Annotated in this window: 89 protein-coding genes, 1 tRNA gene and 1 pseudogene (2 of these 91 only partly in view); 28 read left to right on the top strand and 63 right to left on the bottom strand. The window is 70.9% G+C overall.

All coding sequences use genetic code 11. From position 1 onward, the window contains the following. A protein-coding gene (locus AC4D2O_RS08330) for a DNA gyrase/topoisomerase IV subunit A (protein ID WP_490906342.1) crosses the window boundary here: on the top strand, positions 1–1249 show its 3' portion. The gene continues 1427 nt to the left of window position 1, outside the view; the window shows 1249 of its 2676 coding nt (coding positions 1428–2676); its start codon lies beyond the left edge, outside the window; its stop codon occupies positions 1247–1249. A 27-nt stretch (positions 1250–1276) separates the two neighbouring features. Here the strand turns inward: AC4D2O_RS08330 and AC4D2O_RS08335 are convergent, their stop codons facing one another. The 4 genes from AC4D2O_RS08335 to AC4D2O_RS08350 all read right to left on the bottom strand — a co-directional run bounded on the left by AC4D2O_RS08335 (position 1277) and on the right by AC4D2O_RS08350 (position 8806). After that, positions 1277–2350, bottom strand: coding sequence for a GNAT family N-acetyltransferase (locus AC4D2O_RS08335; protein WP_490906343.1), 1074 nt, complete (start codon positions 2348–2350; stop codon positions 1277–1279). Positions 2351–2414: 64 nt separating this feature from the next. After that, positions 2415–6140 (bottom strand): thiol reductant ABC exporter subunit CydC, encoded by a 3726-nt coding sequence (gene cydC, locus AC4D2O_RS08340; protein WP_490906344.1) that lies wholly within the window; start codon positions 6138–6140, stop codon positions 2415–2417. Beyond that, a complete protein-coding gene (gene cydB / locus AC4D2O_RS08345; protein WP_490906346.1) occupies positions 6137–7159 on the bottom strand; it encodes a cytochrome d ubiquinol oxidase subunit II in 1023 nt (340 codons plus the stop codon). The genes cydC and cydB overlap by 4 nt, the downstream gene beginning before the upstream one ends. Positions 7160–7237: 78 nt before the next feature. Next, positions 7238–8806 (bottom strand): cytochrome ubiquinol oxidase subunit I, encoded by a 1569-nt coding sequence (locus AC4D2O_RS08350; protein WP_490906348.1) that lies wholly within the window; start codon positions 8804–8806, stop codon positions 7238–7240. Positions 8807–9028: 222 nt separating this feature from the next. On the opposite strand from AC4D2O_RS08350, the gene AC4D2O_RS08355 reads away from it, so the two are divergent. Continuing rightward, complete coding sequence (locus tag AC4D2O_RS08355; protein ID WP_490906349.1) at positions 9029–9397, top strand: BlaI/MecI/CopY family transcriptional regulator; 369 nt, start codon at positions 9029–9031, stop codon at positions 9395–9397. A gap of 7 nt (positions 9398–9404) precedes the next feature. Continuing rightward, a complete protein-coding gene (locus AC4D2O_RS08360; protein ID WP_490906351.1) occupies positions 9405–10433 on the top strand; it encodes a M56 family metallopeptidase in 1029 nt (342 codons plus the stop codon). A 39-nt stretch (positions 10434–10472) separates the two neighbouring features. Here the strand turns inward: AC4D2O_RS08360 and AC4D2O_RS08365 are convergent, their stop codons facing one another. Continuing rightward, positions 10473–12581, bottom strand: a complete 2109-nt coding sequence (locus AC4D2O_RS08365; RefSeq protein WP_490906353.1) for a DNA gyrase/topoisomerase IV subunit B — start codon at positions 12579–12581, stop codon at positions 10473–10475. Positions 12582–12833: 252 nt separating this feature from the next. Between AC4D2O_RS08365 and AC4D2O_RS08370 the strand changes: the two genes are divergently transcribed. Then, on the top strand, positions 12834–13055 hold the full coding sequence (locus tag AC4D2O_RS08370) for a DUF7455 domain-containing protein (RefSeq protein WP_490906355.1): 222 nt from the start codon (positions 12834–12836) through the stop codon (positions 13053–13055). Positions 13056–13283: 228 nt separating this feature from the next. Here AC4D2O_RS08370 and AC4D2O_RS08375 read toward each other — a convergent pair whose 3' ends face one another. The 4 genes and pseudogenes from AC4D2O_RS08375 to AC4D2O_RS08390 all read right to left on the bottom strand — a co-directional run. Continuing rightward, positions 13284–14495, bottom strand: a complete 1212-nt coding sequence (locus AC4D2O_RS08375; protein WP_490906358.1) for an RNA polymerase sigma factor — start codon at positions 14493–14495, stop codon at positions 13284–13286. 306 nt (positions 14496–14801) lie between these two features. Next, entirely contained in the window at positions 14802–16208 is a 1407-nt protein-coding gene (locus AC4D2O_RS08380; protein WP_490906360.1) for a DUF4192 domain-containing protein, read from the bottom strand. Between the two features lie 107 nt (positions 16209–16315). Then, entirely contained in the window at positions 16316–17668 is a 1353-nt protein-coding gene (locus tag AC4D2O_RS08385; protein ID WP_490906362.1) for an MFS transporter, read from the bottom strand. Between the two features lie 244 nt (positions 17669–17912). After that, positions 17913–18863, bottom strand: a pseudogene (locus tag AC4D2O_RS08390) (proteasome assembly chaperone family protein); the annotation flags it as partial. Between the two features lie 124 nt (positions 18864–18987). Here AC4D2O_RS08390 and AC4D2O_RS08395 point away from each other — a divergent pair. The 4 genes from AC4D2O_RS08395 (at position 18988) to AC4D2O_RS08410 (ending at position 24849) form a co-directional block, all read left to right on the top strand. Beyond that, positions 18988–20535 (top strand): leucyl aminopeptidase, encoded by a 1548-nt coding sequence (locus tag AC4D2O_RS08395; RefSeq protein WP_490906363.1) that lies wholly within the window; start codon positions 18988–18990, stop codon positions 20533–20535. Positions 20536–20816: 281 nt separating this feature from the next. Then, positions 20817–22199 carry a dihydrolipoyl dehydrogenase gene (gene lpdA / locus AC4D2O_RS08400; protein WP_490906364.1) on the top strand — a complete coding sequence of 461 codons (1383 nt, stop codon included), beginning with the start codon at positions 20817–20819 and terminating at the stop codon, positions 22197–22199. A gap of 153 nt (positions 22200–22352) precedes the next feature. Continuing rightward, the gene (gene sucB / locus AC4D2O_RS08405) at positions 22353–24209 is read left to right on the top strand and encodes a 2-oxoglutarate dehydrogenase, E2 component, dihydrolipoamide succinyltransferase (RefSeq protein WP_490906365.1); all 1857 of its coding nucleotides are present in this window, start codon (positions 22353–22355) and stop codon (positions 24207–24209) included. A 208-nt stretch (positions 24210–24417) separates the two neighbouring features. After that, on the top strand, positions 24418–24849 hold the full coding sequence (locus AC4D2O_RS08410) for an OsmC family protein (RefSeq protein WP_490906366.1): 432 nt from the start codon (positions 24418–24420) through the stop codon (positions 24847–24849). A gap of 131 nt (positions 24850–24980) precedes the next feature. Here the strand turns inward: AC4D2O_RS08410 and AC4D2O_RS08415 are convergent, their stop codons facing one another. Continuing rightward, on the bottom strand, positions 24981–28514 hold the full coding sequence (locus AC4D2O_RS08415) for a S41 family peptidase (protein WP_490906367.1): 3534 nt from the start codon (positions 28512–28514) through the stop codon (positions 24981–24983). 232 nt (positions 28515–28746) lie between these two features. Here AC4D2O_RS08415 and AC4D2O_RS08420 point away from each other — a divergent pair, with 232 nt between their 5' ends. Beyond that, on the top strand, positions 28747–29655 hold the full coding sequence (locus tag AC4D2O_RS08420) for a TIGR01777 family oxidoreductase (protein WP_490906368.1): 909 nt from the start codon (positions 28747–28749) through the stop codon (positions 29653–29655). 74 nt (positions 29656–29729) lie between these two features. Here AC4D2O_RS08420 and AC4D2O_RS08425 read toward each other — a convergent pair whose 3' ends face one another. After that, the gene (locus AC4D2O_RS08425; protein ID WP_490906369.1) at positions 29730–31808 is read right to left on the bottom strand and encodes a serine/threonine-protein kinase; all 2079 of its coding nucleotides are present in this window, start codon (positions 31806–31808) and stop codon (positions 29730–29732) included. Positions 31809–31944: 136 nt separating this feature from the next. Here AC4D2O_RS08425 and AC4D2O_RS08430 point away from each other — a divergent pair, with 136 nt between their 5' ends. From AC4D2O_RS08430 to AC4D2O_RS08445, 4 genes are all read left to right on the top strand, one after another. Further along, entirely contained in the window at positions 31945–32376 is a 432-nt protein-coding gene (locus tag AC4D2O_RS08430; protein WP_490906370.1) for a hypothetical protein, read from the top strand. Positions 32377–32385: 9 nt separating this feature from the next. Next, entirely contained in the window at positions 32386–33123 is a 738-nt protein-coding gene (gene lipB / locus AC4D2O_RS08435; protein ID WP_490906372.1) for a lipoyl(octanoyl) transferase LipB, read from the top strand. Beyond that, positions 33120–34121: a lipoyl synthase gene (gene lipA, locus AC4D2O_RS08440; protein ID WP_490906374.1), complete on the top strand. Its 1002-nt coding sequence runs from the start codon at positions 33120–33122 to the stop codon at positions 34119–34121. Before lipB ends, lipA begins: the two co-directional genes overlap by 4 nt. A gap of 94 nt (positions 34122–34215) precedes the next feature. After that, the gene (locus AC4D2O_RS08445) at positions 34216–34965 is read left to right on the top strand and encodes a DUF4191 domain-containing protein (RefSeq protein ID WP_490906376.1); all 750 of its coding nucleotides are present in this window, start codon (positions 34216–34218) and stop codon (positions 34963–34965) included. 148 nt (positions 34966–35113) lie between these two features. On the opposite strand, the gene AC4D2O_RS08450 is transcribed toward AC4D2O_RS08445, so the two are convergent. Further along, on the bottom strand, positions 35114–35551 hold the full coding sequence (locus AC4D2O_RS08450) for an RDD family protein (RefSeq protein WP_490906377.1): 438 nt from the start codon (positions 35549–35551) through the stop codon (positions 35114–35116). A gap of 252 nt (positions 35552–35803) precedes the next feature. Here AC4D2O_RS08450 and glnA (AC4D2O_RS08455) point away from each other — a divergent pair, with 252 nt between their 5' ends. Further along, positions 35804–37228, top strand: a complete 1425-nt coding sequence (gene glnA, locus AC4D2O_RS08455; RefSeq protein ID WP_490906378.1) for a type I glutamate--ammonia ligase — start codon at positions 35804–35806, stop codon at positions 37226–37228. Between the two features lie 134 nt (positions 37229–37362). On the opposite strand, the gene AC4D2O_RS08460 is transcribed toward glnA (AC4D2O_RS08455), so the two are convergent. Then, positions 37363–40371, bottom strand: coding sequence for a bifunctional [glutamine synthetase] adenylyltransferase/[glutamine synthetase]-adenylyl-L-tyrosine phosphorylase (locus AC4D2O_RS08460; protein ID WP_490906379.1), 3009 nt, complete (start codon positions 40369–40371; stop codon positions 37363–37365). Positions 40372–40417: 46 nt separating this feature from the next. Beyond that, positions 40418–41758, bottom strand: coding sequence for a type I glutamate--ammonia ligase (glnA, locus tag AC4D2O_RS08465; protein WP_490906515.1), 1341 nt, complete (start codon positions 41756–41758; stop codon positions 40418–40420). Between the two features lie 263 nt (positions 41759–42021). Between glnA (AC4D2O_RS08465) and panB the strand changes: the two genes are divergently transcribed. Further along, positions 42022–42903 (top strand): 3-methyl-2-oxobutanoate hydroxymethyltransferase, encoded by an 882-nt coding sequence (panB, locus tag AC4D2O_RS08470; RefSeq protein ID WP_490906380.1) that lies wholly within the window; start codon positions 42022–42024, stop codon positions 42901–42903. Positions 42904–42921: 18 nt separating this feature from the next. Here panB and AC4D2O_RS08475 read toward each other — a convergent pair whose 3' ends face one another. After that, complete coding sequence (locus AC4D2O_RS08475) at positions 42922–43083, bottom strand: SPOR domain-containing protein (protein ID WP_334209484.1); 162 nt, start codon at positions 43081–43083, stop codon at positions 42922–42924. Positions 43084–43179: 96 nt separating this feature from the next. Between AC4D2O_RS08475 and map the strand changes: the two genes are divergently transcribed. Both map and ppgK read left to right on the top strand, forming a co-directional pair. After that, on the top strand, positions 43180–44058 hold the full coding sequence (gene map, locus AC4D2O_RS08480; protein WP_490906381.1) for a type I methionyl aminopeptidase: 879 nt from the start codon (positions 43180–43182) through the stop codon (positions 44056–44058). 127 nt (positions 44059–44185) lie between these two features. Then, the gene (gene ppgK, locus AC4D2O_RS08485; RefSeq protein ID WP_490906382.1) at positions 44186–44998 is read left to right on the top strand and encodes a polyphosphate--glucose phosphotransferase; all 813 of its coding nucleotides are present in this window, start codon (positions 44186–44188) and stop codon (positions 44996–44998) included. Between the two features lie 196 nt (positions 44999–45194). On the opposite strand, the gene nrdR is transcribed toward ppgK, so the two are convergent. The 3 genes from nrdR to AC4D2O_RS08500 form a co-directional block, all read right to left on the bottom strand. Next, on the bottom strand, positions 45195–45692 hold the full coding sequence (gene nrdR / locus AC4D2O_RS08490; RefSeq protein WP_490906383.1) for a transcriptional regulator NrdR: 498 nt from the start codon (positions 45690–45692) through the stop codon (positions 45195–45197). A 109-nt stretch (positions 45693–45801) separates the two neighbouring features. Then, the gene (gene hisD, locus AC4D2O_RS08495) at positions 45802–47166 is read right to left on the bottom strand and encodes a histidinol dehydrogenase (protein ID WP_490906384.1); all 1365 of its coding nucleotides are present in this window, start codon (positions 47164–47166) and stop codon (positions 45802–45804) included. A gap of 67 nt (positions 47167–47233) precedes the next feature. Beyond that, complete coding sequence (locus tag AC4D2O_RS08500; protein WP_490906385.1) at positions 47234–47761, bottom strand: hypothetical protein; 528 nt, start codon at positions 47759–47761, stop codon at positions 47234–47236. 177 nt (positions 47762–47938) lie between these two features. Here AC4D2O_RS08500 and AC4D2O_RS08505 point away from each other — a divergent pair, with 177 nt between their 5' ends. Then, positions 47939–48469 (top strand): flavin reductase family protein, encoded by a 531-nt coding sequence (locus tag AC4D2O_RS08505; protein WP_490906388.1) that lies wholly within the window; start codon positions 47939–47941, stop codon positions 48467–48469. A 32-nt stretch (positions 48470–48501) separates the two neighbouring features. On the opposite strand, the gene dnaE is transcribed toward AC4D2O_RS08505, so the two are convergent. The 23 genes from dnaE to dinB all read right to left on the bottom strand — a co-directional run bounded on the left by dnaE (position 48502) and on the right by dinB (position 76052). Then, positions 48502–52041: a DNA polymerase III subunit alpha gene (dnaE, locus tag AC4D2O_RS08510; protein ID WP_490906390.1), complete on the bottom strand. Its 3540-nt coding sequence runs from the start codon at positions 52039–52041 to the stop codon at positions 48502–48504. Positions 52042–52189: 148 nt separating this feature from the next. Next, positions 52190–53125, bottom strand: coding sequence for an RluA family pseudouridine synthase (locus AC4D2O_RS08515; RefSeq protein WP_490906391.1), 936 nt, complete (start codon positions 53123–53125; stop codon positions 52190–52192). Continuing rightward, positions 53115–53663: a signal peptidase II gene (lspA, locus tag AC4D2O_RS08520; protein ID WP_490906517.1), complete on the bottom strand. Its 549-nt coding sequence runs from the start codon at positions 53661–53663 to the stop codon at positions 53115–53117. Before lspA ends, AC4D2O_RS08515 begins: the two co-directional genes overlap by 11 nt. Positions 53664–53868: 205 nt before the next feature. Beyond that, positions 53869–54555: a DivIVA domain-containing protein gene (locus AC4D2O_RS08525; RefSeq protein ID WP_490906392.1), complete on the bottom strand. Its 687-nt coding sequence runs from the start codon at positions 54553–54555 to the stop codon at positions 53869–53871. Between the two features lie 143 nt (positions 54556–54698). Beyond that, on the bottom strand, positions 54699–54989 hold the full coding sequence (locus AC4D2O_RS08530; protein WP_334209475.1) for a YggT family protein: 291 nt from the start codon (positions 54987–54989) through the stop codon (positions 54699–54701). Positions 54990–55050: 61 nt separating this feature from the next. Further along, complete coding sequence (locus AC4D2O_RS08535) at positions 55051–55572, bottom strand: cell division protein SepF (RefSeq protein WP_490906394.1); 522 nt, start codon at positions 55570–55572, stop codon at positions 55051–55053. A gap of 99 nt (positions 55573–55671) precedes the next feature. Next, complete coding sequence (locus AC4D2O_RS08540; RefSeq protein ID WP_490906396.1) at positions 55672–56472, bottom strand: YggS family pyridoxal phosphate enzyme; 801 nt, start codon at positions 56470–56472, stop codon at positions 55672–55674. Next, a complete protein-coding gene (locus AC4D2O_RS08545) occupies positions 56469–57272 on the bottom strand; it encodes a purine nucleoside phosphorylase YfiH/LACC1 family protein (RefSeq protein WP_490906397.1) in 804 nt (267 codons plus the stop codon). Before AC4D2O_RS08545 ends, AC4D2O_RS08540 begins: the two co-directional genes overlap by 4 nt. A gap of 3 nt (positions 57273–57275) precedes the next feature. After that, positions 57276–58469 carry a cell division protein FtsZ gene (gene ftsZ / locus AC4D2O_RS08550; RefSeq protein WP_490906398.1) on the bottom strand — a complete coding sequence of 398 codons (1194 nt, stop codon included), beginning with the start codon at positions 58467–58469 and terminating at the stop codon, positions 57276–57278. 276 nt (positions 58470–58745) lie between these two features. After that, positions 58746–59645, bottom strand: a complete 900-nt coding sequence (locus tag AC4D2O_RS08555) for a cell division protein FtsQ/DivIB (protein ID WP_490906399.1) — start codon at positions 59643–59645, stop codon at positions 58746–58748. Beyond that, positions 59642–61075 carry a UDP-N-acetylmuramate--L-alanine ligase gene (gene murC, locus AC4D2O_RS08560; protein WP_490906400.1) on the bottom strand — a complete coding sequence of 478 codons (1434 nt, stop codon included), beginning with the start codon at positions 61073–61075 and terminating at the stop codon, positions 59642–59644. Before murC ends, AC4D2O_RS08555 begins: the two co-directional genes overlap by 4 nt. Then, positions 61072–62193, bottom strand: a complete 1122-nt coding sequence (gene murG / locus AC4D2O_RS08565) for an undecaprenyldiphospho-muramoylpentapeptide beta-N-acetylglucosaminyltransferase (RefSeq protein WP_490906401.1) — start codon at positions 62191–62193, stop codon at positions 61072–61074. The genes murC and murG overlap by 4 nt, the downstream gene beginning before the upstream one ends. Continuing rightward, positions 62190–63599: a putative lipid II flippase FtsW gene (gene ftsW, locus AC4D2O_RS08570; protein ID WP_490906402.1), complete on the bottom strand. Its 1410-nt coding sequence runs from the start codon at positions 63597–63599 to the stop codon at positions 62190–62192. The genes murG and ftsW overlap by 4 nt, the downstream gene beginning before the upstream one ends. Next, positions 63599–65170 (bottom strand): UDP-N-acetylmuramoyl-L-alanine--D-glutamate ligase, encoded by a 1572-nt coding sequence (gene murD / locus AC4D2O_RS08575; protein WP_490906403.1) that lies wholly within the window; start codon positions 65168–65170, stop codon positions 63599–63601. Before murD ends, ftsW begins: the two co-directional genes overlap by 1 nt. Beyond that, complete coding sequence (gene mraY / locus AC4D2O_RS08580) at positions 65167–66267, bottom strand: phospho-N-acetylmuramoyl-pentapeptide-transferase (protein ID WP_490906405.1); 1101 nt, start codon at positions 66265–66267, stop codon at positions 65167–65169. Before mraY ends, murD begins: the two co-directional genes overlap by 4 nt. Beyond that, a complete protein-coding gene (locus AC4D2O_RS08585) occupies positions 66264–67760 on the bottom strand; it encodes a UDP-N-acetylmuramoyl-tripeptide--D-alanyl-D-alanine ligase (RefSeq protein WP_490906406.1) in 1497 nt (498 codons plus the stop codon). The genes mraY and AC4D2O_RS08585 overlap by 4 nt, the downstream gene beginning before the upstream one ends. Positions 67761–67766: 6 nt before the next feature. After that, positions 67767–69377: a UDP-N-acetylmuramoyl-L-alanyl-D-glutamate--2,6-diaminopimelate ligase gene (locus tag AC4D2O_RS08590; RefSeq protein ID WP_490906408.1), complete on the bottom strand. Its 1611-nt coding sequence runs from the start codon at positions 69375–69377 to the stop codon at positions 67767–67769. Positions 69378–69434: 57 nt separating this feature from the next. After that, complete coding sequence (locus tag AC4D2O_RS08595; RefSeq protein WP_490906409.1) at positions 69435–71222, bottom strand: peptidoglycan D,D-transpeptidase FtsI family protein; 1788 nt, start codon at positions 71220–71222, stop codon at positions 69435–69437. Positions 71223–71287: 65 nt separating this feature from the next. After that, a complete protein-coding gene (gene ftsL, locus AC4D2O_RS08600) occupies positions 71288–72016 on the bottom strand; it encodes a cell division protein FtsL (protein ID WP_490906410.1) in 729 nt (242 codons plus the stop codon). Beyond that, positions 72013–73014, bottom strand: coding sequence for a 16S rRNA (cytosine(1402)-N(4))-methyltransferase RsmH (gene rsmH, locus AC4D2O_RS08605; protein ID WP_490906412.1), 1002 nt, complete (start codon positions 73012–73014; stop codon positions 72013–72015). Before rsmH ends, ftsL begins: the two co-directional genes overlap by 4 nt. Positions 73015–73265: 251 nt before the next feature. Next, positions 73266–73697: a division/cell wall cluster transcriptional repressor MraZ gene (gene mraZ / locus AC4D2O_RS08610; RefSeq protein WP_334209461.1), complete on the bottom strand. Its 432-nt coding sequence runs from the start codon at positions 73695–73697 to the stop codon at positions 73266–73268. 411 nt (positions 73698–74108) lie between these two features. Further along, complete coding sequence (locus AC4D2O_RS08615) at positions 74109–74486, bottom strand: SCO2097 family morphological protein (RefSeq protein WP_490906416.1); 378 nt, start codon at positions 74484–74486, stop codon at positions 74109–74111. A 234-nt stretch (positions 74487–74720) separates the two neighbouring features. Continuing rightward, a complete protein-coding gene (gene dinB, locus AC4D2O_RS08620) occupies positions 74721–76052 on the bottom strand; it encodes a DNA polymerase IV (protein WP_490906419.1) in 1332 nt (443 codons plus the stop codon). 166 nt (positions 76053–76218) lie between these two features. On the opposite strand from dinB, the gene AC4D2O_RS08625 reads away from it, so the two are divergent. Continuing rightward, a complete protein-coding gene (locus AC4D2O_RS08625) occupies positions 76219–77343 on the top strand; it encodes a polyprenyl synthetase family protein (RefSeq protein ID WP_490906421.1) in 1125 nt (374 codons plus the stop codon). A gap of 75 nt (positions 77344–77418) precedes the next feature. Here the strand turns inward: AC4D2O_RS08625 and AC4D2O_RS08630 are convergent, their stop codons facing one another. Further along, entirely contained in the window at positions 77419–77772 is a 354-nt protein-coding gene (locus AC4D2O_RS08630) for an Rv2175c family DNA-binding protein (RefSeq protein ID WP_104049763.1), read from the bottom strand. A 420-nt stretch (positions 77773–78192) separates the two neighbouring features. Between AC4D2O_RS08630 and AC4D2O_RS08635 the strand changes: the two genes are divergently transcribed. Further along, positions 78193–79767 (top strand): LysM peptidoglycan-binding domain-containing protein, encoded by a 1575-nt coding sequence (locus AC4D2O_RS08635; protein WP_490906424.1) that lies wholly within the window; start codon positions 78193–78195, stop codon positions 79765–79767. A 90-nt stretch (positions 79768–79857) separates the two neighbouring features. Continuing rightward, positions 79858–82197 (top strand): protein kinase domain-containing protein, encoded by a 2340-nt coding sequence (locus tag AC4D2O_RS08640; RefSeq protein ID WP_490906426.1) that lies wholly within the window; start codon positions 79858–79860, stop codon positions 82195–82197. 135 nt (positions 82198–82332) lie between these two features. Here AC4D2O_RS08640 and AC4D2O_RS08645 read toward each other — a convergent pair whose 3' ends face one another. Further along, positions 82333–83712: a class II 3-deoxy-7-phosphoheptulonate synthase gene (locus AC4D2O_RS08645; protein ID WP_490906427.1), complete on the bottom strand. Its 1380-nt coding sequence runs from the start codon at positions 83710–83712 to the stop codon at positions 82333–82335. A 100-nt stretch (positions 83713–83812) separates the two neighbouring features. Beyond that, on the bottom strand, positions 83813–84691 hold the full coding sequence (locus AC4D2O_RS08650; RefSeq protein ID WP_490906428.1) for a lysophospholipid acyltransferase family protein: 879 nt from the start codon (positions 84689–84691) through the stop codon (positions 83813–83815). 268 nt (positions 84692–84959) lie between these two features. Between AC4D2O_RS08650 and AC4D2O_RS08655 the strand changes: the two genes are divergently transcribed. Then, a complete protein-coding gene (locus AC4D2O_RS08655) occupies positions 84960–85496 on the top strand; it encodes a hypothetical protein (protein ID WP_490906429.1) in 537 nt (178 codons plus the stop codon). A 24-nt stretch (positions 85497–85520) separates the two neighbouring features. Here AC4D2O_RS08655 and AC4D2O_RS08660 read toward each other — a convergent pair whose 3' ends face one another. Further along, a complete protein-coding gene (locus tag AC4D2O_RS08660; RefSeq protein ID WP_490906430.1) occupies positions 85521–86606 on the bottom strand; it encodes an ROK family glucokinase in 1086 nt (361 codons plus the stop codon). Positions 86607–86743: 137 nt separating this feature from the next. Here AC4D2O_RS08660 and AC4D2O_RS08665 point away from each other — a divergent pair, with 137 nt between their 5' ends. Then, complete coding sequence (locus AC4D2O_RS08665; RefSeq protein WP_490906431.1) at positions 86744–88552, top strand: AMP-dependent synthetase/ligase; 1809 nt, start codon at positions 86744–86746, stop codon at positions 88550–88552. Positions 88553–88595: 43 nt separating this feature from the next. Here the strand turns inward: AC4D2O_RS08665 and AC4D2O_RS08670 are convergent, their stop codons facing one another. The 3 genes from AC4D2O_RS08670 to AC4D2O_RS08680 all read right to left on the bottom strand — a co-directional run bounded on the left by AC4D2O_RS08670 (position 88596) and on the right by AC4D2O_RS08680 (position 94935). Next, a complete protein-coding gene (locus AC4D2O_RS08670; RefSeq protein ID WP_490906432.1) occupies positions 88596–89999 on the bottom strand; it encodes a mycothione reductase in 1404 nt (467 codons plus the stop codon). Between the two features lie 20 nt (positions 90000–90019). Then, positions 90020–91372 (bottom strand): MinD/ParA family ATP-binding protein, encoded by a 1353-nt coding sequence (locus AC4D2O_RS08675; protein ID WP_490906433.1) that lies wholly within the window; start codon positions 91370–91372, stop codon positions 90020–90022. Positions 91373–91500: 128 nt separating this feature from the next. Continuing rightward, entirely contained in the window at positions 91501–94935 is a 3435-nt protein-coding gene (locus AC4D2O_RS08680) for a pyruvate carboxylase (RefSeq protein ID WP_490906435.1), read from the bottom strand. 220 nt (positions 94936–95155) lie between these two features. On the opposite strand from AC4D2O_RS08680, the gene AC4D2O_RS08685 reads away from it, so the two are divergent. Then, positions 95156–95977 (top strand): ParA family protein, encoded by an 822-nt coding sequence (locus AC4D2O_RS08685; RefSeq protein WP_490906437.1) that lies wholly within the window; start codon positions 95156–95158, stop codon positions 95975–95977. Positions 95978–96057: 80 nt separating this feature from the next. On the opposite strand, the gene AC4D2O_RS08690 is transcribed toward AC4D2O_RS08685, so the two are convergent. The 14 genes from AC4D2O_RS08690 to AC4D2O_RS08755 form a co-directional block, all read right to left on the bottom strand. Next, a complete protein-coding gene (locus AC4D2O_RS08690) occupies positions 96058–96645 on the bottom strand; it encodes a MerR family transcriptional regulator (protein WP_490906440.1) in 588 nt (195 codons plus the stop codon). A gap of 224 nt (positions 96646–96869) precedes the next feature. After that, the gene (locus AC4D2O_RS08695; protein ID WP_490906441.1) at positions 96870–97373 is read right to left on the bottom strand and encodes a bifunctional nuclease family protein; all 504 of its coding nucleotides are present in this window, start codon (positions 97371–97373) and stop codon (positions 96870–96872) included. A 10-nt stretch (positions 97374–97383) separates the two neighbouring features. Beyond that, positions 97384–98133, bottom strand: a complete 750-nt coding sequence (ftsR, locus tag AC4D2O_RS08700; RefSeq protein WP_490906443.1) for a transcriptional regulator FtsR — start codon at positions 98131–98133, stop codon at positions 97384–97386. Positions 98134–98141: 8 nt separating this feature from the next. Beyond that, entirely contained in the window at positions 98142–98633 is a 492-nt protein-coding gene (locus tag AC4D2O_RS08705; RefSeq protein WP_490906445.1) for an FHA domain-containing protein, read from the bottom strand. A gap of 68 nt (positions 98634–98701) precedes the next feature. After that, complete coding sequence (gcvH, locus tag AC4D2O_RS08710; RefSeq protein WP_490906447.1) at positions 98702–99088, bottom strand: glycine cleavage system protein GcvH; 387 nt, start codon at positions 99086–99088, stop codon at positions 98702–98704. A 194-nt stretch (positions 99089–99282) separates the two neighbouring features. Then, positions 99283–99356: transfer RNA gene (locus AC4D2O_RS08715), tRNA-Pro, on the bottom strand. A gap of 78 nt (positions 99357–99434) precedes the next feature. Next, positions 99435–100985 (bottom strand): ribosome biogenesis GTPase Der, encoded by a 1551-nt coding sequence (der, locus tag AC4D2O_RS08720; RefSeq protein ID WP_490906448.1) that lies wholly within the window; start codon positions 100983–100985, stop codon positions 99435–99437. Between the two features lie 100 nt (positions 100986–101085). Continuing rightward, entirely contained in the window at positions 101086–101805 is a 720-nt protein-coding gene (gene cmk / locus AC4D2O_RS08725) for a (d)CMP kinase (protein ID WP_490906519.1), read from the bottom strand. A 26-nt stretch (positions 101806–101831) separates the two neighbouring features. Next, positions 101832–102959 carry a prephenate dehydrogenase gene (locus AC4D2O_RS08730; RefSeq protein ID WP_490906449.1) on the bottom strand — a complete coding sequence of 376 codons (1128 nt, stop codon included), beginning with the start codon at positions 102957–102959 and terminating at the stop codon, positions 101832–101834. Between the two features lie 3 nt (positions 102960–102962). Beyond that, positions 102963–104306, bottom strand: a complete 1344-nt coding sequence (locus AC4D2O_RS08735) for a pseudouridine synthase (RefSeq protein WP_490906450.1) — start codon at positions 104304–104306, stop codon at positions 102963–102965. Between the two features lie 28 nt (positions 104307–104334). Further along, positions 104335–104985 (bottom strand): SMC-Scp complex subunit ScpB, encoded by a 651-nt coding sequence (gene scpB, locus AC4D2O_RS08740; RefSeq protein WP_490906452.1) that lies wholly within the window; start codon positions 104983–104985, stop codon positions 104335–104337. Further along, positions 104978–105817, bottom strand: coding sequence for a segregation and condensation protein A (locus AC4D2O_RS08745; RefSeq protein WP_490906453.1), 840 nt, complete (start codon positions 105815–105817; stop codon positions 104978–104980). The genes scpB and AC4D2O_RS08745 overlap by 8 nt, the downstream gene beginning before the upstream one ends. A 35-nt stretch (positions 105818–105852) precedes the next feature. After that, entirely contained in the window at positions 105853–106740 is an 888-nt protein-coding gene (locus AC4D2O_RS08750) for a ParA family protein (protein WP_490906454.1), read from the bottom strand. A gap of 307 nt (positions 106741–107047) precedes the next feature. After that, positions 107048–108451: a cation:dicarboxylate symporter family transporter gene (locus AC4D2O_RS08755; RefSeq protein ID WP_490906455.1), complete on the bottom strand. Its 1404-nt coding sequence runs from the start codon at positions 108449–108451 to the stop codon at positions 107048–107050. A 222-nt stretch (positions 108452–108673) separates the two neighbouring features. On the opposite strand from AC4D2O_RS08755, the gene AC4D2O_RS08760 reads away from it, so the two are divergent. Next, positions 108674–110395, top strand: coding sequence for a sensor histidine kinase (locus AC4D2O_RS08760; protein ID WP_490906456.1), 1722 nt, complete (start codon positions 108674–108676; stop codon positions 110393–110395). Continuing rightward, positions 110392–111111 (top strand): response regulator, encoded by a 720-nt coding sequence (locus AC4D2O_RS08765; RefSeq protein WP_490906457.1) that lies wholly within the window; start codon positions 110392–110394, stop codon positions 111109–111111. Before AC4D2O_RS08760 ends, AC4D2O_RS08765 begins: the two co-directional genes overlap by 4 nt. Here the strand turns inward: AC4D2O_RS08765 and AC4D2O_RS08770 are convergent. Further along, positions 111108–113063 (bottom strand): AMP-binding protein, encoded by a 1956-nt coding sequence (locus tag AC4D2O_RS08770; RefSeq protein ID WP_490906458.1) that lies wholly within the window; start codon positions 113061–113063, stop codon positions 111108–111110. The two genes, AC4D2O_RS08765 and AC4D2O_RS08770, sit on opposite strands and share 4 nt — an antisense overlap. 180 nt (positions 113064–113243) lie before the next feature. Between AC4D2O_RS08770 and AC4D2O_RS08775 the strand changes: the two genes are divergently transcribed. Both AC4D2O_RS08775 and AC4D2O_RS08780 read left to right on the top strand, forming a co-directional pair. Continuing rightward, positions 113244–113933, top strand: coding sequence for a GntR family transcriptional regulator (locus AC4D2O_RS08775; RefSeq protein ID WP_490906459.1), 690 nt, complete (start codon positions 113244–113246; stop codon positions 113931–113933). Beyond that, positions 113926–115343, top strand: partial view of an MmgE/PrpD family protein gene (locus tag AC4D2O_RS08780; RefSeq protein WP_490906461.1) — the 5' portion only. 103 nt of this gene lie beyond the right edge of the window; only the first 1418 of its 1521 coding nucleotides appear in the window; it begins with the start codon at positions 113926–113928; the stop codon falls past the right edge of the window. The genes AC4D2O_RS08775 and AC4D2O_RS08780 overlap by 8 nt, the downstream gene beginning before the upstream one ends.

Here is a 115343-nt window from a genome sequence, read left to right on the forward strand (position 1 = left end):
GTCCGACGAGCTCGCCGAACTGTCCGACCAGTTCGCCACACCGCGCCGGACCGTCCTGCTCGAGTCCGAGGCCGCCGCCCCGCTGAAGGGATCGGCCCTTCCCGCTCCGGCCGCGGGCAAGGGCGTCAAGGCCGTCCTGCCGCTCGAGATCGCGGACGACCCCTGCTGGGTGCTGCTCTCGGCGTCGGGGCAGCTCGCCCGCACCTCGGACCGTCAGCCCCTCGGCGACGGCCAGCGCATCAAGCACGACGCCTTCCGGTCCGTCCTGCCCTCCACCGCCCGGGGCGAGGTGGGGGCCGTGACCTCGGCCGGGCGCATGATCCGCCTCCAGGTCATGGACATGCCCGCCCTGCCGCCCACCGCCGGTGTGCCCAACCTGGCGGGCGGGGTGCCGTCGTCGGAGTTCATCACGCTCGAGCGCGGCGAGAGCCTCGTGGGGCTGGCACCGCTGAACGGCGTCGTGGCCCTCGGGACGGCGCAGGGCGTGGTGAAGCGCGTGCAGCCGGAATACCCGCTGAACCGCGACGACTGGGAGGTCATCACGCTCAAGCCCAAGGACCGGGTGGTGGGCGTGGCGTCCGCCGCCGACGCCGACGACCTCGTGTTCGTCACGCGCCTGGCGCAGCTGCTCCGCTTCCCGGCCTCCGCGGTGCGGCCGCAGGGCCGGACGGCCGGCGGCATGGCGGGCATCAAGCTCACGGCGGGCGACGCCGTCCTGCACTTCGGTGCGGTGGCGCACGGCGACGAACAGGGCGTGGTGGTGACGGTCGCCGCGCCGGGGGACGCGCTGCCGGGCACGGCCGCGGGGTCGGCGAAGATCACCGAGTTCTCGGAGTATCCCGTCAAGGGCCGGGCCACGGCGGGCGTGCGCGCGCACCGGTTCCTGCGCGGGGAGGAGACCCTGTCGCTCGCCTGGGCAGGTCACGGACCCGCTCGAGCGGCCTCGGCCAACGGCGTGGCCCGGGCGCTGCCCACGGAGCACGGGCGGCGTGACGGCTCGGGTGTGCCGCTGACGCAGCAGATCGACGCCGTCGGGCCCGCGCTGGCAGGGCTCATCGAGTCCTCCGGTCCTGTCGCCCCGCCCGTGTCGGGGTCCGGAACCGATGAATCGGGCCCCTCTGACCCGGCAGGGTCCGGTGCCGCAGGGCCGGGTGCGTCGACGGCGGGTGTTCGGCTCGTGGAGGGTTCAGCACCTGCGGCGTCGAGGCGCGCGAAGGATGCCGGCGACGGTCAGGGCACGCTGCTCTAGCTGCTCCGCAGCAGCCCGCCGCAGAGCTCAGTCCGACGGGACGACGAGCGGCAGGTCGAAGACGATCGCCCGCTGCGTCGGCATGTACCCCATGCGTTCGTACAGCCCGAGCGCACCCGACGGGTTCTCGGTGTCGACCCCCAGCCCTGCGTTCTCCATCCCGGCTGCCCGGTACCGCTTCATCGCCTCGGCGAGGAGCGCCGGCGCCAGGCCGCGGCCACGCCATGACCTCCGGACACCCAGCAGGTCCGTGTAGCCCTCGGAGTGCCCGAGCAGCTCGCGGGAATCGGGGTCGTAGCTCGCGAGCTGGTAGGCGGCCACCTCCCCCTTGGCCGCGTCGACGAGCGCGAGGCTCCAGTCGGGGCGGAACTCGGGGTGCGTGACGGTGAACTGCCACGACTCCTGGTCGCGCGGCTCGCTCCCCCAGTGGTCCTGGAAGGCGTCGTTGTGCGCGAGGCGGACCAGCTCGACGATGTTGCGGTCGGCGCCGTCGGCGAAGCTCACCAGCTCCAGCTCGGGCGGAAAGGGCAGCTCCGGGATCGGCTGGTCCAGAGGCCGCGTCATCTCCGTGAAGTACCGGACGATCGTGCTCCCGCTCGCCGTGAGCAGGGCCAGGTGCGAGAGATTGCGTTCCTCGACGTAGTTCCGGAACGTACCCTCGGCCTGGCCGGTCTCGCGCAGCCGTCCGACGGCGCGCCATGCCTGCCAGGCGAGCACCGCGCGGCCGATCCCGCGACCGCGCCACTCCGGATCGACGCCGCCCGCGCCGTGGATGAGTGAGGAACCGGAGTTCATGGACAGGCGCCCGAAGGCACGGGGTACGCCCGCGTCGTCGAACCCGACGATCGTGTCACGGCGCGGGTCGTTCTTCGAGGCGCGGAGCGCCTGCTCGAGGTCGGCGCGCTGCTCCACCCAGTCGGGTTCGTCGACGGCCGCGATGCGTCGGGTCAGGGCGAGCCAGGCGTCGATGTCCGCGTAGTTGAGCGGACGCCACCGCAGCGCGGCGGGCAGTGGCGGTGCCTCGGTCTCGGCCGGTCTGCCGGCAGGCCGCTGTCCGGGCTGCTGTCCGGGCTGCTGTCCGGGCTGGTCGCGGGTGCTCATGATGCCAGCGTATTGCAGGGCGGACCGGCTCGTCCGGATGCGACGCACGGCCTCGCGACGGGCGTCACGCGCACCGGTCGCCTTCGGACCGGGCTGCGGGCTCAGGGCCCGGGAGGGTCAGTGCCCCGTCGCACAGCGCGGCCTCGTCGGGGTCGTGCGTCACCAGGAGCACTGCAGTGTCGGGCAGCCCGCGGCGCAGGTCCTCCAGCAGCGAGCGGGCGCCGTCGGCGTCGAGGTGGGCGGTGGGTTCGTCGAGGAGGACGACGCCGGACCGCGTCAGCAGGGCACGGGCAACGGCGAGCCGCTGCCGCTGCCCGCCGGACAGGCGGGAGCCGCCCGGTCCGGCCTGCGCGTCCAGCCCGTGCTCGAGGCCGGCCACGAACTCCGTGAGGCCCACGGCCCGGAGGACGCCCTCGAGCTCGTCGTCCGTGGCCGGATCGCCCGGTGGTCGGGCGAGCTGCAGGTTGGATCGAAGGCTCGAGGCGAACAGGTGGCTCTCCTGCGGACACCACGCGACGCGCGGCGCAGGACCGCCGTCGTGCGGCACGCCGTCGACGAGCAGCCTGCCCTCCTCGAGCGGCAGGAACCCCAGCAGGGCGCCGATCAGGGTGGACTTCCCGCTGCCGGACGGTCCGGTGAGACCCGTCCAGCGGCCCGCCTCGAGGTGCAGCTGCACGCCTGTCACCACCGGCCGGCCGCGCTCGTACCCTACGGCGGCGTCCTCCAGCTCGAGCCGTCGGACAGCGGCGGGGCCGCTTCCGGCGCCGGCTCCGGGACGGTCCCCGTCCTGTGGCGGTCCGAGCCGCGGCCGGAGGCGGCGCACGACGGCGGAGAGCGCACCCCAGGTCTGCACCGCGGAAGCACCCGCGACGAAGGGCTCGATCAGCGCGAGCTGCATCAGCACCAGCACCGCCGTGATCTCTGCCGGCCGCCCCGCAGAGGCGAGGATGCCGAGCGACGCCGCGCAACAGGCGGCGACGATCACCGCCGTCGCCGCTCCGGCCGCGGCGGCGGACCGGCGTGAGGCTGCCACGGCCCTGCTGTCCAGGCGTCGCGTCAGCCCGAGCGCCACGCGGTGGGCGCCGTTCACGCGGAGATCGGGGGCCGCCCGCACGAGGCCCGTCACGCGCTCGAGCGCGTCCGCGCGCAACTGCACGGCGGCGGCTCCGGCGGCCCGCTCACGCGCGACCGCCACGATCGGGGCGACGACGACGGCCGCGCCCACCGCGAGGGCCTGCCAGCCGAGGGCCGCGGGATGCAGCACTGCCGTGGTGATCAGGGCTGCGACAGCCGTGAGGACCGAGGTGAGGAAGGGCAGCAGCGCCCGCGCCGAGAGGTCCCGCAGCTCGTCGATGTCCCCCACGAGTCGTTCGATGCCGCCCGACCCCCGGGCGATCGTCCGCCACGAGCGCCCCGCCTGCAGCAGGCCCGCCCAGAGGCGGAGGCGCGTGTCGTCGGCCCGGTGGAACACCGCGCGGTGCAGCCACAGCCGCTCCTCGTAACGCAGGAGGGACCGGCCGATACCGAAGAACCGGACACCGACGATGGCGGTGAGGAGGTAGAGGATCGGTGGCTGCTCGGCGGCGCGGACGATCAGCCAGCCGCTGAGGGCGGTGAGGGCGACGGCGAAGACCGAGGCACCGAGTCCCAGCGCTGCAGCGGCGAGGAAGCGGCGGTCCCAGGGGCGCACGAGCGCGAGCACGTCGAGCGCGGACCGGGACCACGATGCCCTGCCCCGGCTCGGCGGAGCCGCCGCGTGCGGGTCGGTCCCGATGCCGTCGTCCTCGCGCGCGCTGCCGGCGGGTGCGACGGATCCGGGCGCCACGGATCCGGTCGACGGAGGCCGTGGCACGGCCGACACGGTGGACGTGCCGGACCGGGCGGCACCGGCGGAGCCGACCGACCGGACACCGGCCTCGGGACCGCGGCCGACGGCGGACCGGGCGGGTGATGCCGCACCGCTCGGTGCGAGGACGCGCTGGGCTTCGAGGCGGACCTCGTCCGTCGCCAGGGAGGCCGTCTCGTCGTCGTGCGCGATCAGGACGACCGCCAGTCCCGGCCGGCGGACCGCGATGGCCCTGCGGATGGCACGGGAGGCGTCCTCGTCCACGTGGGCGGTCGGCTCGTCGAGGAGCAGGAGCCGGACCGCGGGGTCCTGCGCCCGGAGGAGGGCGCGGGCGACGGCGACGCGGCGCAGTTCGCCGGGGCTGAGCTCACCCGTTCGCCGGTCCGCCAGGTCCGCGGCCCCCACCGCGGCGAGCTGCTCCTCGATGACGGGGGCATCGTCCAACAGCCGTGCGTAAAGGGCCAGTTCGCCGCGCACAGTGTCCATCAGGAGCTCCGGGTGCTGGGGGACCCATGCGATGCCGTCCTCGGGCAGACCGCCGATGCGCCCCTCCGACCGGAGGCCCACGGGGAGCGCCGCTCCCCCGGCCAGTACCCGCATGAGCGTCGACTTCCCCGATCCGCTCGGACCCCGCAGTGCCAGGACGGAACCGGGCGCGACGACGAACGAGACGCCCTCGAACACCGGTTCGAGGACGCCGTCGTACCGGGCGCCGAGCTCCTCGACACGGATGACGCCGGGCGCCTCGAACGGGTCCACGCGCCCGGTGGACGACGCGGACGACGCGGACGACGCGGACGACGCGGACGACGCGGACGACGCGGACGACGCGGACGACGCGGACGACGCGGACGACGTGGAAGGCGCAGATGAGGCGCGCGCCGCGACACCCTCGGCCGCGGGGGCATCGATGACCGCGCGGACCCGGGCGCCGGCCTCCTGGCCGTCCTCGCTGGCGTGGTGCGCGGTGCCGACGTCGCGGAGCGGCCCGTAGCACTCGGGCGCGAGGATCAGGGCGATCAGGGCCGTCTCGAGCCCGAGGTCGCCGTGGATGAGGCGGACCCCCGCGAACACGGCGACGACGGCGACGGAGATAGTACTGATGAGTTCGAGGGCGAGGGAGGAGAGGAAGACCGTCCGCAGCGTCGTCATGGTGCGCGAGGTGTACGTGCCGGCGATATCGCGGAGCGCGCGTGTCTGCTCCGCGGCGCGACCGAGGCCCACGAGGACCGGGAGCCCCCGCGCGAGCTCGAGCAGGTGGTCGGACAGGCGGCCCAGCGCGACAGCGGCCTGCCGGGTGCGCTCCTGCGTGTGGAGGCCGATGAGCGCCATGAAGACGGGCACCAGCGGCACCGTGAGCACGATGATGAGGGCGCTCACCCAGTCCGCGAGGAGTATCCGTGCGCCGATGAGCAGGGGCACCACGGCGCAGGTGATGAGGGCGGGCAGGTACTGCGTGTAGTACTTGTCGAGTCCGTCGAGACCGCGGGTCAGCAGCACCGCGAGGGAGCCCTGCCCGCCGCCGGGAGTGGCGGCGCGTGTGGTGCCGCCGTCGTCGAGCACGCGCAGCAGGGCGGCCTCGCGCATCCCCTCCTTGGCGCCGAGGGCCAGGCGCGCGGCGGTGGCGTCCTGGCCCCAGGCCGCGAGGGTGCGCAGTGCTGCCCCGAGCATCCCCTGCACGAGGACCGCACGGACATCCGGCGTGCCGGCGGCGAGGGACGCGATGCCGAGTGCGAGCGCCTGGGCCATGAGGACCAGTCCCGCGGCGCGGGCGGCGGCGAGCACGCCGAGGAGGTACACGGCCGGCGTCGGGCCCGTGCCGGCCGGTCCGGCGGTCGTCAGGACGGCCAGGGGTCCGCGTCGGGCTGCGGGGGCGGCTGCGGGGGCGGCTGCAGGGGCGGCTGCAGGGGCGGCTGCAGGGGTGGCTGTAGGGGTGGCGCTCACAGCGCCGCCACGGCATGCGCCGCGGGGATGCTGGCCTCCGACACGCGCCGGCGGAAGACCCAGTACGTCCATGCCTGGTAGGCGAGGACGAGCGGAAGTCCGAAGCAGGCCACGATGCTCATCAGCCCGAGCGTGTAGGGCGATGACGAGGCGTTCTGCACCGTCAGGTCGAACGCCGTATCCAGGGTCGAGGGCAGGACGACCGGGAACACGGCACCGAAGATCGATCCGACGAGTGCGAGCATCCCGACTCCGAGCGCCGCGAAGGCCCGCCCGTCGCGGCCGGCGATCGAGCTGCGGTAGGCGGCGAGGGCGGACGCGACGGCGAGGACCACGGCCAGCCAGGTGATCACCGAGCCCGTGTCCAGCTGGACGAGCAGGGCCCAGCCCAGGAACGGGAGCAGCGCGACGGGCAGGAGCCGACGGAACAGGCGTTCGGCCTGGCCCCGCACGCCGCCCTCCGTCTTGAGCGCGATGAACGCTGCCGCATGGACGAGGCAGAACAGGACGACGGCGGCGGCCCCGAGCAGAGCCGGTGCGGTGGCCCAGGCGAACGCGCCGCCCACGCGGTTGCCGCCGGCGTCGAGCGGCAGGCCCGTCGTCGTCAGCGCCAGGGCGGCACCGATCCCGGCCGAGGCGGTGAAGGAGCCGACGGCGATGGCCCAGTCCCAGCGGCCACGCCACGTGTCGCTGTCCCGCTTGCCGCGCCACTCGAATGCCACGGCCCGGAAGATCAGACCGAGCAGCACACAGAGGAAGGGCAGGTAGAGCGCCGACAGCAGCGAGGCGTACCAGGACGGGAAGGCGGCGAACGTCGCCCCGACGGCGGTGATCAGCCACACCTCGTTGCCGTCCCAGACCGGGCCGACGGTGTTGAGCAGCACGCGTCGCTGCCTGTCGTTACGCGCCATGAGCTTCATGAGCATGCCGACCCCGAGGTCGAATCCCTCGAGGAACAGGTAGCCGGACCAGAGCACGGCGATCAGGACGAACCAGAGGGTGGGCAGTGCCTCGGTCATCGGGGGGACCTTCCGGTCGGGCGTGGACGGGAGCGGGGGAAACAGCGCATCGGGGGCCGGAGGAGTACTCCGGCCGGGTCAGTAGGCGAACGCGAGGACATCGCCGTCGTCCTTCCCCCCGGTGGCGCCGGGTGTGTCGTCGTGGTGCGCCAGCTCGGGCATGGCCGCGGCGGTGCCGCCACGCACGTAGGTGAACAGCAGTCTCACCTCGACCACGAGCAGGACGGCGTACACGGTGGTCAGGGCGACGAGCGAGACGACCAGCTCGGCGACGGTGACGCCCGGGGAGACGGCCGCGGCGGTGAACATGAAGACGCTGTCGATGCCCGAGGGATCGGGGTTGGGCGCGACGACGAACGGCTGCCGTCCCATCTCCGTGAAGATCCAGCCGGCGGCGTTGGCCCCGAACGGGGCGAGGATGCCGAACACCGCGAGGCGCATGAGCCAGCGGGACTGCGGCACGGTGCCCCGACGGAGGACCCACAGGGCGGCCGCCGCGGCGGCCGCCGCGATCGCGCCGAAGCCGATCATGATGCGGAAGCCCCAGTAGGTGACCTCCATGACGGGCAGGTAGTCGATCTCGGTGCCCGCGCGCTCGCCGTACCTGGGGTCGTCCGGCAGCGTGGTGCCGTACTTGTCCTGGTACTCGGGCAGGAGGGTGTTGACGCCCTTGACCTCGGTGGTGAAGTCGCCGTTGGCGAGGAACGAGAGCACGCCGGGCACCTCGATGACGGCGGTGATGTCGTCGCAGCTCTGGGCCCCGAGGTTGCCGACGGAGAGGATCGAGAAGCCGGTGCCGTCGTGGCAGGCGGCTTCCGCGGCGGCCATCTTCATGGGCTGCTGGTCGAACATGAGCTTGCCCTGCAGGTCGCCGGTGATGCCGGTGCCGGCGAACGCGATCATGGCGACGACGGCGCCGGCCCGCGCGGAGCGCAGCCACACCCGGTGGTCCACGGCGTCGCGGGCACCCTCGCCGCCGACGGTGAGGGTGCCGTCCGCGGCGAGGGTGTCGAGCCCGTCGTGGCGCCGCTTCCACAGGTGGTACCAGCTGATACCGAGCAGGAAGGCCCCGGCCACCGCGAGGGCCCCGAAGAGCGTGTGCGGGAAGGCGACGAGGGCGGTGTTGTTGGTGAAGACGGCCCACGCGTCGACCATCACGGGCCTGCCGTCGACCATCTCGACGCCCACGGGATGCTGCATCCAGGAGTTGGCGACGAGGATGAAGTAGGCGGAGAAGACGGAGGCCAGGACGGCAGCCCAGAGGCTCAGCAGGTGGACCAGCCGGGGCAGGCGGTCCCAGCCGAAGATCCAGAGGCCGAGGAAGGTCGACTCGACGAAGAACGCGAGAAGCGCCTCCATGGCCAGCGGTGCCCCGAAGACGTCTCCGACGAACCGGCTGTACTCGCTCCACGCCATCCCGAACTGGAACTCCTGCACGAGGCCGGTGGCCACGCCCATGATGAAGTTGATGAGGAAGAGCTTCCCCCAGAACTTCGTCATCCTGAGGTAGTGCTCCTTGCCCGTGCGGTGCCACATGGTCTGCATCATCGCGACCAGGAGACCGAGCCCGATGGTCAGCGGGACCATGAGGAAGTGGTAGACGGTCGTGATCCCGAATTGCCAGCGGGCAATCTCCAAGGCTTCCATCGGACCCTTTCGGAAGTGCCGTACGCCGGCGACGCGGAACTTCTACAAGCTGTAGAAGAAGCTCTTCTACACATCGTAGAACAAATGTCCACGTATTTCTACGTGGAGTAGAAATGTCCGGGCTTACGCGGTAGGTTAGATGCATCACGCTTCATCGCTCCCTCCCGGGAGCGGACCGGCACCCCAGGCGGGATCCGGTCCTGCACTGATCGAAGGAAGAACATGGCAACGCTCGGAGACCTCGAACGCACGGTGATGGACCTGCTGTGGGCGACACCGGAGGCGATGAACGCGAACGCGCTCCGGGACGCGATCGCCGAGGCGCCGACGGGGCAGGTGGGGCGCGAACTGGCCGTCACGACGGTCCTGACGGTGCTGTCCCGGCTCGAGAAGAAGGGCCTCGTGGAGCGGGAGCGCGACAGCCGCCCGCATCGGTACCGGTCCGTGACGAGCCGTGAGGACCACACCGCGGAACTCATGCACGAGGTGCTCGTGACGGCGCCGGACCGCGAAGCCGTCCTCGCACGCTTCATCGGCAGCGTCTCCGAGGCCGAGGCCGAGACCCTCCGCAAGCTGCTCGGCGGCAGCTGACCCTTCGGTGTTCTGGGCCTCCTACCTGCTCGCGGCACTCGCGATCATCCTCGCGTGGCCCGCTCCGATCGCGCTCTCCCGGGCCCCCTGGCCTGCCCGCGCACCCTTCACCGCGATGGTGCTCTGGCAGTCGATCGCCCTCGCCGGAGGGCTGTCCATGATCGGCGCGATGCTCGTCTGGGGCCTCGAACCGCTCGGCGACAACCTCGTCTCGGCGTCGGTGGGCTTCTTCCGCATCCTGGTCGATGACGACTCCGCGGCGACCCTCGGCGTGATCCACGTCTTCGCGATCAGTGCCGCGACCCTGCTGTTCGCACACCTCCTCTTCACCCTGGCGCTGACCTTCGTCCGCATCCGCCGACAGCGCCGGCGCCACCGGGACATGCTCGACCTGCTGAGCTCCCCCGCCGCCGACCAGCCCGCCACGCTCGTGATCAGCCATCCCGCGCCCGTGGCCTACTGCCTCCCGGGCGGCGCCCGCTCCGTGACGGTGATGTCCGACGGCCTCATGGACCTCCTCAGCCGCGCCGAACTCGATGCGGTCCTCACGCACGAGAACGCGCACCTGCACCAGCGCCATCACCTGCTGCTGTGGGCCTTCGCCGCATGGCGTGCGGCCCTGCCGTGGCTGCCCACCTCGCAGCTCGCGCAGCGCGCCGTGAGCGAGCTGATCGAGATGCTGGCCGACGACGAGGCACTGCGCCACGTGGACGAGCCAACGCTCGTGCGCGCCATCGCCATCGTCGGCTCCGGCGCCTTGCCGCCCTCACGTGACGAGCTCGACGATCCGCTCGCGGACCCGCTCACCGGGCCCCGCGCCGAGCCTGGAACCCGTCAGGGCCTGCCCGGGACGCCCGGCGCGGCCGACGTGACCGGCGGGACCGGGGACGCGCGGTCCACGGCCCACCGGCTACGCCGCCTGCTCACTCCCCTGCCGCCGCTGAGCCGCTTCCAGCAGGGCCTGGCCCTGTCCACGGCGGGCATGCTCCTGGTGGTGCCGCCGGCGCTGCTGGTGGCGCCCGAACTGCTCGGCTGACGAGGTCAGGACCTCCCGCGGACCGGGCGCAGCCGGCCGTCAGGCGTCGATGCGGTCCCGGTCCAGGGACGCCGCTCCGGCGATGATGAAATCCTTGCGCGGTGCCACATCGCTGCCCATCAGGAGGCTGAAGACGCGCTCGGCGGACTCGGCCTCCTGGATGCGCACGCGTCGCAGGGTCCTGTGCCGAGGGTCCATGGTGGTCTCGGCCAGCTGGTCCGCGTCCATCTCGCCGAGACCCTTGTAGCGCTGGATCGGGGACTTGTACCGCTTGCCCTGCTTCTCGAGCGCGGCCAGCAGGCGCGCCAGTTCCGCCTCCGAGTACGTGTACATCATCTCGTTGGCCTTCGCGCCGCCGTTGATGACCTCGACGCGGTGCAGGGGCGGCACGGCGGCGTAGACCCGGCCGGCCTCGACGAGCGGGCGCATGTACCGGAAGAAGAGGGTGAGGAGCAGCGTGCGGATGTGGGCGCCGTCCACGTCGGCGTCGGTCATCAGGATGACCTTGCCGTACCGCCGAGCGTCGAGCTGGAAGCTCCGCCCGGAGCCTGCCCCGATGACCTGGATGAGGGCCGCGCATTCGGCGTTGGACAGCATGTCACCGACGGAGGCCTTCTGCACGTTGAGGATCTTCCCGCGGATCGGCAGGAGCGCCTGGTAGTCGGAGGACCGCGCGTTCTTCGCGGTACCGAGCGCACTGTCACCCTCGACGATGAACAGTTCGGAGCGCTCGGGATCGTCGATGCGGCAGTCCGCGAGCTTGGCCGGCATGGTGGACGTCTCGAGGGCGTTCTTGCGCCGCTGCGTCTCCTTGTGCACCCGTGCGGAGATACGCGACTTCATCTCGGCGACGACCTTCTCGAGCAGCAGGGCCGACTGGGCCTTGTCGTTCCGCGCCGAGGAGGACAGACGGGCTTGCAGCTCCTTCTCCACGACCTTCGCCACGATGGCCTTGACGGCGGACGTCCCGAGGATCTCCTTGGTCTGCCCCTCGAACTGCGGCTCGGCCAGGCGCACCGTGAGGACGGCGGTCAGTCCGGCGAAGACGTCGTCCTTCTCGATCTTGTCGCTGCCCGCCTTCAGCTTGCGGGCGTTCGCTTCGACGACTTTGCGGAAGGTCTTCAGCAGGGCCTGCTCGAAGCCGGTCTGGTGCGTTCCGCCCTTCGGGGTGGCGATGATGTTCACGTAGCTGCGGACCGTCGTCTCGTAACCGATGCCCCAGCGCAGGGCGATGTCGACGTCGCAGTCGCGCTCCACCTCGGCCATCCGGCTGTGGCCGCGCTCGTCGAGGACGGGCACCGACTCCTTGAAGCGGCCCGACCCCTGGAAACGCCAGACATCGGTGACGGCGGTGTCGAGCGCCAGGAACTCGGCGTACTCGGAGATGCCCCCGTCGTGCTGGAAGACCTCCTCCACGGCCCCGGACTCCCCCGGGGTGCCCGGGAGCCTCCGCTCGTCACGCAGCGTGATGCGCAGGCCCGGGACGAGGAACGACGTCTGCCGTGCGCGGGTCTGCAGTTCCTCGTACGAGAAGCTCGCGTCGGGCGTGAAGATCTGGCGGTCGGCCCAGTACCTGATGCGCGTCCCCGTGACGCCCCGCTTGGCCCTGCCCACGATCTCGAGGCGGGAGCCGTCGAGGAAGGGCTCGAACGACGAGGTGGGCGACGGCGTCGTGCCGTCCTTGAAGACGCCCGGCTCGCCCCGGCGGAACGACATGGCGTAGGTCTTGCTGCCGCGGTCGACGAACACGTCCAGCCGGGAGGACAGCGCGTTGACGACGCTCGCCCCGACGCCGTGCAGGCCGCCGGAGGCGGTGTAGGAGCCGCCGCCGAACTTGCCGCCGGCATGCAGTTTCGTGAACACCACCTCCACCCCCGTGAGGCCCGTCTTCGGCTCGATGTCCACCGGGACCCCCCGGCCGTCGTCGTGGATCTCCACGGAGCCGTCCGCGTGCAGGATCACGGTGATGCTCTGCCCGTAGCCGGCCAGCGCCTCGTCCACGGAGTTGTCGATGATCTCCCAGAGGCAGTGCATGAGGCCGCGCGAGTCCGTGGACCCGATGTACATGCCGGGACGCTTGCGCACCGCTTCGAGGCCTTCGAGGACCGAGAGGTGCCGGGCGGTGTAGTCCGAGGTGGGGGGTGTCACGGTGATGCGATCTCCTTGGCGGAACAGGCACGTACCAGGACAGGCGCCGGGTGGTGTGTTCGAAAGGGAAGGGGACCTCCAGTCTATTGCCGGGTACCGACAGCATCGGTCAGGCGCGGGACCGATGTCCCGACCGATGTTCCGGCAAGGCCCATACCCCCTGGTACGCCCGGAGCGAAAGGAGACCCAGCCTGGGAAGCGCCGCCGACGAATAGTGGTTATATGAGTACACGATCCACAGGAGGAGACCCCATGACCACTGCAGTAGCAACTCGCGAAATGACTGCCCTGGACCGTTGCGACCGATGCGGCGCCCAGGCCTACGTGCGGGCCGTCCTTCAGTCATCCGGTGGAGAGCTTCTGTTCTGCGGCCACCATGCACGCGCCGTCGAAGCAAACCTGAAGCCTCTCACCTCGGAGTGGCAGGACGAGACGCAGCGGCTTCACGAGAAGCCCACCGTCGTCGTCGACTGACCCAGAGGCACGCAACCCCCCTACCAGGCGCCCCGTGTACAGGCGCTGAAGCTCAGCGAAAGGCCCCCTCCGCCGGAGGGGGCCTTTCCGCGTTCAGAACCGCCTGCCGGGCCTCCTGTCGGTCCGACACGGAATGGCAGAAGGCAAGCGCTTCAGACGCAGCAGGGCCCCTCCCGAAGGAAGGGCCCTGCCGGACGCGCCAGCTGGCGGACTGGTCCAGGTCGCGGATCAGTCCAGGTAGTCCCGCAGGACCTGTGACCGCGAGGGGTGGCGCAGCTTGGACATGGTCTTCGACTCGATCTGGCGGATGCGTTCGCGGGTCACGCCGTAGACCTTGCCGATCTCGTCCAGCGTCTTCGGCTGGCCGTCGGTGAGACCGAAGCGCATCGCGACGACGCCTGCTTCGCGCTCGGAGAGGGTGTCCAGCACCGAGTGGAGCTGCTCCTGCAGGAGGGTGAAGCTCACGGCGTCGGCCGGGACGACCGCCTCGGAGTCCTCGATCAGGTCACCGAACTCGGAGTCGCCGTCCTCACCGAGAGGGGTGTGCAGCGAGATGGGCTCACGGCCGTACTTCTGCACCTCGACGACCTTCTCGGGCGTCATGTCGAGCTCGAGCGCGAGTTCCTCGGGCGTGGGCTCCCGGCCCAGGTCCTGCAGCATCTGCCGCTGGACGCGGGCGAGCTTGTTGATGACCTCGACCATGTGCACGGGGATGCGGATGGTGCGGGCCTGGTCCGCCATGGCGCGGGTGATGGCCTGGCGGATCCACCAGGTGGCGTAGGTGGAGAACTTGAAGCCCTTGGTGTAGTCGAACTTCTCGACCGCACGGATGAGGCCGAGGTTGCCCTCCTGGATCAGGTCGAGGAAGAGCATGCCGCGCCCGGTGTAGCGCTTGGCGAGGGAGACCACGAGGCGGAGGTTCGCTTCGAGGAGGTGGTTCTTGGCCCGCTTGCCGTCGTGGATGACGAACTCGAGCTCGCGCTTGAGCTTCGGGTCCATGTCCGGGTCCGCGGCGATCTTCTCCTCCGCGAACAGGCCCGCCTCGATGCGGAGGGCCAGGTCGACTTCCTGCTCGGCATTGAGCAGGGCGACCTTGCCGATCTGCTTCAGGTAGTCCTTGACCGGATCGGCGGTGGCACCGGCGGATACGACCTGCTGGGCGGGGGCGTCGTCGTCGTCGGCGTCCGAGTAGACGAAGCCCGTGGTCGTCCCGACCTCGGCGGCCTCGGGCTTGAGGTCCTCGGGGTCGACGTCGACGGCGGCGTCGACGACGGGCTCGGCCGCGTCGAGCGTGTCCACCGAACCCTGGGCGTCGGAGGTCGAGGCCTTCGTGGCCGGGGAAGCAGCCTTGGCGGCAGGCTTCTTGGCCGCCACCCGTCGCTTCGTGGTGGTGGTACCGGCGTCTGGCGACACCGGTGCTGCTGTCTTCTTGACCGGCACAGAAAACCTTTCATACGGCGGCGTGTGGTGCAATCAGAGGGACAACACCACTATGACCCTGTCAAGTCCGCGCTGGTTATCAGAAATATCCGGCGGGGCCAGGTCCCTTATGGAACGATCCCGCCGCCTTCGCTATTCCCCTCCGATCCGCCGGAAGGCGGGACCGCTCGGGGGAATGCTGGGCGTTGTCTGATGCACGGACCCAACCGGGTCTCAACTGCCATTGTCTCACGGCTGCCCGCCGCGCCGGAAATCATGACGGCGCCGTTCCGCACCGCATGCGGCCCCGTCATGCGTGCGCGACGATCACGCCGCGCCCGTGCAGGTCCGCCCGGCGTCGGCGGTCCAGGCCGTCGAGCGCCTCCGGGCCCACGCCGGCAGCCCGCCGCGGCGCAGGAGTTCCGAGAGCAGCCGGGCGAGCCGGTACCCCGGCACCGTCAGCTCGGCTGCCTCCAGGAACACCGCCGCACGGGACCCCCGTCCGCGCGCGTACTCGAACCAGGCGCACATCGTCAGGGCCGCTGCCCGTGATTCGCCGTCGGACACCGCAGCGAGCCGCGCGAGGACCTGCGCCAGCGCGTCCACGCGCTGCCAGGCGATCATGCCCGTGAACCGCCCGGCGAGGACATCTGCGTACAGCAGCGCGGTCTCGTCCGCCTCCCGTCCCGGGGACGGGTGGCCCCGCGGGCCGGCCGGCATGGTGTTCGCGGAGAGGGCGGCGGGGATTCCCTCCACGGCCTCCTTCAGGCCCGCATTCCGACCCCCGGCATCGCATGCCTCGGGCAGCACCGGAGGTGGAGTGCCCGCAGGCTCCTCCGCTCCCCTAGGGATCCCGCCGGTGTCCCTTCCCGACACGCCGCTGCCGAACACGCCGCAGGCCGCCGCGCCGTCGAGCGCCCGGGCGGAACCGAGGCAGGCGCTGGCGAGCAGGAAGTCGCGGATCGTCCGCGACTCGATGCTCGCCAGCAGGAATCCGGTCACCTCCGGGTGGGCGGCGGTCTCGAACCCGTGCGGCAGCAGCAGGACGGCGTCCCAGACGGCGGAGGTCGCGAGGAACTGGGCGGCGCACGTCCAGCGACCGGAGCAGGACGCCGCGAAGTGGGCCTGCGCGTCCTCGACGGCCCGCAGCTCCCCCTCGCTCGTCGTGCCTCCCGCGGCGACCGCCGGGGCAGCGCGGAGGACGGCCTCGGGCGCCGACGCGTCGAAGGCGCTCCCGCCGAACACCAGCTCCGCGCCGAGGGCGCTGGACGCCACGGCGTCGAGCGGCTCGCCCGGCCAGGGGCAGCAGTCGTCGTCCCTGCAGAAGTAGTTGCGCCACCCGGCCGCGGAGACGAACCAGCCATCACGGATCGGAAGGCCGGCGACCTCGAGAGCGGCGTCGAGGGCGGACACCAGCGCCTCGTGCGGTGCCGGCCCGAGCCGCGGCCACTCCTCACCGCCGTACACGATCACGAGAGTCCCGTCCGCGTCGGCGTCGCCGCGCAGGAACGAGAGCACTCCCTCGGCGAATCCGAGCGGGTCCGTGCCGCCCGGTGGCAGATCAACCCGGAGCGTGGCTCCCAGGCGCCGGCCCGTGGTGGTCAGCACGACGAGGCTCCGGGCAGGCAAGAAGCCGAGCGCGTGGGGTACGTAGGACAGGATGTCCGCCGGCGAGGAGACGGCGAAGGACGGGGACTGCCGGCTGCCCGGCGTGGGGCTCGAGGAGGATGACATGCAGGCCAGCCTGCTCGCCGTGCTGCCGCCCCGCCCGCTGCACCGGCCGTATGTGGACAACCGCGGCGCCGGGCCGCAGGGAGGCGGCCGCCACCTTTCCTGCGTCCCTAGCCGCCCTGGCCGCCCCGGCTCCTCCGGCCGGCCCTCGACTCGTGCCGGCGGCGCCGCTCGCGGGCCAGGGCCTCGCGCAGCGGCGGCACCACGACGCCCTGCTCCGCCATGCGCCGTCGGACCCTCCGCCGCGCGATCAGGACGGCGACGACCCCCGCCGCGAGGACCACGAGCTGCGCCGCCATCGCGACGCGGAACGACTCGAGCGCGTAGAGGTCGCCCCGCGAGAACCCGCTGCCCAAAAGGAGGTCGAGAACCACGCCGATGACGAACATCGACACCAGGGAGGCCACGAAGCCGCCGATGTTCACGATGCCGGTGGCGGTGCCCATGCGCGCGGCGGGGTTGAAGGTGCGGGCGAAGTCGAACGCGATCATCGACCCGGGCCCGCCGACGGCCAGGGCGATCACCAGCAGGACCAGCAGCGGCAGCGGCGCGGGCCCCGGGTAGAGCAGGACGGCCAGCCAGGCGGTCGCGATCAGCCCGGCGATCGCGAGGACCATGGTGGACCGGCGCAGCGGGTGCCGCCCTACGTACCGGCCGAGGAAGGGCCCGCATATGATGCCCACGGCCACGAAGAGGGTCATCAGGGCCGACGCGGCGCCCTCCCCGATCTTCTCGGCCCGCACCAGGTAGGGGTAGCCCCACATGAGCACGAAGACCGTCCCCGGGAACTGGATGGTGAAGTGCGACCAGAGGCCGAGACGCGTGCCCGGCTGCTTCCACGCCTGCGCGAGGGACGTGCCGGTCTGCCTCAGCGTCTGCGCCCTGCGCCCGCTGCCCGCCACGGGCGAGTCCCGGATGACGGTCGCGGCGAGGACGACGGCGACCACCGACAGCGCCGCGGCCGCGAGGAACGCGGACTGCCACCCATAGGCCGCGAGCAGGGCCACGAACGGGATGACGGAGACCACCTGCCCGAGCTGCCCGATGATCCCGGTCCACTGCGTGAGGATCGGGATGCGCCGGGGCTCGAACCAGGCCGGCAGCAACCGCAGGACGCTGATGAAGGTCGCCGCATCGCCCGCGCCCACGAGCAGGCGACCCACGATGCCGGCTCCCACCGAATCGGCGAAGGCCAGCTGCGCCTGCCCGAACGCCATCAGGACGCCGCCCGCCACGATCAGGGTCCGCGGCCCCCACCGGTCCACGAGCACGCCCACCGGGACCTGCAGGCCCGCATACACGAGCAGTTGCACCACGGTGAAGACCGACAGCTGCGAGGCCGAGGCGCCGAAGCGGTCGGTGGCCTCGAGCCCGGCCACCCCGAAGGTGGTGCGCTGCGTCACCGCGACGAGGTAGGCCACCACCCCTGCGACCCACACCAGGAGTGCCCTCGAAGAATTCACGTCCCCATTATCGCGTGGCCGGCGTGGCGCCCGGCGTCGAGGTCGGACGGGCGCCGGGTTAGCGTCGGGACGTGCCGTCGTCCCGGGTGTCCGGGGCGTCCGGGGCGTTCTGCCCGGCCGGCTCGTCATGGTCTCCGCCGTGCGCCTCGCCGTGCCCCTCGCCGTGCCCCGAGTAGTCGATGGGAGAGGTGCCGGGGAACTCCGTGTCCCACAGGAGAGTCGACTCCTCCTCGGCCTGCGGGCTCGCGAGGTACGCCTCGACGGCGGCACCGAGCTCCTCCGCGCTCGCCAGTTCACTGTTGTCCTTCACGAGCAGCGACCTGCGCTCGGCACCGTCCGCGTACTCGTCGTACCGCTTCTCGAGGGACGCGACCACCGACTGCACCTCCGCGGAGTTGTCGACCTGCCGTGCGATCTGGCGCTCGACGTCGCGTCCCGTCTCGCGCAGCCGGTCCGTCGGCAGCACCACGCGCGCGGTCGCGCCGAGGTATTCGAGCCCGGCCACCGCGGCAGGCGGGTACTCGGCGTCGGCCAGGTAGTGCGGCACGTGGATGACGTGCCCGACGACGTCGTGCCCGGCTTCGATCAGGCGCAGCTCCAGGACGTGGCCGATCGACGCCTGCAGCTCGGCGGTGGGGCGCCACGCGTTCATGCCGTCGATGATGTCCGACCGGTTGCCGTGCAGTGTCACGCCGATGGGGCGCGTGTGCGGCACGGGCATCGGGATGGCGTGCACCCACGAGGTCATCGTCACGTCCAGCTCCTCCACGAGCCCGACGACGGCGCTCGCGAACCGCTCCCACTGGAGGTCCGGCTCCACGCCCGTGAGGAACAGGAACGGCTCCCCCAGCCCGTCGTAGAGGCGGTGCAGCTCCAGGCGGTGCGGCTGGTAGTCCGTCAGGTGGTCCTCGGCGAAGGTGATCTTCGGGCGCCGGCCGCGGTAGTCCATGAGCTGGTCGGCGTCGAACTCGGCCACGAGGTCGTGGTCGAGGATCTCGAGCAGTTCCTCGCTGACCTGCGAGACGACATGGCCCGCGTCCATGAAGCCCGTGACGCTCACGAGCAGGGGAAGGCCACGGCTCGCAGGGTCCTCGAAGACCTCGGCGTCGATGTTGTACAGGGTGCGTGGATCCAGCATGGCTCTCTCCTGACGGTTGGGTCCTGCTGTACTCAACACCGCCGATGCCGGCTTCATTCCGGAACAAGAATGCACCGGGCGCACGGACTACGATCGTCAGGACGGTTCCCGGACCACCAGATACCGGGGACCAAAAGCAATGCATCTGGACCACCCAGCCGGACACGAGGAGACAGATTCCGTGATCAAGACGACCGAACTACACCTGACCGCTTCCGCCGCGGAGCTCAGGAAGATCCCCAGCGACGCCCTCGTGATCGCGGTGGCGAAGGGGACGGACGGGCCGGTCCTGCTCGAGAGCCCTCTGCCCCCGAAGGCGGCGCGCGCGCTGGGCGACAGCCTCCAGGTCCTCGGGATCACCGGTGCCGCCGACGAGGTGCGTCGACTGCCCGGCCTCCCCGAGACCGGCGCCGATTCGCTCGTGCTGACCGGCGTCGGCCCCGCCACGCCGGGCGACGCGCTCGCCCCGGAGACGCTGCGCCGCGCCGCGGGTGCCGCCGTCCGCCAGTTGACCGGCCTCGACACGGTCGTCCTGGCCCTGCCCGCCGAGACCGTGGACGCCGCGACCGCCGTCGCCGAGGGGGCCGCGTTCGGCGCCTACAGCTACGAGGGCCACAAGTCCGGCCTGAAGCCGGACGGCACCGTCGCCCCCGCCAAGGACAAGGACGCGGTCCGGAACGTCGTCGTGCACACGAGCGTGGCCGACGACGCCGACCTCGCCCCGGCGCTGCGGCGCTCCGTCATCCTCGGCAAGAACGTCAACGCCACGCGCTCGCTCGTGAACCAGCCGCCGAGCCACCTCTACCCCGAGACGTTCGCGCAGGCCGCCAAGGACCTCTCGCGCGGCCTCCCGGTGAAGATCACGGTGATGGACGAGAAGCGCCTCGAGCGCGACGGCTACGGGGGCATCCTCGGCGTCGGCAAGGGATCGTCCCGCCCGCCGCGCATGGTGAAGGTCGAGTACTCCCCCGCGAAGTCCGCCGTGCACCTCGCCCTCGTGGGCAAGGGCATCACGTTCGACTCGGGCGGGCTCTCGCTCAAGCCCGCCGCCGGCATGCAGACCATGAAACTGGACATGGCGGGTGCCGCCGCCGTCCTGACCACACTCCTCGCCGTCGCCGAACTCGGCCTCCCCGCGAAGGTCACGGCATGGCTCTGCCTCGCCGAGAACATGCCGTCGGGCTCCGCGCAGCGCCCCGAGGACGTGCTGTCGATCTACGGCGGTCGCACCGTCGAGGTGCTCAACACGGACGCCGAGGGCCGCCTCGTCATGGCCGACGGTCTCGCCGCCGCGAGCGAGGAGTCACCCGATGCGATCATCGACATCGCGACACTCACGGGCGCGCAGATGATCGCCCTCGGCACCCGGGTCTCGGGCGTCATGGGCGACGACGGCGTGCGCGACGCCGTGAAGGCTGCCGCCGACCGCGCCGGTGAGCAGTTCTGGCCCATGCCGCTGCCCGAGGAGCTGCGCCCGAGCCTCGAGTCGCAGGTCGCGGACATCGCCAACATCGGCGAGCGGAACGGCGGCATGATGACCGCCGCGGTGTTCCTCCGCGAATTCGTGGGCCAGGTCGACGGCGAGAAGATCCCGTGGGCGCACCTCGACATCGCCGGACCCGCGTTCAACGAGGGCGCGCCCTACGGCTACACGCCGAAGGCCGGGACGGGCGTCGGCGTGCGCACGCTGCTCGCCTACGTCGAGGACGTCCTCGCCCGTGCCCTCTAGCGCGATCGGGGGCACCGTGCCGGGCACGGTGCCCCCGATCGCCCCGATCGCGTCCCCGCCCGCAGCCGACAGCAGACGGCCGACAGCAGGCACGTGACTCTGCGCACATCCGGACACTATGGCGTACACGACATGGTGTTCGGGTGGATGACGGCCCCCTGTGGGGATAGGGTGAAAAACGAGAGCATCAGCACCTGAGGGCCGCACCGCGACCGCATCAGCAACCGATCCATCCATCGACGCGCCGTGCGCGTCGACAGACCACGCGAGGGAGCGTTCAAATGGCCGAAGCGGCAACTGCGCAAGAATTCGACATCCTGGTACTCGGTGGAGGCAGCGGCGGGTACGCTGCGGCCCTCCGCGCGGTACAGCTGGGCTTCACGGTGGGACTCATCGAGAAGGGCAAGCTCGGCGGCACCTGCCTCCACAACGGCTGCATCCCCACCAAGGCCCTCCTGCACTCGGCGGAGATCGCAGACGGCGCCCGGGACTCCGAGAAGTACGGCGTGAAGGCCAGCTTCGAGTCGATCGACATGGCAGCGGTCAACGCCTACAAGGACGGCATCATCGCCGGCAAGTACCGCGGACTGCAGGGCCTCATCAAGTCCAAGGGCATCACCGTCATCGAGGGCGCCGGCCGGCTCGCCTCGCAGAACACCATCGACGTCGACGGCACCGTCTACACCGGCAAGCACATCGTCCTCGCCACGGGGTCCTTCTCCCGCAGCCTCCCCGGCCTGGAGATCGGAGGCAAGGTCATCACCTCCGACCAGGCCCTGACGATGGACTTCGTCCCCAAGACCGCAATCATCCTCGGCGGCGGCGTCATCGGCTGCGAGTTCGCGTCCGTGTGGAAGTCCTTCGGCGTGGACGTCACCATCATCGAGGCCCTCCCCTCGCTCGTGCCGAACGAGGACGCCTCGATCGTGAAGAACTTCGAGCGGGCGTTCAAGAAGCGCGGCATCAAGTTCAACACCGGCACGCGTTTCAAGGCCGTCCAGCAGAACGACGACGGCGTCGTGGTCACCCTCGAGGACGGCAAGACCTTCGAGGCGGACCTCATGCTCGTCGCCGTCGGCCGTGGACCCGTGACGCAGAACCTCGGTTACGAGGAGGCCGGCCTCACCATGGACCGCGGCTTCGTGATCACGAACGAGCGCCTCCACACCGGCGTCGGCACCATCTACGCGATCGGCGACATCGTCCCCGGCCTGCAGCTCGCCCACCGCGGCTTCCAGCAGGGCATCTTCGTGGCGGAGGAGATCGCCGGCCTCAAGCCCGTCGTCGTCGCCGACATCAACATCCCCAAGGTCACCTACAGCGATCCCGAGATCGCCTCCGTCGGGTACACCGAGAAGGCCGCCCGCGAGAAGTTCGGCGACGACCGCGTCGAGACCCACGAGTACAACCTGGCCGGGAACGGCAAGAGCTCCATCATCGGCACGGGCGGCATCGTCAAGCTCGTCCGCGAGAAGGACGGCCCCATCGTCGGCGTCCACATGCTCGGCAGCCGGATGGGAGAGCAGATCGGCGAGGCGCAGCTCATCGTCAACTGGGAGGCGTACCCCGAGGACGTCGCCCCGCTCATCCACGCACACCCGACCCAGAACGAGGCCCTCGGCGAGGCCCACCTCGCCCTCGCCGGCAAGCCGCTGCACGGCTGAGGCGGGAGCCCGGGTGTCACCGAAGGGCCCGGTCCACGCCATGAGGGCGTGGACTAAGCTCGGGAGCAGGAATTCAAAGCACGTCCAGCTGAGCGGGCCACGCTCGTCGACCAGCTGCCAAGGAATGATCTACGAAGGAGAAACGGGCGCATTATGTCTGAATCCGTGAACTTGCCCGCTCTCGGTGAAAGCGTCACCGAAGGCACTGTCACCCGCTGGCTGAAGGCCGTCGGGGACCGCGTCGAGGTCGACGAGCCCCTGCTCGAGGTCTCCACCGACAAGGTCGACACCGAGATCCCCTCGCCCATCGCGGGGGTCATCGAGGAGATCCTGGTGGCCGAGGACGAGACCGCCGAGGTCGGCGCCCCGCTCGTGCGGATCGGCGACGGTTCCGGCGGCGGCTCGGACGACAGCGACTCCGGCACCGCGGCTCCCGCCGCGGAGGAGACGGCTCCCGAGCCGGACGTCGCGGACGAGGCTCCCGCCGCCCCCGCCGCAAGCGGGTCCGAGCAGTCCAGCGACGCGTCCGGTGAGTCCGATGACTCCGGGGACTCCTCCGAGGGCACCGAGGTCACCCTCCCCGCCCTGGGCGAGAGCGTGACCGAGGGCACCGTCACGCGCTGGCTCAAGGCCGTGGGCGACGACGTCGAGGTCGACGAGCCCCTGCTCGAGGTCTCCACCGACAAGGTCGACACCGAGATCCCCTCCCCCGTGGCGGGCAAGCTGCAGGAGATCCGGGTGAACGAGGACGAGACCGCCGAGGTCGGCGCCGTCCTCGCCGTGATCGGCTCCGGGGCGGCCGCCCCCAAGAAGGTCGAAGCCGCCTCCGGGGAGCCGCTCGTGGCCGCGCCCGCCGAGGAACGCAACGACGCCCCGACCGAGAAGCCCGGTGCCGACAAGGAAGCAGGCCGCGCCTCGGGCACATCCGAGACCGACGACGACGCCAGTGGCGCCCCGGCACCCGCTCCCGCCGAGCAGAAGCCCGCAGCCCAGGAATCCGCACCGCAGGAATCCGCACAGTCGGACGGCTCCGCAGGCTCGGACACCTCGTACGTGACGCCGCTCGTCCGCCGCCTGGCGAACCAGAACGACGTCGACCTCGCGACGGTCAAGGGCACCGGCGTCGGAGGACGCATCCGCAAGCAGGACGTCCTCGAGGCCGCCGAGGCGCGCAAGGCAGAGCAGGCCGCTCCGGCAGCCGCACCGCAGGCAGCCCCCTCGGCCCCTGCACCGGCAGCGCCGGCAGCGTCATCGAGGCCCGCCGCTCCCGCGGTCGAGCCCTCGAAGCTGCGCGGCACGGTCGAGAAGGCCCCGCGCATCCGCCAGACCATCGCCAAGCGCATGCGCGAGTCCCTCGAGGTCTCCGCGCAGCTCACGCAGGTCATCGAGGTGGACATGACCCGCATCGCGAAGCTGCGGGCCGCCTCGAAGGACTCCTTCCAGGCGCAGAACGGCGCGAAGCTCACCTTCCTCCCCTTCATCTCGAAGGCCGTCACCGAGGCGCTGAAGCAGCACCCGAAGCTGAACGCGTCCTTCGACGAGGAGAAGAAGGAGGTCACGTACCACGACGCCGAGCACCTCGCCATCGCGGTCGACACCGAGAAGGGGCTCCTGGTCCCCGTGATCAAGGACGCCGGCACCCTGAACCTCGGCGGCCTCGCGAAGAAGATCGCCGACGTGGGTGCGCGCACCCGCAACGGCCAGATCGGCCCCGACGAGCTCTCGGGCGGTACCTTCACGATCACGAACATCGGATCCGCCGGAGCACTCTTCGACACCCCGATCATCAACCAGCCCCAGGTCGGCATCCTGGGCACGGGCATCATCGTCAAGCGCCCCGTGGTGATCACGGGTGTCGACGGCGACGACACCATCGCCATCCGGTCGATGATGTACCTCAGCCTGACCTACGACCACCGCCTCGTGGACGGCGCCGACGCGGGCCGCTTCCTGCAGACGCTCAAGGCGCGACTCGAGGGCGGCGCGTTCGAGGCGGACCTCGGCCTGTAGCACCCGTACCGCAAGCGGTACCGCACCGCACCACCAGGAGCCGCGCCCCGCGAGGGGAGCGGCTCCTGTGCGTCCGGGCACACCGGATTCCCGCCCACGTCGACGCGGGTGCGCAACCCCTCCGGGGCCCGATGGAACTCGGCGGTGGCCCTCCCTAGGATGGGGACACGGGTGCGATCGCCGCGTCCGTCCGACAGCAAGGAGAACCATGGCTACCGTTCGTACAGCCCACACCGTCTGGAGTGGGGACCTCCCCTCCGGCTCGGGCCAGGTGACGCTCGATTCGTCCGGTCTCGGCACCTACGACGTCACGTGGAAGGCGCGCGCCGAGCAGTCGGGCGGCAAGACGAGCCCCGAGGAGCTGATCGCTGCCGCCCACTCGGCGTGCTTCTCCATGGCGTTCAGCGCCGCCCTCGGTGAGGAGGGCAGGACTCCCGAGCGCGTGGAGACCAAGGCCGAGGTCGACTTCCAGCCGGGCACGGGCATCACCGCCATCCGGCTCACGCTCGATGCGACGGTCCCGGACCTGTCCGAGGAGGACTTCCAGCGCGTGGCTCAGGCCGCCAAGGAGGGCTGCCCCGTCTCGCAGGCCCTTGCGGCCGTGAAGGACATCTCACTGACGGCGACGCTGCACGGCTGAGCCGACCCGGCCGGGACATGCCGGAGAGGACGGAAGGCCCCGGACATCGTCCGGGGCCTTCCGTCGCGTCAGGTTCACCCGACCGGACGCGCCCGCAGATCCGGGATCCGCCCCGGAGGGCCGGGGCCGGATCAGTCCCGCAGCTCCTGCGGTCGCTGCGGCAGCGGCGCGGGCCGGCGGGACGGGTAGCCCTCCTTCGCGGGGGGCACGTCCGTGGGGATCTCGGCGAGCATCTCCCGCAGCACCGCCACTCCCCGCTCGAGCTGCGGGTCCTCGCCGGCGCGGTAGGCGTGCGGGGGGAACGGCACCTCGATGTCCGGGTCCACCCCGTGGTTCTCGATGCCCCAGCCGACGCCGCCCGTCACGTGGAAGCCGTACCTCGGCTGGTTGACCCCGGTGCCGTCCGCGAGCGTGAACCGCCCGTCGATCCCCACGACCCCGCCCCACGTTCTCGTACCGATGACCGGTCCGATCCCCCGCAGCTTCGCGACCTGCGTGATGATGTCGCCGTCGGACCCTGCGAACTCGTCGGTGAGGACGACCACGGGCCCTCGGGGGGCGTGCGCCGGGTAGGTGCCGGGTGCCTCGCCGCGCGGCATGGACCACGCCGTGACGCGCCGTCCGATGAGTTCGGCCACGAGCTGCGAGGTGTGGCCGCCCCGATTACGGCGGACGTCGACCACGAGGGCGTCCCGCGCGGTCTCGCGGTCGAGGTCGCGGTGCAGCTGGCCCCAGCCGTGGGCGACCATGTCGGGGATGTGGAGGTAACCGAACCGGCCGTCGGAGGCCTGCTGGACGGCCGCCCTGTTCGCCGCGACCCAGTTCTGGTAGCGCAGGCGCTCCTCGCTGCGGAGCGGGACCACGGCGACGCGGCGGCGGGACCCCTCGGGTCCGTCGGCGGTGTCGCTCCCGGAGCGGACCGTGAGCTCGACAGCGATCCCTGCCGCCCCCGTCAGGAGGACGGACGGGCCGAAGGCAGCCGGCACCGGGACCCCGTCGACCGCCTCGATGACGTCACCTGCCCGGACCCCGACGCCCGGGGCGCTGAGGGGCGAGACCGCCTGCGGGTCGGAGGACTCCGTGTCGAAGACCCGTGTGACGCGCCACCCGTCGTCCGCAGGCGCCAGGTCGGCACCGAGGAAGCCCTGGCGGCCACCCTGCTCGGTGGTGAGCGCGGGTGCCACGTAGGCGTGGGACGTGCCGAGTTCACCGTGCAGCTCCCACAGCAGGTCGGCGAGGTCGTCATGCGAGCCGAGCCGGTCGACGATCGGCAGGTACCGCTCCCTCACGCCGTCCCAGTCGACGCCCGCCATGTCCTCGGTCCAGAAGAAGTCGCGCTGCAGCCGCCAGGCCTCCTCGAACGCCTGCCGCCACACGCTGACCGGGTCGAGGGTCACACGGATGCGCTCGAGGGCCACCTCCGTGCGCTTCGGGGAGTCGGCGTCGGTCCTGCCGTCGGTGGGGATCGCCGTGACCTTCCCGCCTGCCCTCACCACCGCCGTCGTCCCGTCCCCGCTGACCTCGTAGGCATCGAGTTCCGTCGTCAGGACCTCCACGGTCCTGCGGGCGACATCGAAGCGCTCGAGCCGTCGGGGCGGCGCCTCGGCGGAGGACGACGCGCGTCCGTCCCCCGTGACACCCCCGATCTCGCCGGCGCTCCAGAGCAGGCCACCGTCCACCGTGCGCAGGTGGTCGTAGGTGCCCTGGGCGACCGGCAACGCGATGGTGCGCGCCATCAGGAGGGCAGGATCGACGACGACGGGCGCGGGCGCTCCGGCAGCCGAGGCGCCGTCCGCCGTCCCGCGTGCGTCGCGCGGCGCCTCCGCGGTTCGCGTGCCCGCGACGCTGGGCCCGAAGGGTGAGGGCGTGGCTGCGGCGAGCGCTACGAGGTAGGGCTTGGTCGAGGCCGGGAAACTGAGGTCGAAGCGATGGGTGTCGTAGACGGGGTCGAAGCTGCGGTCCGAGAGGAACGCGAGGTATCGGCCGTCGCGGGTGAATGCCGGCGACCAGTCGCGGAACCGCCCGTCGGTGACGGCGTGGACCTCGGCGGACCCTCCCGCCGTGACGTCGACGAGGCGGATGCGGCTGCGTGTCCCCTCCTGCGCCACGGGCTCGGCCCAGGCCAGCCACGCGGAGTCGTGCGAGAAGGTGACGGAGTCGATCGGCCCGTGCTCCGTGGACGCGATCCGCCGGCGCTCGCCGCCGGCGAGGGTCACGAGCTCCAGGGCACCAGTCTCCGATGCCACCGCGGCACGGGTGCCGTCCGGGCTGACGGCGAGCGCGGAGGCGCGGAAGCGGCCCTCGAATCCGATGCGCTGAAGGTCCGCGACGGTCCCGGATGCCTGGGCCTGGAGCACCGCGGCCTCCCCGTCCGCCTCCGGGCCACCGTGCAGCCCGTGCTGCCCGGTCTGCCCGGTCGGCACTGCGTGCCCGGTCTGCCCGGTCGGCACTGCGTGCCCGGTCTGCCCGGTCGGCACTGCGTGCCCGGTCTGCCCGGTCGGTACTGCGTGCCCGGTCTGTACTGCGTGCCGGGCCTCGCCGTCCCGGTCCGCTGCGTCCGCCTGTCCTCCGCCGGGGACGTGGGCGAAGACGTCCCGGACGTAGAGGGCTTCCTCGCCGTCCAGGTCCGCGACGTACGCGACGCGGGAGCTGTCCACGGGGCGGCCGAGGCGTGCCCGCACGCCGGGCACGGCCTCGACGATGCGCGACGGTCCGTCACGGTGGGTCAGCCAGTGGAGAGTCCCGTGCGTCTCGACGATGGACGCGGAACCGTCGGCGGTCGGCACGGCGGCGGCGAGGTGCCGGCTCACCGGGAGGGGCAACGGCCGGCGGGCGGTGGACGCGGAGCCGAGCGTGATGTCCAGCCGTACGGCCTCCGCGTCGAGCGACGGCAGGTGCCAGAGGCGGCCCGCCGACTCGAAGACGATCCCGGTGCCGTCGGTGCTCGCATGGCGGACGTAGAAGTCGTCATGGTCCGTGTGCCTGCGCAGGTCGCCGCCGAGGCGGTCGACGGAGTAGAGGTTGCCGTGGCCCTCGTGGTCGGAGAGGAAGGCCACACGACCAGCGACCCACATCGGGTCGCTCAGGTTGCCGTCGAGCTCGGGCAGGAACCTCCGGAAGTCCCCGCTCCCGTCGGCGTCCAGCCAGAACTTGCCGGCCGTCCCGCCGCGATAGCGCTTCCACCACGCCGGCTCCCGGATGAGGACGCTGCCGATGAGCAGCGGCCTGCTGCCACCGACGGCAGGGCCCTCGGCGATCACATCCACGGGACCGTAAGGAAGAACGGTCTGCGACGATCCGTCGAGCGGTACGCGGTAGGCCCATCCCAGCCGCGCGTCCTCGTGCCGGAAGGCGCTCGTGGCCAGCACCTCGCCGGCCGCGGTGAATCCCTTCACGCGCGTGCTCTGGTGGCCCCAGTACGTGAGCCGGCGGAAGTTCCCGCCCTCGACGTCGGCGGCCACCACCTCGGGCGCCCCTCCCTGGACCACGGTCCACGCGAGGGTCGACCCGTCGGGCGAGAAACGGGGGCTCCTCGCGGCGAGCTGCAGCGCAGAGATACGCCATGCGCGTCCTCCGCCGAGGGGGGCCACCCAGACGTCGTTCTCGGCGACGAAGGCGATGCGATCGCCGTGGAGGTGCGGGAAGCGGAGATAATCGGAGCGCATCCGTCGATCTTAGCCACGGCACCATTGCTGCCGGGGAGCGCGCCGCGCGCCCCTACCCGGCGGGGCCGCGTCGTCTCCCGCCGTCTCCCGCCGTCTCCCGCCGTCTCCCGCCGTCACCCGCCGTCTCCCGGGATGGGGAACGGCGTGCTCCTTGCGCGTGGCGGGTCCGCCGTCCGGCCGGTCACGCACCCCTCCGGTACCCTTCGCGGGTCGCAGGTGGTTCGATGGTTCCATGCGCATCCTCCTCGCCGGCGCGTCCGGGACCATCGGAACAGCCCTCACCCGCCATCTCGAGCAGGACCACGAGGTCAGGCGGCTCGTCCGCAGGGCGCCCAAGGGCCCCGGGCAGGTCCGCTGGAATCCCTCGGCCGGCGAGCTCGACGTCTCCGCCGTGGAATGGGCGGACGCCGTCATCAACCTCTCCGGGGCGGGCATCGCCGGCGGTCTCTGGACCAGGAGCTACAAGGAGACGCTCTACGCGTCCCGCATCATGCCGACCAGGACGCTCGTCGAGGCGATGCGCCGGGCATCGGACCCGCCCACCGTCTTCATCAGCCAATCAGCGTCCGGCTACTACGGGGACCGCGGGGACGAGCTGCTGACCGAGGGGTCGTCGTCCGGTGACACCCTCATGGCGGACATCTGCCGGCGCTGGGAAGCGGAAGCACTCCGCGCGCCCGAGGGCGTCCGAGTGGTGCTGACGCGGACCGGCATCGTGATGGCGAAGGAAGGCGGGGCCCTGCCCAACCTGCTGATCCCGATTCGTCTCTTCGCCGGGACGGCCCTCGGCTCCGGGCGCCAGTGGTGGCCGTGGATCAGCCTGAACGACGAGGTCCGCGCCCTCGAGTTCCTCCTCACCGCGCCCCTGTCCGGTCCGGTCAACGTCAGCGCCCCGGCACCGGCGACCCTGGACACGATCACGCTGCAACTCGGCAGGGTCTTCCACCGGCCGGTCTGGTTCCGCGTCCCCGGCCCCGTCCTCACCGCCGTGATCGGGCAGCTCGGCCAGGAGCTCCTCCTCACGAGCGCCCGCATGGAACCGCGCGCGCTGACGGGCGCCGGCTTCGCCTTCGACGAGCCGACTCCCGAGGCGCTCGCCGACTGGGTGCACCGTACCGTGACGCAGCGCGTCACCGCCTGACCTCGCGTCACCGCCGTCCGGAGCGTGCAGGTACCTCCGTCGTCCTCCTGCCCCCCGTAGTCACGCCCGCGCGGTCACCCTGGTGGCGACACGACGGAGTGGATCCGCCAGCCGGGCTCCGTCCGCCAGAGGACGAAGAGGAGATCCTGCTGCCCGGCGGCCGTGAGCGGGTCCGGTCCGGTATCCGACGGCAGTGATCCCACCGCCGTCTCCGTGTAGGCGGAGAGGGCCGCCGTCGCCCGGACGACGGCCACCTCGGTGCCCTCGGGCGGCGCAGCCACTGCCGGGAGGGATCCGACCTCCGGCAGTCCCGCGATATCCGCGCCGGTCAGCACCGCGGCATCCCGGATGTCGATCGAGAGGTCCCGGAGCACCCTGCCCGTGTCGGCGAGCGCTGCCACGGCGTCGAGATCAGCGCTCATCGCCGGTGACCCCGCGGCGTCCACGTCCGCGAGAACCACGGGGTCGGCCGTCCCGAACGCCGTCGCACGACGAGCCGCGAGCCGGCCCAGCGCAGTCACAGGGTCGGTCACCCGATCCTCGGTCGGCGGAGCATCGACGGGCGGCGAGCCTCCGCCGGCTGCCCCGTCCGGTACCGGCTCCCGCACCCCGCCCGGCACCCCGCCGGGCATCGGGTCCGGCATCGGGTCCGGCACCCCGCCCGGCACCCCGCCGGGCATCAGGCCTTCCGGTCCCCTCCCGTCGCCCTGCCGCGTGGGCACCGAGCCGCCGGACAGCACCTGCGATACACCCGTCCCGTCGAGGGTGAGCACGATCCCTGCGACGAGGAGCACGACGGCCACCAGCCCGGCGATCACCGCGACCGCGCCACGCGCCCGCCGTCCGTCCGGAACGGCCTTCCGTGCCCTTCCGTCGCGACGATCAGAACGGGGACCGGGCCGGGGGCCCCCGGGCCGGACCTCGCGGCCCGGGGACCTGCCGGGCCGCGCAGCGGACAGGACACCGGCGGGTCGCGTCCTCGGGAACGCCACCCGGCGGGTCACCCGTTGCCACCGCGACGTGTCGGCATCCGGGAGGTCGGCACGGCGTGTGAGCAACTCGGGCAGGACACTGGCGTGGACCGAGGACACCAGGTCCACCGGTGCCGGCACGGCGCTCGCCAGCAGCGTGCGGGCGAACTGGTCAGCGGTCGGGCGGCGGTCCCGGTCGGCGTCGAGCCCGTCCTCGATGAGCTGCACGAGCTGTGGTGGCACCTCCGGCACGATGAGGGCGAGCGGCGGTCTCTGCTCCGTGGGACCGGGGACGCGCCCGGTCAGCGCGAACCATGCCACGGCGGCCAGGGCGAACACGTCCGCTCCCGCGTCGAAGGAGCGCCGCCGAGCCGGGTCGAGGAATCCCGGCGTACCCGCGACGGCGCCCGGTGCCGATCCGAGCACCCTCCCTGTCCCGAAGTCACCGAGCAGCGGCTTCCCCTCCTCGGTGAAGAGGATGTTGGCGGGCGTCACGTCGCCGTGCAGCGCACCGGCGCCGTGCAGGGAGTCGAGCGCCTGGGCGACGGGGACCAGTGCCGTCACGACTTCCGGGATGGGAAGTGGACCGCGGCTCGTCACGAGGCCCAGCAGGGATCCTCCCTTGGCCAGGTCCATCAGGAGGCCGGGCCCGCGGTCCGTGTCGACGACCCGGTGCACCCGGAGCAGGTGCTCGTGCGCGAACCGCCGCAGGAGGCGGAGTTCCTGCTCCATGCCCCCCGCACTGCCGCCCGACGCCTCCTGTCGCGGCAGTGCCTCCGCCGCCACGGACCGGTCCTCACCGCGACCAGCGGGACCGGGAGGGGATTCGGGCGCTCCGGACGGCGATGCAGGGCCCCCGGGAGTGGCGGCCCGCCGGCCACGTCGCCGCCCGTCCGGCACCGGCCCGGAGGGAAACGCATCGTCCCCCGGGCGCCGTGCCCGCGCCACCTTCAGCGCCAAAGGTCGCTCGGCGTCGTCGGTCACGAGCCATACGTTGGAGGAGCCGCCGCGCCCCAGGAGCCTTCCGACGCGCAGGCCCGCGACGGAAGGCCTGTCCGCGGCCTCCGGAGGATCCTCGGGCATCGGCGCGGAGCCGGGCGCGGACCTGGGCGCGGACCCTGCTCCGACCGAGGGCGTCGTCCGGTCCTCCCCGGGATGCGGTGATCGCGTGACCTCTCTCATGCATCAGTTCTAGGCCACGCGAGCGGCCGCCCTCCCGTTATCCACACCCCGATCGGTCGCCGGCGGAGAACTGCTTGCTTTGCTAGAACACGTGTTCTAATTTTAAGGTCCCAGATCCCCGCGGAACAGGTGTGCCATGACCATCGATCCATCGAGTGCGGCCGGCGGCTGGCGGCCGTTGGACGAGCCGGTCGCCGTGACCTTCGGCGCCGCCACCAGCGGACCGCAGCCCCTCGCCCTCCGCTGGCGGGGATCGCTCTGGCGGGTCGTTGGGGAGAGCCTCCACTGGTCCACCTGGCGGGCCCTTCCCGTCGAACCCCGCCACCCCGAGGATCACCCGCCCAGCCGCGGGCTCAGGGCGGACTTCTGGAGATTCCAGGCCCAGTCCAACCCCGTCTCGCCCATCCTGCATTTCGAGGTCCGAAGGGCCGGCAGCGGCTGGCGACTGGTGAGACTCGGCGCGACCTTCGATCTGCCGGCCCCCGAGGCCGCTGACACAGCCTCCGGCGGCATCGCAGCAGGATGTGCAAGCGCCGTCCCGGCAGGAGGTGTCGGCGGGCAGGACTAGGCTTGCCCCATGACTCTTGTGCTGTCGCGCGTCGGCCTCGCTCCGGACTTCGTCGAGTACACGCAGGGCTGGGAGATGCAGAAGTCCCTGCACGAGCAGGTGGTCCTCGGCTCCGCGCCCAGTACCGTGCTCCTCCTCGAACACACCGCCGTCTACACAGCGGGTAAACGCACAGAGGACCACGAACGGCCCTTCGACGGGACCCCCGTCGTGCCCGTGGACCGCGGAGGGAAGCTGACCTGGCACGGGCCGGGGCAGCTGGTCGGGTATCCGATCCTCGCACTCCGCGATCCTGCGCGCGTCGCCGAGTACGTCCACACCCTCGAGGAGATCATCATCGTCGCGCTGCGCCGCTTCGAGATCGACGGCATCCGGATCGACGGCCGGTCCGGCGTGTGGCTCGCCGCGGCCGGCGGACGGCCCGCCCGGAAGATCGCGGCGATCGGCATCCGGGTGAAGGACCGCGTCACGATGCACGGTTTCGCGGTCAACTGCAGCAACGACCTGGCCCCGTTCCAGCAGATCGTGCCGTGCGGAATCAGCGACGCCGGGGTGACCTCCATCTCGGCCGAGTGCGGACGGACGGTGACGCCGGATGAGCTCGTGTCGCTGATCGAGGCGGGATTGCGCGAGAATGAGGCAGTGCTCGTGGGCGGCGTCGGGACCGACTCGCCCCCGGCAGGCATCGCCGCTGCCGGACCGACCGGCCCGGCCCAGCACACCCCGTCAGAAGGAGCCTTACTGTGAGCCTTGCACCCGAGGGTCGCCGCCTGCTGCGCATCGAGGCGCGCAACGCCGAGACACCAGTGGAGCGCAAGCCGGACTGGATCAAGGCGAAGGTCAACATCGGCCCCGAGTTCGTGGCGATGAAGAACCTCGTCAAGAAGGAAGGGCTGCACACCGTCTGCGAGGAAGCGGGCTGCCCCAACATCTTCGAGTGCTGGGAGGACCGCGAAGCGACCTTCCTCATCGGCGGCTCCGAATGCACGAGGCGCTGCGACTTCTGCCAGATCGACACCGGCAAGCCCCAGCCGCTGGACAGGAGCGAGCCGTTCAAGGTGGCGCAGTCCGTGCAATCGATGAACCTGCGCTACGCGACCGTGACCGGGGTCGCCCGCGACGACCTCCCCGACGAGGGTGTCTGGCTGTATGCGGAGACCATCCGCCAGATCCACAGCATGAACCCGGGCACCGGCGTGGAGATCCTCATCCCCGACTTCTCCGGGCGCCCGGAGCACATCGCGGCGATCTGCGACGCCGCCCCGGAGGTCTTCGCGCACAACGTCGAGACGGTGCCGCGCATCTTCAAGCGCATCCGCCCCGCGTTCCGCTACGACCGCTCCCTCGACGTGATCACGCAGGGCCGTGACCTCGGGATGGTCACGAAGTCCAACCTCATCCTCGGCATGGGCGAGACGCGCGAGGAGATCTCGGAGGCCCTGCGGGACCTGCACGCGGCAGGGTGCGACCTTATCACGATCACGCAGTACCTCCGGCCGAGCGAGCGCCACCTCCCCGTGGACCGCTGGGTCAAGCCCGGCGAGTTCGTCGAGCTCAGCGAGGAGGCGGAGGAGATCGGCTTCCTCGGCGTCATGAGCGGCCCTCTCGTGCGCTCCTCCTACCGTGCCGGCCGCCTCTGGGCCCGCGCCATGCGGAAGAAGGGCCTCGAGCTCCCGCCGGAGCTCGCGCACCTCGACGACTCCGGATCGGCGTCCCAGGAGGCATCCTCCCTCCTCGCGGGCTGAGGCAGGGCAGGCGACAGGCGGACGACGGCGGGGCGCGCCGTCGTCCGTCCGGACCGGAGGGCGTGCTTCAGCTATCCCGTAGAATCGAAGCACTATGTCGCACACGATCGATCCTTCAGGTCCCCCGCCCAGACGCCGGCTTTTCTCGCGCAAGCCGAAAGCCGGGAAGGGACCGAAGAAGACCGGCCGGATGAAGCAGATCGCCCAGGTCTTCCAGATGACCCGGCGCAACGATCCGAGCGCCGTCTGGTTCATGCTGCTGGCCTTCATCGGCATCATCGCCCTGGGCCTGCTGATCGGTCTGCTGATCGGCAACGTCATCACTCTGATGATCATCGCGATCCCGCTCGCGTTCCTCGCCGCGATCTTCATCCTGTCGCGGAGGGCGGAGCGCGCTGCGTTCTCCCAGATCGAGGGCAAGCCCGGCGCCGCCGGTGCGGCCCTCAGCGTGCTGCGCCGCGGCTGGATCCTGCAGGAGCAGCCGGTGGCCGTGAACCCGCGCACGCAGGACGCGGTGTTCCGGGTCATCGGCAGGCCGGGCGTCATCCTCGTCTCAGAGGGGCCGTCGTCGCGCGTGAAGCAGCTGATCGACGGGGAGAGGCGCAAGATGGCACGCATCATCCCGAACGTCCCCGTCCACGTCATCGAGACGGGCCGTGACGACCGCCAGGTCCCGCTCGCCAAGGTGCCGAAGGCCGTGCAGAAGCTCAAGAAGACGCTGACGAAGCAGGAGGTCCACGCCGTCGACAAGCGACTGAGCGCGCTCGGCACCAAGCTCCCGATCCCGAAGGGCGTGGATCCCTTCAAGGCCCGCCCGGACCGCAAGGCCATGCGGGGACGCTGAGCCCGCGGACGCCGACCGCGCACCATCACGGTGTCCGGTCCCCGCCCCCGGACACGTCTCCGTCCGGACACACGACGAGCCCCTCCCGCACCGGGAGGGGCTCGTTCTGTGTTCAGGGCGTACGCCCGGATGTTCAGGTGCGTACCGCCTAGATGCGGAAGAGGCCCGTGCCGCGCGCCCGGTCGTGGAGGCCGCGCTGATCGGCGTCGATCACGAGCGGGGGGATGACCAGGCACAGGAGGACGCTGCGGATGAGGGCCGTCAGGAAGCCGGCCGGCCGCCCGTCGAGCGTCTGCACCTGCATCCGCAGGAACCTGTGACCGATGCTGTAACCGAAGAACCCCACGAACAGCACCTGCTCCACGAGGAAGATGTACAGGGTCGCGAAGCCGTCGTAGCCGAAGAAGGCGGCCGAGATCAGGGAGCAGATGATCCAGTCGATGAGGAGCGCTCCCGCCCGGGGCCCGAAGCGCGCCAGGGATCCCGGGCCCGCGGCGGGCCGGCCGAGCCGCTGGCCGGGCCAGTCCTGACCGCCCGACGGCGGCGGGCCTTCCATCCACGAGCCCACATCATTCCTGTTCACCACCCCTCCAGCGTACCGGCAGGGACCGGCCCGCATTATGCCTCCGCCCGTCGGGACGCGCTAGGGTGGAGAGCGCAGTCCTTCTCACGTAACGTCCCCGAAACAAAGGCGACACCAGCGAGAAACTGCCCGCTCCTACAGTGGGGACGAGTCGGCGGCAGCGTTCCACCTGTCAGAGCTCGGGATCACCGTGCGGAGCAGGGACACGCGCTGGCGCCGGGTCTTTCACCAGCCATGCGATAGGAGCATGATTCGATGTTCAAGAATGCGGACGAGGTCCTCACATTCATTGCCGACGAAGACATCCGGTTTGTCGACGTCCGGTTCACCGATCTTCCTGGGGTGCAGCAGCACTTCAACGTACCTGCGAAGTCGGTCGACGCGGACTTCTTCGTGCACGGCCAGCTCTTCGACGGGTCCTCGATCCGAGGCTTCCAGGGCATCGCGGAATCCGACATGCAGCTCATCCCGGACGTCACGACGGCGTTCATCGACCCGTTCCGTACCGAGAAGACCCTCGCGCTGAACTTCTCGATCGTCAACCCGCGCACGGGCGACCCCTACCACCGTGACCCCCGCAGCGTCGCCGAGCGGGCCGAGGCCTACCTGTCCTCGACCGGCATCGCCGACACCGCGTTCTTCGCACCCGAGGCCGAGTTCTTCATCTTCGACAACGTGCAGTACGAGTCCTCCCCGCAGGGCAGCTTCTACAAGGTCGACTCCATCGAGGCCCCCTGGAACAGCGGGCGCGAGGAAGTGGGCGGCAACCTGGGCAACAAGACGCCCTTCAAGGGCGGCTACTTCCCGGTCTCCCCCGTGGACAAGCAGGCCGACCTCCGCGACGCCATCTGCGTGGAGCTGGACAAGGCGGGCCTCGAGGTCGAGCGGTCGCACCACGAGGTCGGCGGCGCCGGCCAGGCCGAGATCAACTACAAGTTCACGACGATGACGCACGCCGCGGACGACCTGCAGAAGTTCAAGTACATCGTGAAGAACGTCTCCGACGCCTGGGGCAAGACGGCCACGTTCATGCCGAAGCCCGTCTTCGGTGAGAACGGGTCCGGCATGCACTGCCACCAGTCGCTGTGGACCGGCGGTCAGCCGCTGTTCTACGACGAGCGCGGCTACGCAGGACTGTCGGACACCGCCCGCTGGTACATCGGCGGCCTGCTCAAGCACGCCTCCGCGGTCCTCGCCTTCACCAACCCGACCGTGAACTCCTACCGCCGCCTGGTCAAGGGCTTCGAGGCGCCGGTCAACATGGTGTACTCGCAGGGCAACCGCTCCGCCGGTATCCGCATCCCCATCACGGGCTCGAACCCGAAGGCCAAGCGCATCGAGTTCCGCGCACCGGACCCGTCGTCGAACCCGTACCTCGCGTTCGCCGCGCAGCTCATGGCGGGCCTCGACGGCATCAGGAACCGCATCGAACCCGCCGAGCCCATCGACAAGGACCTCTACGAGCTGCCCGCCGAGGAGGCCAAGGACATCCAGAAGGCTCCCGGCTCCCTCGAGGAGGCCCTCCTGGCCCTCGAGGCGGACAACGAGTTCCTGCAGGCCGGCGACGTGTTTACGCAGGACCTGATCGACACGTGGATCGAGTACAAGCGCGAGATGGAGATCAAGCCGCTCTCACTGCGCCCGAACCCGTACGAGTTCGAGCTCTACTACGGCGTCTAGCCGCATCCGGCACCGCACCACCGGCGACGGCGGCCCTCCCAACCGGGACGGCCGCCGTCGTCGTGTCCGGCCATGTTCTGCTCCTATGCGGCAACCAGGCCGGCCCGGGACCGGTCAGTTCGCGTCGGGGCCGATCAGTACCCGTAGAAGTGCCGCTCGAAGACGCCCCTGCTGCGCCGTGTCATGCGGAGGTAGTCCTCCTCGAGGGCCGAGCCGCTGTCCGGCCCGTACCCGCACCACCGTGCCACCGCCTCGAGGTCCCGCCGCGACGACGGCAGGAGGTCGGAGCCGCGGCCGCTCCAGATGACGTTCGCCGCCCGGATGCGCGTCGCCAGGTTCCAGCTCTCGCGGAGCAGGGCGACGTCGTCCACCGGGAGCAGGCCCTCCGCGGCGATGACGTCCAGGGCGGTGAGGGTGGACTGCACGCGCAGGGCCGGGATCGCCCGGGCGTGCTGCAGCTGGAGCAGCTGCACGAGCCACTCGACGTCGCTCAGGGCGCCGCGGCCGAGCTTCAGGTGGCGGGACGGATCCGCGCCGCGCGGGAGCCGCTCGGACTCCACGCGGGCCTTGATGCGGCGGATCTCCCGGATATCCGTCTCGCCGAGCTCCTCCGGGTACCGCACCGGGTCGATCACCTCGAGGAACTCGGCGGCCAGCCCGTCGTCGCCCGCGAGCGGACGTGCCCGCAGGAGCGCCTGCGCCTCCCACACGAGCGACCAGCGCCGGTAGTACTCCCGGTAGGAGTCGATGGACCGCACCATCGCCCCCTGCTTGCCCTCGGGCCGCAGCGCCGCGTCGATCTCGAGGACGCGCTCCGCGAGCACGGGCGGTTTGCACGGCTGCGTGAGCAGCGCGGCCAGGCGCGCCACGATCGCCTCCGCCTGCTTCTGCGCGGCCGCCTCGTCGGCGCCCGGGAACGGGCGGTGGACGTAGATGACGTCGGCATCCGAGCCATAGGTGATCTCGCGCCCGCCCTGGCGTCCCATCGCCATGACGACGACGTGCGTCAGCTGCTCCTCCTGCCCGAACACCTGGCTCTCGACGACGTGCAGGGCCCCGAGGATCGCGGCGCGGTCGGCATCGGCGAGGGCCCTGCCCACCTGGGCCTGGGACAGCAGGCGGGAGCTGTCGGCGATGGCGATGCGCAGCAGCTCCCGACGGCGGATGAGCCGGATCAGCCGGATGGCCTCCCCCGGTTCGGGGTGCCGGGACATCTTCGACTGGATCTCCTGCCACTGCGCGTCGAACGTGTCGGGTACCAGCGCCGCGTCGGAGCCGAGCCACTGCGTCGATTCGGGCGAAACCTCCAGCAGGTCGGCGATGAACCGGCTGCTCGACAGGACGGCGCAGAGTCGCTCGGCGGCCGCGTTCGAATCGCGGAGCATCCCCAGGTACCAGTGGCTCTCCCCCAGTGACTCGCTGAGCCGGCGGAAGCCGAGGAGGCCGGCATCGGGATCGACGCCGTCGGCGAACCATGCCAGGAGGATGGGCAGGAGCTGCCGCTGCAGCATCGCGCGCCGCCGCAGGCCCCCGGTGAGCGCCTCGATGTGGCGCATGGCGCCGCGCGGGTCGAGGTAGCCGAGGGCGGCGAGGCGGGCCTGCGCCGCCTCGGCCGTGAGCTGGACGTCCTCGGGCCGCAGCGTCGCCGCGTTATTGAGCAGGGGCCGGTAGAAGATGGACTCGTGGAGCCGCCGGACGAGCTTCCGGGTGCGCTGCCACGCGTCGTTGAGGCTCTGCGGGCTCGGCCGCACCGTGACCAGGCAGCCCTGGGACGATCGGGCGAGGGCCCGCAGGGCGCTCTCGTCCTCCGGCATCAGGTGCGTGCGACGCATCTGCACGAGCTGGATGCGGTGCTCAAGGACCCGCAGGTAGCGGTACGCGTCGTCGAGGTCGAGGGCGTCGGACCGGCCGATGTACCCCGCGGAGCTGAGCGCGCCGATCGCGGTGACGGTGTCCCGGATCCGCAGCGACTCGTCCAGCCGGCCGTGCACGAGCTGCAGCAGCTGGACGGTGAACTCGACGTCGCGCAGCCCGCCCGGTCCGAGCTTGAGCTGCCGGGCCTCCTCCTCGCGCGGGATGTTGTCGGTGACGCGGCGCCGCATCGCCCGGACGGCCTCCACGAAGCCCTCGCGCTGCGACGACGCCCACACGAACGGGGCGATGGCCTCCTCGTACCGGCGGCCGAGCCCGGGGTCGCCGGCGGCGGCGCGGGCCTTCAGGAGCGCCTGGAACTCCCAGGTCTTCGCCCAGCGCTCGTAGTAGGAGATGTGGGACTGCAGCGTGCGGACGAGCTGGCCGTCCTTGCCCTCGGGGCGGAGGTTGGCGTCGACCTCCCAGAGAGCCGGCTCCGCTCCCGTGGAGTAGACGCCGCGGGCCATGCCGGAGGCCAGGCCCGTCCCGATCCTCGTGACGGTCGTCTCGTCGAGGTCCTCGCCTTCCACCACGTAGATCACGTCGACATCGGAGATGTAGTTGAGCTCGCGTGCGCCGCACTTGCCCATGGCGATGACGGCCAGCCGGACGCGCGCGACGACGTCGGGCCCGTGCACCTGCCCCAGCTCGGCCCGGGCGACGGCGAGGGAGGCCTCGAGCGCGGCGGTGGCGAGGTCCGCCAGTTCGCGGGCGACGACGGGCAGGTAGTCCACCGGCACGCAATGGCCGAGGTCGCGGACCGCCAGGTCCGTCAGGTGGCGCCGGTACGCCACACGGAGCCTGCGGTACGCGTCGGGGCCGGTGACACCGGCCACGGGGTTGTCCTCCGACGGATCGGCGTCGACGGAGAGCAACAGCTCGGACCTCAGGTACTCCGGTAGGACGACGGCAGGCGTCGCGGGGCCCGGCCGGACCACGTCGAGGTGCTCGGGGCGGCGCATGAGGAACTCGCCGAGCGCCTCGGACGCCCCCAGGAGCCGGAACAGGGGTGCCCGTCGGCCCTCGTCCGAGAACACGGTCAGCACGGCCTTCCGGCTGCCGGCCAGGAGGCGCACGAAGGACTGCAGCGCCAGACCGGGGTCGGCAGCCACGGCGAGGCCGGCGAAGAGGTCGTCGTCGTTCAGCCCGACCAGTTCGGGCGCGTCCAGGAACCGCCGGCTCTTCTCGAGGTCCGTGAAGCCGTAACTGATCAGCTTGCGGTTGAGGCTCATCCTCCAACCCTAGCCATGTCGGCTCCGGCTCCGGTTCCGGCAGGCACTACAGGATGTTGAGGTTCCTGCGCAGCTCGTACGGTGTCACCTGGATCCGGTAGTCGTGCCACTCGGCGCGCTTGTTGCGCAGGAAGTTCTCGAAGACCTGCTCCCCGAGGATGTCCGCCACGAGCTCCGACTCCTCCATCACGCGGATGGCGTCGTGCAGGCTCGCGGGCAGCGGGTCATGGCCCATCGCGCGGCGTTCGGCGGCCGTCAGGCTCCACACGTCGTCCTCGGCGGCCGGCGGGAGCTCGTAGCCCTCCTCGATACCTTTGAGGCCGGCGCCGAGGAGCACCGAGTAGGCGAGATAGGGGTTGCTCGCGGAGTCGATGCCGCGGTACTCGATGCGTGCGGACTGTCCCTTGTTGGGCTTGTAGAGCGGCACACGGACCAGGGCGGAGCGGTTGTTGTGGCCCCAGGAGAGGTAGCTGGGCGCCTCGCCGCCGCCCCAGAGGCGCTTGAACGAGTTGACGAACTGGTTGGTGACGGCCGTGAACTCGGGCGCGTGACGCAGGATGCCGGCGATGAACTGGCGTGCGGTCCTGGACAGCTGGAACTCGGCCCCTGCCTCGAAGAACGCGTTCGTGTCCCCTTCGAAGAGGGAGAAGTGGGTGTGCATGCCGGAGCCGGGGTGCTCGGAGAACGGCTTCGGCATGAAGGTCGCGTAGCTGCCGGAGGTCAGGGCGACCTCCTTGATGATGGTGCGGAACGTCATGATGTTGTCCGCCGTCTGCAGCGCGTCCGCGTACCGCAGGTCGATCTCGTTCTGCCCCGGCCCGGCCTCGTGGTGGCTGAACTCCACGGAGATGCCCACGGACTCCAGCATCGCGACGGCGGTCCTGCGGAAGTCCTGGGCCACGCCACCGGGGACGTGGTCGAAGTAGCCGGCGTGGTCGACGGGCACGGGCTGGCCGTCCGCGCCCAGGTCGGCGGACTTGAGGAGGTAGAACTCGATCTCGGGGTGCGTGTAGCAGGTGAAGCCCATGTCGGCGGCCTTCGCCAGGGTCTTCTTGAGGACGCCGCGCGGATCGGCGGTGGAGGGCCGGCCGTCGGGCGTCAGGATGTCGCAGAACATGCGCGAGGTCTGTTCCTTCTCCCCGCGCCACGGGAGGATCTGGAACGTCGACGGATCCGGCTGCGCCAGCATGTCCGACTCGTACACCCGGGCGAGTCCCTCGATGGAGGACCCGTCGAAGCCGAGCCCTTCGGCGAACGCGCCTTCCACCTCGGCCGGAGCGAGTGCCACGGATTTCAGGGAGCCGACGACGTCGGTGAACCACAGCCGCACGTAGCGGACGTCCCGCTCCTCGATGGTGCGCAGTACGAACTCCTGCTGCCGGTCCATGACCACCTCTTCCCGTTCCTCGTCGCCCGGCCGCCCGGTCAGGCGGCGGGCCGCGCCCGACGTCGTGCGCGTCCGGTGCCGCCGCTTCCGCGGCATGGGGCGCCCGGATGCGGACGCCTGCCGTGATCACTCTACTGACCCGCGGGAGAAGATCGGTGCGCCGGCGGCCCTGGTCCGGCGTGCCGTGCTGTGCGCCGTCAGCAGAGGTGCCGTGCGAGGTGCCGACGCGGGAGGTCGCTGACGCCGTCCGATAGTCTCGTTGCATGACTTCCGCCGAACAGCCAGCACCCTACGGAGAGGGAGCGGGCACCGCACCGGCTCCGACGGACACGCCGGCCGTCGCGAGACCGATCACGCGCATCCGCATCCATCACCTGCAGCAGGCCAAGGACCAGGGGACGCGCTTCGCGATGCTGACGGCGTACGACCAGTACGCGGCGCAGGTGTTCGACGAGGCCGGCATCGAGGTGCTCCTCGTCGGCGATTCGGCGGCGAACAACGTCCTCGGGCACGCCACCACCCTGCCCATCACGCTCGACGAGATGATCCTCCTCAGCCGTGCGGTGAGCCGGGCCGCGAAGCGGGCGCTCGTCGTCGCCGACCTGCCCTTCGGCAGCTACGAGGTGTCGCCGCAGCAGGCCGTGGAATCGTCGGTGCGGCTCCTCAAGGAGGGCCTCGTGCACGCGGTGAAGATGGAGGGCGGGGCCGACTACGCGGACACCGTGCGCGCCCTCGTCCGCGCCGGGATCCCCGTCATGGCGCACGTCGGATTCACCCCGCAGAGCGAGCACGCGCTCGGCGGCTACCGGGTGCAGGGCCGCGGGGACGCGTCGCAGCGGATCATCGACGACGCCGTGGCCCTCGCGGACGCCGGTGCGTTCTGCGTGCTGATGGAGATGGTCCCCGCCGCGACGGCGGGCGCGGTCGACGCCGCCGTCCGGGTGCCGACGATCGGGATCGGTGCCGGTCCGGCGACCACGGGGCAGGTCCTCGTCTGGCAGGACATGGCGGGCCTGCGCGGCGGACGGCAGGCGCGGTTCGTGAAGCAGTACGCCGACGTGCGGTCCGTCCTCGCCGACGCGGCCCGTGCCTACGCCGACGACGTCCGCGCCGGCACCTTCCCCGGGCCCGAGCACACCTTCTAGGGGGTCCGGCCGCAGGGGCTAGTCGTCCTCCTTGTCCCAGGCGTCGTTGCGCTGCTGGACCTTCTCGAGGGCCTTCTCCGCCTCCTCGCGGGTCGCGTAGGGCCCGATCAGTTGCGACCAGTCCGACTGGCGGTCCTCCTCGACCTCGTGCGTCCGCACGTTGTACCAGTACTCCGTCATGTCGACCTCCCGGATCAGGGTTGCGCGGACTGTCAGCCGGGTTTTCAGGACGACGCCTCGTCTCCGTCTCCCCGGGCCCGCTATAGGATCAAGGGTATGCCCCAGTCCTCCGCCACGGCCCCCCTCGGGACGCTGACACCCGGCACTGTCTCACCCCGCCGCCCTGTTCCCCCGGGCATCGCCCGGCCCGAGTACGTGGGCCGCAAGGCACCGGCGCCGTTCACCGGATCGGAGGTGAAGACGCCCGAGACCATCGAGAAGATCCGGGTGGCCAGCCGGATCGCCGCGCAGGCCATCGTGGAGGTGGGCCGCCATGCGACGCCCGGAGTCACCACCGACGAGCTCGACCGGATCGGCCACGAGTTCCTGCTCGACCACGGCGCCTACCCGTCGACCCTGGGCTACCGCGGCTTCCCCAAGTCGCTGTGCTCGTCGCTCAACGAGGTCATCTGCCACGGCATCCCCGACACCACGGTGATCCAGGACGGGGACATCCTGAACATCGACATCACCGCCTACAAGGACGGCGTGCACGGCGACACCAACTACACGTTCTGCACCGGCGACGTCGACGAGGAGTCCCGCCTCCTCGTCGAGCGCACCCAGGAGTCGCTGAACCGGGCCATCCGCGCGGTGGCGCCCGGCCGGGAGATCAACGTCATCGGGCGCACCATCCAGTCCTACGCGAAGCGCTTCGGTTATGGTGTTGTCCGTGACTTCACCGGGCACGGCGTCGGAGAAGCGTTCCACACGGGCCTGATCATCCCGCACTACGACGCCGCCCCCGCCTACAACCGCGTCATCGAACCGGGCATGGTCTTCACCATCGAACCGATGCTGACGCTCGGCACCATCGACTGGACCATGTGGGCGGACGACTGGACCGTCGTCACGAAGGACCGGAAGAGGACAGCGCAGTTCGAGCACACACTCGTTGTCACCGACCGCGGTGCGGAGATCCTGACCCTGCCCTAGTGCAGCCCGCCCCCGCGGACCCTGCCCGATCACTGCCCGATGACTGCACGCATTGCCCGTACCACCCGCACGCCACCCGAACCCTGCCCCCTTCCGGCTCGCGCCGGCCCCACTTCGACGGAGAATCATGGCCAAGGACACCGACAAGAAGAAATCGAAGAAGCTCCCCGCAACAGTCATCGGTGTCGACATCGGTGGTACCGGCATCAAGGGCGGCATCGTCGACCTCGAGAAGGGTGTCATCGTCGGTGAGCGGTACCGCATCCCCACACCCAAGCCGGCCACACCGGAGGCGGTCGCCGACGTCGTCGCGCAGATCGTCGCCGAGCTGTCGTCACGACCCGGAGGGCCGGCTGCCGACGTCCCCGTCGGTGTCACGTTCCCTGCCATCATCCAGCACGGTGTCGCGCGGTCGGCGGCGAACGTGGACAAGAGCTGGGTGAACACCGACGTCGACGCCCTGTTCACGAAGGTCCTCGGCCGCGACGTGCACGTGATCAACGACGCCGACGCCGCCGGGCTCGCCGAGGTCCGCTACGGCGCCGGCAAGGGCAAGATGGGCACGGTCCTTGTCATCACCCTCGGCACGGGCATCGGCTCCGCGTTCATCTTCGACGGCAGGCTGGTCCCCAACGCCGAGCTCGGCCACCTCGAGATCGACGGGCACGACGCCGAGACGAAGGCGTCGGCCGTGGCACGCGAGCGCGACGGCATCGACTGGGACGAGTACGCAGTACGCCTGCAGCGCTACTTCTCGCACGTGGAGTTCCTCTTCTCCCCCGAACTGTTCATCGTGGGCGGCGGCATCTCCAAGCGCAGCAGCGAGTACCTGCCCTCGCTCGAGCTGCGCACCCCGATCATCCCGGCGGAGCTCCGGAACCATGCGGGAATCGTCGGCGGGGCGCTGCAGGCGGCGCTGCTCTTCGCGTCCAAGGCCTGAGCACGAAGACCTGAGCACGAGGACCTGAGCAGGAGCGCCCGAGCCCACGGCGCATCCCGCACAGCAGGAAGCCCGGTACGGATGGTCTCCGTACCGGGCTTCCTGCGTCTGCAGCCGTCCTGCCGTCAGGGGCGGACGTGGAACCGGTGGTGGCGTCGGCTTCCCCTCCGCAGCCACCACCGGGGTCTCATGGGCGCTACCGCGCCGTCAGGGGGCGTTGCGCGCCGCTCGGCACGCGCTCGTTCTCGTGCGCCTGCTCCCGCAGGGTGTCGATGGCAGCCTCGAAGTCCTCGAGCGACTCGAAGCCCTGGTACACGCTGGCGAAGCGCAGGTACGCGATCTGGTCGAGCTTCCGAAGCGGCCCGAGGATGGCGAGCCCCACCTCGTGTGCATCGATCTCGGCGACGCCGCTCGCACGGACGTTCTCCTCGACCTCCTGCGCGAGCAGCGCGAGATCGTCCTCGGTGACCGGCCGACCCTGGCAGGCCTTCCGGACGCCGTTGATGATCTTCGACCGGCTGAACGGCTCCCCCGCACCCGAGCGCTTGATCACGCTCAGGCTCGTGGTCTCCACCGTGCTGAACCTGCGTCCGCACTCGGGACACTGGCGGCGTCGGCGGATCGCCGACCCGTCGTCTCCGAGGCGACTGTCCACCACGCGGGAGTCGGGGTTGCGGCAGTACGGGCAGTACATGCGCCCCCCTCCCTGCTCGGCAACCGTTACGCCCAGTCTAGAACTAGATGTGGTGAAAGAACAACACTGTAATTACCAGATGTTGTGTTCCGGCGGCCGAAGGAGGTGATCAGGAGGTCGGCCCCGCGAAGCGGGCCGAGACGGCCTCGCCGTGTGCGGGGAGGTTCTCGGCGGCGGACAGGGCGAGGATCGAGGAGGACACGTCGGCCAGCGCCGCGCGGTCGTAGTCCACGAGCTGCACGGCGCGCAGGAACGTGGTGACGTTGAGGCCGGAGGCGAAGGACGCGGTGCCGCCGGTCGGCAGCACGTGGTTGGACCCGGCGCAGTAGTCGCCGAGACTGACGGGGCTGTACGCGCCGACGAAGATGGCGCCCGCGTTGCGGATCCGCGCCGCCACGGCGCCGGCGTCGGCCGTTTGGATCTCCAGGTGCTCCGCCGCGTAGGCGTTACACACGGCGATGCCGTGGTCGACGTCCTCGACGAGGATCACCCCGGACTGCGGGCCGGAGAGCGCCGTCCGCACGCGGTCGGCGTGGCGGGTGGCGGCCGCGCGCACCTGCAGCGCTGCGACCACGGCGCGGGCGAGGTCCTCGGAATCGGTCACCAGCACCGACGCCGCCTGGGGGTCGTGCTCGGCCTGGCTGACGAGGTCGGCCGCCACGAGGTCGGCGTCGGCAGTCGCGTCGGCCAGGACGGCGATCTCGGTGGTGCCGGCTTCGGAGTCGATACCCACCTGCCCGCGGACCAGGCGTTTGGCCGTCGCCACGAAGACGTTGCCCGGCCCGGTGATCACGGTCACCGGATCGATCCCCGTGCCGGGCCCCGCACTGTCGGGGACGCCGTGCGCGAGAGCCGCGACGGCCTGCGCCCCGCCCATGGCGTACACCTCGGTGATGCCGAGCATGGAGGCCGCCGCGAGGATCGCGGGGTGCGGCCAGCCGCCGAACTCCTTCTGCGGCGGAGACGCGAGGGCGATGGACCCGACACCGGCGGCCTGCGCCGGGACCACGTTCATCACCACGGACGACGGATACACGGCGAGCCCGCCGGGCACGTAGAGCCCGACGCGGTCCACGGCGACCCACTTGTGGGTGAGGCGGGCGCCGTCGGCGATGTCCACCTGCACGTCGGCGGGCACCTGCGCCCGGGCGAAGACCCGGGCCCGCCGGATGGCCTCCTCGAGTGCGGCGCGCACGTCGCCGTCGAGTCCCGCCACGGCCGCAGCGATGACCTCGGCGGGCACGCGCGGGTGGTCCTGCTCCACGCCGTCGAACCGCCGGGCGAGATCGCTCAGCGCGTCGAAGCCGCGGGTACGGACGTCGTCGATGATGGCCTGCACGGCGGCCTCCGAGGACGACGCGCTGCCCGCGGCCCGCGGCATGGCCTCGCGCAGCTCACGGGGGGACAGCGCGCGGCCGCGCAGGTCGATGGTCCGGAAGCTGACGAAGGAGGAGGTCTCGGGCGCTGAAGTCACCCGCGAAGTCTACCGGGAGCCGCACCGGCGCAGGGCGGGCACGGACACCGGATACCCGGATGGGAGGTCAGGTCCGGCGGCGGGCGAGCCCGACGAGGGCCGTGACGAAGATGATGATCGCCGCAACCCCGGGCCAGATCGCCAGGGCGCCGTAGGACTGCAGCATGAAGAAGGAGCCGGGCACCCCGTCCCGTCCGTGGGGCCCGAGGAGGAAGGCGAGGCCCTCGCCGACACCGAGGGCCAGCAGGGAGCCGAGGATCGACCCGCCCACCGCCGCCGCGATGCGGGGAACGACGCCCGGCAGGGTCAGCCGGAGCGCGACCACGGTGCCGACGGCGATGCCCGCGGCGAGTTCCAGCCCGGCGAGGGTGAGGTCCCGCAGCACCCAGTCCGCGGTGATCTCCGGGTCGCCGAAGAGGCGGCCCGTCGGAGCGAGGAGCCACCACGCGGCGCCGAGGACGGCGCCGAGCAGGATCGTGGAGCCGAGCCACCAGAGGACGCCGGCCGGGGGCACGGCCCGCCTGTCCTCGGCGACGGCATAGACCGGCGGCGGATACTTGCTCGATCCGGTGTCCGGCTGCTGGCTGGCGCGCATGACTTCTACATTAACAAACCCTCCGGCACCCGGGGACCGCGCCTAGGGTGGAAGGGTCCGCGGCTGCGGTACGCGCCGCCGATCCTGCTGCTCATCCTTCTGCCACCCTGCCGCCAATGCCGCCCATGCCGCCCATGATGCTGATCATGCTGCTGCCGAGACCTCCCGGAGGAACCCGTGACCCACCCCAGCACCGCACCGGAAGACCCGCTCCCGCCTCCCCCGCTGCACGGTGAGTCCTTCCGGGAGGTCTTCCGGCGCCACGCTGCGGGCGTGTCCATCCTCACGGTGACGTACCAGGGCGTCCCCTACGGCTTCACCGCCACCTCGGTGGCCTCGCTGTCCGCGGAACCTCCGCGCTTCACCTTCAACATGGCGAGGACGTCCTCCTCGTGGCCCGCGGTCGCGAACACGAACTTCGTGGGCGTCCACATGCTCAGCACGGAGAACGAGGCGCTCGCCGACCGGTTCGCCCGGACGAAGGACCGGTTCACCGGCGACCATTGGGAGCCGGGCCCGGAGGGCGTGCCGATCCTGAGGGACGTGGCCGGCTGGCTCGTGGGCCGGATCAGCATGCGCCTGTCCTTCGAGAACAACGCGGTCGTCGTCGCCGAGGTGGTGACGGGCAGCATCGGTCCCGACGGCGCGCCGCTGCTCTACCACGGCGGGAGCTACGGGACGCCGGCGGCCACCGACTACGTCATCTGAGCCGGCGGGTCGGAGGACCGCGCCGGGTCCCGTCAGGCGTCGAGGCAGGCGGGCCCGAGGAGCACCTTCAGGTCACCGAAGAGCCCCGGCGTCGGGTTGACCCGCAGGTCGACGCCGAGCTTCATCACCTCGACCTTGCGTGAGCCGTTGAGCCGGATGAGTACCTCGCTGGTCCCGGGGTGGGTCCGCAGGACGTCGCCGAGGGCCGTGACCGCCGTCTCCGTAGCCTTGTGCTGCAGCATCGAGATGACCACGGGGCCTGAGTGCCCCTCGCTGAGGTCGGGGACCGTCAGTTCCTGGGCGTTGAGCATCACGGCGCCGTCGTCGCGCCGCTGCAGGCGCCCGCGGACCACCACGATCAGGTCCTCCGCGAGCACCGCGGAGATGGGCCCGTAGACCTGGCCGAAGAACATGACCTCCATGGAACCGGAGAGGTCCTCGACCTCCGCCCGCGCGTAGGCGTTGCCGCTGTTCTTCGCGATCCGACGCTGCAGGGACGTGATCATACCGGCGATCGTGACGATCGCGCCGTCAGCAGGACCCTCCTCGCTGATGATCGACGGGATGGACGAGTCGGCGTGCTGGCCGAGGATGCCCTCGAGCCCCTGCAGCGGGTGGTCCGAGACGTAGAGGCCGAGCATGTCGCGTTCGAAGGACAGCTTGTCCTTCTTGTCCCACTCGGGCAGGTCCGGCACCTCGACGGACAGGCCGCCCACGGAGCCTCCCGCGTCGTCGAACGCGCTGAAGAGGTCGAACTGGTTCGCCGCCTCGTTGCGCTTCAACACGATCACGGAGTCCACGGCCTCCTCGTGGATCATCACCAGCGCCCGTCGCGGATGCCGGAGCGAGTCGAACGCACCGGCCTTGATGAGCGATTCGATGGTGCGCTTGTTGCAGACGACGGCGGGGACCTTCTGCAGGAAGTCGCTGAACGAGGTGAACGCGCCCTTCTCCTCGCGCGCACCCACCATGGCCCCGACGACGTTCGCGCCCACGTTGCGGATGGCGCCCATGCCGAAGCGGATGTCCTTGCCGACCGGGGTGAAGTTCACGCTGGACTCGTTGACGTCCGGCGGGAGCACCGTGATGCCCATGCGGCGGCACTCGTTGAGATAGATGGCGAGCTTGTCCTTGTCGTCGCCGACGCTGGTGAGGAGGGCTGCCATGTACTCGGCGGGGTAGTGCGCCTTCAGGTACGCGGTCCAGTAGGACACGAGGCCGTAGGCGGCGGTGTGGGCCTTGTTGAACGCGTAGTCCGAGAAGGACTCCAGCACGATCCACAGCTTGTCCATCGCGGCCTGGGAGTACCCGTTGGCCTTCATGCCCGCGAAGAAGTCCGCCTGCTGCTTGTCCAGCTCCGACTTCTTCTTCTTGCCCATGGCGCGGCGCAGCATGTCCGCCTGGCCGAGCGTGAAGTTCGCCAGCTTCTGCGCGGCGCTCATCACCTGCTCCTGGTAGACGATCAGGCCGTACGTCCCGCCGAGGATCTCCTCGAGCGGACCCTCGAGCTCGGGGTGGATCGGCTCGATGTCCTGCAGGCCGTTCTTGCGCAGGGCGTAGTTGGTGTGCGAGTTCACGCCCATGGGACCCGGCCGGTACAGCGCGAGGACGGCGGAGATGTCCTCGAAGTTGTCGGGGCGCATGAGCTTCAGCAGGGATCGCATGGGCCCGCCGTCGAGCTGGAAGACGCCGAGGGTGTCGCCGCGCGCCAGCAGCTCGTAGGACTCCTTGTCGTCGAGTTCGAGGTCTTCGAGGACGAGGTCGGTGTCCTTGTTGGCCTTGATGTTCTCGACGGCGTCCGTGATGATCGTCAGGTTCCGCAGGCCGAGGAAGTCCATCTTGATCAGGCCGAGGCCCTCACAGGTGGGGTAGTCGAACTGCGTGATGATCTGGCCGTCCTGCTCGCGGCGCATGATCGGGATGATGTCGATCAGCGGGTCCGAGGACATGATGACACCGGCCGCGTGCACGCCCCACTGGCGCTTCAGTCCCTCGAGTCCGAGGGCCGTCTCGAAGACCTTCTCGGAGTCCGCGTCGGTCTTCAGGAGCTCGCGCAGCTCCTCCGCCTCCGAGTACCGCTTGGCGTCCTTGTTGTGCACGTCCGCCAGGGCCAGGCCCTTGCCCATGACGTCCGGCGGCATGGCCTTCGTGAGGCGCTCCCCGGTGGAGAACGGGTAGCCCATGACGCGCGAGGAGTCCTTGAGGGCCTGCTTGGCCTTGATGGTGCCGTAGGTGACGATCATGGCCACGCGCTCGTCGCCGTACTTCTCCGTCACGTAGCGGATGACCTCGGAGCGGCGGCGGTCATCGAAGTCGACGTCGAAGTCGGGCATGGACACGCGCTCGGGGTTGAGGAAGCGCTCGAAGATCAGCCCGTGCTTGAGCGGGTCGAGGTCGGTGATGCGCATGGCGTACGCCACCATCGACCCGGCGCCGGAACCGCGGCCGGGTCCGACGCGGATCCCGTTGTTCTTGGCCCAGTTGATGAAGTCGGCGACGACGAGGAAGTAGCCGGGGAAGCCCATCTGCGTGATGACGCCGACCTCGAACTCCGCCTGCTTCCGGACGTCGTCGGGCACACCGCCCGGGTACCGGTACTGCAGGCCCGTCTCGACCTCCTTCACGAACCAGGACTGCTCGTTCTCACCCTCGGGGACCGGGAACCGCGGCATGTAGTTGGCCTTGGTGTTGAACTCGACGTCGCACCGCTCGGCGATGAGCAGCGTGTTGTCGCAGGCCTCCGGGTAGTCGCGGAAGATGGCGCGCATCTCGGCGGGCGACTTGAGGTAGAACTCGTCGGCGTCGAACTTGAACCGCTTCGGATCGGCCAGGGTGGAGCCGGACTGCACGCAGAGCAGCGCGGCGTGGGCCTTGGAGTCCTCGGCGTGCGTGTAGTGCAGGTCATTGGTGGCCACGAGCGGCAGGCCGAGCTCCTTGGCGAGCCGGATGAGGTCGGCCTTGACGTTGCGCTCGATGTCGAGGCCGTGATCCATGAGCTCGCAGAAGTAGTTCTCCGCGCCGAAGATGTCCCGGAAGTCCGACGCCGCCTGCCGCGCCTCGTCGTAGAGGCCGAGCCGGAGCTTCGTCTGCACCTCGCCGGACGGGCAGCCGGTCGTCGCGATCAGGCCCTTGCCGTAGGTCTGCAGGAGGTCACGGTCCATGCGGGGCTTGTACAGGTAGCCCTCGAGGGAGGCCAGCGAGGACATGCGGAAGAGGTTGTGCATGCCCTCGGTGGTCTCGGACCACAGTGTCATGTGGGTGTAGGCGCCGGCACCGGAGACGTCGTCGCGCCCGCCGCCGCCCCACTGCACGCGCGTGCGGTCGCTGCGCGCGGTTCCCGGGGTGAGGTACGCCTCCACGCCGATGATCGGCTTGATCCCGGCGCTCCTGGCCTTGCTCCAGAAGTCGAACGCACCGAACACGAAGCCGTGGTCCGTCGTCGCCAGGGCCTTCATGCCGAGTTCCTCGGTGTGGCTGAACAGGTCCGTCAGTCGGGCCGCGCCATCGAGCATCGAGTACTCGGTGTGGTTGTGGAGATGGACGAACGAGTCTGTCGATGCAGGAGTAGCCACCCGCCAAGTCTAGTGCTGCCCTACCCCTCCGGCGGCCGCCCGGGCCCCCGTCCGAGGTCGGACCGGCGTGTCGGACGAACCTCGTCGGGCGGGTCGCACCAGAGCCGTCCGGTGTGTCCGGCGTGTCGGGCGAGGGCGGTCGGACGGCTCAGACGAGGCCGCGGGAGAGCGCCGTGACCGCGTACGCAAGGTCCACCGGGTAGGGACTGGTGACGCTGACGGGCTCGTTCGTGCGCGGGTGCGCGAAGCCCAGGCGGTGGGCATGGAGCCACTGCCGCGTGAGGCCGAGTTCGGCGGCGAGCCGGGGATCGGCCCCATAGGTGAGGTCGCCGGCGCAGGGGTGGCGCAGCGCGGAGAAGTGCACGCGGATCTGGTGGGTCCTGCCGGTCTCGAGGTGCACCTCCACGAGGCTCGCCCGCCCGAAGGCCTCGAGCACCTCGTAGTGCGTCACGGAGTCCCGGCCGCCCTCCATGACCGCGAAGCGCCACTCGTGGTGGGGATGGCGGCCGATGGGTGCGTCGATGGTGCCTTTGAGCGGCTCGGGCAGCCCCTGCACGACCGCGTGGTAGACCTTGTCGACCGTGCGCTCCTTGAAGGCGCGCTTGAGGGCCGTGTAGGCGGGCTCGGTCTTGGCGACCACCATCGCCCCCGAGGTACCGACGTCGAGCCGGTGGACGATCCCCACGCGCTCGGGCGCGCCCGACGTCGAGATGCGGTAGCCGGCGGCCGCGAGGGCGCCGACGACGGTCGGGCCGACCCAGCCCGGCGACGGGTGGGCGGCGACGCCCACGGGCTTGTCGACGACGACGAAGTCCTCGTCGTCGAGCAGGATCCCCATGCCGTCGACGGCCTCGGGGATGATGCGGTGCTTGTCCCCGGGGTCCGGGACGTCGACGTAGAGGACGTCACCGGCGTGGACGCGGTCCGACTTGGCGAGGGGTGCACCGCCGCGCAGCACCCGGCCGTCGGCGCACCACTGGGCCACCGCCGAGCGGGAGACGTCGAGCAGCCGGGCGAGGGCGGCGTCGACGCGGCTCCCGGACTCCGGGTCGGGAACCGCGAGCCGCTGGTGCTCAGCGGTCATCGTCGCCCCGCTCCCCACCTGTCGGACGCGCGTCGTCGCCCGGCGCAGCGGACTGCTCGTCGGTGCTGCGTGTGCCGTCCATGCCGATGCCGCGCAGGGTCAGGATGCAGATGAGCACCACCCCGCTCACGACGGCGGAGTCGGCGATGTTGAAGATGGCGAAGTTGGGCAGGGCGATGAAGTCCACCACGTGGCCCTGGCCGAAGGACGGTTCCCGGAAGAGCCGGTCGGTGAGGTTGCCGAGGGCGCCGCCGAGGACGAGCCCGAGGGCCACGGCCCAGCCCCACGATGCGACCTTCCGCACCTGCAGCACGATGGCGACGGCGACGACGACCATCACGATCGTGAACACCCACGTGTAGTCGGTGCCGATGGAGAAGGCGGCGCCGGGGTTGCGGATGAAGCGCCAGTGGAGCAGGGGCGGCAGGACCGGGGTGACCTGCCCCTCGCTCATCGTCGCGACGACCCACCACTTGGTGAGCTGGTCGAGGGTGTAGGCCACGAGGGTGCACAGCAGCATGACCGCGCCGTACTGCACGGGGGACCTCCGGGCGTGGGCGGGGTCCCCGGCGGGGGCGGGATCGGGTGGCTGGTGCTCGTTCACGGTGCGTCCAAGGTCTACTCGCTGATGTGTCCACCACGGTACGCGGTGGCTGGAACGGCGGAAGGGCCGGCCGCCGGGGACCACGCCCCGGCAACCGGCCCTTCTGCCTGCCCGACCCGCGGCCGGGCCGGGCGTCCTGCTAGGAGGCCGAGGCGTCGGACGCGAGCGAGCCGCGGGCGTCCAGGTCGCGGAGCTGACCCTCGATGTAGGCCTTCAGGCGGGCGCGGTAGTCGCGCTCGAAGCCGCGCAGCTGCTCGACCTTGCGCTCGAGCACGGTCTTCTGCTCCTCGAGGTCCCCGAGGGTCTTGCGGCTCTTCTCCTGGGCGTCGTTGACGAGGCCGCTGGCCTCGATCTGCGCCTCGGCGATGATCTTGTCGCGCTGTTCCACACCGGCGTTGACGTACTCGTCGTGCAGGCGCTGCGCCATGGCGAGCACGCCGGCCGCGGACTCGGCAGAGGAACCGGCGGCCGCGGGGGCAGCCGGGGCCGGGGTGGGCTCCTCGACGTCCGCGACAGCCTCCGCTGCCTTCACCGAGGACTTGTCACCGGCCTTCTCGGTCTGGGTGCTGGCGGCGACCGGGGCGGGGACGGCCGTCTGCGAGGTGTCCGATGAAGTGTTCGATGAAGCGTTCAATGAGGTGTCGGACGACGTGTCGGTCGAGCCTCCGGCGAACCGGCGGCGCAGTTCCTCGTTCTCCGAGTTCAGGCGGCGGAGCTCGACGACGATCTCGTCGAGGAAGTCGTCCACCTCGTCCTGGTCGTAGCCCTCCCGGAACTTCGTCGGCTGGAACCTCTTGTTGACAACGTCTTCTGGCGTCAAAGCCATCTGGTCACCTCATACTGATAGAGCCTCCCACCGGGAGGTGGGCATGGCTGTGGTACCGAATTGTGGACATGAACACGGGACTCACGTCGAACTGTGAATCAGCGTATATCTTCTGGAACTGCATCACGAAACGGACTCGGACGCTAGGTTGCGAGTCCCGCCGACACGGACATCAGGATCAGCACGACGATGAAGAGCACCAGGAACGCGAGGTCGAGCTGCACGCCGCCCAGGCGCAGCGGGGGGATCAGCCGGCGGAGCGCCTTGATGGGCGGGTCCGTCGCGGAGTACACGCCCGAGGCGACCACGAGGGCGAGTTTCTGGGGACGCCAGTCACGTGCGAAGCCCTGCACGGCGTCGTAGATGATCCGCAGGATCAGGGCGAGCTGGAACAGCATCAGTACCAGGTAGATCAGGGCGAATACCAAACTCACGGAGAAGTTCCAGTCCTTCGGGCCATCGGAGGGTCCGCTGCGGCCGTGGCGGCCGCGCCGGTCAGCTCTGGTTGAAGAAGCTGGTCTGTGCTTCGCTTGCCTTCAGGTCCTCGCCGAGGACTTCAATATACGACGGCGACAGCAGGAACACCTTATTGGTGACCCGTTCGATGCTGCCGTGCAGGCCGAAGACGAGGCCGGCCGAGAAGTCGACGAGCCGCTTGGCGTCGGACTCGCCCATGTCCGTGACGTTCATGATCACCGGGATGCCGTCGCGGAAGCTCTCGCCGATGAGCTTGGCATCGTTGTACGAGCGCGGGTGGATGGTGGTGATCTGGCGCAGCGCCGCGGAGTCCTCACGCGACGACGGTGCCCGCTTGATCGGTGTCACGGGTGCGCGGTACTCCTCGGCGGGAGCGACCCGGGTGGCTGCTGGAGCGGGCTCGAGGTGGCGTTCGTCGCGGTCGTAATCCACTGAGTAGTCCTCGTTCCTGCTGCGCGCGCTTTTCGTTTCGGGCTCGTAGTGCTCATCACCATCGGCGAGCCCAAGGTAGATCATCGTCTTGCGCAGTGCGCCAGCCATGGTGACTCCTGTTCTGAATGAGTGGATTGATGGGGTCGGACGGCGTGCCGCGTGCGCCACGCCCGGCAGCACACCCTGCCGCCGTTCTAGCTTCAGACGCTACCCCACGGCCGGACGGGGACCGAGCACATCAGAGCCGATCCTCAGGTGTGTCGCGCCGGCCGCGACGGCCGCCTCGAGGTCCCCGCTCATGCCGGCGGAGACGGCCGATGCGGACGGCTCCACGGAACGTATCGTCCCGCTGATCCGCAGGAGCCGGGCGAACGCTTCCGCGGGGTCCGCTCCGATCGGAGCCACGCCCATGACGCCGGCGAGGCGCAGGCCCGATGCGGCGATGACGGCGCGTGCCAGGTCGCCCGCCTCGGCCGGGAGCGCCCCGCCGCGGCCACCCGTCCGGTGTCCGGGCTCGCCTCCGGGCTGGTCCGCGCCGTCGAGGGTGAACTGGAGGAAGCAGTCGAGGTCGGGGCGGCCGGGCAGGCCGGCTGCATCCCGCCGCGCCTGCTCGGCGGCCATCGCCTTCCCGAGTGCGCCGACCAGCGCGGTGCGGTCCACCGAGTGGATGCTGTGCACATATCGGACCACCGATTTCGCCTTATTGGTCTGCGCCTGTCCGATGAAGTGCCAGCGCAGGGCGAGGTCCCCGAGCTCCGCCGCCTTCGCCGCGGCCTCCTGGTCGCGGTTCTCACCGACGTCGGTCACCCCGAGGTCCGCGAGGATCCGCACGTCGGACGCAGGGAAGTACTTGGTGACCACGATCAGGTCCGGTTGCGTCCGGCCCGCGGAGGCAGCGGCGATGCGCGCGCGGACGGCATCGAGGCGCGCTTCGAGCTCACGGGCACGGGCCGTACGCCCGGGTCCCCCGGCTCCTCCGACCGGTCCGGTTCCTTCGTCGGGGGTCACGTGCGCCACACCAGGCCGGCGATGCGGCCCGCGCCCGGCTCGCGGCGATGGGAGAACAGCCCGGTGTTCTCGAGCGTGCAGGCCGAGCCGCTCCCGGCGACCCGTCCGACGACCACGCCTGCGTCCTCGAGCTGGCGGCGGACCGCGGCGGGCAGGTCGAGGGCGGGGGTCCCCGTGCGGGTCCGCGCCGCGGCCTCGGGAATGGTGTCGACCATGGCGCGCATCATGTCCTCCGGGACCTCGTAGCAGGAACCGCACACCGAGGGACCGATCCATGCGGCGAGGTCCCGTGCGCCGGCACGGACCATCGTGCGCACGGCATTCGTGACGATCCCGTTGCCGACGCCGGCACGGCCGGCATGCACGACGGCCGTCGCGCCCGTGCCGCCCTCGGCGATGGAGGCGTCCGCGAGGACGACGGGCACGCAGTCGGCCACGAGGACCGCGAGCGGATGGAGACCGGTCCGGGAGACCATGCCGTCGGCGTCGGGAACCCAGGGGGCGACGTCCGGATCGGAGCCTCGGTGCGCGCCGCCGGGCACGGTACCGGGCGCGGGGCCGTCATCGAGCACGGCGACGCGGTCCGAGTGGGTCTGGCTCATGAAACGGAGGGATCCCTCGGCCACGCCCATCGAGGCCTCGAGCCGGCGGCGGTTCGCCCGCACGCCATCCGCGTCGTCCCCGACGTGGAGCGCGAGGTTGCCCGCCGCAGCGCTCGTGAAGGCGACGCGGAGTCCCGGACGGGCCTCGGCGCTCCAATGGAACGGGGAGGCCAGTCCGGGATGCGCGGGTGCGTGCACCGACTACTTCAGGAAGTCGGGCACGTCGAGGTCGTCGGAGCGGCCTGCGGACAGGTCGGGCTCCACGATCGCGGGGAGGTCCACGTCGAAGCCCGAGTCGGCGGGCACGGCCTGGACGTTCTGCGCGCGCTGCTGCGACCAGGCGCCGAGGCCTGCTGTGGCGGGGACGCGCTGGTGGTCGCCGCCGACGCTCGGTGCGACGGTAGGCCGCGACGCGGGTGCCGCTGCGGCCGCGGGCTGCGAGGTGGCATCGACCTGGTCGAACCCGGCCGCGATGACCGTCACGCGTGCCTCGTCGCCGAGCGCGTCGTCGATCACGGCACCGAAGATGATGTTCGCCTCGGGGTGCGCTACCTCCTGGACCAGGCGGGCGGCTTCGTTGATCTCGAACAGGCCGAGATCGGAGCCGCCCTGGATGGACAGCAGGACGCCGTGCGCGCCGTCGATCGAGGCCTCGAGGAGCGGCGACGCGATGGCCAGTTCCGCTGCCTTGACGGCCCGGTCCTCGCCGCGTGCGGAACCGATGCCCATGAGCGCCGAACCGGCGCCCTGCATCACGGACTTGACGTCGGCGAAGTCGAGGTTGATCAGGCCCGGCGTGGTGATGAGGTCGGTGATGCCCTGGACACCGGAGAGCAGCACCTGGTCCGCCGAGCGGAACGCGTCCAGCATCGAGACGTTGCGGTCGCTGATGGACAGCAGGCGGTCGTTCGGGATGACGATGAGCGTGTCGACCTCCTCGCGGAGGGTGTCGATGCCGCTCTCGGCCTGATTGGACCGGCGGCGCCCCTCGAACGTGAAGGGGCGGGTCACGACGCCGATCGTCAGCGCGCCCAGCGAACGCGCGATGCGCGCGACCACGGGCGCGCCGCCGGTCCCGGTGCCGCCGCCTTCTCCGGCGGTCACGAAAACCATGTCCGCTCCCCGCAGGACTTCCTCGATCTCCTCGGAGTGGTCCTCGGCGGCACGCCGGCCCACCTCGGGGTCCGCTCCTGCGCCGAGGCCGCGGGTGAGCTCGCGCCCGACGTCGAGCTTGACGTCCGCGTCACTCATCAGCAGCGCCTGGGCGTCCGTGTTGATGGCGATGAACTCCACGCCGCGGAGCCCGACCTCGATCATCCGGTTGACGGCGTTGACGCCGCCGCCGCCGATGCCGACGACCTTGATGACGGCCAAGTAATTCTGAGGTGCTGCCACGTCCTGTGTCCCTTGTTCGAATCTGTGTGCTGTACGGGGGCTGCCGAGGGTTCGGCCGAACCTTCACGTGAAAAAACGTTAACGTTCAGGTTGAGAGTTAACGTTATGTCAGGTAACTTCTATCCTTGACGCTAGGTGCATACGCTGCGCGTTGCAAAGACCGGACCCAGTGTGTCGGGCGTGTCGCCGCGTGTTGCCTCCCGGCCCGGTGTCTGATCGGCTCCATGATCACCCGGGATCCGCGTGTGTCCGGCACCCCTTCCCTGCCGGCGCGCGTCATCGCGTCACCGGACGGTCGGGCGTGCTGACATCGAACTCACGGACCGGCGGATCGCTCGCCGGCATGGCCAGCATTGCCTCGAGCACCCGCGCCTTCTCGGCACTGCGCTCGGAACTGCCCCAGAAGATGCGCTGGTCGCCGGAGAGGGACAGCTGGATGGAGTCCACGCTCGCCGCCGAGGCGTTGTTGAGCCGGGACAGCACACCCACGGGCAGCTCGGCCAGCACCGTGGTGATGGAGGAGAAGACCTCGGAGTTCACCGCGTTGGTCCCGCCGTCGATCAGGGGCAGCTTGACCTGGTCCCGCTGGGCGACGCTCGCGAGCTGGCGGCCCTCGGCATCGATCAGCACGAATTCCCGCCCGCTCTGCAGCACCGCGACCGGCACGCGTTCCCGCACCGTGACGACGAGCGTGGAGGGCGGCTCCGCGGCGATCTCGACGTCCTCGATGGGCGCCTTGTCGGCGAGGAGTCCCCGGACCCGGTCGGGCGAGATGCGCGTGAGCGAGGTACCCGTCAGCGGGGCCAGTGCCGCGTCCACCTCCTGCGTGGGGACGAGGACATTGCCCTCGACCACCACGGTCCGCAGCGCCAGGGCGGGTGAGAAGACCGCATAGGCCACCACCCCGCCGAGCACCAGCACCAGCGCGGTGATGGTGAGCAGCAGGGTCCGGAGCCTGTGCGACTTCCGCGGGGTCGGGAAGTCGATGACCTTACCGGGCGCGACAGTCCCGCCGCCGCTGCGGTCGAGCTGCGAGACGGTCGCGCCCGGCCCGGTCACGTTCTTCGACGTCGCCCCGTTCTTCGACGTCGTCGCGCCCTGCCGCATCTTCCCGGCCTCCGCGGACGCGGCACGCGAAACCGCCGCGCGGGTGACGGGCGGCTTCCGCGGCGTCATGCCCCGTCCCCCGCCCGGTCCCGGCCTGCCCGCTCGCGGAGCAGTGTGACGAGCTGCAGTCCGTACTGCGTGACGTCGCCGGCACCGATGGTGAGGATGAGATCCCCGGCACGCGCGTTCGCGGCGACAGCGCGCACGGCCTCCTGCGGGTCCTCGACGTAGGCGGCGCCGGACAGCAGATCGGTGATGGTCCACCCCCCGACGTCGGCCACGGGATCCTCGCGCGCCGCGTAGACCGGCAGGACGGTCACGGAATCCGCGAGCGAGAGCGCCGACGCGAAACCCGCGGCGAACTCCCGGGTGCGGGAGAACAGGTGCGGCTGGAAGAGCGCATGCACCCGGTACTCCCCCGCCACGGTCCGGGCGGCGGTGAGCGCGGCCTGCACCTCGGTGGGGTGATGGGCGTAGTCGTCGAACACGCGGACGCCGTCGCCCTCGCCGCGGGCCTCGAAGCGGCGGGCCGCGCCCGAGAACAGCGACAGCGCGGAGGCCGCGACGGCGGGGTCCACACCGAGTTCGAGGGCCACGGCGAAGGCCGCGGCGGCGTTGAGGATGTTGTGGCGGCCGGGCACGCCGAGCTGCAGCTCCTGCTGGGCGTCCAGCCCGTCGACCGCGAAGGAGAGGAGGCTGTTGGTGGTGCTCCCGACGGCCCGCGTGTCCGAGATGCGCAGGTCCGCGGTCGCGGCGTAGCCGTAGGTGCGGATCCGGCGCGGCTCGTGCACTCCGGCGGCGAGGGCCGCGGCACCGGCATCGTCGGCGCAGGCCACGAGGAGACCGTCCTCGGGCAGCCGCTGTGCGAACTGCCGGAACGAGGCGTGGACGGCCTCGGCGGTGCCGTAGTGGTCGAGGTGGTCCGCCTCCACGTTGGTGACCACCGCGATCCGGGGTGCGTAGTTGAGGAAGGAGCCGTCGGACTCGTCAGCCTCGGCCACGAAGATGTCGCTGCCGGTCCATGCGGCGTTGACGCCGAGCGCGGCCACGTCGCCGCCGATCGCGAAGGACGGCGCGAGTCCGGCCTCGCGCAGCAGGACGGTGATCATCGCCGTCGTCGTGGTCTTGCCGTGCGTACCGGCCACGGCGACGCCCTGCAGCCCGTGCATGGCGGCGGCGAGGGCCTGGGAGCGGTGCAGCACGGGCAGGCCCCGCCGGCGCGCCTCCGCCAGTTCGGGATTCGTCCCGCGGATCGCGGAGGAGATCACCACCGTCCCGTCGTCGGGCACGGCGCCGGCGGCGTGGCCCACGTGGACCTCCGCGCCGAGGGCCGCGAGGGCGCGGAGCCCTCGGGAGTCCGCGGCGTCGGAACCGGAGACGCGCACGCCCTGGCCGAGGAGCACGCGCGCGACGGCGGACATGCCGGCGCCGCCGAGGCCGATGAAGTGGACGGGTTCGCGCAGGCGCGCGCCCTCCGTGTCCTGGGGCCCGGCGTTCATCGCGCGTCCCCTGCGGCGTCGAGGACCAGGTCCGCCATCCGCCGGTCCGCGTCCCGGACGCCCTGCGCGTAGGACGCCGCGGACATCACGGCGAGCCGCGCGGGGTCCGTGACGAGCGCCGGCAGTGTCGCGCGGACCCACTCGGGGGTGAAGCCGGCGTCGTCCACGAGGAGGGCACCGCCGGACTCGACGAGTCCTGCGGCGTTGAGCCGCTGTTCGCCGTTGCCGTGGGGCAGCGGCACGAGCACGGCGGGAAGACCCACGGCGCTGAGCTCGCTCACGGTCGCCGCCCCGGCACGCGCGACCAGGAGGTCGGCGGCCGCGTAGACACGCTCCATGCCGTCGACGAACTCGACCTGGTGGTAGCCGGCAGCGGCGAGCGGCGCACCGTCCTGCCCCGTCACCTGCTTGCCCCGCCCGGTGATGTGCAGGGTCTGGACGCCGGCCGCGACGAGGTCGGGGACGGCGGCAGCGACGGCGCGGTTCAGGCTCGCCGCTCCCGAGGACCCACCGGTGACGATCAGGGTGGGACGGTCCGGGTCCAGCCCGAGGGACACCCGCGCGTCGGCACGGCCGGCCGCGCGGTCCAGCTCGGCGATGCTCCGGCGCATGGGCATGCCCACCAGCACGGCGCCTGCCAGCCCGGTGCCGTCGAAGGCCACCGCGACGCGTGCGGCGATGCGGACACCCAGCCGGTTGGCCATCCCGGGCCGCGCGTTCGCCTCGTGGATCACCACGGGGATGCGCCGCGTCCACGCGGCGAGGTACACGGGGGTGGAGACGTATCCGCCCACGCCGACGACGACATCGGCCGCCGCGTCCGCCACGATGGCGCGCGCCTGCCGGACCGCGCGGACGAGGCGCACCGGCAGCTTGAGGAGATCGATGGAGGGCCGACGCGGCATGGGCACGCGGTCGATGGTCCGCAGGTCGAACCCGGCGGCCGGGACGAGGCGCGTCTCCATGCCCGCCTCCGTGCCGACGGCGGTGATGCGGGTACCGGGCCGCTGGTCGACGATCGCCCCGGCGATCGCGAGCAGGGGGCTGATGTGGCCGGCCGTACCGCCGCCCGCGAGGACCACCGACACGGTGCGTTCAGGAGTGGAGGGGTGCGTCATGGAAGTGCGGGATCTCTTCTCGGGGTGGAGGACGGCGCCGGGGGTCCGGCGACCGGCGCGTGCGGCGTCTTGCGCGCGAAGGACAGCAGGACGCCGACGGCGGCGAGGGTGAAGGTGAGGGCGGACCCTCCGTAGGAGATGAAGGGCAGCGGCACACCGATGACGGGGAGCAGTCCCGTGACCATGCCGATGTTGACGAAGGCCTGCCCGATGAGCCAGACGAGGATCGATCCCATGAGGATCCGGACGAAGGGGTCGGTGTAGCGCAGCGCCACCCGGATGGTGGCCACCGCGAGGATGCCGAAGAGGAGGATCACCATGAGGGTGCCGAGGAGCCCGAACTCCTCGCCGATGATGGCGAAGATGAAGTCGTTGTGGGCCTCGGGGATCCAATTCCACTTCTGTCGGCTCTGGCCGATGCCCACACCGAACCATCCGCCGGAGGCCATGGCGAACAGCCCGTTGTCGGACTGCAGGCAGAGGTCCGCGCCGTCGTCGCAGTTCAGTCCCAGCCAGGCGCTGATGCGCCCACCGCGGTTGGAGCTCGTCGCGACCATCAGCAGGGACCCGGCCACTGCGGCGAGTCCGGCGAGGCTGAACAGCTTCATCGGTGCTCCCGCGAAGAACAGGGCCGCCCCGGCGATCATCATGAGCACGAGCCCGGTGCCGAGGTCCCCGCCGATCAGGACGAGGCCGATGGGCAGGCCGCCGAACGGCAGGGCCGGGATCATGGCGTGTTTCCAGTCCCGGATGAGCGCCTTCTTGCGCTCCAGGACGGCCGCGAACCAGAGGGCCAGCGCGAGTTTGGTGGGCTCGGACGGCTGGAAGGTCTGGCTGCCGATCTGGATCCAGTTCTTGTTGCCGTTGATCTCGACGCCGATCACGAGCACGAGGATCAGCAGCACCACGGCGATCGCAAGACTGGGCCATGCGAGTGCCTTGTACGCGCGGGGGCCGAGCCGGGAGAGCACCACCATGAGCACGAGTCCGGCACTGGCCCACACGGCCTGCTTGAGGAAGAGGTCGAACGTGTCCTTGCCCTCCGAGATGGCCTCCACGGAGGACGCGGAGAGCACCATCATGAGGCCGATGGCCGTGAGCGCCAGCGCCGAGCCGAGGATCAGGTAGTAGCTGGAGCCCGAGGGCGTCCGGTCCGTGCCCTCCAGGAGCATCCAGCCGCGCCGCAGCCGCGCGCGGAGGCCGTTCGCGGGCCGACCCTCCGGCCCGGCGGTAGGGGGCGCCGCCGTCGTGCCGACCGCCTTGACGGTGTGGGCCTTGGCCGCGGCACTCGTCGCGGCGGGGCCGCGCCCGGTCGCCGCAGGAGGGCCGGCGGACCGGCCGGGGTCCGTGGTGCGCGCCGGCCGTACGGAGGGCTTGCGTCCGCCCGGACGGGTAGGCGTGCTCATCACGACTCCTTCGCGTTCGGCCCCTGGCCCCCGCGTGCACCGACGGCCGCCATGAAGGCGGACCCCCGGTGCGCGTAGGAGGAGAACTGGTCCATCGATGCTGCGGCCGGCGCCATCAGGACGGTGTCGCCGTCCCGCGCGAGCCGGGCTGCTTCGGCGACCGCCCACTGCATCAGGGCCTCGCCGGTCGCCGGGCCGGTCGGCCCGCCGTCGTGCCCGTCCCCGGTCCGGGCGCCGGGGTTCAGGGAGACCGGGACGTCGGGGGCATGCCGGGCGAGGGCGCCCTGGAGCGGCGTCGGGTCCTCGCCGAGCAGGACGACGGCGCGCAGCCGCCGGGCGTGGTCCCTGACGAGGTCGTCGTAGGACACGCCCTTGGACAGTCCGCCGGCGATCCACACCACGGACGAGAAGGAGGCGAGGGACGCCGAGGCGGCGTGCGGGTTGGTGGCCTTCGAGTCGTTGATCCAAAGTACCCCGTCCTCGTTCGCGACCACCTGGATGCGGTGGTCGCCGGGCCGGAACGCCCGGATGCCGTCGCGCACGGCGGTCGCCGGGAGACCGGCAGCGCGCACGAGGGCGGCCGCGGCCAGGGCGTTGGCGACCAGGTGGCGGGGGACGACTTCGCCGAGCTCGCTGATGGACGCGAGCTCGGCCGCGGAGTCCTTGCGCTGCTCGATGAACGCGCGGTCCACGAGGAGGTCCTCGACGACGCCCATCATGCTGACGGACGGCATGCCGGTGGTGAAGCCGACGGCCCGGCAGCCCTCGACGACGTCGGCCTCCTCGACCATGGCCTCGGTCTCGCGCTGCTCGACGTTGTAGATGCAGGCGATCCTCGTCCGCTCGTACACGGAGGCCTTCGCCGCGAGGTAGGCCTCGTAGCTGCCGTGCCAGTCCACGTGGTCCTCGGCGACGTTGAGGCAGACACTCGCGAGCGGTGAGACGGAATGCGCCCAGTGCAGCTGGAAGCTGGAGAGTTCCACCGCCAGGAAGTCGTAGCCCTGCGGGTCGCGGATGACGTCGAGGATGGGGGTGCCGACGTTGCCCGCCGCCACCGCACGCTTGCCTCCGGCGAGGAGCATGGACTCGGTGAGGCCGACCGTGGTGGTCTTGCCGTTGGTGCCGGTGATGGTCAGCCACTCGGCGGTGGGGCGTCCTTCCCGGATGCGGACGCGCCAGGCCAGTTCGACGTCGCCCCAGATCGGGACGCCGGCGCGGGCGGCGTCGGCGAGCAGCGGCTGCGTGGGGCGCCAGCCGGGGGAGGTCACCACGAGGTCGGGCAGGTCGCCGTCGACGAGCGGGAGAGCGGCGGCGTGATCGGCCCCGAGCAGCACGTCCCGGGCCCCGACGATGCGCAGCGTGTCCGCCTTCGCCTCGTTCTCCTCGGTGGCGCCCGCGTCCACGACGACGACGACCGCGCCGAGTTCGATGAGCGTGTCCGCGGCGGAGAAGCCCGACGCACCGATCCCGGCCACGACGACCCTCAGGCCCGCCCAGTCGGCATCCCAGGTGGTCAGGCCCTTCAGGCGCGCCGTCTCCCGAAGGGGAGTGTGTCCGTCAGTGCCGCTCATCCGACGACCCATTCCGCGTAGAAGATCCCGAGTGCCGCGGCGACGAAGAGCCCGGCGAGGATCCAGAACCGGACCACCACCGTGACCTCCTGCCAGCCCTTGAGCTCGAAGTGGTGCTGTAGGGGCGCCATCTTGAAGACGCGCTTGCCGCCGGACAGCTTGAAGTAGCCCACCTGGATGATGACGGAGAGCGTGATCACCACGAACAGGCCGGCCAGGATCACGAGGAGCAGTTCGGTGCGGGAGAGGATCGCGAACCCGGCGATGGCCCCGCCGATCGCCAGCGATCCGGTGTCGCCCATGAAGATCTTCGCGGGTGACGTGTTCCACCACAGGAAGCCCACGAGGGCGCCGCTCATGGCACCGGCGATCAGGGCGAGGTCCAGGGGGTCGCGGACCTCGTAGCAGACGCCGCCGGCCCCGGGTGAGCCGCAACTCTGGTTGCTCTGCCAGATGCCGATCAGCATGTACGCGCCGAACACGAGGATGGACGCACCGGCGGCGAGACCGTCGAGGCCGTCGGTCAGGTTCACGCCGTTGCTGGCGCCGGTGATGATGAGGTTGGACCAGATGACGAACAGGATGGCCCCGAGGACCGTCCCCGCGAACGCGAAGTCGATCGGCGTGTCACGGATGAAGGAGATGGCTGTCGACGCCGGCGTCCTCCCCTCCGCGTTCGGGAACTGGAGGGCCAGGACACCGAAGGTCACGCCGACCGCGGTCTGGCCGGCGATCTTCGCCGGCGCGCTCAGACCGAGGCTGCGCTGCTTCGAGATCTTGATGTAGTCGTCCGCGAAGCCCACGAGCCCCATGCCGGCGGCCAGGAACAGGAGCAGCAGTCCCGAGGCACTGGGTCCGCCCACCGGGGATCCCACCATGATCATCACCAGGTGCGTCATGAAGTAGGCCAGCAGCACCGATCCCACGATCACGGCCCCGCCCATGGTGGGTGTCCCGCGCTTGGTGTGGTGGGCGGTCGGGCCGTCGTCGCGGATGAACTGGCCGTAGCCCTTGTTCACCAGGAGCCGGATGAACAGGGGTGTACCGGCGAAGGCGAAGATGAGCGCCGACGCGGAGCCTATGAGGAGTGCTATCACGGCTGCGGGGCCTTTCCGGAGGCGTCAGGTTCACTGACCGCCTCAGATTCTGCAGAGGGGTGGCGTGCCACACGGTCGCCGAGGAAACGCAGACCGGCGCCGTTGGAGGACTTGAAGAGCACGATGTCGCCGGGCGCGAGCTCGGCGGCGAGCATCCGCTCGGCAGCCTCGACGTCGTCCACGTGCACGGCTTCGCTCCCCCACGAACCCTCCAGCACGGCGCCGTTGAACAGCGCCCGGGTGTTGGGTCCCACGCAGATGAGCTTGGAGATGTTGAGCCGGACGACCACGCGGCCGAGGAGGTCGTGCTCCTCGATCGAGCGGTCGCCGAGCTCGAGCATCTCGCCGAGGACGGCCCAGGTACGCCGGTGGCCCGCGCGTCCGAGTTCGGCGAGGGTCCGCAGAGCGGCCCGCATGGACTCGGGGTTGGCGTTGTAGGCGTCGTTGATCACGGTCACGCCGTCGGCGCGTTCGGTCCGCTCCATCCGCCAGCGGCTCGCGGCCGCCTGGGTGCGGAGGCCGGCGACGATGCCCGACGGGGCGCAGCCCACAGCGTAGGCCGCGGTCGCCGCTGCCAGCAGGTTGGTGGTGTGGTGGAGGCCGAGCAGCGGGGAGACGACGTCGTGCTCGCTGCCGTCGGGGAAGACGAGGGTGAAGGACGGGCTGCCGTCCGCCGTCGTCGTGCTGTTGCGGGCGCGTACCACGTCCGAGCCGTCTGCGGTGAAGTCGTCGGAGGACGTGAAGAACACGGTGCGCGCCGAGGTGCGGGCCTGCATCGCGAGGACGCGTTCGTCGTCGGCGTTGATGATCGCGGTGCCGGCGGCGGGCAAGGCCTCGAACAGCTCGCCCTTCGCCCGGGCGATGTTCTCGACACCGCCGAACTCGCCGGCGTGCGCCGATCCGACCCCGAGGACCACTCCGATGTCCGGCTGGACGAGCGAGGCGAGGTACGCGATATGGCCGGGCTTGGTGGCGCCCATCTCGATGACGAGGTAGCGCGTGTCCCAGTCCGCCTCGAAGACGGTCAGGGGTACGCCGACCTCACCATTGTAGGAGCCGCGCGGCGCCACGGTGGGTGCCTCGGCGGCGAGGATGCCGGCCAGGAGGTCCTTGGTGGTGGTCTTGCCGGCGGAGCCGGTGATGCCGATGACGGTCACGTCACCGTGGGCGCGGAGCCGCCGGACGGTCTCGGCGGCCAGGGCTCCCATGGCGAGGACGGCGTCGGGCACGACGACGGACGGGAACGGCGTGCCGTCCGGCCGGGCGACCTCGTGTTCCGCCAGCGCGAGGACCGCCCCGCGTGCGAAGGCGCCCTCGACGAACAGGTGCCCGTCCGACTCCTCGCCGGGCTTCGCGACGAAGAGGGACCCGGGGACGCATTCGCGGGAGTCGGTGGCTGCGGAGGTGACGGTGACGGCGGGGAGGCCGGCATCGGTGCCGACGAGGGTACCGCCTGTGAGTGCCGCGATCTCGGCTGCGCTGAATTCAATCATGTCGGTTCAGGACTCTATCCCGGCCGGTGAAAGCCCAGAGAATCCGTGCCTTGTCAACGCGGAGCGCAGCTCCACGCGGTCGTCGAGGGACAGGTTGATGCCCTTCACTTCCTGCCAGACCTCGTGCCCGCGGCCGGCGATGACGATGGTGTCGGAGGGGCGGGCGAGGGCCACGGCGCGGTCGATCGCGTCCGCCCGCGGGAAGACCTCCAGCACCTCGCAGGTGAGGCCCTCGTCCCGGACCGCGGCGTCGGCACCCGCGCGGACGGCGCGGCGGATGACGGCGTCGTCCTCGTCGTGGGGGTCGTCGTCCGTCACGATGAGGACGTCGGACAGGCGCGCGCCCACCGCGCCCATCACGGGGCGCTTGGACTCGTCGCGCTGGCCGGTCGCGCCGAACACGGCGATGACCCGACCGCCGGGGCGGCGCACGGAGGCCAGCGTGCGTTCGAGGGCGTCGGGGTTGTGGGCGAAGTCGACGATCGCCGCCGGCTCCTCACCGATGAGCTGCATGCGGCCGGGGACCTCGGTGGTGAACGGGTCGGAGGCGTCGAGTGCACGCTGGAGGTCGGCCACGGAGACGCCTGAGGCGAGGACCATGATGGCCGCGAGGGCGGCATTGGAGATGTTGAACGTTCCCGGCAGTCCGCTACGGACGGTAAGCCGGTCCCCGGCGCGCCCGCGGAGCACGAACGTGTGCCCGAGTCCGCTGGGCTCGACGTCGGTGACGGTCCAGTCGGCGTCGGACCCCGCACCGTTGCCGGGGCCCGCCCCGGGAACAGTGCGCAGCGTGAGGACGGGGACATCCGCGGCATCGGCGAGCCTGCGCCCCCAGGTGTCGTCGACGAGGACGACGGCGCGGCGGCACCGCGCGGAGGTGAAGAGCGTCGCCTTGACCGCGAAGTAGTCCTCCATGGTGCCGTGGAGGTCGAGGTGGTCCTGGGTCAGGTTGGTGAACCCGGCGACGTCGAAGAGGACGCCGTCGACGCGTCCGAACTCGAGCGCGTGCGAGGAGACCTCCATGGAGGCCGCGCCGAGGCCGCGCTCGCGCATGAGCGCGAGGAGGGAGTGCACCTGGGGCGATTCCGGCGTGGTGAGCGCGCTGGGGATGGCCTCGTGGCCGGCCCTGATCTCGATCGTGCCGATGAGTCCCGTGGATCGACCGAGCGCCTCGAGGAGGGCGTTGAGGAAGTAGGTGGACGTCGTCTTGCCGTTCGTCCCCGTGATCCCGAACAGGGTCGGAGCCGTGCCGCCGTCCGGCCGGCTGTCGAACACCACCCGCGCGAGCGGACCCACCACGCGGCGGGGGTCGGGCACGACGACGACGGGCGGCAGGGCGTCGCCCGCTGCTGCCGCGCGGTCGGCCAGGATCCGTGCGCCCGTGCTGTCGGTGAGGACGGCGACGGCTCCGGCACGGACGGCCTGCGCGGTGAACTCCGCGCCGTGCCGCGCCGCTCCGGGAAGGGCGGCGTAGACGTCACCGGGCAGTACCGCGCGTGAGTCGAGGGTGATCCCCGTGACCGTCGGGAGGTCCGGGGGGATGGACGGACCGGCCGGCACGCCGACGGCGGCGAGGGCCGCGGACAGGCTGACGGGTCGGGGGGCATGCGGCCGCATCAGGGAAGCGGGACTCCCCTGCGGCGTATTCGGGTGCACGGTGCTCTGGCCTCCGGGTCAGTATTCGACCGGGTAGATATCCGGCTTGCTCGTCGAGGCGGGGACGTTGTTCGAGTTGAGGACCTGCTTCATGACCTTCTGGAAGGACTCGCCGGGGATCAGGTAGTACAGGTCGCCCTTGGGCCGCTGGAGCGTGATCACGACGACGTACTCCGGGTCCTCGATCGGGGCGATCCCGGCGTAGGAGAGAGTGTAGCCGTCGTACCCGCCGCTGGCGCTGGGCGCCTCCGCGGTACCGGTCTTCGAACCGACGCGGTACTGTTCGAGCTCGCCCGACTTGCCCGATCCCTCCTGGGTGACGGTCTCGAGCATCTTGCGCATCTCGGCGGCGGTCTCGTCGGAGACGACCTCCGTGCCCTCGTCCTGGGGCACCTTGTGCTCGGTGCCGTCGGGATCGATGTAGGCGTCGATGAGGCGGGGCTTGAGGCGGACGCCGTCGTTCGCAATGGTCTGGTACACCATCGCGGTGTGCAGTGCGGTCTGCGTGAGCCCCTGCCCGAAGAGGACGGTGTACTGCTGGCGGTCGTCCCACTTGTCGGGGGTGGTCAGCAGGCCCTGGTTCTCCTCGCCGAGACCCGTGCCGAGCGGCTCGCCGATCCCGAACTTCTTGAACCAGTCGTAGCGTTCCTGCTTCGTGAGCTTCTCGCCGATCTGGACCGTACCCGTGTTCATGGACTTCGCGAGGATGCCTGCGGCCGTCCGGTGCTCGGTCTCGTGCTCCGAGGAGTCCTTGAACGTCTGGTCGTCGACCGTGTAGCGGTTGTCCAGGACGAACTTCGAGGTGGGCTCGATGAGCTTCTGCTCCAGTGCGGCCGCGAGGGTGATGACCTTGGTCGTGGATCCCGGCTCGAAGGAGGCGCTGACGGAGTTCGGGCTGCGCTTGTCCGCGGGGGTCGCCTCGGGATCGTTCGGGTCGAGGGTCGTCGATTCCGCCATGGCCCGGATGGCACCGGTCTTCGCCTCGACCACCACGATGTTGCCCCACTCGGCCTTGTAGTCCTTCACCTGGGAGGCGATGGTCTGCTGCGCGAACCACTGCAGGTCCTGGTCGATGGTCAGTTTGACGCTCTGCCCGTCGACGGCTGGCACATCCTCGTTCGTGGCGTAGGGGATCCTGATGCCGTCGCCGCCGATCTCGAAGGTGCGGCTGCCCGCCTCGCCCGTGAGCTGGTCGTCGAGCGACACCTCGAGCCCTGATCGCGCCTTGCCGTCGGTTCCCACGTAGCCGACGATCGAGCCGGCCACGGGTCCCGCCGGATAGGTGCGCACGCTCGTCTGGTCCGCGTACACGCCGGGGACCTTGACGGCCAGTGCCCGGTTCTTCACGTCGGGCGTCACGGATTTCAGGACGTAGTTGAAGGTCTTCTCACCGAGGACCGCTGCGCGGAGCGTCTCCTCGTCGATGCCGAGGACGGCGGCGAGTTCGGAGAGCCCCTGGTCCATGGGGATGATCTCCCAGTCCTCGAGTTCCTCGTTGTAGCGCCGGAAGTCGTCGACGGCGCTCAGCCGCTGGTCCACCACGATGTCGTAGCGCTCCACGCTCCGCGCGAAGTACTTGCCGTTCGTGTCGACGATCGAGCCGCGAACCGGCTGCACCGCGGTGTTGGTGAGCCGCTTGGACAGCCCCGCCTGCGCCATGCCGTCGAGGTCGAGTGCCTGGAGCTGGAACAGGCGCACGCCGAGGACCATCAGCAGCACCAGGACGAACGCCAGCCCCACGCGCAGACGCGTGGAGCCCAGGGCCAGACGGAGGCTGTCGGGGCTGCCGGTGCGTGCAGGGGTCACGGAGGAATCCTTGTCGATCAGGTGCGTGCGGTGCGGGAAGCGGCGGGCGCGGGCGTGTCGCTCGGCTAGCGGGCGGAGCCGAGCTGCTCGGGAGCGGGGATGGTGCCCGAGGCCGAGCTTCCCTGCCCGTCCACCGCCGCGGCGCCGGAAGGCGCTGCGTCCGCCGCGACCTGCTCGTCCGCGGACTCCTCGGCCGGCGCCTCGACGGCTTCTACTGCGGGCGCCTCGACCGCGTCTACTGCAGGCGCCTCGACCGCCACGGGTCCTGCCTGCCCGGTGACGAGGCTGGGGGCGGCGATGAGGACCTCGGGCTTGGCCCCCTCCTTCGCGGGCTCCGGGGTGCCCGTGACCTTCATCGAATCCAGGTCTATGGTCCCGAACGTCGGGGAGGAGACCATGTCGAGTTTCGTGGCGGCGGCCGCGAGGTTCTGCGGGGCCTCCTTGCCCTCGATCTCGAGAACCAGGGCGTCGTTCTGCTGGCTCAGCGCGACCTGCTGGTTGCGGAGCTGCACGAGTTCGTACTGCGTCCCGGAGACCGAGATGTTCAGCATGAGCACGGCGGCCAGGGCGGCGCCGAGCACGAGTAGGCTGAAGACGGCGAAGGGCACGCGCCGGCGCGTGGGCCGCGCGGGGACCACCGAGAGCGGCGTGCGCGGCTTCTGCCGGGTACCAGTGACCCCCGGAGTACCTCCGGTGAGCCTTTCCGGCAGGCGGTCCGAGGCGAGGGCGAGGGCCCCGTGCCCGGCGTAGGCAGTGGCGCGGTGTCGCTTCTCAGCAGTCAATACCTGGCTCATCTGGTCTTCCTGTCGACGGGTGCGGCCTTGATGCGTTCGACCGCGCGCAGCTTGGCGGATGCCGCACGGGGGTTCTCTTCGATCTCCGCTGCCGTCGGCGCTTCCGTGCCGCGCGTCAGCGAGCGGAGGTACGCCTTGTGCTCCTCGAGTTCGACCGGGAAGCCGACGGGAGCGGAGGACTTCGTGCCCGCGGTGAAGGCGCTCTTCACGATGCGGTCCTCGAGGGAGTGGTAGGACATCGCGACGACGCGGCCGCCCACGACGACGGAGTCGACGGCAGCGGGCACCGCGCGCTCCAGGACCGAGAGTTCCTCGTTGACCTCGATGCGGAGGGCCTGGAAGGTCCGCTTGGCAGGGTGCCCCCCGGTGCGGGCTGCCCCGGCCGGGACCACGCTCCGGATGACCTCGACGAGCTGGGAGGTGGTCCGGAAGGGCTCGGCAGCCCGTGCCCGCACGATGGCTGATGCGATCCGTCCGGCGAACTTCTCCTCGCCCCAGGTGCGGATGATGCGCAGGAGGTCCTCCGACGCATAGGTGTTGACCACGTCGGCAGCGGTGACGCCCCTGCTGGTGTCCATCCGCATGTCGAGGGGCGCGTCGTAGGAGTAGGCGAAGCCGCGGTCGCGCTCGTCGAGCTGGAGGGAGGAGACACCGAGGTCGAAGAGCACGCCGTCGACGCCGTCGATGCCGAGGTCCTCGAGCACCTCCGGCAGCTCGTCGTACACGGCGTGAACCAGGTCGGTGCGGTCCGCGAACGGGGCGAGCCGCTCCCCCGCCAGGTCGAGCGCCTCGGTGTCGCGGTCGATCCCGACGAGGTGGGCGGTCGGGAAGCGCTGGAGCATGGTCTCGGAGTGCCCGCCCATGCCGAGCGTCGCGTCCACGACGACGGGCCGGCGGCCGGCGCTCTCGGCGGAGGCCACGGAGGGGGCGATCAGGGAGACGCAGCGGTCGCGGAGGACGGGGACATGTCGCTCATCGGTGGGCCGGTCTCCGCCCATACGCCCTCTCCCTCCTGCAGTTCGCCATTCATCGTCTCGGTGTTTCTGCAGGCTGGCGGGCGGAGGTGTCATGCTCTTGAGTCAGACCCCCATCCGGCCGGACGGTCCTCGCCTGGCTCCGGGGAAGTGGAGCCAGGTGGCGGACCGTGTCCGGCGGCTGGAGATCTCATCCAAGAGATGCCGCCACCCGCGTCGTGCGTGCTGCTGTGTCGTCGTGCTTCTGGCGCTAGTCGTGCTGGTGCTTGCCCGTCTCAGATGATGCCCGGGAACGCGTCCTCGTCCGTCTCGGAGAAGGCGGTCTCCTTCTCCGTCAGGTAGGACTCCCAGGCGTCGGCCGCCCAGATCTCGGCGCGGCTTCCCGCTCCGATCACTGCGAGCTCCCGGTCCAGGCCGGCGTAGGTCCTCAGGGCGGGCGGGATGGTGATCCTGCCCTGCTTGTCGGGGACCTCGTCCGAGGCCCCTGACAGGAAGATACGGTTGTAGTCCCTCGCCTGGCGTGACGAGATCGGAGCCGCCCGCATCTGCTCGTGCACCCTCTCGAACTCACTCATGCTGAAGACGTAGATGCAGCGTTCCTGGCCCCTGGTCAGGACCAGCCCCTCGCTCAGTTCCTCACGGAATTTCGCAGGGAGGATGAGCCTGCCTTTTTCGTCGAGGCGGGGGGTGTGCGTTCCGAGGAACATCCCTGACCGCCTGTTCTGAGTCCGCCAAGCCCAGCGTTTCGCTGCCTTGCTCTTATATTCCCCACTTTACTCCACAACTCTCCCCGGTCAATGCAACCGGCGCGCGGCGCGCCCACCGGCGCGGCGCTCCCCCGGGCCGCCGCCCGCGTCACCTCGCGAGTATGGCGGGATCGGGCAGTGGTCGGGCAGTGGGGAGCGAAGTGGAGGGCCGGAAGGGCGGCGGGTGCCGGTGGCGCGACCAGGGGAAGGGATCGGCGGACGGGATCGGCTGACGGGAACGAGGACGACGACACGGGTCGGAGCCCGGCTTGTCGGGGAGGGTATGCGCTCGGGTGCTGATAAATCGGGTGCTGTTAAAGAGGAAGAACCCGCCGTGGCGGGTTCTTCCTGGAGCTGTCCTGGTACTGCAGTCTAGGTCTGGTCTCGCTTACGCTCGTCCCACTTGTCCTCGAGGTTCGACATGAAGCCGCTCTTCCCCGGGGACGGAGCCTTGGAGGGCCTGCCCTGGGGCTGACCGGTATCCGCCTGCCGCGACTTGGTGGTAGCGAAATACACCCCTGCCCCCATGATGAGGAAACCGGCGACACCGACGATGGTGAGCTGGTAGACGATGCCCGCGAGGAGGACGAGGATGCCTGCGATCGTGATGAGGGAACCGATGACCAGTCGACGTGTGGACATCGATTTGCTCGTGTCCGACGCCATCGAGTGGGCGAACTTGGGATCGTCGGCGTGTAACTGCTGCTCGAGCTGATCAAGCAACCTCTGCTCGTGTTCCGAGAGTGCCATGACCGCCTCCTTGATGTGGATACCAACATTCCCGTACCCGACCAACGACCCGCACGCGAACCGGGTTCCCGGCGGAAGGGTCGTGAACCTCGGGCTCCGGAGGACGGAATAACGTGCAGTGCGACAGGCGGGCTGCCTGTTTAAAGACTAGTTTGCTACGCAGTACGTGGAAAGTCACAATGCGGTCTTGATCGGGCCGTCCGCGGGATGCTAACCGTCCCGATCGCCCGCCGCTCAGGGCCGGTCCGGCGGGCGGACGGCGCCCCGGTCACGCCGAGTCCCGGACGGTCCGGTCAGGCGCCCTCGGGTCCCGCCGTCGGGGCCCTGCGCCGGCGGATCCTCCGGCCCCACTGCACCCCTGTCCCGTACCTTCGGACGGAGCAGGCCCGCGGGGACCACGCCGGCGTCGCCGAACTTCCGGTTCACGTCATCGAGCGCCCGCTCGGCGATCCGCCAGTTGTCATCCCTCCGGTCGATGGTCAGCTGCGTGGACCCGTCTCCCGTCGTCTCGAGGGACTCGGCACGCAGGCCGATCAGCCGGACCGCCATCGGCCGCTCACCCAGGGCTGCCAGGAGTGCCGTCGCCGCACCGTACAGCGCGTTCGCACTGTCCACCGGCTCGTCGAGCTTCTTCGAGCGGGTCAGTGTGGAGAAGTCGGCGTAGCGGAGCTTGAGGGCCACTCCCCCGGCGCGGTAGCCCGAGGCGCGCAGCCGGGTCGCTGTGCGGTGGGCCAGCCTCAGCAGTTCCCTCCGCAGGGTCTCGGAATCGTCGATGTCCCGAGAGAACGTCTCCTCGGCGCCGATGCTCTTCTCGGCCCGCGACACGACGACCCGCCGGGGGTCGCGTCCCCATGCCAGCTGGTGCACGTGCTCACCGGATGCTCCGAGCAGCCGCCTGAGAGTGGTCACCGGTGTCTGCGCGACGTCCTGGACGGTGTGGATGCCGATCCGGGCGAGAACCTCCTGTGTCTTGGCGCCCACCCCCCACAGCGCGGACACCGGCAGGGTGTGGAGGTAGGCGATCGTCTGATCGCCGGGGATGAGGAGGAGACCGTCGGGCTTGGCCCGCGTGGAGGCGATCTTCGCGACGAACTTGGTGGTCGCGGCGCCCACGCTCGCGGTGATGCCGAGGGTGTCCTGGATCTCCGCGCGGACCTGCTCCCCGATCTCGCGGGGGCCTCCGAGGCGGCGCATGGATCCGGCGACGTCGAGGAAGGCCTCGTCCACACTCAGCTGCTCCACCTCGGGCGTGACCGCTCGGAAGATCCTCATGACCTCGCGCGAGACCTCCGAGTACCGTCGCTGGTGAGGAGGCAGGATCACGGCGGTGGGACACTGCCGCATGGCGACGGACATCGGCATCGCCGACCGCACTCCGTAGCGGCGTGCCTCGTAGGATGCGGACAGGACCACGGACCGCCCCGACGGCGATCCGACGACGACGGGAACGCCGCGCAGATGGGGGTGATCGAGCAGTTCGACGGAGACGAAGAACGCGTCCATGTCGATGTGCAGGATGTGGCACTCCGCATGCTCGACCGGCTTCGAATCTTCAACCCTTGACACGCACACATCGTACTCAGTGCCACCGACGTCCCTCGCCCGGACGACGCGGGGAATCATGGCCGCGGGCTGGCCGGGGCCGTCCGCCGGGCCGGAGCCGTCGGTCGGAGGGCGCGCGCCGACGGATAGAGTGGGAGCACACCGTCCAGCCGACCCGCCCGGGAGATCCATGCTGCCCGCACCCGCCACCCCCGATCAGGACGGCCCCGTTCCCGATACCATCCAGGAGGAGCAGGATCGGTTCCGGTCCTCGCTCACCCTCGGCATCGAGGCGTTCCTCGATGAGCAGCGCGTCGTCCTCGCGGACATCTCCGCCGAGTCGCTGCCGCTCATCTCGAGCATCGCCGCCCTGACGCGCGGGGGGAAGAGGATGCGCGCCCTCCTGTGCTACTGGGGTTGGCGCGCGGCCGGCGGCTCTCCGACGGGGTCGGCGCCGGTCGTCGCGGGGACCGCGCTGGAGTTCTTCCAGGCGGCCGCGCTCATCCATGACGACATCATCGACCGGTCGGACACCCGGCGCGGCCGACCCAGCGTGCACCGGCAGTTCACGGTGCGCCACGCGGACGCAGGCTGGCACCTCGACCCCGAGCGCTTCGGGGTCTCGGCCGCCATCCTGGCCGGAGACCTCTGTCTCGCCTTCAGCGAGGAGTTGTTCACGACGTCCTGCTCCGGCACGTCCGGCGACGCGGCACGCACCATCTTCAACCGCATGCGCACCGAGGTCATGGCCGGCCAGTACCTCGACCTGCTCGAGGAGGCCGTGGGCCCGGACCAGACGCCCGAGGTCGCCGAGGAACGCGCGCTCAACATCCTCCGCTTCAAGTCGGCGAAGTACTCGATGGAGCGGCCGCTCATGCTCGGCGGCGCGCTGGCGGGCGCCGGCGACGCACTGCTGTCGGCCTACTCGGCGTTCGCCCTGCCGCTGGGCGAGGCGTTCCAGCTCCGCGACGACGTCCTGGGTGTCTTCGGCGATCCGGAGGTGACCGGCAAGCCGGCGGGCGACGATCTCCGCGAGGGCAAGCGCACGTTCCTCATCGCCCGGGCGCTCGGGTCCGCATCGGACGCGGTCCGCGCGCGGATCAACGCGATGCTCGGCGATACGGCACTGGACGAGGACGCCGTCGGCCTGCTGCGGGGGATGATCGTCGACACCGGAGCCCTGGCCCACACCGAGCAGCTCATTGCCGGGAAGTCCGAGGCCGCCTTCGCGGCGCTCGAGCGGCTCGAGATCGACGGGACGTCCCGGCACGCGCTCCGCCTGCTCGCCGAAGCGGCGGTCACGCGGTCGGCCTGACACTCCCCGCCCGCCGTGACCCTGGGGGCACTGCGGCCTGACGGCCGCGCTGCCCGACGCCTGTCGGTCCTCCTCCTACCAGGCGGCTGCCTGGGCGCGACGGCGGATCTCCGTCTTGCGACCCTCGCGCAGCGCGTCGATCGGGCGGCCCGGCAGCGATTCGTCCTCCGTGTAGAGCCAGCGGATGATGTCCTCGTCGCCGTACCCGGAGTCCGCGAGCACCACCACGGTCCCCCTGAGGCTGTCGAGGACGGCGCCGTCCACGAGGAAGTCGGCGGGGACGCTGCGGATATTGCGCTCACCGATGCGCACGCTGACCAGCGACCTGTCGCTGATGAGCGAATGGACGCGGGTGATGGGCAGATCGAGGGCTGCGGCGACGTCCGGCAGGTTCAGCCAGGCCGGGACGAGGTGTTCGAGTTCAGTCACGGTCCAAGCGTGCCATGGTCCCGCACCCAACTCCACTCGGGAGGCCGGACCCCGTCCCCCGGCGGCCCTGGGGGAACGGCGGGGTCCCCGCAGGCACAGGAGGTCTGCAGGACGGGGCGGCTGCATGCGCAGAACCGGCTCAGAACCGGCTCAGAACCGACGCAGTGTCGGCGCAGGACGGACGAAGGAAGAACGCAAGGATCGGGCTCCGGGCGCGACACGCCGAAGCTGCGCTTCACGTCGCCCGGAGGGCTCTTGTGCTAGCGGCGATTTCGTGTAAGTTCACAGAAGTCACACAAGTCACAATAACAACACGTGACCCAACAGCATCATCAGCACCTGTACGTACCCAGCCGGGAAGCATCATCTCGGGTACGTATGTCCGCGCGGACTCAGCCGCCAACAGACGAGGAACGAAACATGACTGCCCAGCGATCGAACGCACCGCTGAACGGCACCCGCAGGAAGGCTGCCGGCGCTAGCCGTCGCGGCCTGAACGTCGCCGTGACCACCGCCGCACTGCCCGCGGTGATTCTCTCTTCCGTCGCCCTCGCCCACCCGGCGTCGGCAGCACCCGCCCCGCAGGCGCCCGCCGTCCGGCACCTCACCGGACCGGCCATGCAGGCCCCCGCCCGGGCAGTCGTCCCCGCCGCCCTCGTGGCGACCCAGATCCCGGCGCAGAAGATCGCGGTCCACTCCGCGATCACGCCGAGCGAGTACACCATCAAGCCGGGCGACACCATCGGTGCCGTCGCCAAGCGCTTCGGTCTCGCGACGGACGCCGTCCTGAAGCTGAACAAGCTGGACGCGCGCACTGTCATCTACCCCGGGCAGAAGATCAAGCTGACAGGCAGCGCGGCCCCGGCCGCAGCCCCGGCACCTGCCGCTCCGGCGCCCGCCGCGAAGCCGTCCGCGGCCACGTACGTGGTCAAGCCGGGTGACACCCTCGGAGCCATCGCCTCCCGCAACGGTCTGAGCCTGCCGAACCTGCTGACGGCCAACAAACTCTCGATGACCTCGATCATCTACCCCGGGCAGAAGCTCGCCCTCGGCGGCGCTCCCGCCCCGGCGCCGGGCAAGCCCGCAGCCGCTCCTGCCCCCGCTCCCGCTCCCGCTCCCGGCGGCGGCACCTACACGGTGAAGTCGGGTGACACCCTCGGCGCTATCGCCTCCCGGAACGGCATTGGGCTGGACGCCCTGCTGAAGGCGAACAACCTCGGCATGACGTCGATCATCTACCCCGGGCAGAAGCTGAAGCTCGCGGGGAGCGTGACTCCGCAGGCCCCCGCCCCTGCGCCGGCCCCCGCCCCTGCCCCGGCGGCCGGCTCGTACACGGTCAAGGCCGGTGACACCCTCGGCGCCATCGCCTCCCGCAACGGCATCGGGCTGAACAACCTGCTCGCCGCCAACAAGATGACGATGACCTCCGTCATCCACCCCGGGCAGAAGCTCACTCTCCCCGGCGCCGGTACCGCTCCGGCCCCCGCCCCGGCTCCTGCCCCCGGTAACCTCGTGCCCTCGACCTTCCTGGGCTACAAGTACCCCGACAAGGTGGTGGCCGACGCCAACTCCAACAAGGCGCTGCTCAACTCGATGCCGGCTCCCTCGCAGGCCGAGATGAAGCAGATCGTCGCGGACACGGCCCGCTCCATGGGTGTCGATCCGAGCCTCGCGCTCGCCTTCGCGTACCAGGAGTCCGGCTTCAACCAGCGCGCGGTGTCCCCGGCGAACGCGATCGGCACCATGCAGGTCATCCCCTCCTCCGGCCAGTGGGCCGGCGACCTCGTGGGCCGCAAGCTCAACCTGCTGGATCCGTACGACAACGCCACCGCCGGTGTCGCGATCATCCGCTCGCTCGTACGCACCAGTCCCTCGCTCGACATCGCCATCGCCTCCTACTACCAGGGCCAGTACTCGGTCCAGAGCCGTGGCATGTTCGAGGACACCAAGCGGTACGTGGCATCGATCAAGGCACACCAGAAGAACTTCCGGTAGGCGCCGCTCCGGCCGGTGCCGGATCGGTCGAGGGGGCGGGACCGAGTGGTGGTCCTGCCCCCTTTCGGCGTACCCCACTATCATCGAAGGGTGCACCAGCTACGGAAGGATCCCCTCGAGGGCGCCATCGTCGACGGTCGGTACGTCGTGCATTCACGGGTGGCGCGCGGTGGCATGTCCACCGTCTACCTGGCCACCGACCGGCGCCTGGACCGCCGCGTGGCTCTCAAGGTGCTGTACCCGCACCTGGCCGACGAGCCCGGCTTCATCGACCGCTTCGAGCAGGAGGCCAAGTCGGCCGCCCGCCTGTCCCACCCGCACGTGGTCGGCGTGCTCGACCAGGGCGTCGACGAGATCGACGGGCAGCCGGTCGCCTACCTCGTCATGGAGTTCGTCCGCGGCAGGACGCTGCGTGACCTGCTGCGTGAGCACGGGCGGCTCACTCCACGCCACGCGCTGACCCTCCTGGACGCCGTGGTGGAAGGGCTCGCCGCGGCACACGAGGCGGGCCTGATCCACCGCGACGTGAAACCCGAGAACGTGCTGCTGTCGGACGCCGGCACCGTGAAGATCGCCGATTTCGGCCTCGCTCGCGCCGTGTCGGCGAGCACCGGCACCGCGACGCTCGTCGGGACCGTCGCCTACCTCTCCCCCGAACTGGTCCTCGGGCGGCCCGCCGAGGCCCAGAGCGACATCTACTCGACCGGCGTCATGCTCTTCGAACTCCTGACGGGCCGGCAGCCCTTCACCGGGGAGTCCCCCATCCAGGTAGCCGTGCAGCACGCGCAGTCCGAGGTACCGCCCCCCTCTGTCTTCCTGCCCGGACTGGCCGTCGACATCGACGAACTGGTGCAGTGGTGCACCTCGAGGGACCCCGAGGACCGGCCCGTGGACGGCTCCGCGCTCCTCGGTGAACTCCGGCACATCCTCGCCACGCTCGGCGACGACGAGCTCGACTTCGCTCCGGCCGAGCCACCCGCCCCGGCGTCGGATCAGGACACGCTGACCGCGGTCGTCGTCCCTCGCCTCGTGCACGGCGACACGCCGGCAACCGCACCAGCAGCCGCACCGACCGATGCACTCACCGAAGCACTCACCGGGGCCCGGACCGGCGCCGCAGACCGCCTGTACGACGACCGCCTCCACGACCACTTCCAGGATGATGACGCGGCGACGGTTCCGGGAGGGACCGAGGTGCTCTCCGCCCCTGCACTGCAGGCCACCACGCGCGTCTTCGACCGCGACCGGAACGCCACACGCGTCCTCGGGGCCATGCCGCAGCAGCCGCCGTCGTGGAGTGCTCCCCTCACGGGCGCCACAGCGCCGGCCGGGGACACGCACGACGGGGAGCGACGCGGCGATACCGAGATCCACGACGGCGTCACCCACGGCGCTACGGGTCAGGACGGCCGGCGGCTCCACGAGGTCTACGGCACGCTCCCGGCCGGCCGGCCGGGAGGCAGCAGCGTCCGCCTGCCGTCCAGGAGACAGCAGGCGCGGCAGGCCCAGCGACCGCAGAAGGCGCTCCACGGCACGACGGCGCGCCGGTCCGTGCGGGTGCTCGCCGTCCTCCTCGTGCTCCTGGCCGGCCTGGTGGCCGGCGTGGGCTGGCTCTTCGGAGCAGGCCCGGCCGGCATGGTGTCCCTCCCCGATGTGGCGAACGCCCCGCTCGCTGAGGCCCGCGCCGTCCTCGAACAGGAAGGACTCGAGTCCCTGTCCACCGAGGAGGTCTTCGACGAGCAGGTCCTCGAAGGGCTGGTGATCGCCACCGAGCCCGCCGCCGCGTCCCCGGTCCGCCGCTTCGAGCGCGTCGAGCTGATCGTGTCGAAGGGACCGGAGCTGTTCGCCGTCCCCGACGTCGTCGGGAGCACACAGGCGGAGGCGACGGAGGACCTGCGCGCCGCAGGGCTCGCCGTCGGCGGCCTCGGGGAGGAGTACAGCGAATCGGTCCCAGCCGGCGAGGTGATCCGCCAGGTCCCCGGCCAGGGCGCGGAACGCCGCCGCGACTCGGCCGTGGACCTCGTCGTGTCGCTCGGTCCGGCGCCGATCACCGTCCCCGACGTGTCCGGGCTACCCGCGAAGGAGGCCGTCGCAGCACTGGAACGTGCAGGTCTCGAGGTGGAGGTCGAGGAGGCACGGGAATTCAGCGCGACCGTACCCGCGGGCTCCGTTGCGAGCCAGAACCCTTCCGGCGTCGCCGTGCAGCGGGGCACCACGGTGACGCTGACGTTGTCGCAGGGGCCGCGCATGGTGAAGGTCCCCAGCGTGTTCTCGCTGCCGGAGGAACGCGCGGTCGCCGTTCTGGAGGAGGCGGGCTTCGCCGTGCAGGTGGACTACACCTTCGGCAGCGCCGTCCTCGGGCTCGTGGCCGGGCAGAGCCCCACGGGCGAGCAGCCCGAGGGGACCACCATCCGGATCACGGTCACCTGACCGGCCCTGGTCGGACGCGCGACGCTGTGAAAACAATGTGAAGACGCGGTGAGACAGTAGCGCGGAGGATACCGAAGATGCAGGGAGGGGAGGGTGGCCGGCGGCGGCCACCCTCCCCTCCCTGCATCGGGGCGGTCAGCTCTTCGAGAGGGCCCCGGCGACGAGGAAGGCCATCTCGAGCGACTGCATGTGGTTCAGGCGCGGGTCGCAGACCGACTCGTAGCGTTCCAGGAAGGCCTCCTGATCGATCGGGTCGGCACCCCCGAGGCACTCGGCCACGTCGTCGCCCGTCATCTCCACGTGCAGCCCACCCGGGAACGTCCCGAGCGAGTTGTGCACCTCGAAGAACCCCCGCACCTCGTCGATGACGTCGTCGAAGTTACGGGTCTTGTAGCCGTTGGGCGACGTGACGGTATTACCGTGCATCGGATCGGTGACCCAGAGCACCTGCGCACCGGACGCCGTGACGCGCTCCACGAGGGTGGGCAGCTTCTCGCGGATGTTCGAGGCCCCCATCCGCGTGATGAACGTCAAGCGCCCTGGCTCACGGTTCGGGTCGAGCTTGTCGATCAGCGCCAGGGCGTCGTCCGCCGAGGTGGACGGGCCGAGCTTCACGCCGATGGGATTCCGCACGCGGGAGAGGAAATCGACGTGCGCACCGTCGATGTCGCGGGTACGCTCCCCGATCCACAGGAAATGCGCCGAGGTGTCGTAGGGCAGGGAGGTGCGCGAGTCGATCCGCGTCAGCGCCCGCTCGTAATCGAGGAGCAGCGCTTCATGGCTGGCGAAGAACTCGACACGCTTCAGAGCTTCGAAGTCCGCGCCACAGGCATCCATGAACCGCACCGCACGGTCGATCTCGCGGGCGAGCGACTCGTAGCGGGAGTGCGCAGGATTGGCCATGAAACCCTTGTTCCAGTGGTGCACCAGGCGGAGGTCCGCGAAGCCGCCCTGGGTGAAGGCGCGGATGAGGTTCAGGGTCGACGCCGACGTGTGGTAGGCCTTCACCATGCGGGAGGCGTCGTGGCCGCGGCTCTCCGGGGTGAAGTCGTAGCCGTTGACCATGTCGCCTCGGTAGGCGGGAAGGGTCACGCCGTCGCGCGTCTCGTCGTTCGAGGAGCGTGGCTTGGCGAACTGCCCCGCCATCCGACCCATCTTGATCACGGGGAGGGACGCCCCGTACGTGAGGACGACGGCCATCTGGAGGATCGTGCGGACCCGGGCGCTGATCTTGTCGGCGGTCGCACCGTCGAAGGTCTCGGCGCAGTCGCCACCCTGCAGGAGGAAGGCCTTGCCCTGCGCGGCGGCGGCGAGCCGCTCGCGCAGCACGTCCACCTCACCAGCGAAGACCAGCGGGGGAAGAGTCGAGAGTTCCTTGACCGACGCCGAATACACTCCGGGATCCTGCCACGAGGGCTGCTGGACCGCCGTCATGGAGCGCCAGGCATCGAGGCCGGCGGTGGAGGGGGCAGGAACCGCGGTGCGCGGGAGGGCGGGAGCTAGCGAATCAGTCACAGGAGAATTCTACGGGCTCAGCGTGGGGTGGCTCGATTCGGCCCGTCATCGCGACCGCCCCGCATGTCACACAGCCCGGCGGCCCGGGCGGCGGAGATGATCAGCCCGCGTCGGGCTGCGCGGTGCTGCCGTTCGCGCCACTCCTCGTGTCTCCGGCGGCGGGACCCTTGTCGGCGGAGGGCGCCCGGCCGATCTCCGTGACGGAGCCCGGCGCCGGGCTGCCCGCCTCGGTGGAGATGCGCACGGCGGCGCGGCGGGTGTCGGCTCCCGGCTTCGGCGTCTTGCGTCCGGCGGCCTTCTCCGCGGCGAGCCGCTCCTTGACCGTGCTCGCGTAGGCGTCCACGTACTCCTGCCCCGACAGGCGCATGAGCTCGTACATGATCTCGTCCGTCACGGAGCGCTGGACGAAGCGGTCGTCCTCGAGCCCCTCGTAGCGGCTGAAGTCGAGCGGCTCGCCGATGATGATCCCCACGCGGCGGATGTTGGGGATGCGCCGCCCGATGGGCTGGACCTTGTCCGTCCCGATCATCGCGACGGGGATCACGGGGACGCCTGTGGCGAGCACCAGCTTCGCGACACCCGTCTTCCCGCGGTACAGGCGGCCGTCAGGGCTGCGCGTCCCCTCGGGATAGATCCCGAGGACACCGCCCTCGTTCAGGATGTCCATGCCCGCCGTCAGGGAGGACGACGATGCCGCGCCGCCCGAGCGGTCCATGGGCAGCTGGTTCGAGAGTCGGAAGAACAGGGCCGTCAGCCTGCCCTTGACCCCCTTGCCCGTGAAGTACTCCGACTTGGCGAGGAACACGACGGTCCGGGGCACCACGATGGGGAGGAAGATCGAGTCGGAGAAGGACAGGTGGTTGCTGACGAGCACCGCGGGCCCCGTCGCCGGGATGTTGTCGAGTCCCTTGACCCAGGGCCGGAACAGGAGGTTGAGGATCGGACCGACGATGATCCGCTTCATCACCCAATAGAACACGCTGCTCGTCCTCCCTGCATGGACGGAACGGCACTCTGCATGCCGCCCGCTTTTTCTTGTGGAAGCCTACTCTAAGGGCGTCGGCGGCACGGACGGCGCCTGGACCGGGCCCGCGCAGGCCGACGCGAGGGGGCACCGACACGCTGCGGACCGGTTGACGTGGCGGCCCGCGGTGTCCACGATTGAACGAGCACGCCCTCTGATGACCAGGACGCCGGGCGGGGTCCTTCGGACCCGGACCGCAGCACGCGACAGCAGGTAGCAAAGTATGGGCCCCCGAGGTCAGGAACCGAACGAATCCACCGACGACGCCGTATGGCAGGACCTCGTCGCGCGCCTGGAGGGGACCTCCACCGCTTCCCCCGTGACTCCCGGAAGCGAAACCGGGATCCCGCCGGCGCCCGTGGCACTCCCGACGGACGGCCGGGAACCCCGCCCGGACGTGTCCGGAGCACACGACGCCGAGGACCTGACGGACCGGGAGCGCGCTGATGCGATCTTCCGCGACCAGCCGTTCCGCGCCACCGGACCCCGTGACTACGCCGCCCCGGAGGAGCCGGAGGAGGACGAGGGCTTCGTCCCGGACGAACCGCCGCCGCTCGGCGCCGGCGACCCGCTGACGGTGCTGGCGTGGGTCGGCGCCGCGGGCGGGCCGATCACACTGCTGCTGTTCGCCATGTTCTGGCGCGACGCCCCCCTGGCCGCCACGCTCGGGGTCCTCGCCCTGTTCCTCGCCGGCGCCGGCTACCTCGTCACCAAGCTGCCCAAGCACCGGGACATCGGGGACGACGGCGCCGAGGTCTAGCGCGCGCTCCCGGCGGCCCCGCGCCTAGGTGGCGCTGCGTGAGAGCAGCCGCGACAGGTCGGCGGCCCCGATGAGTCCCGCCTCCGGGCCCAGAGCCGCCCTCTCGATGCGCGCGGCCGGCCGGAATCCCCGCCCCGTCAGGTTGCGCCCGAACGCGCGCCGCGCCGGTTCGAGCAGGAGTTCGTCCGCCGCACTCAGTCCTCCGCCTATGACGAATGTCCCGGGATCGAGCGCCGCAGCCAGGTTGGCCAGTCCCAGTCCCAGCCACTGCCCGACGTCGTCGACCAGTTCCCGGGACGCCGGGTCGCCCTCCATCGCGAGGCGTGTCACGAGCGCGCCGGTGATCAGGGCCCCGTCGCCGGGGGCCGCGTCGATGATGGCCCTGGCCACGGGGGAATTGGCGGCGGCGAGCTCGCGGGCCTCGCGGCCGAGCGCGTTGCCGGAGGCGTACTGCTCCCAGCAGCCGCGGTTCCCGCACTCGCACCGGTGCCCCTGCGGCACGATGATCTGGTGCCCGAACTCACCCGCGACGCCGTGCCGCCCGCGCTCCACGCGTCCACCCATGATCATCGCGCCGCCGATGCCCGTGCCCAGGGTGACGCACACCAGGCGGGACTCACCCCGCCCCGCGCCGAACTTCCACTCCGCCCAGGCGGCGGCGTCGGCGTCGTTCACCACCGTTACGCGCCGGTGGAGCAGCTTCTCCAAGTTCCTCCGCAGCGGCTCGTTGCGCCAGGCGAGATGCGGGCTGAAGAGCACCGTGCTGTTGGCGAGGTCCATCCACCCCGCCGCCCCGATCCCCACCGACCGGATCCGGAATTCCTGCGACAGCTCGCGGACGAGCTCGGTGATGACCCCCTCCACGGCGCGGGGGTCCTGGCCGGGGGTCGCCCTGCGTGCCTCGGCGAGGATCCTCCCATGGACGTCCACGACACCCGCCGCGACCTTCGTACCGCCGATGTCCACGCCCACGGAGAGACCGCGGCGTGCCGGGTTGGCGAAGGTGGTGCGGGCCGTGCGCCCGGTCGGTGGGGCACCGCGACCCGCATGCCAGGTGTCGGTGCGCGGGCGTCGGGTGCGCCGGCCGGCCGGGTCGGGAATGATCGGCATGCGGTCCCTCCTCCGTCCTGTCGGGGCGCGCCCGCACGCCACCGTTACCGATTCGTACATTACTGGACAGTAATTCGGTGGACCGAACCTATAGGCTGAAACGACCTCACGGCCGAGGTGATATCGAAGGAGCTATCGTGCGCGACATCAGCGTTCCCGTCCTCGTGGACGTCCCCCGCCAGACCAATACGACGGACCTCGTGGTGCGGCAGGCGGCGAAGCCGTCCAATCCCGCCCTGTTCGCGGTGAAGGGAGCCTCGGGTGAGTGGGAGGACATCTCCGCCACCGAGTTCCGGCGCCAGGTCGAGGACATCGCGAAGGGCCTGATCTCCTCGGGCGTCCAGCCCGGAGACCGCGTGGCCATCATGGCCCGTACCCGCTACGAGTGGTCGCTGGCGGACTTCGCGATCTGGTTCGCGGGCGCCGTCTCCGTCCCCGTGTACGAGACCTCCTCCCCCGCCCAGGTGGCCTGGATCCTCAGCGATTCGGGCGCCGTCGGCGCGTTCGTCGAATCCGCCCGCCACGAGAACGTGGTGCGTGAGGCCGTGGCGCTCGAGGGCATCGAGTCCCTGCGCCACGTCTGGCAGTTCGACGGCGACGGACTCGACACGCTGCGCACGGCCGGCGCGGGCACCGACGAGCAGACCCTCTCCGACCGTCGCGCCTACGCGGGCCTCGACGACGTCGCGACGATCATCTACACCTCGGGCACCACGGGCAAGCCCAAGGGCTGCGAACTGACGCACGGCAACTTCGTCGAGCTGTCCGAGAACGCAGCCGCGGCCCTGCCGGAGGTCGCCCGCGAGGGCGGCCAGACCATCATGTTCCTGCCCCTGGCCCACGTCTTCGCCCGCTTCATCTCCGTGCTGTGCGTCGCCGCGGGTGCCACGGTGGCCCATACGCCGGACGTGAAGAACCTCCTCCCCGACCTGCAGAGCTACCAGCCGACCTTCATCCTCGCGGTGCCGCGCGTGTTCGAGAAGGTGTACAACAACTCGATGCTGAAGGCCGAGGACGGCGGCAAGGGCAAGATCTTCCACGCAGGCGCGGATGTCGCCATCGCCTGGTCGAAGGCGGAGCAGGCCGGGAAGATCCCGTTGGGCCTCAAGGTCAAGCACGCCGTGTTCGACCGGCTGCTCTACGGGAAGATCCGCACCGCGATGGGCGGACGCGTGCAGCACGCCGTCTCCGGCGGCGCGCCCCTCGGCGACCGGCTCGGCCACTTCTTCCACGGCATCGGGCTCATGGTGCTCGAGGGCTACGGCCTGACCGAGACGACGGCGCCCATCACGGTCAACACACCCAAGCGGATCAAGATCGGCACCGTGGGCGCTCCGCTGCCCGGCAATGCGGTGAAGATCGCAGACGACGGCGAGATCCTCACCCAGGGCGTGTGCGTCATGAAGGGCTACTTCAACCGCCCCGACCTCACCGAGGACGCCTTCGTGGATGGCTGGTTCCGCACGGGTGACATCGGCGAGCTCGACGACGACGGCTTCCTGCGCATCACGGGCCGGAAGAAGGAGATCATCGTGACGGCGAGCGGGAAGAACGTCATCCCCGCGCTGCTCGAGGACGCCATCCGCGCCAATGCGCTGGTCTCGCAGTGCGTCGTCGTCGGCGACCAGCGGCCCTTCATCTCGGCGCTGATCACCCTCGACGAGGAGGCCCTGCCGGGCTGGCTCGAACGGCACCACCTGCCGGCGGGTACCACCACGGGGGAGGCAGCGGACCACCCGCTCGTGCTCGCCGAGATCCAGGAGCTCGTGGACAGCGCCAACACCACGGTCTCCCGCGCGGAGGCCATCAAGATGTTCCGGGTCGTGCCCACCGACTTCACCGAGTCCACCGGCCACCTCACCCCGTCGCTCAAGATCAAACGCGCCCAGGTCCTCAAGGACTACGCGGAGATCGTGGAGTCCATCTACACGACGGCCAAGGTCTAGGCTCCCCGGCGACCCGGGGGACCCGGGGCGACCCGGGTCGCCCCTAGCCCGTTTTGAGGCTGAGCAGCGCGTTCTCCAGCACCTCGGTGAGCGCCGGATGGATCCAGTACTGCCCGCGGGCCATGGTCTGCGCGTCGAGGCCGAAGGACATGGCCTGGATGACCGGCTGGATGATCATCGAGGCCTCGTGGCCGAGGATGTGCGCGCCGAGGATGCGCCCGGTCTGCTGCTCGGCGATGAGCTTCACGAATCCCTGCGTGTCCTCCATGGCCCACCCGTACGCCGTCGACCCGTAGTGCTGCACCGCGGTCACGATCGGGGTGCCGGTGACGTCCGCATGGCTGAGTGCCTGCTCCTCGGTCATGCCGACCGAGGCCGCCTGCGGCGAGGAGAACACGGCGGCGGGCACGAACCGGTGGTCGGCAGCGCGGAGCGCCTCGGGGTGCAGCAGATTGTGGGCCACGACCTTCGCCTCGTGGTTCGCCACGTGCTTCAGCTGGTAGTCGCTGCTCACGTCGCCGAGCGACCAGAGGCCGGTCACGGGCCGGCCGCCGCGCAGCACCCGCTGGTACTCGTCGACCACGAGACGGCCGTCGTGGTGCAGGTCGAGGCCCGCCTCGGCGGCACCGAGGGCATCGGTGGTGGGTGTGCGCCCGATCGCGACGAGCACGGCGTCGACCTCGAGGTCCTCCGGCCCCGCCGGTCCGCCCAGGCGTGCGGTGACGCTGCCGTCGTCGTTCGCGGTGATCCGCGCGACCTCGGTGTGCTGCCGGAGGTCCCACTGGCGTGCGGCCTGCTCGGTGAACGCGTCGGAAACGGTCTCGTCGAGCTCGCGCAGCATCCCGCTGGAGCGGACCGCGATGGTGACCCGGGTACCGAAGGCTGCGAACACGTGCGCGAACTCGGCGGCGATGTAGCCGCCGCCGATGACCAGGAGCCGCGCGGGGAGCTCGTCGAGCCGCATGACGGTGTCGGAGGTGTGCACCTGCGGCAGGTCGATGCCGGGGATCGGCGGACGGACGGCCCTCGAGCCGGTGGCGATCACCAGCTGGTCGGCGGTGACCTCGTCCCCCGAGGCGGTGCGGAAGGACTTCTCCCCCGTGAGGCGGACATGCTCCTCGATGAGGGTCACGTTGGCGAGCTCCTTGGCGCGGTAGTCCCTCCCGCCGGCGGAGATGGCGTCGATCCGGGTAAAGATGCGGTCTCGGATGTCCTTCCAGCGCACGCCCTCCAGCGACAGGTCCACGCCGAGCCGGGCCGACTCCCCCGGCGCGGACGCCAGTCCGGCCGGGTACACGTACATCTTCGTCGGGATGCAGCCGACGTTGAGGCAGGTCCCGCCGAACGTGCCGCCCTCGACGAGCACCACCTGCCGGTCGTCCCACTCCGGCGAGACGAGGGTGTTGCCTGAGCCGGAGCCGATGATCGCGAGGTCGTAGTGGGTCACATCCCGCAGTGTAGCCGCGCTCAGTCGGCGAGCTGGTCCACCACGAGGGCCGCCAGTTCGGTCACGGCGCGGCGCGTGGCCGGCTTCAGCCGGGCGAGCTCGATGCGGGAGCCCTCCGCCAGGTGGCGGTCGTACGGGATCCTGACCACGGTGCCCACGCGCGAGCGGAAATGCTGCTCGATCTGCGCGATGTCCACCTGGGTGCCGTTGCCGGAGGACAGGTTCACCACCACGATCGCCCTGGCCACGAGGTCGTGCCGTCCGTGTGCCTCGAGCCAGCTCAGCGTCTCGGACGCGAGCCGCGCCTCGTCGACGCTGCCACCCGAGACGAGGACCACCGAGTCCGCCTTGTCGAGCGTCCCCCTCATGACCGAGTGGACCATACCGGTGCCGGAATCCGTCAGGACGATCGAGTAGTAGCGGCCGAGGAGGTCCGTCACCGCGCGGTAGTCGGAGTCGTCGAACGCCTGGGCCACGGCCGGATCGGTGTCGGAGGCGAGCACGTGGAGGCGGGAGCCGTCCCTCGTGACGTATTCGGCGAGCTGCGCGAAGGAGTTGATGCTGTAGCGGTTCTGCACGAGCTGCCGCGCGGTGCGGTCCGCGCGGCCGGGCGACCGGTCGGAGAGCGTGCCGCGGTCCGGGTTCGCGTCCATCGCGATGATGCGGTCCTCGCGGGTATCGGCGAGCGCCATGCCGAGCAGGGTGGTCACGGTGGTCTTGCCGACCCCGCCCTTGCGGGAGAGCACGGGGAGGTACCGCGTGCGGCCTCCCAGCCGGGCGGAGATGCGGTGTTCGAGGGCGCGCTGCACGCGGACGGCGTCGGAGTCGCCCAGGTTCACGCGCCCGAACGTGACGGTGTAGAACCACCGTCGCCAGCCGGCGACGGGCGGACGGGCGGTGCCGATCAGGAGGCGGTCGGCCGTGAGCGACGACGCCGGTTCCGGCCCGAGGTCCTTCCCGCGCCGGGAGGCATGCTCGCCGGCCGGTCCGGCGGGGTCCTTGCCGCCCGCGGCCGCCTGGCCCGCGGTTCCGGTCGTGCCTGTCGTTCCGGCTCCGGACGGCGCGCTGCCGGACGTGGAGGCGGAGAGCGCGGAGGTGGGCGACCGGGACGGCTCCCACTCCGCGCCGATCGCGTCGCCGGCGGACGCGCCGGCCGGGACAGCGGTGGCAGACGTCACGGCGGCCGGACCGGAGCCGGCGAGGAACGGCACGCCGGGCAGGATGGCGACGCCCTGTGTCGGGTCCGGGGCGGAGTCCGAGGCGGGGTCCGGGGTGGGGTCCGGGGTGGGATCGGAGGGATCCGGGCTGGCGTCAGGGGTGGGATTCGGTGCAGGGTCCGTGATCCCCGAGGGGTTGGTCGGGTCGCTTGCCATGGTTCCTTCCACATCGTTCTGCGGCCGCTCTCCCGCGGGGTCGGGAGCTGTCCGACTGCTTCTCAGCGCATTACTCTAGCCTGCCGGCCTGCCTCGGGGCCGGGCACCCGCAGCTCGGTGCGGGTGCTTCAGGACGCCTTGATCACGAGGAGGAGGTCACCGCCCTGGGCGGGTGCTGCGCCCGTGAAGGCGACGCGCTGGACGGTACCGGCGACCGGCGTGGTGATGTTGGCCTCCATCTTCATGGCCTCGATCGTGGCGACGGTGTCGCCGGCGGCCACGGTATCCCCTTCCGCGCGGGTGACGGTGACGGATCCGGCGAAGGGCGCGGCGATGTGCCCGGGGGTGCCGGGGTCGGCCTTCTCGGCGGCTGCCACGTCGGCCTTGATGCTCCTGTCGCGTACGCTCACGGGGCGCATCTGCCCGTTGAGGGTGCACATCACGGTGCGCATCCCCTTCTCGTCCGGCTCGGACACCGCTTCGAGCGTGGCGATCAGCCGGACGCCCTTCTCGAGTTCGATCACGTGCTCCGTGCCGGGCTGCAGCCCGTAGAGGTAGTCGGCCGTGCCGAGGAGGGACACGTCGCCGTAGGTGTCACGCGTGGACTGGAAGTCCTTCGTCGGTCCGGCGAACAGGAGCGTGTTGAGCGCGTTCCGGCGCTCCGTCGAGGACCCGGCGAGCTTCGCCTCGTCCTCCGAGCTGAGCTCCGCGTCGCGCGGCTTGAGTTCCCGGCCCTGGAGGGCCTTGGTACGGAACGGTTCGGGCCACCCTCCGGGCGGGTTGCCGAGCTCCCCGTTGAGGAACCCGATGACGGAGTCCGGGATGTCGAAGTCCTGCGGATTCTCCTCGAACTCGACCGGATCCGCGTTCCTCCCGACGAGGGCCAGGGCGAGGTCGCCGACGACCTTGGAGGACGGGGTGACCTTCACGAGCCGGCCCAGGATCCGGTCCGCCGCGGTGTACATGTCCTCGATGGCCTCGAACCTCTCGCCGAGGCCGAGCGCGATGGCCTGCTGCTTCAGGTTCGAGAGCTGCCCGCCGGGGATCTCGTGCCGGTACACGCGCCCCGTGGGTCCGGGCAGACCGGATTCGAATGGGGCATACATGCGCCGGACGGCCTCCCAGTAGGGCTCGAGCGCGCACACGTTCCCCAGGTCGAGACCCGTGTCCCGGGGCGTGTGGGCGAGGGCCGCGACGAGAGCTGACGCCGACGGCTGGCTGGTCGTCCCGGCCAGCGCCGCACTGGCGACGTCCACGGCGTCGACCCCTGCCTCCACGGCGGCGAGGAGGGTCGCGAGCTGCCCGCCCGCGGTGTCGTGGGTGTGCAGGTGCACGGGCACCTCGAAGCGTTCCCGCAGGGCGGTCACGAGCTTCGCCGCCGCAGCGGGGCGGAGCAGGCCCGCCATGTCCTTGATCGCGAGGATGTGGGCGCCTGCGTCCACGATGCGCTGGGCGAGGTCGAGATAGTAGTCCAGGGTGTACAGCGTCTCGGCCGGGTCCAGCATGTCCGCGGTGTAGCACAGGGCCACCTCGGCGACCGCGGTACCCGTCGCCCGGACCGCCCGGATGGCCGGCTCCATCTGCGTGACGTCGTTGAGGGCGTCGAAGATCCGGAAGATGTCGATCCCCGAGGCCGCGGCCTCCTGCACGAACGCCGCCGTCACCGCTTCCGGGTACGGGGTGTAGCCGACCGTGTTCCGTCCGCGCAGCAGCATCTGCAGGCAGATGTTCGGCACCTCACGGCGCAGCGCGTCCAGCCGCGCCCACGGGTCCTCACCGAGGAAGCGCAGTGCGACGTCGTACGTGGCACCTCCCCAGGCCTCGACCGAGAGGAGCTCCGGCATCAGCCGTGACACGGACGCGCCGGCGGCCACGAGGTCGCGGGTCCGTACCCGCGTGGCGAGCAGCGACTGGTGCGCGTCCCGGAACGTGGTGTCCGTGACGGCGACGGCGGTCTGCTCCCGCAGCCGACGCGCGAAACCCTCCGGTCCGAGCTCCAGCAACCGCTGGCGACTCCCCGGCTTCGCCGGGGCCGGTGCACTGTCCGTCTCCGTCTCCCGCTCCGGTTCCTCGATCACCGGCAGTTTCTCCCGGGGGTCCAGGTGCGCCGGGCGGGCGCCGTTGGGCTGGTTGACGGTCACGTCGGCGAGCCAGGTCAGCAGCTTCGTGCCGCGGTCGGCCGGGATGCGCGCGGTGAGCAGTTCGGGGCGTTCGTCGATGAACGAGGTGGCGACGTTCCCCGCGATGAAGTCCGGGTCGTCGAGCACCGCCTGCAGGAAGGAGATGTTCGTGGAGACGCCGCGGACCCGGAACTCGGCCAACGCCCGGCGTGCCCGCGCGACCGCGGTCGGGTAGTCGCGGCCCCTGCAGGTGAGCTTGACCAGCATGGAGTCGAAGTGCGGACTGATCTCCGCCCCTGCGTAGACCGTGCCGCCGTCGAGCCGCACACCCGCGCCGCCCGCGGACCGATAGGCCGAGATCCGTCCGACGTCCGGCCGGAACCCGTTGGCCGGGTCCTCCGTGGTGATCCGCGACTGCAGGGCCGCGCCGCGCAGGTACACCGTGTCCTGGGACAGGCCGAGGTCCGCCAGGGTCTCCCCGGCGGCGATGCGCAGCTGCGCCTGGACGAGGTCGACGTCGGTGACCTCCTCGGTGACCGTGTGCTCGACCTGGATGCGCGGGTTCATCTCGATGAAGACGTGCTGGCCCGCCCGCTCCCCGACCGTGTCCACGAGGAACTCGACCGTGCCGGCGTTGACGTATCCGAGGGCGGTCGCGAATTTGACCGCGTCCCGGTGCAGGGCCTGCCGGATGCCCTCGTCGAGGTTCGGGGCGGGGGCGATCTCGATGACCTTCTGGTGGCGGCGCTGCAGCGAGCAGTCCCGCTCGAACAGGTGCATGACATTGCCGTCGGCGTCCGCGAGGATCTGCACCTCGATGTGCCGGGGCCGCAGCACGGCCTGCTCCAGGAACATGGTCGGATCTCCGAACGCGGACTCGGCCTCGCGCATCGCCGCTTCGAGCGCCTCCGGCAGCGCCTCCCGCGTGTCGACGCGGCGCATGCCGCGCCCGCCGCCGCCGGCCACGGCCTTCGCGAAGACGGGGAAGCCGATCTCGTCCGCCGCGGCGATGAGCTCCGCCACGTCCGCGCTCGGACGTGAGGAGGCGAGCACCGGGATCCCTGCCTCGCGGGCGGCGTCGAGGGCCTTGACCTTGTTGCCGGCGAGCTCGAGGACGTCGGCCGGCGGTCCCACGAACGTGATGCCCGCCTCGGCGGCGGCGCGGGCGAGGCCGGGGTTCTCGGACAGGAACCCGTATCCGGGGTAGATGGCATCGCAGCCGGCCTCGCGGGCCACCCGGATGATCTCCTCGATATCGAGGTACGCCCGGACGGGGTGGCCCTCCTCCCCGATCAGGTACGCCTCGTCCGCCTTCTGCCGGTGGATGGAGTTGCGGTCCTCCTGCGGGAACACGGCGACCGTCTTCGCGCCCACCTCGTACCCGGCCCGAAAGGCCCGGATCGCGATCTCACCACGGTTGGCTACCAGAATCTTCGAGAACATCGCACTCCTGCATCCTTGCGGGTCGGGTCCTGCACGCTGGACTGATCCTACCCGGCTGCTCTTTCCCGTCCACGGGTTCCCCCCGGACCGGCCCCGGCGCCATCCCTGCCACCGGGAGGACCGGTGACGCCGTCCGGGCCGATGGCCGCGTCACTCTATGATTGGTCGGGGAATTCAGTCGCGCCCCGGCGGCAGCCAGAGTTAGGTACAGGTCCAACACGTGCAGGTAGTGAGCATCAGCAGTCTCAAAGGCGGCGTGGGCAAGACGTCGGTCACCCTGGGGCTGGCTTCGGCCGCACTGGCAGCGGGCATCCCCACGCTCGTGGTGGACCTCGACCCCCACGCCGACGCGACTACCGGGCTCGGGGTGCGTCCGTCCGGGCAGACGGACATCGGGCGTCTCCTGAAGAACGCGCGGCGTGGCGATCTCACGGCGAACACCGTCCCCAGCGGCTGGGTGGCCACCGCGGCGCAGCCGGCCGGTGAGGCAGGTACCCTCGACGTCGCCATGGGGTCCGCGTACTCCGGCATCTACGACAGGCCCGACCTCGGGCGTCGTGACCAGCAGCGGCTGTCCCGGCTCCTGTCCCGCGTCGAGGGATACGGTCTCGTCCTGATCGACTGCCCGCCCTCGCTCAACGGCCTGACCCGGATGGCCTGGACGGCGAGCAACCGGGTGCTGCTCGTCGCCGAGCCCAGCCTGTTCTCCGTGGCGGGGACGGAGCGGACCATGCGTGCACTCGAACTGTTCCGCCGGGAATTCGCGCCGGATCTGCAGACGGCGGGCATCGTGGCGAACCGCGTGCGGTCGGCGTCGCACGAGCACGCGTTCCGCCTGGGTGAGATGCAGCAGATGTTCGGTGAGCTACTGCTCAGCCCCACCATCCCCGACCAGGCCAACTGGCAGCAGATCCAGGGCGCTGCCTACTCGGTGCATCACTGGCCCGGCGAGCCAGCGCAGCAGGCAGCGGGCTACTTCGACGAGCTGCTCAGGAGCGTGACGGATTCGGGCCGTCTGCGCAGCCGCGCCGCGAGGCGCTGATACCGGACCGAGAAGCGCCGGCAGGGCCGCCTAGGGGTGGTGCTGCCGGCGGGCGGCGCGCACCGGGACACCCCCCTGGATCAGCTGATCTTCCGGGTGGCGCGGCGCTTGCTGAGCTCGTCGCCGGGGAAGTCCTGATCGGTGGCATGCTCGCTCGGCAGGGCGGCGAGGCTGCCCTCGACCTCGCGCCACACCCGGCCGACCGCGATCCCGAAGACGCCCTGCCCGCCCTGGACGAGGTCGATGACCTCGTCCGCCGACGTGCACTCGTAGACGCTCGCGCCGTCGCTCATGAGGGTGATCTGGGCGAGGTCCTCGACGCCGCGCTCACGGAGGTGCTCCACGGCGGTGCGGATCTGCTGCAGGGAGACCCCGGTGTCGAGCAGTCGCTTGACGACCTTGAGGACGAGGATGTCGCGGAAGCCGTAGAGGCGGTGTGTGCCGGAGCCGGAAGCGCTCCGGACGGCGGGCTCCACGAGCCCGGTGCGGGCCCAGTAGTCGAGCTGGCGGTAGGTGATGCCGGCGGCCTTGCAGGCCGTGGGGCCGCGATACCCGGCGTCCTCGTCGAGGACGGGGAGGTCTTCGGTGAACAGTAAGCCCTGGGCGCTTGCCGGGACGCCAGCGCCTGGCGGGCTGGCTGCCTTGCCGGCGTCACCCTTCGGACTCACGTGCTGCCTCCTCGTAGGGTTCCCGGGGAGTTTGCTCAACTGGGCGGAACCTCAGGATGTGCACTCAAGTGTGCCCCGAGCCCCCCACACACGCAACGGGAACTGTATTCTTCGACGTTAGATCGCGGGAGGGTCGAGGTCAAAGATGCTGCCCCCCAAGGTTCGGCGTGTCGCCCGCGGCCCGCCGAACCACGCGGCGCGACAGGGCTCGACCCGGGCGGACTTCAGCGTTCGAAGTCCTCGGGCTCCACATCGGCGAGGAACTCCCTGAACTGGAGGACCTCCTTCTCGGCCGTCTCCTCCGTGTCGCCCTGCTCCGGGTCCTCGGCGTCGGCGTCGGCGATCTCCACGCCCGCGACGGCCAGGACCTCCTCCGCGCAGTAGATGGGGCACGGCACGCGCAGGGCGACGGCCAGGGCGTCGGAGGCCCTCGAGCTGACCGTCACGCCGTCGCTGAACACCAGCTGGGCGTGGTAGACGGTGTCCTCCACGGAGGTGATGCGAACCTCGGTGATCTGCTTGCCGGCCGCTGCGACGACGTCGACCAGGAGGTCATGCGTCATGGGGCGCGGCGGCACGATGCCCTGCTGCACGAACGCGATAGCGCTGGCTTCGGGGGCTCCGATCCAGATGGGCAGGTGGCGTTCCCCAGCGGCCTCGCGCAGGAGGACCAGCGGCTGGTTGGAGGGCAGTTCGATCCGCACGCCCACCACTTCTACTTCGATCACGGGAAGCCGCCTAACTGTCCATTCGGGCTATGTGGCTGTGGACGAGGGCGCTGTGGAGCCCCAGGCACAATTCGCTGATCTCCCGTGCCGTCTCCGCCGCGCGCGCCTTCGAGGCGACATCCTTGCGGGACGCCACCGGCGCGACGACGCGTTCGACCAGCCCGAGCTCGCGGTCCGCAGCAGCGCGGAAGGGCCGCAGGTGTCGGGGTTCGATGCCGTGGGCCTCCAGCTGGACGCAGGCCTTCGTGATCTTGAGGGCGTGCTCGTCGAACCGGTTCTCGACGGCGGTGATCAGTCCGAAGCTCACGAGGTCGTCGACGAGCCTGCGTGGCGCTCCGGCCTCGGCCGCGAGGGTCTCGGCGGTGAGCCGACGGCCGTGGGAGCTCAGTTCCCGCGAGAGCTGATCGGAGACGACGCGGGGTGCCAGGGTCATCCCGCCCGGCAGCGATTCCGGACGCTCGCCCCGGTCGATCGCCTCGACGTAGTCCTTGATGACCTTCAGGGGCAGGTACTGGTCACGCTGCAGGGACAGGACGAACCGCAGGCGCTCGACGTCGTGCGCCGCGTACTTGCGGTACCCGGCGCGGGTACGCTGCGGCGAGATGAGCCCCTTCTCCTCGAGGAAGCGGATCTTCGACGCCGTGACCTGCGGGAACTCCCCCGCCAGTTCGCGCAGGACCTCGCCGATGTTGAGGACACCGGTGGGGGAAAGACCTGGAGCGACGCCGGCCGGACGGCGGGCGGGGTGGGAGGCTGGCATGGAGCGGGCTAGGCCTGTGCTGTCGTGTGCTGGGCGGACTGGCCGGGCACGGTGCGGGCAGCGTAGAAGGTGAGCCGGAACTTGCCGATCTGCACCTCGTTGCCGCTGCGCAGCGTCACGCTGTCCACGCGGTCGTTGTTCACGTAGGTGCCGTTGAGGCTGCGCGTGTCCACCACCATGAACCCGCTCGGCGTCCGGCGGAACTCGGCGTGCTGGCGGGACACCGTCACGTCGTCCAGGAAGATGTCGGCGTTGGGGTGGCGTCCGGCCTTCGTCACGTCCTCGTCGAGGAGGAACCGCGCACCCGCGTTCGGGCCGGAGTGGGCGATCAGCAGCGCGGACCCGGCGGGGAGCGCGGCGACGGACGCCTGCTCCTCCCGCGTCAGGTGACGCTCCGAGTCGCCCAGGGCCATTTGCGGCGGCAGACCGATCGTCGTTGTCTCAGGAGACGTCATGTTCGGCTCTTCCCCATTCACGCCAGTATTCACGTTGGACACCATCGGACTTCCCTCCCCTACTGCGCGGTACGGCCTGACCACTGCGAACCGCACCCCCGCTGCCGGTAGGACTAGCCTACCTGCTGGGAGTAGTCGGCTGAACTCAGCAGACCCTGCACCACGGACGGATCCGACACCTTGATCTCGAGCAGCCAGCCCTCGCCGTACGGGTCGGAGTTGATGAGCGAGGGATCGTCGTCGAGCGCCTCGTTGCGGGCGACGACCTGCCCGGTGACGGGCGCGTAGATGTCGCTGACACTCTTGGTGGATTCGACCTCGCCGATCACGTCGGCGCCGGTGACGCCCGTGCCCTCCTCGGGCATCTGCACGTAGACCACGTCGCCGAGAGCGTCCTGGGCGAAGTCGGTGATACCGACGCGCACCGTGCCGTCGACGGCGGGCTCGCTGACCCACTCGTGCTCCGCGGTGTAGTACAGGCCATCGGGGATGTTGCTCATGGTTGCCTTTCGAACGCGCGGTCGCCGGCGGCGTCAGGGGCCGTCCGGTACGGGTACTGGTCGAGTATAGGCATAAGCGGGCTCCGCCGTGACGCGGCTCTCATGGCCACCGACGGTCCCCGGACCACCGCTCCCGGGAATGCGAAAAGCCCGTCCCCTCCGGCGTAATACCGGTGGGAACGGGCCCTGCAGTGTCGGGATGACAGGATTTGAACCTGCGACCCCTTGACCCCCAGTCAAGTGCGCTACCAAGCTGCGCCACATCCCGATCGGCCCGCGGCGCGGGCCAAACCACTCGGATAACTCTACAGCATTCTCCGGGTGGGGCCGCACACGCCCGGGGGCGTCAGCGCTTCCGGCTCCGCTTCTCGCGGACGCGCATGCTGACCTCGATGGGCGTGCCCTCGAAGCCGAAGGTCTCCCGCAGGCGGCGCGTGATGAAGCGGCGGTAGCCGGGGTCCAGGAATCCGGTGGTGAACAGCACGAACCTCGGCGGGCGGCTGGAGGCCTGGGTGCCGAAGAGGATGCGCGGCTGCTTCCCTCCGCGCACGGGGTGCGGGTGCGCGGCCACGAGTTCGCCGAGGAACGCGTTGAGGCGGCCGGTGGGGATGCGGCGGTCCCAGGACTCCAGCGCGACGTCGAGCGCGGGCACGAGGCGGTCCTTGTGCCAGCCGGTGAGCGCCGAGATGTTCACGCGGGGCGCCCACTCCACGTGCGCGAGGTCCTGCTCGATCTCGCGCTCGAGGTAGCGGCGGCGCTCGTCGTCGAGCAGGTCCCACTTGTTGAACGCCAGGACGATCGCCCGACCGGATTCGATGGCGAGGTTCAGGATGCGGATGTCCTGCTCGCTCAGCACCTCGTCGACGGCGAGGAGCACGACGGCGACCTCCGCCTTCTCGAGCGCCGACTGGGTCCGCAGCGAGGCGTAGAAGTCGGCGCCCTGCTGCATGTGCACGCGGCGGCGGATGCCCGCCGTGTCGACGAAGCGCCAGGTGCGGCCGCCGAGCTCGATCATCTCGTCCACCGGGTCGCGCGTGGTGCCGGCCAGCGGGTCGACGACGACGCGCTCGGAACCCGCGAGCTTGTTGAGCAGGGAGGACTTGCCCACGTTGGGGCGTCCGATGAGCGCGACGCGGCGCGGGCCGCCGGACCGTTCGATCCCGCCGTGTTCGGAGAACTCGGGGAGGATCTCGTTGACGTGGTCGAGCATGTCCGCGGTGCCGCGGCCGTGCAGGGCGGAGACGGGCCAGGGCTGACCGAAGCCGAGCCCCCACAGCGCGGCGGCGTCCGCCTCGTTCTGGATGTCGTCCACCTTGTTGGCGATGAGGATGACGGGCCGCTTCTTGCGGCGCAGCATCCGCACCACGGCCTCGTCGGTGGCGGTGGCACCGACCGTCGCGTCGACGACGAACAGCACGGCGTCGGCCATGTCGACGGCGATCTCCGCCTGGTCGGCGACCCGCGCGGCGATGCCCTTGGCGTCCTGTTCCCAGCCGCCGGTGTCCACGAGGGTGAAGTTCCGGCCGGACCACTGCGCAGGGTAGGACACCCGGTCACGCGTGACGCCGGGCGTGTCCTCGACGACGGCCTCGCGGCGTCCGAGGATCCTGTTCACGAGGGTGGACTTGCCGACGTTCGGGCGGCCGACGATCGCGAGCACGGGGTTGAGGCGGCCTTCGGCCTCCTCGTCGAAGTCCTCGTCCTGCCGGGCGAGGAGCGCGGCGTCCTCCTCGTCGAGCTCATAGTCCTCCAGGCCTGCGCGGAGGGAGGCGGCACGCTGCTCGGCCTCGGCGTCGTCGAGGCCTTCCAGCAGCTCGCTGACCTGGTCCTCACCCGTGGGCTCGAAGTCCTCCCCCGATCCGTTCTCGGGTGCGTCCGGCGAAAGGTTCTCGCTCATTGTTCTGTCCTTTGGTTGGGGCCGTCTCCCGACGGCTGGCCTGGTGGGCGCGGGGCCCGGAATCCTTCGGGTGCTGGGACTGCTGGGTGTGCCGGTCCGGCTAGTGCGCCACGGTGCGCACGATGCCGAGGACCGCCGTGACGGTCTGTTCGAAGTTGAGGTCGGAGGAGTCGAGCGTGACGACGCCGTCCGCCGCCTGCTGGAAGTTCACGACCGCTGAGTCCCTGGCGTCCCGCTCGGTGACCTGGCGTCGGAGCTGGGCGTCGGACTGGGTGCCGCCGAGCTGGTCGCCGCGGCGGCGCAGCCGTGCCTCCTCGCTGGCGGTGAGGAGGATGCGCACCTCGGCGTCGGGGGCGACGACGGTGGTGATGTCGCGTCCTTCCGCGACGATGCGGTGGCCGGCACCGGCGATCAGGGCACGCTGGCGGCGGATGAGTTCCGCGCGGGCGCCCAGGGTCGTGGCGACCGCGCTCACCGCGGAGGAGACCTCGGGTTCGCGGATGGCGGCGGTGACGTCGTCGCCCGCGACGGTGACGGTCTCGCGGTCGGGGCTGGTGCTGATGAAGAGTTCGATGTCGCGTGCAGCGGCCTCCACGGCAGCGCCGTCGTGCAGGTCGACGCCCGTGGCGATGCAGTGCAGCGTCACCGCCCGGTACATCGCCCCGGTGTCGAGGTAGGCGGCGCGGAGACGGCGCGCGACCTCCCGGCTCACGCTCGACTTGCCGGAGCCGGAGGGTCCGTCGATGGCGACCACGAGGGACTTGCCGAGGCGGAACCCCGAGAAGGGGCTCGACGACGCCGGGTCCCCCGCTGTGTGGATCTGCGTGGTCTGCGCTGAAGCCTGCGTCACTGCACTACCTTCCAGCCCCGCCGGGTGAGGGACTCCGTCAATTCCTGCCGTCTGCCGGGCAGCACCGAGAGTTCGGCGAGGCCCACCTCGCGGCCCGGTGAGTGTTCGAGCCTGAAGTCCTCGACGTTGATGCCGGTGTGCCCGATCTCGGTCAGGAGCTTCGCGATCTGCCCCGGCACGTCGTCGACGAGCACCGTGAGCCGGGCGAAGGAGTTCGGCGGGGTCCCGTGCTTGCCCGGCACGCGGGCCTGGCCGGAGTTGCCCTCGGACATCAGCTGCGCCATGTCGAGCCGCGCGCCGCCGGCGGTCGGGTCCTCGAGGGTGCCGATCAGCCGGTTGAGGTCATCGCGCACCCCGTAGAGGATCTCGACGAGCCGGCCCGCGTTGGCGGAGAGGATTTGCACCCAGAGGCGGGGGTCGCTGGCCGCGATGCGTGTGACATCGCGGAGGCCGTTCCCGGCGAGCGAGAGCGCGTGGGCCGGGGAGTCCTGCAGCCGGCTCGCGACGAGCGACGACACGACCTGGGGCAGGTGCGAGATCAGGGCGACAGCAGCGTCGTGTTCCTCGACGGACATCCGCGCGGGGACGGCGCCGAGATCGACGGCGAGGGACTCGGCGCGGAGGACGGCCTCGGGGGCGCTGCCCGCGTGGGCGCAGAGCACCCAGGGTGCGCCGGTAAACAGCTCGGCGCGTGCCGCGACCGGACCGGACTTCTCGCGGCCCGCCATGGGGTGGGTGCCCACGTAGCGGGACGCGTGCGCGGCCGCGGCGGGTGTCGCGAGGAGCTCGCGGAGGATGGCCTCCTTGACGCTGCAGATGTCCACGACGACGGCGTCGGGGTACGCCAGCAGGGCCTCGGCGGCCACGCGGGCCGTGACATCGGGAGGTGTCGCGACGACGACGAGTTCCGGGGACACCCGCTCCCCCGCGGCCTGCGCGTCGGCGAGGAGCCGCCCGGCACCGATGTCACGTGCGACCGCCTCGGTGGAGGGCGAACTGTCGGACAGGACGACGTCGAGCCCTCGCGCCCGCAGGCCCAGCCCGATGCTGGCCCCCAGCAGGCCCGCCCCCAGGACGAGGACGGGGCCCGTGAGGTGCGTGCCCTGTTCCGTGCGCTGCGTCATCGGCTAGAGGCCCACCGATGCGAGCAGGTGCCCGATCTCCTGACGCCCGAGCACGCGGATGCTGCCCTGGCGCTGGTCACCGATGCGGATGGGGCCCACCTGGGTACGCACGAGGCGCTCGACGGGGTGACCGACGGCGTCGAACAGGCGGCGGACGATCCGGTTGCGGCCGGAGTGCAGGACCACCTCGACGAGGATGTGACCGGGGGTGGAGTCGACGAGCTTGAAGGAATCGACCTGCGCGAGGCCGTCCTCGAGCTCGATGCCCTCCTTCATCTGCGCGCCGACACCCTGCGCCATGGGCCCGCGGACCTGCACGAGGTAGGTCTTGGGCACCTCGTAGGACGGGTGCGTCAACCGGTTGGTGAGCTCGCCGTCGTTGGTGAGCAGGAGCAGGCCCTCCGTCTCGGCGTCGAGCCGTCCCACGTGGAAGAGCCGCTCGCTCTTGTCCTTGTTCTTCAGGAAGTCGCTGATGCAGCGACGGCCCTCCGGGTCCTCCATGGTGGAGACGACGCCGCGGGGCTTGTTGAAGACGTAGTACTTGAGGTGCTCGTTGAGCTGCAGGCGGATGCCGTCCACGTGGATGGCCGCCTGCGCCGGGTCGACGCGGACGCCGAGTTCGGTCACGATGGTGCCGTCCACCTCCACGCGCCCGTCGAGGATCATCTCCTCGCACACGCGGCGCGAGGCGACCCCGGCGAGGGCCATGATCTTCTGCAGGCGCACACCCTCGGGGTTGTGGACGTCGATCTCGTCGGCCGGGCGGCTGGAGCGCTTCGGCCTGGCTGCGCGCACGGGGCCGAGGTCCTGCCCGAAGCGCTCACGCCCGAAGGCCTTGGCGCCCGCAGGCTTGGGGCGTCCGCCGGTGCGTCCGGGTGCCGCGCCGGGCTTGCCACCGGCACGGCCGCCGGTCTTGGCGGCGAACCTGCCGGACGGTGTCCCGGCCGAGGGCCGGCCTGCGGCCGCACGGGCGCGCCCGTCGGCGGATTCGCGGCGATCGCCGGCTGCGGCCGGGCGACCCTCGGAGGACCGGCCGCCCTCGCGGCCCCGATCGGAGGCACCGCGGGGAGCTCCCGGACGGCCGCCGGTGCGCTCGTTGCGGTCACCGCGGTCGGGGAAGGAGCGGCTCTCGCCGGGACGGCCGCCGGTGCGCTCGCTGCGGTCATCGCGGTCGGGGAAGGAGCGGCTCTCGCCGGTTCGTCCTGCGCCGGTTCGTCCTGCGCCGCCCTGCCCGGATCCGCCGCGGGGCGAGGTCCCCCGGCCGCGGGCAGCGTCGGATGGGCGGCCGGTCGATCCGCCGCGGCGCGGCGTATTGCGTCCGGAACCGGATCCTGGCGGCTGTGTCATGGAGAGAAGTCCTTCGTGTAGGTCGTGCTCAGTACGTCGTTTCGTCATACTCCCCGAGGCTTTCGAGGCCTGGCAGGTGGGGAGCGATCCGGGGCAGTTCGTCGACGCTGCCCAATCCCAATCTTTCCAGAAACAGGGAGCTGGTCCCATACAGCACCGCTCCGGTCTCCGGATCGGTCTCCATCTCGACAACGAGGCCGCGCTGGAGCAGGGTACGGACCACGGAGTCGACGGTGACGCCCCGGATGGCGGAGACCCGGGCACGGGACACGGGCTGGCGGTACGCGATGACCGTCAGCGTCTCGAGTGCTGCCTGCGAGAGTCGGGCGGACTGACCGTCCAGCACGAACTCGGCGACGACGGAGGCGAAGTGCTTCCGCGAGTAGATGCGCCACCCGCCGGCGATGTCCCGCAGTTCGAAACCGCGCGGGGACGCAGGTTCAGCGCTCCGGACGCCTGAATCAGTATAGCCGTCGTACTCGCGCTGCAGTCCCACGAGGACGGCGTGCACCTCTTCCACGGGCCGGTCGAGGGCCGCCGCCAGCTGGGTGTCGGTCACGGGCCGGTCGGTGACCATGAGGATCGCCTCGACGGCGCCCCGGAGTCCTCCCGGCAGCGCCTCGAGGGAATCGTCCGGCGACCGGTCCCCTGTCGGCTCCTCGACGGCGGGTTCATCCATGGTGTGCTCCTTCGCTGTGCACGAGGTCGGTGGCGCCCTCGACGTCGTCCGGCAGGTCGACGGTCCACGGCCCGTCGCCGGCGCTCCAGCTGACCAGCAGGTCGGACAGCGGCTCGGGCTGATCGAAGGAGACGGCGCCGTCCCGGAACAGCTCCAGCAGGGCCAGGAACCGCACCACGAGCACCATCCGCGATCCGGCGTCCTCGGTGAGCTCTCGGAAGGACAGCGGGCCCCTGGTCCGGAGCAGGTCCTGCACCACCAGCGCCTGGTCCCCGACACTGACGGGCGGCGCGTGCAGGTGCCCGATCGCCACCTGCGCCGGCTGCTCCTGGCGTGGTGCGAGCACCTTCGCCGCGAGTTCGGCGAGGTCCTGGGGCGAATGCTTCCAGACGAGCTCGGGCAGCAGTCGCGTGAAGTTCGGCTCCAGCGGCACGTCACGCGCGTAGCGTGCGTCCTCCTCCTCGAGGCGCGCCGCGAGCTGCCGCGCCATCTCCTTGAACGCCCGGTACTGCAGGAGCCGCGCGAACAGGAGGTCCCGGGCCTCGAGGAGGGCGATGTCCTCCTCGTCCTCCACGGCACCGGCCGGCAGGAGCCGTGCGGCCTTCAGGTCCAGGAGTGTCGCGGCGACGACGAGGAACTCACTGGCCTCGTCGAGCCGCCATTCCCCTTCCGCGGCCTGGATCCGGCGGATGTGGGCGATGAACTCGTCCGTCACCTGCGCCAGGGCGATCTCCGTGATGTCGAGTTCGCGCCGGGAGATGAGGTTCAGCAGCAGGTCGAAGGGTCCGCTGAAGTTCGTCAGCTGCACCTCGAAGACCGTCCGGGCCTCCACCTACGGGTACCGCTCGGCCCCGGAGGGAGCGGGCACTAGGGCGCTCCGCCCCTGCTGATGAGCTCCCTCGCGAGGCTGCGGTAGGCGTCCGCGCCGGAGTGGTTCGCGGCGTAGGACGTGATGGGCTCGGCGGCCACCGTCGCGTCCGCGAACTTGATGGTGCGCTTGATCACGGTCTCGAAGACCTTGTCGCCGAAGGCCTCCACGAGGCGTGCGATCACCTCGCGGCTGTGCAGGGTCCGCGCGTCGTACATGGTCGCGAGCACGCCGTCGATCTGGAGGCGTGGGTTCAGGCGGTCCTGGACCTTCTCGATCGTCTCGACGAGCAGCGCAACCGCGCGGAGGGCGAAGAACTCGCAGATGAGCGGGATGATGACGCCGTGCGCCGCCGTGAGGGCGTTCACGGTGAGGAGGCCGAGGGAGGGCTGGCAGTCGATGAGGATGACGTCGTAGTCGTCCGAGACCTTCCGCAGCGCGCGGTCGAGGACCTGCTCGCGCGCCACCTCGTTGACCAGCTGCACCTCGGCGGCGGACAGGTCGATGTTGGCCGGCAGCAGGTCGATGTTCTCGATCGCGGTGTGCCGGATGGCGTCCTGGATGGACACCTTGCGGTCCATCAGCACGTTGTAGACCGTCACGTCGAGCTCGTGGGGGTTGGTGCCGAGGCCCGCGGAGAGCGCGCCCTGCGGGTCGAAGTCCACCAGCAGCACCTTGCGGCCGGCCTCGGCGAGCGCGGCACCGAGGTTGATGGTCGATGTCGTCTTGCCGACACCGCCCTTCTGGTTGACCATCGCGATGACCCGCGCGGGGCCGTGCGATTCGAGGATCCTGGGTTCAGGGAACTCCGTCAGAGGGCGGCCGGTAGGACCGAATCCCGCGTCCACTGCGCTGGGCAGAGTTGTGGAACCCTGTTCACTACTCACGAATGTCTCCACGCTTCCATCAGATTCGGTGCGGCCCGTCGAGAATCGGCGTCGAGCGGCTTTTCTTCTAGTCAACGGTACAACGCCCGCGCCGACGGTCGCGAAGGCGGATGCCCGACGGCCGTCGAGCCTTGAACCTCCACCTGAGGTAGAACGTTCCCTGATCGGTGGTGATCGGTGGTGATCGGTGGTGATCGGTGGTGATCGGCGCGGTGGGCCGGACGCCGCCGTCCTGCCCGACGACGACGGCGGCGGCCGGATGGGATCCGGTCGCCGCCGTCGCAGGGCACTTGCGGGGGTCTGCGCCTCAGCGGGCGCTGGTCCCGCGCACCGCGGCCTCGGTCGTCGCCTCGGCGCCGGCCTCGACGTCGTCGTTCTCGAAGCGGTGGTCCGTGGTCATCGTGGCCTCGTCGAAGGGAAGGCGCCCCTCGAGGACCTCGTCCACGCGGGCCCGGTCGATCTCCTTGGTCCAGGTGCCGATGAGCACCGTGGCCACGGCGTTCCCGGTGAAGTTCGTCAGTGCACGTGCCTCGGACATGAAGCGGTCGATACCGACGATCAGGCCGACACCGTCGACCAGGTCGGGTCGGTGGGACTGCAGGCCTCCCGCGAGGGTCGCGAGGCCGGCGCCGGTGACGCCCGCCGCGCCCTTGGAGGCGATGATCATGAAGACCAGCAGGGAGATCTGCTCACCGAGGGCCAGCGGTGTGCCCATCGCCTCGGCCACGAACAGGGCGGCCATGGTCAGGTAGATCGCGGTGCCGTCGAGGTTGAAGGAGTAGCCCGTGGGGACGGTCACGCCGACGACGGGCTTGGAGACACCGACGTGTTCCATCTTCGCGATCAGGCGGGGCAGCGCCGCCTCGGAGGAGGAGGTGCTGAAGATCAGCAGGTACTCCCGGCCCAGGTACTTCATCAGCTTGAAGATGTTGACGCCGGTCACGATCTTCAGGAGCCCGCCGAGGATGACCACGATGAAGAGGGCACAGGTGATGTAGAACGCGATCATGAGGGTCGCCATGCTGACGATCGCCTGCACGCCGGTCTCCCCGACGACGGCTGCGATGGCACCGAAGGCACCGATGGGGGCGAGCCACATGATCATGATGAGGATGCGGAACACGAGCGCCTGGATGTGTCCGATGCCGCGGAGGATCGGCGTGCCCGCGGAGCCCATCTTCTGGAGCGCGAAGCCGACGAGCAGCGCCACGAAGAGGGTCTGCAGGATGCTGGGGCCCGTCAGCGCGGACAGCAGCGTGGTCGGGATGATGCTCAGAAGGAAGCCGACGGTGCCCTCGGGTGCGCCCTCGGCTGTGGCAGGGAGTTCGTACGTCGACGACGAGATGTCCAGGCCTTCACCCGGGTTGATGAGGTTGCCGACCACGAGGCCGATGGCGAGCGCGAAGGTCGACATGAGCATGAAGTAGCCGAGTGCGAGGCCGCCCACCTTGCCGACCGTCGCCGCCTTCGCGATGGACCCCACGCCGAGCACGATGGTGCAGAAGATGATCGGGGCGATCATCATCTTGATGAGCGCGATGAACCCGGTCCCGAGCGGCTTCAGCGCCTTGGCGAACTCGGGAGCGGTGAGGCCGAGGATCGCGCCGAGGACGACGGCGGCGATGACCGCGATGTAGAGGAAGTGGGTCTTGTCGACCTTCTTGCGGGGTTGCGCGGGCCCTGTGTCGGGGCGCGACGATGCGATGGCCATGGTGTCTCCCTTGGTGTCCGCTGCCCGGGGGCGCCGGCCGCGAAGGTCGTTCTTCGTCGGGGGGTCTCACCAGGGAGCGTAGTGTTGTTCGGTTGGCTCCATCATGACAGCGCGAGTGACCGGCATCACGATTGAGTTCATACTGGTCGTGGTCGGCGCGCCCAGCAGGATGCGCCGGGCGCCGCCCGGGTGGAGAGACGTCGGAAGGAGCAGGATCGCCGCGTGAGTCGATGGAGTCTCGCCCGACAGTTCTTCCTGGCCCAGCTCCTGTTCGTCCTGGTCCTCTCGGCGTCCCTGTCCGTGATCCTCTCCGCGGATGCCGCCCGCGGCGTGAACGACGCCGCGGGCGAGCGCATGCTCGCCGTGTCCACCGCCATCGCGTTGGACCCGGGCGTCCTGGAGGCGGTGGAGGGGCCCGATCCCTCCACGACCCTGCAGCCCTACGCCGTCGAGGTGATGGACCGCCTGGGTGTGGACTTCATCACCATCATGGGCACGGACCGCACGCGGTTCACGCACCGCAACCCCGAGCAGATCGGCGGGCGGTACATCGGCTCGGTCTCCGAAGCCCTGGCCGGACGGACGCACACCGAGACGTACGCGGGGACCCTCGGGCCGTCGATCCGCTCGATCGTGCCGGTGGTCGACGGCGACGGGACGGTCCGCGCGATGGTCGCCTCGGGCATCACCGTGGACCGGGCCGCCATCGCCCGCAACGCGCAGCTCCCCCTCGTCGCCCTCGTCGCGCTCGGCGCCCTGGCGCTCGGCGCCCTCGCCTCGTTCCTGCTGAGCCGGCGCCTCCGGACGGCCACGCTGGGCATGGGGCCGGCGGAACTGTCGCGCACCTTCGTGTTCTACGACGCCGTCCTCCACTCCGTCCGGGAGGGACTGCTGCTGACGGACGCCGCCGGGCGCCTCGTGCTCTACAACGACCAGGCCGCCCGCCTCCTCGGACTGGACGGCACGCAGGAGCCGGTCCCGGCGTCGGGCCTCGCCGTGCCACCGTCGCTGCGCGAGCTCCTCGTGTCGGGCCGTCGGGCCCATGACGAGGTGCACCTCACGGCCACCCGGGTGCTGGTGGTCGATCAGGAACCTGCCGTCCGTCCCGCCCCCGTGCGTCGGGGGGCACACGAGCTGCCGGCGCTCGGCACCGTGACGACCCTGCGTGACCACACCGACATCGAGGCGCTCACGGGCCAGGTCCAGACGATGCGCACGCTCACCGACGCGCTGCGCTCGCAGACCCACGAGCACGCCAACCGTCTGCACACCATCGTGTCGCTGGTGGAGCTCGGCCGGAGCGCGGACGCCCTGGATTTCGCCACGAGGGACCTGCAGCAGTCCCAGCGCCTGACGGACGAGGTGGTCCAGGCCGTCGACGAGCCGTTCATCTCGGCCCTGCTGGTGGGCAAGGCGGCGCAGGCCAACGAGCGCGGGATCGAGCTGATCACCGACATCGCCCCGGATGCCCGGGCCGGTGCGCTCAACCCGGTGGACCTCGTCACGATCATCGGCAACCTCCTCGACAATGCGTTCGACGAGGCCGTCTCCTCCGGGGAACCCCGGGTGGTGCTCACCGTGCGGCGGACGGGCGGCGCCGGGCCCGGCCTGGAGATCGTCGTGGAGGACAGCGGCAACGGGCTGCCGGACTCCGAGAAGGCCAGGGTGTTCGCGTTCGGCTACAGCACGAAGGCCCCGGGCACGGCGGGGGGCGCGGGCCGCGGTATCGGGCTCGCCCTCGTCCGGCAGGCCGTCGAGCGTTTCGGCGGGTCGATCGAGGTGACGGACGCCGACGACGGCGGTGCACGGTTCTCGGTGCGCCTCCCCCTGCCCGGGGGCGCTGGAAGCCCCGGCACCTCCGACGCCGCCGCGGGCCGCTCCACGGGGAGCCCCGGCAGCGATCCGGCCGTGCCGCAGGGCGCCGACGGCGGGGGCAGGGCGTGAGCGCCATCCGCGTCCTCGTCGTGGAGGACGACCCCGTGGCCGCGGACGCCCACGCGGAGTACGTGCGGAGGCTCGAGGGCTTCGAGCTCGCGGGGATCGCACGGAGCGGAGCCGAGCTCGCCGCCTTCCTGCGCCTCGCCGGGGACGGTCAGGGACGGGCGCCGGCCGTCGACCTCATGCTGCTGGACATGAACCTGCCGGACGCGCACGGCCTGGACATCGTGCGCCGCGTCCGCGGCCTCGGTCTGCCGCTGGACATCGTCGTCATCACCGCCGTGCGGGACCTGCAGGTGGTGCGCTCGGCCATCTCGTCCGGGATCGTGCAGTACCTCATCAAGCCCTTCACCTACGCGGCGTTCAGCGACAAGCTCGGCGCCTACCGGGAGTTCCGCCGGAACCTCGTGGAACAGGCCTCCACCACCACGCAGGCGGAGGTCGACTCCGCCTTCGCGTCCCTGCGCCCGGCCACCGCGGCCGTGCTGCCGAAGGGGCTCTCCACCGAGACGCTGCGCGCGGTGTCCCGGCTCCTCAAGGAGCTCTCCACGCCCACCTCGGCGGTCGAGGTGTCGGAGGCCCTGTCGGTGTCCAGGGTCACCGCACGCCGCTACCTCGAATACCTCGCGGACCAGCAATCGGTCCTGCGCACACCCCGGTACGGCACGCGGGGACGCCCGGAGTTCGAGTACAGCTGGGCGCGCAACGCGGCGGACCGCTAACCCGCGGCGTCGCCCCCGGCGGACGGGCGCAGCAGGGGCTCCAGGGCCTCGAGCACCGAGGGGTCCTCGATGGTGGACGGCACGGCGTACGCGTCGCCCGCCGCCATCTGGCGCATCGTCTTCCGGAGGATCTTGCCGGACCGCGTCTTCGGCAGCGCGTCGACGACGACGGCCGTCCGGAAGTCGGCCACGGGGCCGATGGTGCGGCGGACCATCGCCGCGAGCTCGGCCTCGAGCGCCACCGGGTCGACGGCGGTGCCCGCCTTCAGGACCACGTAGCCGCTGGCGCGCTGCCCCTTCACGGGATCCGGCAGGCCGAGGACGGCGCACTCGGCCACGGCCGGGTGCTGCGCGATCACCTGCTCGATCGCGCCGGTCGAGAGCCGGTGGCCGGCGACGTTGATGACGTCGTCCGTCCGGCCCATGACGAACAGGTAGCCGTCCTCGTCCAGGTAGCCGGAATCGCCGCTCGTGTAGAAGCCCTCGAAGTCCCCGAGGTACGCGGTCCGGTAGCGCTCGTCGCTGCCCCACAGCGTCGTCAGGGTGCCGGGCGGCAGCGGGAGGCGCAGGGCGATGCTCCCCTCGGTCCCGGCCGGTACCGGGGACCCGCCGGGGTCGAGGACGGCGACGTCGAACCCGGGCGAGGGCAGGGAGGGCGAGCCGGCCTTCAGCGGGACGCCGCCCAGCCCGCGCGGGTTCGCGCAGATGGGCCACCCGGTCTCCGTCTGCCACCAGTTGTCGACGACGGGCACGCCGAGGACGTCACCGATCCACGCCGAGGTGCCGGTATCGAGCCGTTCCCCGGCCGAGAAGAGCGTCCGGAGCGAGGACAGGTCGTGGGCCCGCACGGCCGCGCCGGTGGGGTCCGCCCGCCGCACGGCCCGGAGCGCGGTGGGCGCGGTGAACAGCACCTTGACGCGGTGCTGCTCGATCAGCCGCCCGAAGGCGCCGGCGTCGGGGGTCCCCACGGGCTTGCCCTCGAACAGGACGGTCGTGGCACCGGCCAGCAGCGGCCCGTAGACGATGTAGGAGTGGCCCACCACCCAGCCGACGTCGGACGCCGTCAGCATCGTGTCCCCCGGTCCCACGCCGAAGATCGCCCGCATGGACCAGGTCAGCGCGACGGCGTGCCCGCCGTTGTCGCGCACCACGCCCTTCGGGGAGCCGGTGGTGCCGGAGGTGTAGAGGATGTAGAGCGGGTCGGTCGCGGCCACCTCGACGGGTGGGACGGCCTCGGCCGTGGCCACGGCCTCGTCCCAGTCCAGCCAGCGTGTCCCGGTCTCCCGGTACCCGGCGACGCCGTGGCCGAACCCCTCGCGCGCCTTCACGACGACGGGCGTTGCTGCGCTGCCGGCGAGCGCGAGCGCTTCCTGCACGGCCGGGAGGTACTCGACGCGCCGGGCGGGTTCGATGCCGCCGTCCGCCGTCACGATCGCCGAGGGGCGGGCGTCCCTGATGCGCGCGGCCAGTTCGACGGCGGCGAAGCCACCGAAGACCACGGAGTGGATCGCGCCGATCCGGGCGCAGGCGAGCATGGCCACGGCGGCCTCGGGGATCATCGGCAGGTAGATGAGCACCCTGTCGCCCTTGCGGACGCCGAGTCCCGCGAGCACCCCCGCGAAGACGGCGACCTCGTCGCGGAGCTCGGCGTACGTGAGGGTGCGGGAGGTGCCGAGCATCGCGGAGTCGTACACGAGGGCCGCCTGACCGCCCCGACCGGCCTCGACGTGGCGGTCGAGGGCGTTGTAGCTCGTGTTGAGGGACGCGCCGGGGAACCACCGGTAGAGGGGGGCGTCCGAGCCGTCCACGGCGAGCTCGGGCGGGGTCGTCCAGTCGACGGCGCTCGCAGCGTCGAGCCAGAAGCGCTCCGGATCCGCGAGGCTGCCGGCGTGCAGCCGGCGGTAGTCCTGTCCGGGGAGCGCCCCGGGCCCGGCATCGTGTTCTGCGGCCATGATCGCCCTTCGTCGCGCGGAATCGTGAGGATCAGTATTCCCCATCCGCTCATGTATACATAGAGGGCGTCGCGCAGGGCGAAGATCCGCGTTTTCTTGTACGGGAGTCGTACTTTGCATACATTGGAGCCGGTACCGGCTCTCGGCTGGCCGGACCACGACGGGCGGAAGGGGACAGGGATGCGGGCCAGTGATCGCGCCTACGCGCTGCTCCGGGCCGACATCGTGGAGTGGCGCCTCTCGCCCGGCGATGTACTGGCGGAAGTGGAGCAGTCCGCACGGCTCGGCGTCTCACGCACGCCCCTGCGCGAGGCGCTCTCCCGGCTCGTCGCCGAAGGGCTCGCCGCACCGCATGCCGGCCGAGGCGTCGTCGTCTCCGCCATCTCCCTCGAAGCGGTCACCGAGGTGTTCGAGGTCCGCCTGCCGCTCGAATGCGCCGCCGTGCGCCTCGCGGCCGCACGCGGGGACAGCACCGTCTTCATCGCGCTCGCCGACGAGTTCGCCCGGGCCGGCCGGCTCATCGGGGACGGCGACGGCGACCGGGACGCCTACTACGCGCTCGTCGCCCGGCTCGACCAGTGCATCGACGACGCCGCCGGGAACCGGTACCTGTTGCAGGCGCAGAAGCCGATCCGCACACACCTCGCCCGCGCCCGTCGCCTCGCCCGGGACAACCCGGCGCGGCTCCTCGCCTCGGCCCGGGAGCACGAGCAGATCGCCCGGGCGCTGGCCTCAGGCAACGCCGATCTCGCCGAGGCGTCCATGCGGGTGCATCTCCACCACAGCCTGCAGCACCTGCTCTCCCCGACCGGGGACCCGATACCGCTGACCGAACCAGCCCTGCACCACCGAGAGGAACACCATGGTTGAACTCCATCCCGTCCGCGTCCACCGCAGCGAGGAGGACCTCCCCCGCACCGGGCAGCTTGCCTGGAAGATCGCCCAGGTCGCCGCCGACCCCGTGGAGGTGACGCCCGAGGTGACGGACATGGTCATCAACCGGATCATCGACAACGCCTCCGTGGCCATCGCGTCGCTGACGCGGGCACCCGTCGTCGCCGCCCGCGCGCAGGCGCTCAGCCACCCGGTGTCGGCGCACGGAGCGGGGGCCGCGGTGTTCGGCGTCGGCTCCCCCGTCTCGGCCGAGTGGGCGGCGTGGGCCAACGGTGTCGCCGTGCGCGAACTCGACTATCACGACACCTTCCTCGCCGCGGACTACTCGCACCCGGGCGACAACATCCCGCCCATCCTCGCGGCGGCCCAGCACACGGGTGCCTCGGGCAGGGACCTCGTCCGCGCGCTGGCCACCGGCTACGAGATCCAGGTGGACCTCGTGAAGGCCATCTGCCTCCACGAGCACAAGATCGACCACGTCGCGCACCTCGGCCCGTCCGCCGCGGCGGGCATCGGCACCCTCCTGGACCTCGACCCGGACGTCGTCTTCCATGCCGTCGGCCAGGCACTTCACACCACGACGGCGACCCGCCAGTCGCGCAAGGGCGAGATCTCCACGTGGAAGGCGCACGCGCCGGCCTTCGCCGGGAAGATGGCGGTCGAGGCCGTCGATCGTGCCATGCGCGGGCAGACCTCCCCCACGCCCATCTACGAGGGCGAGGACGGCGTGATCGCCTGGCTCCTCGACGGGCCGGACGCCGCCTACGAGGTGCCGCTCCCGGCGCAGGGCGAACCGAAGCGCGCCATCCTCGACACCTACACCAAGGAGCACTCCGCCGAGTACCAGGCCCAGGCCTGGATCGACCTCGCCCGCCGCCTGCACCGAGCGCACCCCGAGACGACGGACCCTGACAACGTCGCCTCCGTGGTCATCCACACCTCCCACCACACGCACTACGTCATCGGGTCCGGCGCCAACGACCCGCAGAAGTACGACCCCACGGCCTCACGGGAGACCCTGGACCACTCCATCCCGTACATCTTCACCGTGGCGCTCCAGGACGGCCGCTGGCACCACGAGGACTCCTATGCGCCCGACCGCGCCGTACGCCCGGACACCGTCGCGCTGTGGCACAAGGTGACCACGCTCGAGGACCCCGAGTGGACGCGCCGCTACCACTCCCTGGACATCGCGGAGAAGGCGTTCGGCGGCCGGGTGGAGATCACCCTCACGGACGGCACGGTGATCACCGACGAGATCGCCGTCGCCGACGCCCACCCCCTCGGCGCACGGCCGTTCGCCCGCGCGGACTACGTCGCCAAGCTGCGCATGCTCGCGGCGGGGATCGTCGAGGACGCCGAGCTCGAGCGCTTCCTCGCCGCAGT

This window comes from Arthrobacter sp. TJ-238, from assembly GCF_058269215.1.

What these genes read in the sequence shown, in the direction of transcription:
- AC4D2O_RS08635 (WP_490906424.1), top strand. Translation starts at nt 78,193, where the DNA reads ATGACTGCCCAGCGATCGAACGCACCGCTGAACGGCACCCGCAGGAAG.
- AC4D2O_RS08370 (WP_490906355.1), top strand. Translation starts at nt 12,834, where the DNA reads ATGACCACTGCAGTAGCAACTCGCGAAATGACTGCCCTGGACCGTTGC.
- AC4D2O_RS08625 (WP_490906421.1), top strand. Translation starts at nt 76,219, where the DNA reads ATGCTGCCCGCACCCGCCACCCCCGATCAGGACGGCCCCGTTCCCGAT.
- AC4D2O_RS08355 (WP_490906349.1), top strand. Translation starts at nt 9,029, where the DNA reads ATGGCAACGCTCGGAGACCTCGAACGCACGGTGATGGACCTGCTGTGG.
- gcvH (WP_490906447.1), bottom strand. Translation starts at nt 99,088, where the DNA reads ATGAGCAACATCCCCGATGGCCTGTACTACACCGCGGAGCACGAGTGG.
- ftsL (WP_490906410.1), bottom strand. Translation starts at nt 72,016, where the DNA reads ATGAGCCAGGTATTGACTGCTGAGAAGCGACACCGCGCCACTGCCTAC.
- murD (WP_490906403.1), bottom strand. Translation starts at nt 65,170, where the DNA reads ATGAGCGGCACTGACGGACACACTCCCCTTCGGGAGACGGCGCGCCTG.
- lpdA (WP_490906364.1), top strand. Translation starts at nt 20,817, where the DNA reads ATGGCCGAAGCGGCAACTGCGCAAGAATTCGACATCCTGGTACTCGGT.
- AC4D2O_RS08555 (WP_490906399.1), bottom strand. Translation starts at nt 59,645, where the DNA reads ATGACGCCGCGGAAGCCGCCCGTCACCCGCGCGGCGGTTTCGCGTGCC.
- AC4D2O_RS08335 (WP_490906343.1), bottom strand. Translation starts at nt 2,350, where the DNA reads ATGAGCACCCGCGACCAGCCCGGACAGCAGCCCGGACAGCAGCCCGGA.
- AC4D2O_RS08475 (WP_334209484.1), bottom strand. Translation starts at nt 43,083, where the DNA reads ATGACGGAGTACTGGTACAACGTGCGGACGCACGAGGTCGAGGAGGAC.
- AC4D2O_RS08425 (WP_490906369.1), bottom strand. Translation starts at nt 31,808, where the DNA reads ATGAGAGAGGTCACGCGATCACCGCATCCCGGGGAGGACCGGACGACG.
- map (WP_490906381.1), top strand. Translation starts at nt 43,180, where the DNA reads ATGCCCCAGTCCTCCGCCACGGCCCCCCTCGGGACGCTGACACCCGGC.
- mraZ (WP_334209461.1), bottom strand. Translation starts at nt 73,697, where the DNA reads ATGTTCCTCGGAACGCACACCCCCCGCCTCGACGAAAAAGGCAGGCTC.
- rsmH (WP_490906412.1), bottom strand. Translation starts at nt 73,014, where the DNA reads ATGGGCGGAGACCGGCCCACCGATGAGCGACATGTCCCCGTCCTCCGC.
- murG (WP_490906401.1), bottom strand. Translation starts at nt 62,193, where the DNA reads ATGACGCACCCCTCCACTCCTGAACGCACCGTGTCGGTGGTCCTCGCG.
- cydB (WP_490906346.1), bottom strand. Translation starts at nt 7,159, where the DNA reads ATGACCGAGGCACTGCCCACCCTCTGGTTCGTCCTGATCGCCGTGCTC.
- ftsW (WP_490906402.1), bottom strand. Translation starts at nt 63,599, where the DNA reads ATGAGCACGCCTACCCGTCCGGGCGGACGCAAGCCCTCCGTACGGCCG.
- AC4D2O_RS08655 (WP_490906429.1), top strand. Translation starts at nt 84,960, where the DNA reads ATGGGCCCCCGAGGTCAGGAACCGAACGAATCCACCGACGACGCCGTA.
- AC4D2O_RS08410 (WP_490906366.1), top strand. Translation starts at nt 24,418, where the DNA reads ATGGCTACCGTTCGTACAGCCCACACCGTCTGGAGTGGGGACCTCCCC.
- nrdR (WP_490906383.1), bottom strand. Translation starts at nt 45,692, where the DNA reads ATGTACTGCCCGTACTGCCGCAACCCCGACTCCCGCGTGGTGGACAGT.
- ftsR (WP_490906443.1), bottom strand. Translation starts at nt 98,133, where the DNA reads ATGCCAGCCTCCCACCCCGCCCGCCGTCCGGCCGGCGTCGCTCCAGGT.
- AC4D2O_RS08460 (WP_490906379.1), bottom strand. Translation starts at nt 40,371, where the DNA reads ATGAGCCTCAACCGCAAGCTGATCAGTTACGGCTTCACGGACCTCGAG.
- AC4D2O_RS08730 (WP_490906449.1), bottom strand. Translation starts at nt 102,959, where the DNA reads ATGACGCAGCGCACGGAACAGGGCACGCACCTCACGGGCCCCGTCCTC.
- AC4D2O_RS08380 (WP_490906360.1), bottom strand. Translation starts at nt 16,208, where the DNA reads ATGTCATCCTCCTCGAGCCCCACGCCGGGCAGCCGGCAGTCCCCGTCC.
- AC4D2O_RS08415 (WP_490906367.1), bottom strand. Translation starts at nt 28,514, where the DNA reads ATGCGCTCCGATTATCTCCGCTTCCCGCACCTCCACGGCGATCGCATC.
- AC4D2O_RS08705 (WP_490906445.1), bottom strand. Translation starts at nt 98,633, where the DNA reads ATGGTGTCCAACGTGAATACTGGCGTGAATGGGGAAGAGCCGAACATG.
- AC4D2O_RS08775 (WP_490906459.1), top strand. Translation starts at nt 113,244, where the DNA reads ATGCGGGCCAGTGATCGCGCCTACGCGCTGCTCCGGGCCGACATCGTG.
- glnA (WP_490906515.1), bottom strand. Translation starts at nt 41,758, where the DNA reads ATGGACCGGCAGCAGGAGTTCGTACTGCGCACCATCGAGGAGCGGGAC.
- AC4D2O_RS08420 (WP_490906368.1), top strand. Translation starts at nt 28,747, where the DNA reads ATGCGCATCCTCCTCGCCGGCGCGTCCGGGACCATCGGAACAGCCCTC.
- AC4D2O_RS08525 (WP_490906392.1), bottom strand. Translation starts at nt 54,555, where the DNA reads ATGGCTTTGACGCCAGAAGACGTTGTCAACAAGAGGTTCCAGCCGACG.
- AC4D2O_RS08590 (WP_490906408.1), bottom strand. Translation starts at nt 69,377, where the DNA reads ATGCGGCCGCATGCCCCCCGACCCGTCAGCCTGTCCGCGGCCCTCGCC.
- AC4D2O_RS08680 (WP_490906435.1), bottom strand. Translation starts at nt 94,935, where the DNA reads ATGTTCTCGAAGATTCTGGTAGCCAACCGTGGTGAGATCGCGATCCGG.
- lipB (WP_490906372.1), top strand. Translation starts at nt 32,386, where the DNA reads ATGACTCTTGTGCTGTCGCGCGTCGGCCTCGCTCCGGACTTCGTCGAG.
- AC4D2O_RS08350 (WP_490906348.1), bottom strand. Translation starts at nt 8,806, where the DNA reads ATGGAAGCCTTGGAGATTGCCCGCTGGCAATTCGGGATCACGACCGTC.
- AC4D2O_RS08755 (WP_490906455.1), bottom strand. Translation starts at nt 108,451, where the DNA reads ATGGCCATCGCATCGTCGCGCCCCGACACAGGGCCCGCGCAACCCCGC.
- ppgK (WP_490906382.1), top strand. Translation starts at nt 44,186, where the DNA reads ATGGCCAAGGACACCGACAAGAAGAAATCGAAGAAGCTCCCCGCAACA.
- AC4D2O_RS08660 (WP_490906430.1), bottom strand. Translation starts at nt 86,606, where the DNA reads ATGCCGATCATTCCCGACCCGGCCGGCCGGCGCACCCGACGCCCGCGC.
- der (WP_490906448.1), bottom strand. Translation starts at nt 100,985, where the DNA reads ATGAGCGAGAACCTTTCGCCGGACGCACCCGAGAACGGATCGGGGGAG.
- AC4D2O_RS08735 (WP_490906450.1), bottom strand. Translation starts at nt 104,306, where the DNA reads ATGACACAGCCGCCAGGATCCGGTTCCGGACGCAATACGCCGCGCCGC.
- AC4D2O_RS08585 (WP_490906406.1), bottom strand. Translation starts at nt 67,760, where the DNA reads ATGATTGAATTCAGCGCAGCCGAGATCGCGGCACTCACAGGCGGTACC.
- glnA (WP_490906378.1), top strand. Translation starts at nt 35,804, where the DNA reads ATGTTCAAGAATGCGGACGAGGTCCTCACATTCATTGCCGACGAAGAC.
- AC4D2O_RS08430 (WP_490906370.1), top strand. Translation starts at nt 31,945, where the DNA reads ATGACCATCGATCCATCGAGTGCGGCCGGCGGCTGGCGGCCGTTGGAC.
- AC4D2O_RS08445 (WP_490906376.1), top strand. Translation starts at nt 34,216, where the DNA reads ATGTCGCACACGATCGATCCTTCAGGTCCCCCGCCCAGACGCCGGCTT.
- AC4D2O_RS08515 (WP_490906391.1), bottom strand. Translation starts at nt 53,125, where the DNA reads ATGACCGCTGAGCACCAGCGGCTCGCGGTTCCCGACCCGGAGTCCGGG.
- panB (WP_490906380.1), top strand. Translation starts at nt 42,022, where the DNA reads ATGACTTCCGCCGAACAGCCAGCACCCTACGGAGAGGGAGCGGGCACC.
- AC4D2O_RS08615 (WP_490906416.1), bottom strand. Translation starts at nt 74,486, where the DNA reads ATGGCACTCTCGGAACACGAGCAGAGGTTGCTTGATCAGCTCGAGCAG.
- sucB (WP_490906365.1), top strand. Translation starts at nt 22,353, where the DNA reads ATGTCTGAATCCGTGAACTTGCCCGCTCTCGGTGAAAGCGTCACCGAA.
- AC4D2O_RS08675 (WP_490906433.1), bottom strand. Translation starts at nt 91,372, where the DNA reads ATGGCAAGCGACCCGACCAACCCCTCGGGGATCACGGACCCTGCACCG.
- AC4D2O_RS08500 (WP_490906385.1), bottom strand. Translation starts at nt 47,761, where the DNA reads ATGCGCGCCAGCCAGCAGCCGGACACCGGATCGAGCAAGTATCCGCCG.
- scpB (WP_490906452.1), bottom strand. Translation starts at nt 104,985, where the DNA reads ATGGATGAACCCGCCGTCGAGGAGCCGACAGGGGACCGGTCGCCGGAC.
- AC4D2O_RS08535 (WP_490906394.1), bottom strand. Translation starts at nt 55,572, where the DNA reads ATGGCTGGCGCACTGCGCAAGACGATGATCTACCTTGGGCTCGCCGAT.
- murC (WP_490906400.1), bottom strand. Translation starts at nt 61,075, where the DNA reads ATGAACGCCGGGCCCCAGGACACGGAGGGCGCGCGCCTGCGCGAACCC.
- AC4D2O_RS08770 (WP_490906458.1), bottom strand. Translation starts at nt 113,063, where the DNA reads ATGGCCGCAGAACACGATGCCGGGCCCGGGGCGCTCCCCGGACAGGAC.